The organism is Desulfotruncus arcticus DSM 17038 (assembly GCF_900113335.1).
GTDB lineage: Bacteria > Bacillota > Desulfotomaculia > Desulfotomaculales > Desulfallaceae > Desulfotruncus > Desulfotruncus arcticus.
Map to the genome: position 1 here is coordinate 56,544 of NZ_FOOX01000010.1, position 115,343 is coordinate 171,886.

At 45.2% G+C, this 115,343-nt stretch carries 99 protein-coding genes, 3 pseudogenes and 3 riboswitches (2 of these 105 cut by a window edge); of the genes and pseudogenes, 22 read left to right on the forward strand and 80 right to left on the reverse strand.

The window, feature by feature from the left end; all coding sequences use genetic code 11:
* The 11 genes from BM056_RS13790 to BM056_RS13840 form a co-directional block, all read right to left on the reverse strand.
* Positions 1-1,240 carry the 5' portion of an S-layer homology domain-containing protein gene (locus tag BM056_RS13790; RefSeq protein WP_165613526.1) on the reverse strand. 626 nt of this gene lie to the left of the window's left edge, so only the first 1,240 of its 1,866 coding nucleotides appear in the window; the start codon lies at positions 1,238-1,240; the stop codon falls past the left edge of the window.
* Positions 1,241-1,390: 150 nt separating this feature from the next.
* Positions 1,391-2,029 (reverse strand): hypothetical protein, encoded by a 639-nt coding sequence (locus tag BM056_RS13795; protein WP_092472015.1) that lies wholly within the window; start codon positions 2,027-2,029, stop codon positions 1,391-1,393.
* A 263-nt stretch (positions 2,030-2,292) separates the two neighbouring features.
* Positions 2,293-3,399, reverse strand: a complete 1,107-nt coding sequence (locus BM056_RS13800; RefSeq protein ID WP_092472016.1) for a signal peptidase I — start codon at positions 3,397-3,399, stop codon at positions 2,293-2,295.
* A gap of 28 nt (positions 3,400-3,427) precedes the next feature.
* Complete coding sequence (locus tag BM056_RS13805; protein WP_092472017.1) at positions 3,428-4,081, reverse strand: response regulator; 654 nt, start codon at positions 4,079-4,081, stop codon at positions 3,428-3,430.
* Entirely contained in the window at positions 4,062-5,810 is a 1,749-nt protein-coding gene (locus BM056_RS13810; protein WP_092472018.1) for a sensor histidine kinase, read from the reverse strand. Before BM056_RS13810 ends, BM056_RS13805 begins: the two co-directional genes overlap by 20 nt.
* The gene (locus BM056_RS13815; protein WP_092472019.1) at positions 5,807-6,880 is read right to left on the reverse strand and encodes a DUF5305 family protein; all 1,074 of its coding nucleotides are present in this window, start codon (positions 6,878-6,880) and stop codon (positions 5,807-5,809) included. The genes BM056_RS13810 and BM056_RS13815 overlap by 4 nt, the downstream gene beginning before the upstream one ends.
* A gap of 196 nt (positions 6,881-7,076) precedes the next feature.
* Positions 7,077-7,541: a hypothetical protein gene (locus BM056_RS13820; RefSeq protein ID WP_092472020.1), complete on the reverse strand. Its 465-nt coding sequence runs from the start codon at positions 7,539-7,541 to the stop codon at positions 7,077-7,079.
* Positions 7,542-7,570: 29 nt separating this feature from the next.
* The gene (locus BM056_RS13825; protein WP_092472021.1) at positions 7,571-7,918 is read right to left on the reverse strand and encodes a response regulator; all 348 of its coding nucleotides are present in this window, start codon (positions 7,916-7,918) and stop codon (positions 7,571-7,573) included.
* 155 nt (positions 7,919-8,073) lie between these two features.
* Positions 8,074-11,160, reverse strand: coding sequence for an ATP-binding protein (locus BM056_RS27295; RefSeq protein WP_092472022.1), 3,087 nt, complete (start codon positions 11,158-11,160; stop codon positions 8,074-8,076).
* A gap of 232 nt (positions 11,161-11,392) precedes the next feature.
* The gene (locus BM056_RS13835; protein WP_165613527.1) at positions 11,393-13,711 is read right to left on the reverse strand and encodes an EAL domain-containing protein; all 2,319 of its coding nucleotides are present in this window, start codon (positions 13,709-13,711) and stop codon (positions 11,393-11,395) included.
* A 13-nt stretch (positions 13,712-13,724) separates the two neighbouring features.
* On the reverse strand, positions 13,725-15,374 hold the full coding sequence (locus BM056_RS13840) for a methyl-accepting chemotaxis protein (RefSeq protein ID WP_092472024.1): 1,650 nt from the start codon (positions 15,372-15,374) through the stop codon (positions 13,725-13,727).
* A 592-nt stretch (positions 15,375-15,966) separates the two neighbouring features.
* On the opposite strand from BM056_RS13840, the gene BM056_RS13845 reads away from it, so the two are divergent.
* Positions 15,967-17,379, forward strand: coding sequence for an FIMAH domain-containing protein (locus BM056_RS13845; RefSeq protein WP_092472025.1), 1,413 nt, complete (start codon positions 15,967-15,969; stop codon positions 17,377-17,379).
* Between the two features lie 237 nt (positions 17,380-17,616).
* Here BM056_RS13845 and BM056_RS13850 read toward each other — a convergent pair whose 3' ends face one another.
* The 5 genes from BM056_RS13850 to BM056_RS13870 are packed head-to-tail and all read right to left on the reverse strand — an operon-like array spanning position 17,617 to position 33,424.
* The gene (locus tag BM056_RS13850) at positions 17,617-18,999 is read right to left on the reverse strand and encodes a hypothetical protein (protein ID WP_092472026.1); all 1,383 of its coding nucleotides are present in this window, start codon (positions 18,997-18,999) and stop codon (positions 17,617-17,619) included.
* A gap of 41 nt (positions 19,000-19,040) precedes the next feature.
* The gene (locus BM056_RS13855) at positions 19,041-23,807 is read right to left on the reverse strand and encodes a hypothetical protein (protein WP_092472027.1); all 4,767 of its coding nucleotides are present in this window, start codon (positions 23,805-23,807) and stop codon (positions 19,041-19,043) included.
* A gap of 17 nt (positions 23,808-23,824) precedes the next feature.
* On the reverse strand, positions 23,825-26,626 hold the full coding sequence (locus BM056_RS13860; protein WP_092472028.1) for a hypothetical protein: 2,802 nt from the start codon (positions 26,624-26,626) through the stop codon (positions 23,825-23,827).
* Between the two features lie 27 nt (positions 26,627-26,653).
* The gene (locus BM056_RS13865) at positions 26,654-30,100 is read right to left on the reverse strand and encodes a DUF6603 domain-containing protein (RefSeq protein ID WP_092472029.1); all 3,447 of its coding nucleotides are present in this window, start codon (positions 30,098-30,100) and stop codon (positions 26,654-26,656) included.
* 3 nt (positions 30,101-30,103) lie between these two features.
* Entirely contained in the window at positions 30,104-33,424 is a 3,321-nt protein-coding gene (locus BM056_RS13870; RefSeq protein ID WP_092472030.1) for a M23 family metallopeptidase, read from the reverse strand.
* Between the two features lie 365 nt (positions 33,425-33,789).
* Between BM056_RS13870 and BM056_RS13875 the strand changes: the two genes are divergently transcribed.
* Together BM056_RS13875 and BM056_RS13880 are read left to right on the forward strand one after the other, a co-directional pair.
* Entirely contained in the window at positions 33,790-34,680 is an 891-nt protein-coding gene (locus BM056_RS13875; RefSeq protein ID WP_092472031.1) for a helix-turn-helix domain-containing protein, read from the forward strand.
* Positions 34,681-34,843: 163 nt separating this feature from the next.
* On the forward strand, positions 34,844-36,460 hold the full coding sequence (locus BM056_RS13880; RefSeq protein WP_092472032.1) for an acyl-CoA dehydrogenase family protein: 1,617 nt from the start codon (positions 34,844-34,846) through the stop codon (positions 36,458-36,460).
* A 147-nt stretch (positions 36,461-36,607) separates the two neighbouring features.
* Here the strand turns inward: BM056_RS13880 and BM056_RS13885 are convergent, their stop codons facing one another.
* The gene (locus BM056_RS13885; protein WP_092472033.1) at positions 36,608-36,937 is read right to left on the reverse strand and encodes a pyridoxamine 5'-phosphate oxidase family protein; all 330 of its coding nucleotides are present in this window, start codon (positions 36,935-36,937) and stop codon (positions 36,608-36,610) included.
* Between the two features lie 187 nt (positions 36,938-37,124).
* Here BM056_RS13885 and BM056_RS13890 point away from each other — a divergent pair, with 187 nt between their 5' ends.
* From BM056_RS13890 to BM056_RS13900, 3 genes are read left to right on the forward strand one after another with little or no spacing between them, the layout of a single operon-like run.
* The gene (locus BM056_RS13890; RefSeq protein ID WP_238456465.1) at positions 37,125-37,688 is read left to right on the forward strand and encodes a DUF1638 domain-containing protein; all 564 of its coding nucleotides are present in this window, start codon (positions 37,125-37,127) and stop codon (positions 37,686-37,688) included.
* A gap of 8 nt (positions 37,689-37,696) precedes the next feature.
* Positions 37,697-38,383 (forward strand): Crp/Fnr family transcriptional regulator, encoded by a 687-nt coding sequence (locus BM056_RS13895; protein WP_092472034.1) that lies wholly within the window; start codon positions 37,697-37,699, stop codon positions 38,381-38,383.
* A 13-nt stretch (positions 38,384-38,396) separates the two neighbouring features.
* Positions 38,397-38,717 carry a hypothetical protein gene (locus BM056_RS13900; protein WP_092472035.1) on the forward strand — a complete coding sequence of 107 codons (321 nt, stop codon included), beginning with the start codon at positions 38,397-38,399 and terminating at the stop codon, positions 38,715-38,717.
* A 105-nt stretch (positions 38,718-38,822) separates the two neighbouring features.
* On the opposite strand, the gene BM056_RS13905 is transcribed toward BM056_RS13900, so the two are convergent.
* On the reverse strand, positions 38,823-40,415 hold the full coding sequence (locus BM056_RS13905; RefSeq protein WP_092472036.1) for a thiamine pyrophosphate-binding protein: 1,593 nt from the start codon (positions 40,413-40,415) through the stop codon (positions 38,823-38,825).
* A 99-nt stretch (positions 40,416-40,514) separates the two neighbouring features.
* Here BM056_RS13905 and BM056_RS26265 point away from each other — a divergent pair, with 99 nt between their 5' ends.
* Positions 40,515-40,655 (forward strand): hypothetical protein, encoded by a 141-nt coding sequence (locus BM056_RS26265; RefSeq protein WP_165613528.1) that lies wholly within the window; start codon positions 40,515-40,517, stop codon positions 40,653-40,655.
* A gap of 78 nt (positions 40,656-40,733) precedes the next feature.
* Here BM056_RS26265 and BM056_RS13910 read toward each other — a convergent pair whose 3' ends face one another.
* From BM056_RS13910 to BM056_RS13985, 16 genes are all read right to left on the reverse strand, one after another.
* Positions 40,734-41,462 (reverse strand): GntR family transcriptional regulator, encoded by a 729-nt coding sequence (locus tag BM056_RS13910; protein ID WP_092472037.1) that lies wholly within the window; start codon positions 41,460-41,462, stop codon positions 40,734-40,736.
* Between the two features lie 31 nt (positions 41,463-41,493).
* Positions 41,494-42,342, reverse strand: a complete 849-nt coding sequence (locus BM056_RS13915; RefSeq protein WP_092472038.1) for an inositol monophosphatase family protein — start codon at positions 42,340-42,342, stop codon at positions 41,494-41,496.
* Positions 42,335-42,778 (reverse strand): GNAT family N-acetyltransferase, encoded by a 444-nt coding sequence (locus tag BM056_RS13920; RefSeq protein WP_092472039.1) that lies wholly within the window; start codon positions 42,776-42,778, stop codon positions 42,335-42,337. Before BM056_RS13920 ends, BM056_RS13915 begins: the two co-directional genes overlap by 8 nt.
* Positions 42,772-43,977: an alpha-D-ribose 1-methylphosphonate 5-triphosphate diphosphatase gene (locus tag BM056_RS13925; RefSeq protein WP_092472040.1), complete on the reverse strand. Its 1,206-nt coding sequence runs from the start codon at positions 43,975-43,977 to the stop codon at positions 42,772-42,774. Before BM056_RS13925 ends, BM056_RS13920 begins: the two co-directional genes overlap by 7 nt.
* 27 nt (positions 43,978-44,004) lie before the next feature.
* On the reverse strand, positions 44,005-44,871 hold the full coding sequence (locus tag BM056_RS13930) for a PhnE/PtxC family ABC transporter permease (RefSeq protein ID WP_092472041.1): 867 nt from the start codon (positions 44,869-44,871) through the stop codon (positions 44,005-44,007).
* Complete coding sequence (locus tag BM056_RS13935; protein ID WP_092472042.1) at positions 44,871-45,656, reverse strand: ABC transporter permease subunit; 786 nt, start codon at positions 45,654-45,656, stop codon at positions 44,871-44,873. Before BM056_RS13935 ends, BM056_RS13930 begins: the two co-directional genes overlap by 1 nt.
* Entirely contained in the window at positions 45,646-46,431 is a 786-nt protein-coding gene (gene phnC / locus BM056_RS13940) for a phosphonate ABC transporter ATP-binding protein (RefSeq protein ID WP_092472043.1), read from the reverse strand. Before phnC ends, BM056_RS13935 begins: the two co-directional genes overlap by 11 nt.
* 111 nt (positions 46,432-46,542) lie before the next feature.
* A complete protein-coding gene (locus BM056_RS13945) occupies positions 46,543-47,577 on the reverse strand; it encodes a PhnD/SsuA/transferrin family substrate-binding protein (protein WP_092472044.1) in 1,035 nt (344 codons plus the stop codon).
* Between the two features lie 155 nt (positions 47,578-47,732).
* Positions 47,733-48,446: a phosphonate C-P lyase system protein PhnL gene (locus BM056_RS13950; protein ID WP_092472045.1), complete on the reverse strand. Its 714-nt coding sequence runs from the start codon at positions 48,444-48,446 to the stop codon at positions 47,733-47,735.
* Positions 48,447-49,061: a DapH/DapD/GlmU-related protein gene (locus tag BM056_RS13955; RefSeq protein WP_092472046.1), complete on the reverse strand. Its 615-nt coding sequence runs from the start codon at positions 49,059-49,061 to the stop codon at positions 48,447-48,449.
* An 18-nt stretch (positions 49,062-49,079) separates the two neighbouring features.
* Entirely contained in the window at positions 49,080-49,928 is an 849-nt protein-coding gene (locus BM056_RS13960; RefSeq protein ID WP_092472047.1) for an ATP-binding cassette domain-containing protein, read from the reverse strand.
* 14 nt (positions 49,929-49,942) lie between these two features.
* Positions 49,943-50,782 (reverse strand): alpha-D-ribose 1-methylphosphonate 5-phosphate C-P-lyase PhnJ, encoded by an 840-nt coding sequence (locus BM056_RS13965; RefSeq protein ID WP_092472048.1) that lies wholly within the window; start codon positions 50,780-50,782, stop codon positions 49,943-49,945.
* Positions 50,783-50,826: 44 nt separating this feature from the next.
* Entirely contained in the window at positions 50,827-51,936 is a 1,110-nt protein-coding gene (locus BM056_RS13970) for a carbon-phosphorus lyase complex subunit PhnI (RefSeq protein ID WP_092472049.1), read from the reverse strand.
* Entirely contained in the window at positions 51,937-52,533 is a 597-nt protein-coding gene (phnH, locus tag BM056_RS13975) for a phosphonate C-P lyase system protein PhnH (RefSeq protein WP_092472050.1), read from the reverse strand.
* A gap of 20 nt (positions 52,534-52,553) precedes the next feature.
* Positions 52,554-52,976, reverse strand: a complete 423-nt coding sequence (phnG, locus tag BM056_RS13980; RefSeq protein ID WP_092472051.1) for a phosphonate C-P lyase system protein PhnG — start codon at positions 52,974-52,976, stop codon at positions 52,554-52,556.
* A gap of 220 nt (positions 52,977-53,196) precedes the next feature.
* Positions 53,197-53,826, reverse strand: a complete 630-nt coding sequence (locus BM056_RS13985; RefSeq protein WP_092472052.1) for a TetR/AcrR family transcriptional regulator — start codon at positions 53,824-53,826, stop codon at positions 53,197-53,199.
* 274 nt (positions 53,827-54,100) lie between these two features.
* On the opposite strand from BM056_RS13985, the gene BM056_RS13990 reads away from it, so the two are divergent.
* Entirely contained in the window at positions 54,101-54,811 is a 711-nt protein-coding gene (locus BM056_RS13990) for a response regulator transcription factor (RefSeq protein ID WP_092472053.1), read from the forward strand.
* Positions 54,812-54,820: 9 nt separating this feature from the next.
* Here BM056_RS13990 and BM056_RS13995 read toward each other — a convergent pair whose 3' ends face one another.
* The 6 genes and pseudogenes from BM056_RS13995 to BM056_RS14015 form a co-directional block, all read right to left on the reverse strand.
* Entirely contained in the window at positions 54,821-55,351 is a 531-nt protein-coding gene (locus BM056_RS13995; protein ID WP_207648194.1) for an L-2-amino-thiazoline-4-carboxylic acid hydrolase, read from the reverse strand.
* A gap of 80 nt (positions 55,352-55,431) precedes the next feature.
* A pseudogene (locus BM056_RS27655) lies at positions 55,432-55,545 on the reverse strand (Tn3 family transposase); the annotation flags it as partial.
* Positions 55,546-55,679: 134 nt separating this feature from the next.
* The gene (locus tag BM056_RS14000) at positions 55,680-56,432 is read right to left on the reverse strand and encodes a polymorphic toxin type 44 domain-containing protein (protein ID WP_337833511.1); all 753 of its coding nucleotides are present in this window, start codon (positions 56,430-56,432) and stop codon (positions 55,680-55,682) included.
* 5 nt (positions 56,433-56,437) lie between these two features.
* A complete protein-coding gene (locus BM056_RS14005; protein ID WP_092472055.1) occupies positions 56,438-56,656 on the reverse strand; it encodes a hypothetical protein in 219 nt (72 codons plus the stop codon).
* A gap of 79 nt (positions 56,657-56,735) precedes the next feature.
* A complete protein-coding gene (locus BM056_RS14010) occupies positions 56,736-56,996 on the reverse strand; it encodes a type II toxin-antitoxin system RelE/ParE family toxin (protein ID WP_092472056.1) in 261 nt (86 codons plus the stop codon).
* A complete protein-coding gene (locus BM056_RS14015; protein WP_092472057.1) occupies positions 56,993-57,274 on the reverse strand; it encodes an AbrB family transcriptional regulator in 282 nt (93 codons plus the stop codon). Before BM056_RS14015 ends, BM056_RS14010 begins: the two co-directional genes overlap by 4 nt.
* Before the next feature lie 271 nt (positions 57,275-57,545).
* On the opposite strand from BM056_RS14015, the gene BM056_RS14020 reads away from it, so the two are divergent.
* Positions 57,546-58,292, forward strand: coding sequence for a phosphatase (locus BM056_RS14020; protein ID WP_092472058.1), 747 nt, complete (start codon positions 57,546-57,548; stop codon positions 58,290-58,292).
* Positions 58,293-58,412: 120 nt separating this feature from the next.
* On the opposite strand, the gene BM056_RS14025 is transcribed toward BM056_RS14020, so the two are convergent.
* Both BM056_RS14025 and vanG read right to left on the reverse strand, forming a co-directional pair.
* Positions 58,413-58,769 (reverse strand): D-alanyl-D-alanine carboxypeptidase family protein, encoded by a 357-nt coding sequence (locus BM056_RS14025; RefSeq protein WP_092472059.1) that lies wholly within the window; start codon positions 58,767-58,769, stop codon positions 58,413-58,415.
* Positions 58,766-59,816: pseudogene (vanG, locus tag BM056_RS14030) on the reverse strand (D-alanine--D-serine ligase VanG). The gene BM056_RS14025 and the pseudogene vanG overlap by 4 nt, the downstream one beginning before the upstream one ends.
* Before the next feature lie 204 nt (positions 59,817-60,020).
* On the opposite strand from vanG, the gene BM056_RS27660 reads away from it, so the two are divergent.
* Positions 60,021-60,218: a type II toxin-antitoxin system RelE/ParE family toxin gene (locus tag BM056_RS27660; protein WP_207648195.1), complete on the forward strand. Its 198-nt coding sequence runs from the start codon at positions 60,021-60,023 to the stop codon at positions 60,216-60,218.
* 108 nt (positions 60,219-60,326) lie between these two features.
* Here the strand turns inward: BM056_RS27660 and BM056_RS14040 are convergent, their stop codons facing one another.
* The 10 genes and pseudogenes from BM056_RS14040 to BM056_RS14085 form a co-directional block, all read right to left on the reverse strand.
* Positions 60,327-61,706 (reverse strand): ABC transporter substrate-binding protein, encoded by a 1,380-nt coding sequence (locus BM056_RS14040; RefSeq protein ID WP_092472060.1) that lies wholly within the window; start codon positions 61,704-61,706, stop codon positions 60,327-60,329.
* A 32-nt stretch (positions 61,707-61,738) separates the two neighbouring features.
* Positions 61,739-62,863 carry an ABC transporter ATP-binding protein gene (locus tag BM056_RS14045; protein ID WP_092472061.1) on the reverse strand — a complete coding sequence of 375 codons (1,125 nt, stop codon included), beginning with the start codon at positions 62,861-62,863 and terminating at the stop codon, positions 61,739-61,741.
* The gene (locus BM056_RS14050; RefSeq protein WP_092472062.1) at positions 62,832-64,247 is read right to left on the reverse strand and encodes an ABC transporter permease; all 1,416 of its coding nucleotides are present in this window, start codon (positions 64,245-64,247) and stop codon (positions 62,832-62,834) included. The genes BM056_RS14045 and BM056_RS14050 overlap by 32 nt, the downstream gene beginning before the upstream one ends.
* Complete coding sequence (locus BM056_RS14055; RefSeq protein ID WP_092472063.1) at positions 64,244-65,410, reverse strand: efflux RND transporter periplasmic adaptor subunit; 1,167 nt, start codon at positions 65,408-65,410, stop codon at positions 64,244-64,246. Before BM056_RS14055 ends, BM056_RS14050 begins: the two co-directional genes overlap by 4 nt.
* Before the next feature lie 90 nt (positions 65,411-65,500).
* Positions 65,501-66,398 (reverse strand): annotated as a pseudogene (locus tag BM056_RS14060) (carbohydrate ABC transporter permease).
* 138 nt (positions 66,399-66,536) lie between these two features.
* The gene (locus BM056_RS14065; RefSeq protein WP_092472064.1) at positions 66,537-67,409 is read right to left on the reverse strand and encodes a carbohydrate ABC transporter permease; all 873 of its coding nucleotides are present in this window, start codon (positions 67,407-67,409) and stop codon (positions 66,537-66,539) included.
* A gap of 160 nt (positions 67,410-67,569) precedes the next feature.
* The gene (locus BM056_RS14070) at positions 67,570-68,595 is read right to left on the reverse strand and encodes a D-alanyl-D-alanine carboxypeptidase family protein (protein ID WP_092472065.1); all 1,026 of its coding nucleotides are present in this window, start codon (positions 68,593-68,595) and stop codon (positions 67,570-67,572) included.
* 93 nt (positions 68,596-68,688) lie between these two features.
* Positions 68,689-69,834: a vancomycin resistance histidine kinase VanS gene (vanS, locus tag BM056_RS14075; protein ID WP_435050967.1), complete on the reverse strand. Its 1,146-nt coding sequence runs from the start codon at positions 69,832-69,834 to the stop codon at positions 68,689-68,691.
* Positions 69,812-70,510 (reverse strand): VanR-ABDEGLN family response regulator transcription factor, encoded by a 699-nt coding sequence (gene vanR, locus BM056_RS14080; RefSeq protein ID WP_092472067.1) that lies wholly within the window; start codon positions 70,508-70,510, stop codon positions 69,812-69,814. Before vanR ends, vanS begins: the two co-directional genes overlap by 23 nt.
* Before the next feature lie 605 nt (positions 70,511-71,115).
* On the reverse strand, positions 71,116-74,208 hold the full coding sequence (locus BM056_RS14085; RefSeq protein WP_092472068.1) for a cation-translocating P-type ATPase: 3,093 nt from the start codon (positions 74,206-74,208) through the stop codon (positions 71,116-71,118).
* Positions 74,209-74,390: 182 nt separating this feature from the next.
* On the opposite strand from BM056_RS14085, the gene BM056_RS14090 reads away from it, so the two are divergent.
* Positions 74,391-74,576 (forward strand): hypothetical protein, encoded by a 186-nt coding sequence (locus BM056_RS14090; RefSeq protein ID WP_092472069.1) that lies wholly within the window; start codon positions 74,391-74,393, stop codon positions 74,574-74,576.
* A 51-nt stretch (positions 74,577-74,627) separates the two neighbouring features.
* Here the strand turns inward: BM056_RS14090 and BM056_RS14095 are convergent, their stop codons facing one another.
* Positions 74,628-75,032, reverse strand: coding sequence for a DUF5132 domain-containing protein (locus tag BM056_RS14095; RefSeq protein WP_165613529.1), 405 nt, complete (start codon positions 75,030-75,032; stop codon positions 74,628-74,630).
* A 157-nt stretch (positions 75,033-75,189) separates the two neighbouring features.
* Here BM056_RS14095 and BM056_RS14100 point away from each other — a divergent pair, with 157 nt between their 5' ends.
* Positions 75,190-79,806: a cation-translocating P-type ATPase gene (locus BM056_RS14100; protein ID WP_165613530.1), complete on the forward strand. Its 4,617-nt coding sequence runs from the start codon at positions 75,190-75,192 to the stop codon at positions 79,804-79,806.
* Between the two features lie 144 nt (positions 79,807-79,950).
* On the opposite strand, the gene BM056_RS14105 is transcribed toward BM056_RS14100, so the two are convergent.
* A complete protein-coding gene (locus tag BM056_RS14105) occupies positions 79,951-80,184 on the reverse strand; it encodes a hypothetical protein (RefSeq protein ID WP_092472072.1) in 234 nt (77 codons plus the stop codon).
* Positions 80,185-80,202: 18 nt separating this feature from the next.
* Positions 80,203-80,811, reverse strand: a complete 609-nt coding sequence (locus tag BM056_RS14110) for a hypothetical protein (RefSeq protein ID WP_092472073.1) — start codon at positions 80,809-80,811, stop codon at positions 80,203-80,205.
* 168 nt (positions 80,812-80,979) lie between these two features.
* Between BM056_RS14110 and BM056_RS14115 the strand changes: the two genes are divergently transcribed.
* Positions 80,980-81,597, forward strand: a complete 618-nt coding sequence (locus BM056_RS14115) for a hypothetical protein (RefSeq protein WP_092472074.1) — start codon at positions 80,980-80,982, stop codon at positions 81,595-81,597.
* A 352-nt stretch (positions 81,598-81,949) separates the two neighbouring features.
* Here the strand turns inward: BM056_RS14115 and BM056_RS14120 are convergent, their stop codons facing one another.
* Together BM056_RS14120 and BM056_RS14125 are read right to left on the reverse strand one after the other, a co-directional pair.
* A complete protein-coding gene (locus BM056_RS14120) occupies positions 81,950-82,180 on the reverse strand; it encodes a hypothetical protein (protein ID WP_092472075.1) in 231 nt (76 codons plus the stop codon).
* A gap of 178 nt (positions 82,181-82,358) precedes the next feature.
* The gene (locus BM056_RS14125; RefSeq protein WP_165613531.1) at positions 82,359-83,042 is read right to left on the reverse strand and encodes a YkgJ family cysteine cluster protein; all 684 of its coding nucleotides are present in this window, start codon (positions 83,040-83,042) and stop codon (positions 82,359-82,361) included.
* A 186-nt stretch (positions 83,043-83,228) separates the two neighbouring features.
* On the opposite strand from BM056_RS14125, the gene BM056_RS14130 reads away from it, so the two are divergent.
* Positions 83,229-84,629: an MFS transporter gene (locus BM056_RS14130; protein WP_092472077.1), complete on the forward strand. Its 1,401-nt coding sequence runs from the start codon at positions 83,229-83,231 to the stop codon at positions 84,627-84,629.
* 95 nt (positions 84,630-84,724) lie between these two features.
* On the opposite strand, the gene BM056_RS14135 is transcribed toward BM056_RS14130, so the two are convergent.
* The 3 genes from BM056_RS14135 to BM056_RS14145 form a co-directional block, all read right to left on the reverse strand.
* Positions 84,725-85,345 carry a DUF4304 domain-containing protein gene (locus BM056_RS14135; RefSeq protein WP_092472078.1) on the reverse strand — a complete coding sequence of 207 codons (621 nt, stop codon included), beginning with the start codon at positions 85,343-85,345 and terminating at the stop codon, positions 84,725-84,727.
* A 66-nt stretch (positions 85,346-85,411) separates the two neighbouring features.
* Positions 85,412-85,531, reverse strand: a riboswitch (molybdenum cofactor riboswitch).
* 175 nt (positions 85,532-85,706) lie between these two features.
* The gene (locus tag BM056_RS14140; RefSeq protein ID WP_092472079.1) at positions 85,707-85,886 is read right to left on the reverse strand and encodes an H-type small acid-soluble spore protein; all 180 of its coding nucleotides are present in this window, start codon (positions 85,884-85,886) and stop codon (positions 85,707-85,709) included.
* 52 nt (positions 85,887-85,938) lie between these two features.
* Complete coding sequence (locus BM056_RS14145) at positions 85,939-88,098, reverse strand: diguanylate cyclase domain-containing protein (protein WP_092472080.1); 2,160 nt, start codon at positions 88,096-88,098, stop codon at positions 85,939-85,941.
* Positions 88,099-88,296: 198 nt separating this feature from the next.
* Between BM056_RS14145 and rbr the strand changes: the two genes are divergently transcribed.
* Positions 88,297-88,872, forward strand: coding sequence for a rubrerythrin (rbr, locus tag BM056_RS14150; protein WP_092472131.1), 576 nt, complete (start codon positions 88,297-88,299; stop codon positions 88,870-88,872).
* Between the two features lie 128 nt (positions 88,873-89,000).
* Here rbr and asnS read toward each other — a convergent pair whose 3' ends face one another.
* From asnS to BM056_RS14180, 6 genes are all read right to left on the reverse strand, one after another.
* A complete protein-coding gene (gene asnS, locus BM056_RS14155) occupies positions 89,001-90,392 on the reverse strand; it encodes an asparagine--tRNA ligase (protein ID WP_092472081.1) in 1,392 nt (463 codons plus the stop codon).
* 421 nt (positions 90,393-90,813) lie between these two features.
* The gene (locus tag BM056_RS14160; protein WP_092472082.1) at positions 90,814-92,214 is read right to left on the reverse strand and encodes an ArsB/NhaD family transporter; all 1,401 of its coding nucleotides are present in this window, start codon (positions 92,212-92,214) and stop codon (positions 90,814-90,816) included.
* A gap of 157 nt (positions 92,215-92,371) precedes the next feature.
* Positions 92,372-92,460: riboswitch (cyclic di-GMP riboswitch) on the reverse strand.
* Positions 92,461-92,570: 110 nt separating this feature from the next.
* Positions 92,571-92,774 carry a TOBE domain-containing protein gene (locus BM056_RS14165; RefSeq protein WP_092472083.1) on the reverse strand — a complete coding sequence of 68 codons (204 nt, stop codon included), beginning with the start codon at positions 92,772-92,774 and terminating at the stop codon, positions 92,571-92,573.
* 74 nt (positions 92,775-92,848) lie between these two features.
* Positions 92,849-93,589, reverse strand: a complete 741-nt coding sequence (locus BM056_RS14170) for an energy-coupling factor ABC transporter ATP-binding protein (protein ID WP_092472084.1) — start codon at positions 93,587-93,589, stop codon at positions 92,849-92,851.
* Between the two features lie 80 nt (positions 93,590-93,669).
* Positions 93,670-94,542 carry an ABC transporter substrate-binding protein gene (locus BM056_RS14175; RefSeq protein WP_092472085.1) on the reverse strand — a complete coding sequence of 291 codons (873 nt, stop codon included), beginning with the start codon at positions 94,540-94,542 and terminating at the stop codon, positions 93,670-93,672.
* Between the two features lie 316 nt (positions 94,543-94,858).
* Positions 94,859-94,982: riboswitch (molybdenum cofactor riboswitch) on the reverse strand.
* Between the two features lie 72 nt (positions 94,983-95,054).
* Positions 95,055-96,692 (reverse strand): ABC1 kinase family protein, encoded by a 1,638-nt coding sequence (locus tag BM056_RS14180; RefSeq protein ID WP_092472086.1) that lies wholly within the window; start codon positions 96,690-96,692, stop codon positions 95,055-95,057.
* A 209-nt stretch (positions 96,693-96,901) separates the two neighbouring features.
* Here BM056_RS14180 and BM056_RS14185 point away from each other — a divergent pair, with 209 nt between their 5' ends.
* Positions 96,902-97,702: an alpha/beta hydrolase gene (locus BM056_RS14185; protein ID WP_092472087.1), complete on the forward strand. Its 801-nt coding sequence runs from the start codon at positions 96,902-96,904 to the stop codon at positions 97,700-97,702.
* On the opposite strand, the gene BM056_RS14190 is transcribed toward BM056_RS14185, so the two are convergent.
* Positions 97,664-98,143 (reverse strand): YbaK/EbsC family protein, encoded by a 480-nt coding sequence (locus BM056_RS14190; RefSeq protein ID WP_092472088.1) that lies wholly within the window; start codon positions 98,141-98,143, stop codon positions 97,664-97,666. The genes BM056_RS14185 and BM056_RS14190 overlap by 39 nt on opposite strands.
* Positions 98,144-98,440: 297 nt before the next feature.
* Here BM056_RS14190 and BM056_RS14195 point away from each other — a divergent pair, with 297 nt between their 5' ends.
* Complete coding sequence (locus tag BM056_RS14195; RefSeq protein WP_092472089.1) at positions 98,441-99,052, forward strand: DUF3298 domain-containing protein; 612 nt, start codon at positions 98,441-98,443, stop codon at positions 99,050-99,052.
* Between the two features lie 162 nt (positions 99,053-99,214).
* Here BM056_RS14195 and BM056_RS14200 read toward each other — a convergent pair whose 3' ends face one another.
* From BM056_RS14200 to BM056_RS14220, 5 genes are all read right to left on the reverse strand, one after another.
* Positions 99,215-99,727: a transcription repressor NadR gene (locus tag BM056_RS14200; RefSeq protein WP_092472090.1), complete on the reverse strand. Its 513-nt coding sequence runs from the start codon at positions 99,725-99,727 to the stop codon at positions 99,215-99,217.
* A gap of 5 nt (positions 99,728-99,732) precedes the next feature.
* The gene (gene nadA / locus BM056_RS14205) at positions 99,733-100,812 is read right to left on the reverse strand and encodes a quinolinate synthase NadA (protein WP_092472091.1); all 1,080 of its coding nucleotides are present in this window, start codon (positions 100,810-100,812) and stop codon (positions 99,733-99,735) included.
* Positions 100,813-100,965: 153 nt separating this feature from the next.
* A complete protein-coding gene (nadC, locus tag BM056_RS14210; RefSeq protein ID WP_238456466.1) occupies positions 100,966-101,781 on the reverse strand; it encodes a carboxylating nicotinate-nucleotide diphosphorylase in 816 nt (271 codons plus the stop codon).
* Positions 101,782-101,893: 112 nt separating this feature from the next.
* On the reverse strand, positions 101,894-103,438 hold the full coding sequence (locus BM056_RS14215) for an L-aspartate oxidase (RefSeq protein WP_165613532.1): 1,545 nt from the start codon (positions 103,436-103,438) through the stop codon (positions 101,894-101,896).
* 313 nt (positions 103,439-103,751) lie between these two features.
* Complete coding sequence (locus BM056_RS14220; protein WP_092472094.1) at positions 103,752-103,976, reverse strand: helix-turn-helix domain-containing protein; 225 nt, start codon at positions 103,974-103,976, stop codon at positions 103,752-103,754.
* Positions 103,977-104,123: 147 nt separating this feature from the next.
* Between BM056_RS14220 and BM056_RS14225 the strand changes: the two genes are divergently transcribed.
* The 3 genes from BM056_RS14225 (at position 104,124) to BM056_RS14235 (ending at position 106,048) form a co-directional block, all read left to right on the forward strand.
* On the forward strand, positions 104,124-104,360 hold the full coding sequence (locus tag BM056_RS14225) for a hypothetical protein (RefSeq protein WP_092472095.1): 237 nt from the start codon (positions 104,124-104,126) through the stop codon (positions 104,358-104,360).
* Between the two features lie 264 nt (positions 104,361-104,624).
* Complete coding sequence (locus BM056_RS14230; RefSeq protein WP_092472096.1) at positions 104,625-104,870, forward strand: putative signal transducing protein; 246 nt, start codon at positions 104,625-104,627, stop codon at positions 104,868-104,870.
* A gap of 404 nt (positions 104,871-105,274) precedes the next feature.
* Positions 105,275-106,048: a metallophosphoesterase gene (locus BM056_RS14235; protein WP_165613533.1), complete on the forward strand. Its 774-nt coding sequence runs from the start codon at positions 105,275-105,277 to the stop codon at positions 106,046-106,048.
* A gap of 80 nt (positions 106,049-106,128) precedes the next feature.
* Here BM056_RS14235 and BM056_RS14240 read toward each other — a convergent pair whose 3' ends face one another.
* Entirely contained in the window at positions 106,129-106,872 is a 744-nt protein-coding gene (locus BM056_RS14240; RefSeq protein WP_092472098.1) for a CAP domain-containing protein, read from the reverse strand.
* Between the two features lie 371 nt (positions 106,873-107,243).
* Here BM056_RS14240 and BM056_RS14245 point away from each other — a divergent pair, with 371 nt between their 5' ends.
* On the forward strand, positions 107,244-107,597 hold the full coding sequence (locus tag BM056_RS14245) for a carboxymuconolactone decarboxylase family protein (RefSeq protein ID WP_337833509.1): 354 nt from the start codon (positions 107,244-107,246) through the stop codon (positions 107,595-107,597).
* A gap of 37 nt (positions 107,598-107,634) precedes the next feature.
* On the opposite strand, the gene BM056_RS14250 is transcribed toward BM056_RS14245, so the two are convergent.
* Complete coding sequence (locus BM056_RS14250; protein WP_092472099.1) at positions 107,635-109,113, reverse strand: 4-hydroxyphenylacetate 3-hydroxylase family protein; 1,479 nt, start codon at positions 109,111-109,113, stop codon at positions 107,635-107,637.
* A gap of 713 nt (positions 109,114-109,826) precedes the next feature.
* Here BM056_RS14250 and BM056_RS14255 point away from each other — a divergent pair.
* Positions 109,827-110,723, forward strand: coding sequence for a YitT family protein (locus tag BM056_RS14255; protein ID WP_238456468.1), 897 nt, complete (start codon positions 109,827-109,829; stop codon positions 110,721-110,723).
* Here BM056_RS14255 and BM056_RS14260 read toward each other — a convergent pair.
* The 6 genes from BM056_RS14260 to BM056_RS14290 all read right to left on the reverse strand — a co-directional run.
* Positions 110,698-111,483, reverse strand: a complete 786-nt coding sequence (locus tag BM056_RS14260) for an anti-sigma factor domain-containing protein (protein WP_092472100.1) — start codon at positions 111,481-111,483, stop codon at positions 110,698-110,700. The two genes, BM056_RS14255 and BM056_RS14260, sit on opposite strands and share 26 nt — an antisense overlap.
* The gene (sigI, locus tag BM056_RS14265) at positions 111,480-112,211 is read right to left on the reverse strand and encodes an RNA polymerase sigma factor SigI (protein ID WP_092472101.1); all 732 of its coding nucleotides are present in this window, start codon (positions 112,209-112,211) and stop codon (positions 111,480-111,482) included. Before sigI ends, BM056_RS14260 begins: the two co-directional genes overlap by 4 nt.
* Before the next feature lie 367 nt (positions 112,212-112,578).
* Complete coding sequence (locus tag BM056_RS14275; protein WP_092472103.1) at positions 112,579-113,400, reverse strand: amidohydrolase family protein; 822 nt, start codon at positions 113,398-113,400, stop codon at positions 112,579-112,581.
* Between the two features lie 95 nt (positions 113,401-113,495).
* Complete coding sequence (locus BM056_RS27300; protein ID WP_092472104.1) at positions 113,496-114,332, reverse strand: methyl-accepting chemotaxis protein; 837 nt, start codon at positions 114,330-114,332, stop codon at positions 113,496-113,498.
* A gap of 250 nt (positions 114,333-114,582) precedes the next feature.
* On the reverse strand, positions 114,583-115,050 hold the full coding sequence (locus tag BM056_RS14285) for a DUF2680 domain-containing protein (RefSeq protein ID WP_092472105.1): 468 nt from the start codon (positions 115,048-115,050) through the stop codon (positions 114,583-114,585).
* 101 nt (positions 115,051-115,151) lie between these two features.
* A protein-coding gene (locus BM056_RS14290; RefSeq protein WP_092472106.1) for a sensor histidine kinase crosses the window boundary here: on the reverse strand, positions 115,152-115,343 show its 3' portion. 1,206 nt of this gene lie beyond the right edge of the window; the window shows 192 of its 1,398 coding nt (coding positions 1,207-1,398); the start codon falls outside the window, past its right edge — the gene reads right to left on this strand; the stop codon is at positions 115,152-115,154.

Consider the following 115,343-nt stretch of genomic DNA (forward strand, 5'->3'; position numbering starts at 1 on the left):
CGTCAATGACAATTATTTTGGTGGGTACATGGCTTACGGTACCATCGCTGTTAAGTACGACACCCGTGGTAATCTTCTGTGGATCAACACCGTCGGGAATGGCAATGGTCCTTTCAACATAGCCGTTGAACCGGCTGACTTCCACCGTCTTATCGCCGTAAGTGCAGGTAACCTTGAAATCAACCGGAGGCGCCACAATTGTGTATTCGCCCTTCCTGGCACTGTTTTCAATGATCCGGACAGTCTCCGCGGAACTCCTGGCTATCTCAATGTTTACCTTAATATCCTGAAGTGCAACCTGTTGGCCGATTTGCCCGGAAACAGCATCTATATTGATCTGTTGGGCCGGCAGAGTGTAGGTGGCGGCTTCAGTTTTTATTTCCAGCACTGCCTGCTTCTGCTCCATGTTCTTGACCAACTGACCGTTCAGTTCACAAATCACCACATCGGAGTTGGTATTGGCAAGTATAGTAACCACGGAGTTATGGCCTTCTATTTCAAGCTTCGGGTCAACCGTGACCGTGGTAACCGTCCGGCCACCTTCTTTTGTGGTTATAACTGTGGCGACCTGCTCCCGCTTTTGTCCATCAACTGCAACCTCAACTCCCGGCATAGACTCACGGACATTGTTTCTCCCGCCCTCATCGTATGATGCGGTGATCACCAGTTTACCGGCCACGGGTGCGGTCAACTCCGCATCCGGCGGGATGTCGAAATGCACCGAAACCCATATGGAATCACCGGCTGCAATGCGTCGTGACTTGTTAGGGTTGGGCCACGGGAAGGTAGCATGATCCTTTGGCGTAAAATCCTTTACCAAAGTCCGGCTCGACTGGGTGCCAATCAGAATATAATTCCGGTATGCCCCCATATCCTGCACATTTATGGAAACGTTTATCGACCGGTCTCTTTGATTGATCAACTTGAAAAGCCGGTCAAACTCATAATAGCTGCCCGGTTGAAAACCAAATGCATTGCCGTCCATGCCTTTGGCAAAGTCAAAATGCAGGTTGCCGTCCTCATCCACCCAGGCGTTTTCATCGGCGTACCCGGCCATGTTCTTGGTCCCCCCGTCCCATTCAACAGGCCCGTTGCGGGAGGGCTCTAGAGCAAGCCAGCCGGGCACCGTTGCCACCGTTATATCATTGCCAGCCGGCGCTGCACCGGTACCGGCCTGAACTCCTATTAAACCGGCCGCGGCCAGGAAAAAAATCAACCCCAGTAAAATAAATTTCTTCAAACACTCACCTCCTACTGGCCAGAATATAGACTGCCGTATAAGGAGCGGCATACAGCAGCTTCACAGTTACTTGAAAAATATAAGGTATAAAAAGCCCCTTTTAATGAAGAGGCTTTTTATATACTTATTGTTAAGCTGTATTATGTTGGATTACGCCGGTGGAGGAGTTACTGCTTCAGCAGTAACATCTATATCGAAGAATGACAACGCATTTGTTGCTGAATCTAAGACATTAATCCTTACCCCAATTTCAGCTGTCTCTCCAGGCGCCAGTTTAGCACTTTCATCATTAAAGGTAACAGAATAATAACCCGCTGAGACTCCTGTATCCTTCCAACCACTATCGTAATCAGTCACACCACGTTCAATGCCCATTATGAAATCAAAGTCAATATTGGTGTCGTTCGTCGTTTCCTTTTCTGTAACGGTAAGTTGTACAGTGTCCTTAGAGTTGTTTGTAACTTGGAATAAACCATACGCATTGGTATCATCCCACCAGGTGTATACGCTATCCTTTTGAAGACCATACTGGTCATTATCTCCATCATTCGCATCAAGTCTGCCTTTATTGAAGTTAAAGCTTAAAACATTACTACTTGTATCCACAGTAGCGTCTTCAAAACCTACATCAGCGCCTACGTGTGTCGCAGTCAGTGCCACCAGCGCAGTATCGGTGGTAGCTACCGCTAATGACGCGGCATTCGACACCGTGGCCGAGGTGTACGCCCCGGCCGCCATCAGGCAGGATACCGCCAGCAAAGCTATAACCATAAACAACCCTTTCTTCACAATACCGACCTCCTAATATTTTTATATTTTTTACAATTGACCTAAGCCTCACTGTAATTATAAAGAATCCGCGGTGACCCCACATCACGCCAAGGCATAGTCCGCCCGGGATAAATGGTACCGTATTCACTAATCCCGGAGTAGATTAATCCCGTTATACTAAGGTAGAAACATAGTAGCCTGCTTTACCGTAATGACCTTATACTTTAGTACCACTTACAACAATAAAGAACATCCCCGCCCGGGGATGTTCTTTATATTCTCTAAGGAAGCACTTTTTGCGTTACCCGCAATACGCGCCTGCGGACGGCCCGCCTCATTTGCCGGCGCAGGCGCCTGTCTATTACCGGCCAAAGCACCAGCGGCAAAGCCGGTACCAAGGATACCGCCCCCAAGGTCAGCCAGTAGTTGACCCGGGCCAGGTTGTGCACCAGCGCCGGCGGCAGCGTGGGCAGAAACACTCCCACATAAACCATGCTTTTATACTTACCCGCCTGTTTCGCCTCCACTGTGGCCACCACTTTTTCTTTGCTGCCGGGGTTGGTTAAAAACAGGCTTTTGTTGAAGGTGAACTGCGTGTCGGCAGTGGTCACCGAGACAATCATAGGCAAAAACCCGCTGCCCCCCACCGTAGCTACATCCCGTTCAATGACATCCCCCTGCTGCATAATGCCCACCGGGCTGCCCATCAGGACGCCCCGGGATGACGGGGACACTTCATACTGAAAGGTGAGAAAAGAGCTGGCCGCTATCTGGGTGGCAGCAAGTAAAATACAAATGGTCATCCCGGCGGCAGGATAAACGACATAAGCCGGGGTGGTTCCGGATTTGCGCCTCCGTTTCCCGCCGTCCTTCAGCTCGGTGATAATCAACAGCAAGCCCACCGCGCCCAGGCATAACGGTAAGGCGTAGGGGCTGTCGTTGTATTGTTCCACCCACAGAGAGGGGTAGCCCAGCAGCCTGATCCGCAGCTGGTGCTCGCCTAGGGTCACCGCCGCCGCCGCTATATCACCGGGCTGCACCGGTAAAGTACCGGTGGACTGGTCGGTATGTTCGTTGGCGTCACCCCGGGTAATAAAACCGTCCGCCGGGTTTCCGCCCGTAACCCGGTGCAAGACCCAATTTTGTCCCGCCAGTCCCCCCTCCCGGGGATGAAAAACGATGATCTCCCCCGCTTTGACCCGGCTGCCGTCCACAGGCTTGATGATTACCACATCACCCCGCTCAAAGAGCGGGCACATACTGTTGGAACGAATGGGGGCCATTAAAAACGGGCGCTTTAAAACAGCTGTGCCGACGGCGCCGGTGACTATTATACTCAACACCAAGAGCAATACAGCGCCGATAACTTTCCATGACGTCTTTTCCATCGTTTAATAGACTCCTTTGGCCAGAGTATCAATCCGGGACACCGCTCCCGTGGGCATCGTTATTCGCAATGCCATGGGCTGCGGCATATAATGCGGCCTGGACCCGATCCTTCAACTGTAGCTTGCCGAGTATACCGCTGATATGTTTTTTTACCGTATGTTCGGTAATGTACAGCAGGGCGGCAATCTCTTTATTACTCAACCCCCGGGCCAGAGCCCGCAAAACATCAAGCTCACGCCCGGTCAATTCCGACAGCTGCGCGTTATCCCCCCGGGGCTGCCGCACCACTGACTGCATTACTGCGGGATCGAAATACGGTCGCCCCCGCCCCACCAGTCGCAAAGCCAAAAGCATTTCCTCCGGTAGCGCCTCTTTCAGAATATACCCGTCCACACCTGCCTCCAGAGCCTGGCTGATATCCTCCGCTCCAGAGTAAGTAGTTAAAACAATAAACCGGCAGCCCGGGAGATGCGGCCGTAAATTTTTAATAATTTCCACACCGTATTCCCCCGGCAGGCGCAGGTCCACCATAACCACATCGGGATGCAGCGGCGGTATGAGCTGTTGGGCGTCCCTGCCGCTACCCGCCCAGCCGACCAGTTCAAAGTCATCTTCCATCTCCAAAACAGACCGGATGCCTTCCCTCACTAGCGGGTGATCATCAACCACAGCAACCTTCAATATTACCACCTCCCGTATGTGCATGATCCGCGGTAACCCCGGCGGGCACTTTGCAGATCACACTGGTCCCTTTGCCAGACCCGGACTGTACATCAAAATCACCGTTAAAATCGGACATTAAACTGCGCATGTTCGCCAATCCCAGCCCCTTGCAGGCCGGTGCAATAACATTAAACCCCTGCCCGTCATCACTTATTTCCAGACACATGTCCCCTGGGACCATCCGCAATGACACTTTGATGCTGTCGCACTTCCCGTGACGTACGGCATTGGATGTCGCCTCACACACGATACGGTAAAACGCCTTACGCAAGGCGGGACTTAAATCTTCTTCATCTCCCTCGTGCTTGAAATCCACTTCCACTCCGCTGAGCCGGGCCAACCTTTGCAGGTATGAAGACATCCCGGCAATAAAAACTTGCTCACCCCGCCGGCGCGGGCTGATTCTGTATATAGAGGCCCGCAGTTCCCTGGCAGCCCGGTTGGCAGTTTCCTGAACCAGGCTTAACTGCCGCTGTACTTGCTCATCCTGCAAACTCCCCTTCCGCCGGCCGAGGGCATGCAGGGCATAGACAATGCTGAACAGATATTGCGATGCACCATCGTGAATCTCGCCGGCAATGCGGTTTTGCTCTTCCGATACCAGCAAGCGTGCCGCCAATTCGTCGGTTTTACAGCGTTCCAGTACGACGGCCCCCAGTTCCGCCAGGAAATGAACCGCCCGGGCATCGTTTTCAGTTTCATCATCGGACACGCCAAACCCCAGCCATCCATAATGCGCCCCCGGCGATTGCACCGGCAAGCAAACTAGCTTATATTTACCCGTATCAGCACCAACAACCGGCAGGTAATGCTTGCTTTTAACGCCTTCCTTCAAGTAATGCCCGACGGCACTGGTTGCCTCTTTTTCAACCCCGCGGGGTAAAAGGCCTTCGGGATCAACCGTCTCCCAATATTCACTGCCGTCATCAAGTTCCAAATAACACAACCCCACCCGGGAACCGCTCAACTTCATGGAGTAATCGGCCAGCAGCCCGGCCAGGCGCCGTGGGTTTTCTCCGCTGGAAAACGCCTCCAAGGCCTGGTATAGGGACGAGATATGCGCCAAAGAATGCTCTGTAACCCGGTGTGCCAGAGCAAGACTGTCATAGGCCCGGGACAACTGCCGGGCCAGCCGTGCAAAGAGCTGCGCCGCCGTAGTCAGCAGTAAAAATACCAGCACCAGCCATGAATCTTCCCCCCATACGGTTAATATGGACGCGGCCTCATGTAAAAGAACAGTTCCCGTTGACGCCGCGGCTAGAAATACACAGAGCACCAGCCAGCAATACACCCCGGGCAGCAGTACCGCCGCCATAAAAATAGGGTTCAAGGCATACCACATAAAAGGGCTATCCAGACCGCCGGTGGGAATCAATAACAAGGCAATACCGACGGTCTCTACGCTAACCAGACCCAGCAAAGCAGTGGAAGCTTCGCTGTTATGCTCATACAGGTACACCGAAACCCTTCCAGCCACCAGCAGGGCCGCAATTACCCCCAGTTTGAAATAAACCGGCGAATCCGGCGGTCCCAAAAGGTAAAACAAAGATGTCAACAACCAGGAAATATAGCGGTATAGTTCCAAAACCCGGGGTCCGCCGGGCAGACCGGAGGAAAAAACCGGCAGCAAACGCAGGTTTCCAATACCACCTGAATTATTTTCTTTGCCGGCAGTAAGCGTACTCATACCGTTGACCCCGTTTCAGAAATTACCCGTTCATTCATCGAGGACCGCGGAGGCGCATCACTCCGTTCCGGAGCTTCATTGGAAGCCAGGTAACAATACAAAGTTTTACCGTCCGGCACACAGTAGCGGCAGGTGTTATTGCCGTCTTCGCATATACTGATAATGCTCTTATCTCGCTCATCCGCCAGTTTGAGCAATTCTTTAAAGCTTTGTAAATGTATTACCGACAGCTCGCTATTAAGCAAGCTGTTTTGAGCGGTGATAATCCGGCTCCGGTAACGGCGGTTAATGGTAAGGGCCTCGGACTCAAACGGCTTATTGCGGCGATATAAACCAAACAACCAAACAGCTGCTCCCAGGCCTAACAAAGTTAATCCACCAAAGATATACCTGGCATAAACAACCGGAACCCGGCAAACCAGAATATTTATGTAACCGGGTATAACTTTGGTATCGGCTAAAGAAACAATATTTTCTTGTTGTAGTTTACTCTGGGAGATAATCCGGTTTTGTGAAAGAGAGAACGAAAGAGAAGGATTAAAGTCATTGGTAATTTCTTTGTTTGTAGCCTTGGTTTTGATAACCGGGGTTATGTCCAATAGATATCCGTTTCGGGGGCGTATTCCGGTTTCTTCTTCTACCTGTTTAATAAATTCCTGGATCGCCGGTAAAGGAACGATAAAGGCGTCATCAATAACCGGAAATGTTCCTGTTCCTTCAAATTTAGCTTCAGGGCTTAATATATAATCCCGGCTCCACAAATCAACGTCATCTTCCCGGGCCCGCAGCTTTAAATCTACCGTTGACGTTCCCTCAACCGGAACTTTGGGATTAGACACTATATCCGCCTTTATTCCTACTTTAAACTCATCTATGATTTTGATGAAGTATTTTCCCGCTTGGTTGGTAAGCGGTTCCGGTTCGGGATAAAGTATGGACCTTTGGGGAATAACTGAATGGCTAAAGGTTACTCTTTGCTCCAGGGTTTGATTAATAACCTCTTTTTTAACCTCGGCCGGCGTAATCAAGGAATAGGCTGTAAGAATTAAAAACAAAACTGCAATAAGCATAACCGCCCATCGAATATGATGGGATAATAATTTTTTTTGTAAACCATAAGGTAATGAGGGTAATGTAGGTAATGCAGTAATTGTTATCTCCCCCTGTCAATTATTTATTCAGTACTCAGGAGTCAGAATTCAGTAGTCAGAATGCCTGCCCGGTTCTCCTCACACCGGCCTTGGCTTTTAGCTTTTGGCTTTGGTTTTATGGTCCTTCCCCCTCAATTGCTTCCACATATACCTCAACATCAAAATTTATCTCGGCCTGTCCTCCATCCCATTCAGCCGTTACCGTTCCTCTATAGTTATGTAGACCCGGTTCCTCAGCACCTGGAATTGCTATTTTAAGATCTGTAGAATCCCCGGGTGACAAATATAAATCGTCTACATCAAACTCACCGGTACCGACAACCGTTATTTCTACTATTTCAGACTTATTGTTGGTAATAGTACCACAGCTGTCGGAAAAACCTTGTGTAATAGACAACGAAGGCGGTATATCCACCGCAATAAGGGCTTCTTTTGAGTCAACTATCGTTAACCCGGCTTCATTTTTAACTTGAGCAGATGTATACCCCCAAACACCGAACAACATCCCTGCTGCCAAGACCACTAAAACGCCGACCCCCAGGGCAAGCCTCAAGTACCCTTTGTCATTACCCTGCAACATAACAACACTCCTTTATTAAATTTAATTTATTATTTGTGACGCACAAGTTTGTCAAACTTGTCCTTGGTAACGGGACAAAGCAGATAACCGTAAGCGCCTATTTCATAAGCATTAAGCGCATAATCACGCTCATCCGAAACAAAAACAACCCTGATGTTTTGATCTAAAGCCATAACGATACCGCCGGTTTTAAGCCCGGGTATTTCATCATTTCCAAGCCGGATAAAAACAAGATCGGGGTTCTCTCTTGCGATTCTTTTCAACAAATCGTCAGGCTTTGCAAAAACTGCGACAACCTTAACCAGAGCATTCTCAGACAGCCAGAGCAGCATTTTATCCAGAGTCTCGCCTTCCGCCTCCAATAGGTATACCTTCATCAACGCACATCCCGACTTTTAATTACTTTATATCAAAAGATTCTCCCCAAATTCTCCCCAAACCGCCCCCGGGAGGCCAAGCAAAAAAGCTGCAAAACCAATATTATCAAAGGTTTCACAGCTTTTTTAAACTATGCTGATCAAAATTATAATAATTATTTTTTTATAGGAATAATAAAAATAACTTCCGTGCCTTCGCCCGGTTTACTTTTTATTTCAAGTCCTTTTCCGGAAATTTTTTTAAGCCTTTTTTCAATATTGCCAAGGCCGATACCTTTTTTCCGCTCGTCCCCCAGGACCTCTTTCAACTTGGCCTCATCCATGCCGATACCATTATCTTTAATCATGACCTGTACAGCTTTTTCAACTCTTTTGACCACCACGTCAACACGGCCGCCCTCAGGCTTTGGCAGAATCCCGTGAATAATGGCATTTTCAATCAAAGGCTGAATCATCAAGACGGGAAACCTGACCTCCATATCTCCCAAAAGCTGAAAATCCACCGCAAGACGCTCCTCAAAGCGGGCTTTTTCTATTTCAACATAGGCTTTGGCCAGATCAAGCTCATTCTTTAACGGCACAAATTGGCTTAAATCCTTGAAGTCAAAGCTCCTTCGCAAATAATCACTAAAGTCGATCATTAAGTTCCGCGCATTTTTTATATCGTCTCGCGAAATGGAGATAATCGTATTTAATGCGTTGTACAAAAAATGAGGCTTGATTTGCGCCTGCAAAAATGCCATTTCCGCCGCTATGGCTTTGTCCACGGATGCTTTGAGCTGTATCAGCGTATTAACTCTGGCCAAAAGCTCTTCCACATCGAAAGGCTTGGCCAGATAATCATTCGCCCCGGATTCTATACCTGTGACAATATCACTTATTGTTGTTCTGGCTGTCAACATCAATACGGGCAGTTCGGAAACTGAAAAGCTTTTGCGAATTTCACGGCATATATCATACCCTGACAGTTCCGGCAGCATCACGTCCAAAATGACCAGGGACACATCCTCCGCCGCTTTGAATTCCGCAAAGAATTCCCTGCTTGAAGTAACTGCCGTGACTGAATAATTATTCATTTTAAGAATACCTGCCAGAGACATCAGATTGGATCTATGATCATCCACCAGCATGATATGGGGGCCGTCCGTTTTATGTCTGTACGGGAACTTTTCAATATGCTTTTCACTGTATTCAGCAGCTGCTATTTCAGCTCTCGCCGTTTTATATGGCCATGATTTTTTTTCAGCAGCTTCCTTGGCAGCCGGAATGGAGCAATAGAATCTTGAACCAATCCCGAGCTTTGATTCAACACGTATTTTACCGCCATGCGCCTCAACCAGATATCTGGTAATGGGAAGCCCCAACCCTGTACCTCCGTTGCTTCGGCTCAGGGAAGCTTCAAGCTGGTGGAAGGATTCAAATACGATGTCAAGCTTGTCTTCCGGAATGCCGATTCCCGTATCCTCAACACAAATTTCAACAACATCTCCCGCTTCCGTTGCCGACACTTTGACATATCCGGTTTCCGTGAATTTTAACGCGTTTCCGACAAGATTATACAGTATCTGAAGCATCCTGTTTTCATCTGCAAGAATATTGGGCAGGTCATTTGGCAGGTCAATGAGCATTTGTAGATCTTCTGCTTTATATAACCTGCCAAGCTCATTCATAACGCTTTCAACAATACGTTTCATAGTGACAGGCTCAGGGTTCATTTTTAAATCAAAGTGCTTAAGTTTAGAATAATCCAGAATATTGTTGATCAGGTTGGCAAGACGTTTTCCGCTGGTTGTAATCATGGAAAGGCAAGCTTTCTGATCTTCGTTTACCGGACCCTCGGTACCTCTGGATAAACCATCAGCAAGGTTGATTATGGCGTTAAGCGGCGTCCTTAATTCATGGGAGGTGCTGGCAAGAAACTCATCCTTCAGACTGTCAAGCTTCATTAGCTTTTCCGACATGGTTTTGGCGTCATTGAAGGCTTTGGCAAACCGTCTGGCCAGAATAAAGGACTGCAGAAAAAGAAAAATAAAGAAGCCAAAGGAGGAAAGCTCCCCGATACTGGATAATATGATGTCGTTATGATAAAGCACCGCATGGACACCTCCCAATGCGACGGCCAAAGTTCCAACCATGATGATTGCAGAGTCCACTTTGGTCATGGGAAAGGCTCTTGCAGCGCAGATGACCGCGTAGAAGGCAATTGCAAGCGCCACAGCTTCAATGGGGTAGGTCAGGCTTGTATATATGTATATGGGCGCCAGCATTGTAAACAAAGTCATTCCGGAGGCATAGACGACAAATACCCGCAGCAGCTTTCTGGAGGTATGTTCGGGAAAAAGCTCGCCGATCAGAAATGCAAGCGCGACAGAAGACCAATAAAGGGTGAAATAATCTATCATTACGATGATGTGATAGCCAACCCATGGAAATATTTTACTGATAGAATAGTCTCCGTAAATCGCAGTCCTTCCGATCGCAATCAGGCACAGAAAAACAAAATACAGGCTGCTTTTATCCTCACGGCGCATAAAGAATATACTGAGGTAATAAAGCGCCATGATCAGGAAGGCTCCAAGTAAAAACATATCTTTATAGGCAATGTTCCGGTCATACGCTGCTATTCCTTCAGCGGAACCCATGTATACCGGATACCACACTCCTCCGCGGGCGTATGAGAAATTTGCCACCTGGAGGATAATGTCGAAGTCCCGGGAGGGCGGCATAAATTCCACTTTGACAGGCAGGTACTGGGGGCTGTAATGCTGTCCGTCCATTCCGACTCTGCCGTTGGCAGCAAACAGCTCGTTGTTTACATATAACCTGAAGGCGGTTGAAGCGGTAGGCATTCTTATAGCAATTTTCTTGCTAATATCCATATTTTTAATTTTAAGCCTGTAGGTTGCAAATCCGAATCCCGGCAGATTTTTACCGTTAATCTTATAGCTATTCCACACTGCCGGTACTTTAGCCATAATATCAGGTTTCCGACTGCCGTCACTCAAATCATGGTAAGCATAAAACTTCTGCCAAAAAAATTCCCATTCACCACTTAAATTTATCATGCCATGGCTGTCTGAATGCCAATTTGCCACATCGAGACTGCCATTAATAATCTTAGGCACACCGGATGAGTCTTTGTCCACGGCAAAAAACATTACCCCCAAAAGAACTAAAACTATTAACAGTAGTAGACCTAAAAATATCTTGAATTTTATATCTTTTAAAATGTCTAACAGCACAGCGTCGCCTCGTTTTTCCCAGCCGGTTGCTATTTAATTATCCTTGCAATAAACCTTTTCCTGTTAACGACTGCAAAAATACTACACAAAACTCCCTTTATTTAAAATTAAGCTCCATTGTATTTCCCTCCATCCTTTAAACCTAAGCGCAGGCGAGGGTAAAAAATAATCCCCACTTTGTTGGCAAAGTGGGGATTATTTTACGCTTATAATGCGCAGATGTATAGTTCATTTATTTAAATGCAGATCTACTCTGATTTTCCTTATACCTCCTGTCTCTGGTAAAAACGCTTTTACCAAAAGTTTTGGCATATTTCTTCAACTCGGCCGATAATTGAACTATATCCTGCAAAGAAGAGGCTTGACCCTTATCGCCGCAATCAATAATAGCCATTGATATGGCGATTATCGGGAAGCATTTATCGTTGCCGTCCCTGTCTTTGCCTTGAATACATCCATGCTGCCTGTCTAAAGGATCATAACGTTGAGGAATAATCCTATCAAACAAGCGGATTATTCTTCGGCAAATCTTTTCTACTGCAACACATCCAACGATAACAATAAAATCATCACCACCAATATGACCAACAAAGCTGTTTTTTGAGTCATATTTATTGACGCAGTGTTGTATTATCCTGGAAGTTAATAAAATGATCCTATCGCCTTCTTCAAAACCATATTTATCATTATACGATTTGAAATTATTAAGATCACAATAGATTAATGAAAAATTTTCCCCTGCAGAGAGCCTGGTATTAATTTCATCCTCAATCATTTTATTACCGGGCAAACCGGTAAGCGGGTTGGCCCTGCGGGCATATTCCAATTGTATTCTGGTCATGGCGTCCAATAAAGTTTGAACCGATAAAATACCGGCATACTCACCATGACTGGTAATGACTATAATATCGTAAAGCTTTGAACTTTCCCTTGACATCGACATCTGAGACACAACCTGAATCGGATCACTACTATCCACCATCAGCGGCCGTTTATCCATGATAGTTTCAATTGGTTTATTAAGATAAAGGGACATGCCATAAAGCGTTGACAGCTCTTGATAAAGGTCTTGCTTCATAACTATGCCCAGTGGTTTATTGTTTTCCAGAACAACTACACCGGCTTCATTCGGATTGCTGCTAAAGAATTCCTTAACCTCCTTAACAAGAACTCTCCGGCCCACTGTATGACACTTTTCCATAATATCACTGACTGGAATGGTATAGCGCCAGAACTTCCGTTTGCCACCCAAATCCGTGTTAAGTATATTTATTACTACTTTCTTTTCGGGATTAGGTTTTGGATACTCCGGCCTGGCAAATATATAGCCCTGACCGTAATGAACCCCAAGGTCCATAACGGTATTAAGATCGGTTTCGCTTTCAATTCCCTCGGCAATTATTTTACAGCCTATTTTTTCGGCGAAAATTACAATAGTTTCCATTAATGCTTTTTTCACCGGATCATAACTTATCCCCTGTACCAAAGACATATCCATTTTTAAAAAATCCGGTCTGATTAAGGCTATGGTACTGAGACTGGAAAACCCGGAACCAACATCATCAACAGCCACCATATAACCTTGATCCCGGTAGTGATTGAGCGTTTTTCTGAAATTAGGGAAGTTTGCCGCATCAGTATGCTCTGTGATCTCAAAAACTATATTATTAGACTTAACACCAATTACATCTATATATTTTAAGGTTTCACCGCTGACAAAATTAGGGTCGCTGATAGTGCCTGGGTTAATATTTAAAAATAATTTCTGATCAGAATTAAGATCACCAATGGCTGAAATTGCCTTCTTTCTGCATAATCTTTCCAAGGGATATAACATATCCACCTCCTCAGCAAAACTAAAAAGCACCGCGGGAGAATGAAAGTGCCCATCTATCGGGCCTCTGGTAAGAGCCTCCCACCCCAGCGTACTACCGTTTTCCAATGAAACTATCGGTTGAAAAACCGCATTAACGTTTTCTGTGTGCAGGATTTTTTTAAATTCCTCCAATAACCCGACCTTTTTATGGTCAAGCAGGCCATGGGCTACCTTCTGGGCCTCCCTGAACGCCACATAAAGCTGGTGCTCCAGATCTTTCATGCTATTGATTACAATTAAAGAGAACCCCACCCTAATATCAAAAGTCCACCCTGTTTGCGTAAAACAATGTTTATTAATATTTTCTTTAAGGGCGATACTCAGAGTTATGGCAATGTTTTGCAGCTCACTATCCTGATATTTACTATTGGGGCACAGCACTATAAAATCATCGCCCATTACCCGGTCAATAATTAGTTCATTATTGTTAAGCGACATCATTTGTGGAAATGCCGAATGGATCTGGTTGTTTACATATTTAAGAACTGTCTTTGCCGTGTCTAATCCAAGCAATTGTTCAAATTTACTAAAGTTAACTATATCAAGATAAAACAGAATGAAATTCCCGTTTATATTCTTGCTGTTTGACATGATTAATTTGCTGATTGGCCTGGTAACAATGGAACCATTATTATTTTTATGTGCTAATAATTTCTTCCAAAAATTAAGCTGCAACTTAAACACCTCATTACTCTGACTCCTGAGTAGAATTGAACTCATTTAGGTGGTCTTGAATTTTTAAGGCCATATCAGCCAGGTGTTGAGCCAGATTGGAAATTTCCAGAGCAGAGAAACACTCACTTTGATCAAAATCATCGTGCTGCTCAATATCACCGGCAATATGCTGTATTGTAACTGCCATCTGGTCAACGCCGCCGGCAACCTCTCTAATTTGCTGTGAAATATCCATAATGTAACGGTCAGTCGCCGTAATGCGATCAAAAACCCTGGCCAGTGCTTCCTGCGCTTTTTCAGAAGCAGCGGAGCCTTCTTTTACCATTTCATCGGCTATCTTTACCTGCTCTTGCACCACCATACTTTGTCCTTCAATAGCAGAGGCAATTATCGTCATATTTTTAGTTGATGTAGCCGTATCATCAGCCAGACGGCGGACTTCACCGGCCACCACGGCAAAGCCCTGTCCCAATTCCCCCGCCCTGGCGGCCTCGATGGAAGCGTTTAAAGATAGCAGCCTGGTTTGCTCCGACACTTCTTTGATGACATTTAACATATTATTAATTTCTTGTATGTTTTTATCCAGCTGCTGCATGGTAGCTGTTCCCCGGGCAGTGTTTTTCATGTTCTCTTCTATTCTGGACACCACTGTCTTTAATGCCGCCATCCCTTCTTCGGATGCAAGCATCATTTCACGGCTGGCTTTCTCAGCCAGGTCTACCAATCCGGCTACTGATTTCATAACACCATTGATGGCTATCGCACTGGATTCTGTTGCCGCAACGTTATCCAGCTGGTTTTTCGATACCAGTTGCATCTTTTGACTTGTAGTTAAAAGGCCTGAACCTGTCTCTTTAAATTGATCAATCATTTCACCAAGTTTAGCCAGCATATTGTTAAAACTTTGGCCCAGCAAGGAAAATTCACGTCCCACACCTCTCTCTTTCGCCCTGACAGTTAAGTTGCCCATACTTGCCCCGGCCATAACAGCGCATAAATCATTGAGGGGGCCGGAAAATTTTCCGGCCAACCAAATACAACATACAACTGCAACCAGCATCGCTACCAGGCCCAATCCGGTCACCATGTTGCGAAGGTAGATAACAGGCTTTAAATAATCTGCTTCAGCCAGCTTAATCAAGCAGGTCCAATTGCGTCCCGGTATTTGCTGGTAAGCAAGCCTGAACATATCTCCACTAATCTGAATCCCTTGTAACCCATTGCGGGAATTTAATATTTTTTGCAGCGTTTCCTTGGACAATTGGGTACTGTTATCTTTGGAAGTTGAAAGTACTATCGCCCCCTGGTGATCCAAGATATAAATCTGTACCGGAATTTTTTGTGCATTAAAGGTTGCCAGTTCATTAGTCATTAAATATTCTGTTTTTCTCGTGATTTCCCGGCTATCAACAACACTGGAATAAAGATCTATTTTTTCAGCCATATTTTTAACCGAGCTTTTTAACATTTCATCATTGTAACGCTGCAGCAAATTCTTACTGGTATAATAGGTTGTCATACCTTGTAAAGACAGGATAAAAACAACCAAAACAACTATAATTGCCATAATCCGGTACTGAAAACCGATTCTATCCCCCCAAGGCAGATTGGGCTGCAAGAACAGCGATTTTATCAAATTACTTTCCGCAAATTTTTTTATCATCGGCTACTTCCTTTCTGAAATTACCTCGAGGAAATTATTACCCAAACCGACATAAATGGTATTGCCATACTGCAAAACGCTCAATTTTGATGCTTGGCCTCGCGAGCACATACTAAAAACTCCGGATGTTGTTATATTTTGGTTTTAAGTAACTAGATGTACTATAAACAACTTTTGTTAATCAACTGTGAATTAAATTTTATGTTAGTGATTTTGGTGTTAAATTTCAGTTAATAAAGAAGACTTGGTTCAGGTGGGGTTTTGACCCCATCTGAACCTTAGTCGCACTTATTTCGAGTTTATCGCCGCTAAGACTCCCGCCTGTAGAGGCGGGAGTCTTAGCGGCGGTTAACGAGATAAACCAACTCATTCGGTTCAAAATGGAACATGTTCCTTTTTTTACATTATTTTTTTCTGGCCTTAACATAAACTTCAATTGCATTTAAACCCGGCAATTTATAATAGACATGCACCAAATCATGCACCAAATCTAAAACTGGAAAGGAGGTCCTGAGAAATACTATAATAGTTTGCAGCTATAAGAGGCGATTATTCTTGGGTGTGTTTATATTCAAGAAAGGGGTTAAACAATATGCTTAAAACAATAAAGAGAAAGCTGGCCGTTAGTCTTTCAGTGTTAATGCTCGCAAACTTTACCTTCGGAGGTATTTCAACAGCTGAAACCACGGTAGAGGGGACAAATGACTACCACATCACCAACCCTTACGCAACTGTTAACTGGTCTACCTATGGCCAGTACAAAGCTGATTTCCACTCTCACTCTATTGAGAGTGACGGTGCCAATACTCCTGCTGATATGTTTGAAGATCATTACGCCAAAGGCTATGACATCATGGCACTCACCGATCATAATTTCACCAATACCACTTGGGACAGAACAGATCGACCGGCGGATAAAGTCTACCTGACACAGGAACGCCTGGCTGAAATAAATTCAGGCACAGACAGGGACGGCAGAGGAATGATCGGCATTCCCTATTCAAATGAGCAGTCCATATCTGATCACCTGAACACTTTCTGGGCCGATTTCAATAACATTGAAGGCGCAACACTGGAAAGCAAAATCGCTCAGTGTGAAGCTTTAGGCGGTATTTCCCACATCAACCATGCCGGCAGATACACCGGCGCCAGAAATATGTCCTTTGAAGATGGCGCGGCAGTTTCCAGAGACCCGTCCGTCGTGGCAAAATATGTAGACCTTTTCATGAAGTATCCCTCCTGCGTAGGCATGGAGATAATTAATAAAAAGGATGGTGACTCTATAAGTGACAGGATACTGTGGGACAACATCCTGATGCAGACAATGCCCAACCGCCCGGTATGGGGTTTCTCCAACGACGACACCCACAATGTTAATAATACAGGCTTTAGCTACAATATGATGCTGATGCCGGAAAACACCCTTGAGCATGTGCGCTACTCCATGGAGACCGGCACCTTCTACGCCGTGGCATTGATAGCAAAAAGAGAACTTGGTGTGGACTTCACGGCTTCCGGCCCCGCGCCTAAAATTACAAATATTGCTGTTGATCAGGACGAAAATAGCATCACCATCGACGGCGAAAACTACAACACCATCGAATGGATTGCAGATGATCAGATCATCGCCACGGGCAACTCCATTGACCTCAATTTCTATGAGGACAAGGTAAACAACTATATTCGCGCCCAGCTAAAAGGCGCTGGCGGCATCAGTTTTACACAACCCTTCGGAATAAATAACTTTACGGAAGAAATTAATCATCTTCAAGGCTCTATTGAAAATCTGGATCTAAACAGTGGTCTTAAAAAAAGCCTGACTGTAAAACTGGATAACGCGCTTAATTTAAATGAGAAGGACAAAAGCAATGCGGTCAATTTATTGAATGCCTTTATTAACGAAGTAAAAGCTTTAAACACCAGTAACAAATTGACTGAGGAACAAGCAACGGAACTGATTAATGCGGCAAAAGAAATTATCTCAAACTTCACCACATCCAGGTAGCACCTGCTCAAGGCAACATCTGTCAATAATTAACCAGCTGATAATGATTACGAAAATTAATTTCCCTGTGACATTGACCCATAGTCACAGGGATTTTTCTTACGAACATCTGAAACCGGATGAAATCCGCCGGGGAGTTTTGCTGCTGCATGAATATATGAAAAGTACATCCGGTTAATAGCGTTTGCTCAGGACGAAAAAACTGCCCACATAAACAGTTCATTTAATGCTTCTTCTTTAAACCATATAATCAAATTTCAGATTTACAGGAGGCAGTTTTCTTGCGGGTTTCTTTTCCCTACCTACCCATGAATGAACCCTTTTGGTTTCTCTTTTTTCTAGAAACCACTTACCGGCTCTATTAACCAGCTCCCATTCTTCAGGTCCTACGGCAACCAGCTTATAATGCCTTGATAGTTCTATCGGAGTCGCCGGAATCTCTTCCTCATTAATTAAAATGGATTCCCCTAAAAAACGTCCTTTATACTGGTTTTGCCCATTAAGGTTCTCATAGGTTCGCCCCCTGCGCAGTACAATTTCACCGTTTGAGGACGAAAGCTGTCTGGGTACATAGGGAATCATATTAACCGGAAGATAATCTTTCAACCGGTATAAACGTATCTCATCCTGTTTTGAAACCTCTGATTTATCTACAACCGCTTCCTCATCATCCCGGTCAATCACTTCATATTTGGTGGGGTTGTAATATTTATGCTCTATCGCCCAAACCAGGTTTGACATTTCATCCCTGGCTATTGTCACCTGCTCTATGGCTTCCCCTTTTAAATAATGGGCGGCTGTGTTGGGAAGAAAGAAAAGCCTGGCGTCCGCGGGGGCAGCCCCGTTGCAGCCGGACAGTGTGTAAATGCTCCACTTGCTGTGGTCCTGACTGGTATCGGCTATAGGCTGTATTTCTTTAACGGCACCGAAGCTGTCTGTGACAGTTAGTTTTTCAACCAACCTCAGGGTGCCCGGTTCCTGGTTCAGGGTTATAAAGTACCAGTTGTCGGAGTATATCAGTGAGAACTCCACCAGGAGCATGGCAAGAAAATTCAAGTCGGGGCGGGAAATATCCCCCAGGTCTACACCGGCATCTTCAAATTTCCACCAGCGGGCATCCGGCATGCCCTTGAATGATATTTTTGCTGGCATAACCGATACGGTTTTAATTTTACCCTGCAGGGATGCGTCGCTGGAGATATCAAAATCATACCAGTCCAGGTTTCCACTATGGTGCTGGTTTACTTCAAGGGTTATGCTGCTGGATTTGGCTGCAAATTGGTATTCCAGCTGCCGGGGGTTCCAGGCTCCGGTATTCTCATAATTCTCCTGCTCAACAGCAGCTTCAACAGGCAGCAGCGCGTCATCTATGGGGTTAAATTGATCATCGTTACCAAGCCTTATTGCGTCAACCTTCTCGGTTTGAAATGCAACACCAGCTGATACGGGCCGGCCGCCATTTTCCGCCTTGAACTCACCAAGCTGCCACTGGCGGGTGAGAAACCACAGCGGGTCTTTTGTTTTGGCCTGGATACCTTCTGCTATGGAATGGGAAATGCTTCTGGGTATCAGCCTGAAATGACCGTCCCCGGATATGTCAAATCGTATAAACGAGTCCACACAAAACTCCACCTTCCATAAGTAATTAAAATATCATTGCACTAATTTTTGGGCAGGTAGTGGAAGTTGCCGTCTATAACACCGTTAAACTGCTCATAGGACTGGTTGGGTATTTTAAAGCTTGAATGATATAAAAGGGCCGGTAGAAAATAGCCCAGACTGCTTCCCGCCATCTTCTCATTGGAAACGGAACGTATACGCATTAGATCAATGGTTTCGCCTATAATTCCGGCTATGTCTTCATTTTTCCATTGTTCAAGCCCCTGGGGGTCCACCCGGGGGGTGACGGCTATAAGGATAGCTTGGGGGGCCTGGGCTTTAGGGGTTTCATATTTAAACGAAACCGCGGTCGCCTCGGAGCCGGCCGGGATAAAATCCGTCCATTCGTCAATTAAGAAGCCGGTTATTATACAACCGTCATCTACATAAAAGCCCTCGGAGGGGAGAATATAGTGTAGATCTGTAAACCGCTGGGTCGGTATGGACAGCTGTCTTATCTCCGTAAGGCTAATCTGTTTTTCGATTAGCCCTGGGAAAATACGTTCCAGCAAATGATGATTGAACCACATAAGATTGTTCAAGGATAATTGTGCTATGCCGTTTTTAATGAGCATCATGGCATCGGAGTCCAGCTTGATATTCTTAAAGTATTTGGCCGCATAAAAATCCCTGGTGCCAAGGATAACGTTCAGGGCATCTATGATACTTTGTTGCGTAACATTGCTTATTCTTATAAACCCTGTATATGATAAAACCATTTTCCGGCACCCTTCATCCAACAAGCTCCATACCCGGGCCGCTTCGGGTGAGGCACCGGTCTGTGAGGCTTGCTTTAACTTTTCCATAAATAAATCCCATCTTTTGATACTGCTGTTTTGCAGGGGCAGCGCCCTTGCAAGTGCCTGGTACCTAGCCTCTTCAAGGCTCAAATGGATGCCCTCGTTGCTGTAGAGCTTTATCTCGTCGCTATCCAATAACTTCCGGGGAAATGCTTTTGCAGCCACCCACAGGTTTTTACGCACACCCCTGTATTTAACCAGCATGTCCCTGACCGGAACCGCCTTGTAATCCGGCCTGTCTGGTGCTATTTTTACGCCACCTTTTACCACAAAGGGCGGGTATACGGGCATGGATTCGCCACCGACGGCCTTTTGAATAGCCTGTGTGATATTTTTCATATACAGCGTTACCGCCGCAAGCTTGATTGCCCCTTCCTCATGCTGCAGGGGAAGCCACTTAATCCCCTGGGGGGTAATCACCTTTTTCATTAAACTTTTTGTGTCCAGGTTAATTTGCACTGCAATGGGTTCTTTACCTGGATGCTCAATTAATACTTCATTTGCTTTCAGGACTGCAATTTCTTTTTCTCTGCCGGCAAGTTTTTCGGCCAGGTAATGCAGCCCGGAGATGATTTCATCATTTGCTTCCCTTGAACTGCCCGGGGGTAGGGGTAGCAATGCTTCCTTGAAACCCAGACCGCTTATGTACATCAGCATATCCTTTAATACTACCATTACCCCGGGGTCGTTATCATCATTGCTGCTTAATAATTCCGCTGTGTATTCCAGGTTACCCCGGCACTGGTCATAAACCTCAAGCAGTCCGGTTAATCTTTGTTCCAGCAAAATACAAGTATCCAGTCTATGGCTGATAATATCGTTGCTATCTCGGTGTACTGCCGTACCGATGTATTCAGGTGCCAGTGGTTGGGCGCTCCTTAGGAATAACCTTACATAGGGCAATCTTTCCATTAAAACCAAGGCATGTACATCATATGCATAATCAAATGTTATAAATGCCCGCTGCTCAAACTCTTTATAACTGGGGGATTTGCAGAAATCATCACCTAAAAAAGACCACCGGCTGTCGCCCGCCGCAATTTGATTCCAGATATAAAACCTCGCCCGTGCCTCCAGTTCAGGAATCCCTCCCACCACCAGATCAATGGCTTCCATCTGGAGATCATCTTTGGGTTTAATGGCCAAAGTAACAGACTTTGAGTCATCATCCCGGGCTTCCCTCAGCTTAATCCCGGCATACACCGTGCAGTAGTTGAAGTCCTGGCGCAGTTCGCGACTGCAGAATTCAGCCACCAACGGCTCGGCCATAAAACGTGGTTTGGCAATCTTCTTTTCATCAATGTCCTCAAGTTTTATAGTCAAAGGATACATTAGCTTCTGGGCTTGGGGGTGACCCGACCTGATGGTGTCCATAACTTCCACCCGGGGAGGTGTATTATTGCCTTCTATTACATCCAGCCAGGCCGCAGCCCGGGCGGAGTTTCCTTTAACCGATTGATAGACTGTTTCCGCTATAAAAAGGTCTGACACCGCATCCCGGATTTGGCTTACTTCAGACTGAATAGCTTTGAGTTTGTCCCCTTCAGCCCGGGTAACATTTGGTTTACCCTCTTTATTGAACTCTATATTAAGGTCTGAAACCGGATCAGCGGCTGCTATAAATTTTTCTCCGTTGATCAAGTTTGCATTGCCCGGCGTATCACCCGGGTTTTGACCGGTAAAACGGTATATCTTCCTCAGGGGCAGAAGGTACCGGTCAAGATTTTTGTCATGCAGTTTTCTTTCCACCTGGTACCCCAAAAGCTCACCGGGGCGGTAGCCTTTTTGCAAACCTTCGGTAAACCAGACGGCCTTTTTTACACGGCTGGACGAAAGGTTGATCTGGAAAGTCGAATTATTGTTCGGATCATTGGACAATGCCGCGTTGCGCAGAATAGCACCGGAAATGGCCTGGTTTAAGCAAGGTGCCTGAAAGTAGCCGTCGGTTTGGTGAGCAGAGACCATATGCGAAGGTTTTTCCAGCCAACCATAAACCCCGACGATGTTTTTACTGCCGGACTGCCCGCAAGCCAGCATAGGATTCCTGGTTATTGTTTCATCATCCAGGCTGAGCTCGGTTAGCCTGATATTGGCCAGGGAGTTTATCCAGGCATCCAGCCTGCAACTGAGGCAATCCATTACTTCTTTTAGCAGCGTTGCTAGGGATGCGACAGGCAGGTCGCTTAAAAGTTTAAGCTCATCCAAAGCCTTTAAAGACATTGCTTTATACCCCTCAAAAGCCACCATCTTCTCCTCTTTGGCCAGCTTAGGGTCATTAATCACCTCAATAATATTGTTTTCCAAAATAATGGCCGAGTACTGGAGCATTCTTAAAAGCAGTGAAACAGAATCCGGCTGGGAGGAGATTTCCTTGCGAAGCTTGGTAATCACCTCACTGCTGGTACCGGGTCCATCTGCATAATCAGTTTTGGCAATACTATCAAAATAGCTCAAAGCTTTTGTACAGTCATTTTCAGCGGCCACAGGGCAGGTTACGGTGCTTAGATGATCGTGGAACCTGGGCGAGTAATGGTGCCTGGAGACATGCTGCAGATCAATTCTGTGCGGCACCGCATTGAGTTGGAGAGTTTTAACCAGCCTGTCATACTCCGAGGGTGGATCATCCTTTTCCAGGGCCAGGCCCATGAACCGTTCCTTAAAAATTGCACACACCCTGGCCATACCCTCTTCAAGGATTATTTTCTCCTTATCCTTTTCCTCACTGCTTTTCCATTCATTAAGACATGTTACCGGCAGTATCCCGTAAGGGTTTTGTCCAATCCGGACAGCGGGCACCAGGCCCCTGCCCAGTACCGACTTTTTAAAATGCTCGGATAAATACCTCCATTTGACGGGATGGCTGCGAAAGCTGACCACATCATGAACACCCTGATAATGCATATACATATCCCTGTAACCACGGGTAAACGGGTCCCAAAGAACCGATGCCATAGCCATCGCCGACCTTTGCTCTGTTAAGGCTGCGTTGCTGATGCCGGTAAAGATAGCTTCGGTTATTCCAAGGGCGCCGGCCAGTATTTGGCCTCCGGTTATTGCCCTGTTTTGGGGCAAATTATGATCCATTACCTCATCTGTCCCGGATAATTCATTTTCAATGCCGGTAAAGCCGGTTTTCCCGTTTTCAGTATTGTTTGTCGGGGTATCCTGCTGCAGAATGTCAAACCTGCCCGTTGCCTTATACCTGATGAGGAGTTCTTCCAGCACGGCATCATTATCGGCCGAGTCCTTCAGGCCAACGGCAATAAGCCAGTCTGCATCGCCCACCTGCCGGCACTTGGCGGTGCCCGCTATTTTTAAGCCCATACCTTTGGCGACGGCTTCTTCGAAGTCCACCATCCAGCGGGCATAAGGATGGTCGGGATCGGAAATGACCAGGTCTTCAGGTATTGGGTTTCCTTCGGCCAGAAACCTGAATTTCTCATCAAATGAAGCACCTTTTTCATGAAAGGTAAAAAGCTTGACGGTCCGGGGCAGGAGCTTGAGTTTTGATCCTACACTGATAAATTGCTTAAGGGCTTCATCTTTATCCCCAAGCTTGTTATGATCGATATCCGCTATGTATCTTGCCCTGGCGGCGCCCACCTTGCGGACAAATGAGGCCCAGGTCTGCTTAATAATTTCTTGGTCGGTTACGTTAGATATGGACTTTAAATATATCTCATAAGCAATCTCCTCATCACGGGTTATACCGCTTACCCCGGGAAATATCTGGCAGTCATCGGGATACCACCTTATCCATATCTCCTGCCTGTAAAAAGGTATCTTGATATCTTTACCTGCCAATGGGCCCTGGGGAGTGTTGATGACGGTGCCCGGTCTGTTGATGATAATATCGGGCCTGTCCAGGGGCGGCTTATGGGGCCGTATGATGTACCCTTTTTCCATATGGTCGTAGATTTCCAACCTCAATGGAAAAAGAACGGCAGGTTTGTTCTTGTTATATGACATGTTTATCCTCCTCCAGTTTAAGGAATCGGGTTTTGTGGATCGCGCACAAAGGCCTCGGCGTCAATAATAATCCGCACCGGCTTCTGGCAGGTAGTCCAGGCAGCGGCAGCCGAATCATTTCCCCAATGTGGTCCCGGCGGTTGGGTCACACTGGAATTAAGGCTGGTAAAATCCACCCACCCCGAGCTGTCCTTGACCACATGGTCCCACGAGAAACAGTCCCAGTCCTCCAGGGGCACGGGCGATGGGCTGCTTTCATCAAGCCCGAACCTGGGCAGGGAAGACGGTTCCATCAGCACAAAGTAATAGTCAAACCGGGGGTTGTTGATTATACTGTCAGGCGAAAAGGGGAAGAAAACGAAAATTGTATCATCACCCAAGTCAGCTTTCAAAACAGGTTGTATGACTTCAAAGTCGTCCGACATGGCATGCCCGCTGTTTATTTGACTGAAGATGGTATCCCACTGTGTATAGCCTTTGGTAACCTTCAAAGAAAACAGTATTGTTTGTGGGAAACGCCGGAATAAATCTGCCTTGATAACCAGAACCGCATTGTCTTTGGCAAAATCTCTTCTTCCGTGGGTCCCCAGCCCGCCGTCCCAGTCCCTGATGTTTTGTATATCATAGGGAGGATTTATAAATTCGGTGGGGTCCCAGAAATAGTTAAATATAGTACCTTTCCGGTCCACCGGGAATTCCCGCCAGACCAGCTCTTTAATCATTTCATGGTTCAGGCCCGCCATATACGCCTCAATGTAGGCGCTGTTTTGCTGCATGAGCACCACTGTACTTTTTTTCAGCTGTCCCAAATTGGGAACAAGGGCATCAATTGAGCGCTTCAACAGGTATTTGTACATAGGCCAATCTATTTTGGGGGTCTTTATAATCGGATTCAGGTTTACTATGGTTTCTCCGGGTATGCTGATTATTGAATTCAGCCGCTCCAGGTGACTGCCCTCTATATCAAAACGCCCGCGCAGGGAGTCACCTCCGGGCTGCTCGCCGGTAATACCGATATCAATTGGCTCAGTCCTGATGGTTTCGGGCTGCAAAGGAAAAATGCCGGGTCCTACCCATTCCTCCAGTTCATTGTAATAAGCCTGGATATCCTCCGCATTTAATTCTTTACCGGTCAGTAAAAAAGAATCTGCTATAGACCTGGCGATGGTCTTATCATTATCGGGGGTCCTTGGTTTTACCGGGCCGTTGGGGTCTTTGGACCAGGGCCGGAAAAAGTCTTCATCCTTCACATTTTTAATCCCCACCCGGCGGTTGATTATGGGCCTAAAGGCGTAGGATACACAACCGGGCGGCAGGCCTGATTCCGTGAACCTGGCCCGGAAGCTTTTTTCCCCCCGGTGGTTTTTGTGTATGTAGTGACTGTGAAACGGCTGGGAAATAAGGGTGAAACGGGCATTGCCCAACGGATCGGCATGTCTGGTCTTGAGGCTTTCAGCTATATGGGTGGCCGCTGAACAAAAGCGTAATACCTCATTGGCTTCACCAATCTCCCCGGTTGTTTCCCAGCACTCCCGGACAAACTCCTCCTGGTTTTCCTTGACCACGGATGTTCCCGTTGAGGCTGCCACCCTGTAGCTGCGGTCCAGATTAAGCTCGCTAAGCCAGTCTCTGCAGCTGTTCCAGGTACCATCGTCGCCGGGCTTGACCAGTTGCCTGACACCCTGGTAATATCTTCCGTAAACAGGTAAAGAGACCAGGGGATCTTTGGCCGCGTCGGCATCTATAACGGTATAATCATGTAAAGTTTCATTCATAACAGCTATAACTTTATCGGCAAATTCAACATTGGGGTAAGTAAGCCTGTGGGCGTCATAGTCGGGTGGAACAAGGGCCCCTTCGGTATAAAACAGGCCGTTAACAAAAGTAACTTTGTTTCCGTGTTCATCCATAAGAAACCCGGGGTCTCTGCCATCAGCCGGGTTTGTGCCTGTCCCCGGGGGAACCGCGCCTATTTCCAGTGCGTCGATAAGGGCTTCAAAGTCACCTTTTTCGGCGGTTTGGAAATCCCAGCGATAATAATACGGAAGCTCCACCACTTCATCCGCACCTGCCGTTGTTTTATTCCATGCCGGGGCATCGATATTGGAAATGCTGTTCCCCAGGGCCGCTTCACACCCCATTTTAAATACCGGTACGATAAATGCCGAGTATAAAGTGCACTCATCCAGCCGCCTCGGGCACATAACCCTGGAACAGGTAAGCTCGGGGTACTGGTCAATAAATTCACCCACCTTATTTTCATAAGCCATAAAGTCATTTTCACCGGCCTCTATATCACCGGAGAGCTGGACATGCGCCCAGGCCCATGCTTGTTCCAGATCGGGCAGCGCACTCAGTTTGGCTTTTATAACAGGCAAAGTTATCTCCCCGTCTTTGGGTTCTTCAAACTCACCGGCGCCCCTTTTCAGCACTATCAGGGCAATCCAGGGACGAATCTTTACCCTTGAGTTTCTGCCGGTGCCTGTGCTGTTGTCAGCTATACTGTCATCAAGGGAATAACGCCACGGAAAATCCGGGTCAGTGAACTCCACAAAGGGGAAATAGTTGGGCAGGAACTGGTTTTCACCTGCAAAAGGCTCTGTTCGCGCAATCATTTGCGGATTAAAACCCAGTACCTCTCCGGGGCCCTTTAATACCACCCTTTGCACATGGGTATCTCGGACGGACCCGTTACACAGGGTGTCTACCTGCAGACTGGTACAGCGCCGCTTTTCATTGGGCAATTTGTCTGCAGGTTTCGTCAAAGTGCCTATACCGCTTCTTAACCAGGGTAAAAAAGTAAGAGAGCTGTTGGACATGTTCTTTCTCTCCCATACTAAATATATTTAAACTGTTTTGGTACTGCTCAAAATCACCGCGTCAGTTTGCATACGGGACCTGACCTGGCCGGCCCGGGCATAGGTGAGATCAGTGGCTTTACCCTCCGGGGTTTGTGTACAAATGAATTTACCGTTTTCAGCCTCGGGCAGGACCACGGCAAATTTCTGTTCCCGGACCTTTATTTTGGACAGCCTGGCGGTAGAAGATTTAATCTTGGCCTGGTTATGGACGTTTCTTCCAGCCAGGCGCTGCCAGTTGGCCAGGGCTGCCGGTAATACGGCATCTTCTTTATTGCCGGCACTGAAAACCGGCCGGTAATCATTGTGGATTGCCGATCTTTCCTGCCGCTTTGTTTCATAGGTCACGGCCTTGCCGTAATGTATTACCCTGGCATTGGCAACGGGGATTTCAATCTTGCCACAGGAAAACTGAAGACCTGATTTCATCTTTTCAAAGGCGGGACGGGAAATTTTTTCCCGGTCGGATAAACACTCAAACTGGCCCGGAGCAAAAAAGTCTTCCACACCGCTTGATGCAATATTTCCGCCGGATTCCTGCAGGTCCAAATAGTTTTCATCTTCCGGCACCGCAGCCTCACCCATTTTCTCCAGTTCAAACAGCAGGGGAACGGACATCTGCCTGAAAACCAGCCCTCCCAGGGGGTCGACATATTGGTTGGCATCATTATCTTTCCGGAAGTTGAAGCGGTTTTGGGCCCAAAGTGGTGTGACGGTACTCCAATTTCCCGGTTTATCCAGTTCCCCGGCCAGGATTTGCAGCGGGAACAGGGTCTGTTGGGGCAGCTCGGGCATTTTTTCGCCAAAGGTTTTATCAAAATCCACCTCAACATCAAAGGACAATACCTCAAACTTGGCCCGGCCCCTGGCGCGGTAGTTGTTCGGGCCTGATAGGCGCAGGTCGAGAAATACCTCAAAAAGGGAATCCCCGTCACATTTCAAGGACACCCAGGATCTCATTTGGGTTTCAAAAGCAAAGGGATTGAATTCAAACAGGGCGTCAAAGGACAAATTACCGTCCAATTCGATCAGGCCAATAAGGGCAATGTCCTTTTGATAGTGGAACAACAGCTGCGAGCCGAATTGAACGGAGTTTTCCGTAGCCGCCAGGTAAAGGAAAAGGCCGATCCTGGGGTTATCTTCCCCGATGGTCACTGAAATGCGCCTGAGTGCGGGAAATCCTTGCGGGGCGCGATAGCCCGGGTAAAAACCCCCGGCGGAAAGGGCGAAACGAGGATTGTCCCCCCAGCCAGCACGAAGGGCGATATCACCCGACAGCGGCCAGGAAAGGAGTTTTGAAGCTTCAAGGGATGCATCTATGGAAACCATACTGTTTTCCAGGTCCAGGACGCCTAAAACCTGAAGCCTCAAGCATATCACGGTATTGTCGGGATTTGGCAGCTCACAGTGGGCAATACCCGCCAGCGCAACCCTTAAAAGGCTCAATGGTTTGCCGCATAGTTCCAGGAAGATGCCCACTTCAGCCGCCACCAGGGGTACGGCTCCACCCCAGCCCAGTTTTACCATCGCGCCGAAAACATAATGGTCGTCGGCGGGAGGGAAAAAGCTTTTGAGGTCGGAGATTATTTTTTGCGCGTTCTTAATCGGGTCGGGGGGGAAAAGCAGAGAATTCAGGGAATTTGTATACACTGCTCTTCTCAGCTCTTCGGCATTCATGGTACATCCGATGCCGATTGCCAGGCCGATGCCGGTGAGGATGAAACCCATACTGAGCTGAATGGGAGGAAACTCGGCCATGCCCAGCACTTTCAGGGAAAAGGTTTCACTGCCGTCGGGAAGTTTTGTAGTTAGTATGCCAATGGCGGTTACGGCTATTTTATCCTTAACGTCAACATACAGTATTCCGGCGTAATTGCCGTCCTTGATTTCAAGGTATCCTCCTCCGGCTATGGCTGCCGCATCAATGGACAGACCAATGCCACCGGGAAATTTAAAACCAAAGGACAAACCAAAGGGCCCCAACTTGTTTGCATCACCGGGAAGCAAGCCGTTTTCATCGGGGAAGGAAAGGGCGGTGGTAAAGCCAATGTCCACCACAACCAATTGTACGGGTCCAAGGGCGGCTTTAATATTCGACGAAAACTTGACCGGGAATGCTGTTTCCTCCGGTTCAAGTGCTATTGTCACGGTATTAATTTCAAATGGCCCCAAAGACTTGCGCAGGGGCAGTTCAATGGCTAAAGCGCCGCCTTTGATGGAGAACCCTTTTCGGGCGGAATAAACAAAACCCAAATCCAATTCTATGTTGAACTCCGGGCAGGGAATAACTTTTTTTATAAAACTATCGCCTTTGGTTAAATTAATTGCGATGCCGGATTTTTTTAATTCACTTGCGATGCTAAAATCCGATGTATCCCCTTTTTTCTCAACCAACAGCTTGGCGGAAAACCCGGTAATATAAAAATTGCTTTCACCTTCGGAGCCCAGGATATAAATTGTTTCAGCGGTTTTTTTATTTAAAGCGACGGAGAAACTAAAATCTGCCGCATCTGTGATACTGTCCAAACCCTGCAGGTAAATAAGCCTTAAGGGATTGTTGGGCTTAAGCTCCAAACCAGCTATGCCGTTACCAATTTCTAAATTACCTTCTACCTGCAATTCCCATGCTTCACCCAATTCAAATGCCAGATCGAACTTATTATAAGCAGAGGGATATATTAATAACCCGGCCTTTTTTACCGCTTCGCCTTCTATGGGTATGGGGCTGAAATTGATATTAACTTCTTGGTAGTTATCAGGGTAAATGCCCCTTTGCAGCAAAGGCATTTTTAGTTCGGGACGGCCTTCCACCTCATATATTCCACCGGCCAGGCCGTATGCATACAGCACCTGAAGTAGTCGATTAATAAATTCATTTCCATCAAACCCGGTTTCCCAGCTATAAGCCTGGTTGAACAATGATTTTTGATTGGTCACAATCAAGTGCAGCCTGCCCCAATGCACCATATGTATGGGATTTGATTCAATGATACCTAACACATGCAAAACTGCATACATCTTATACCGGTGTCTGAGCAGGTATTCACAAACCATAAAATCCATTGTTTTCTTAAGAATCATTTCCAAACTGGCGGTATTAGCGGAAAGTGCATTAACGGCGCTGACTATTTTGGGGATTTCCCTGTTTAATACCTGGATGAGATTATTACATTCGGGTAATATCCGTAATAAAAGCTTATCCATAGTTTGGTTTTCATTTTGTCCCTGCAGTGCATCTATTATCTCTTTGATGATATCTTGCAAAGAAGAAACAGCGTTTCCCAGACCATTGTAATCAATTGAATTAATGTAAGGAATATCGTAACCGATCTTATTGATGAAATAAGTGAAATCATCCGGCCGCTGCAATTTTTTCAGGGGTTCGAACAGATTGCCCAATTCTAATAAAATGGCGCTTGCACCTGATTTTTTCATGTTTTATTTCTCCTCAATATTAAAGCTTGTTCTGGGGTATGGGGATAAATTGTTTAACTCGTTTAAAGTATCGCTGTTATCTGCCGGCTCCCCAGTTAGATCGGCAAGATTAATATCAACATTATTTCTAACCCTGAAGTTTTGTATAGCATATTGCACATTGAGGCCCCACAAATTGGGATCTTCACTGTGTGGGGGTTGGGGTATGGGAGACTTATAGTTGTTGTTATTAAAGAGCATTAAAAGCTTTTGTTTTACCGTTAATTGATTGGGATTACCATTAAAAAGCCGGCATAAGTCATCCAACCTGTTCATGGTGGCGTCTCCGGCCACCGGCTCCGCCGTCATGTTGCCCACTTGAATATTGTTGATGACCCTGAATCGCTCTATGGCTTGTTGGGCTGCTTGATCCCAGTTGACCCCCGTGCCCGGATGCAGGTATTGTTCATTGTCTTGGATATGTAAAAAAATAAACAACAGCTGGGCTTTTATCCTGGCCACTCGATTATGATCCGCCCCGTAATCGCTTCTAATATACGGACAATGCAAATTCCTAAATGCCCAGCAATCCCTGTAAACAATATTGCTGATGGACGGGCGATTTGCTATTAACCTGATGCTGCAGCTCTTCCCTTCGTCTTGGTTATCCCCGCCCCTTCCTTCACAATCACAGGGAAACAACCGATGGCTGTTATTATTTAAAAAAAGATTGCTGTTTACATCATCGTTAATAAAAATGGAAAGGGGATTGGCAAAGCGGACAGTATATGAACCCCGGCATATTTCCAAATGCAGGTGCACCGGATAATTATGTCTGCCGGCATTACTGCCTCCGGTAAAAGTCCTCCCCACATAGCCGACAAATAATCCTGCCGGGACAATTGCATTAACAACAATATCGGCATTACGATGATTGTTAAATAAATGTGCCAACCGAAGCCTTTGATCATGTCGGTTTCTAATTATCAAAGTAATACCGTATCCATTGCTGGTAGTACTATATACCGCAACTACCCCTCCATTGGGAACAAAGACAGGGGATTGCCCTTCGATACCGTAATAATCAATACCATGATGCGGCCTGTTTCCCCTGGGGGGGATCCTCGGCGGATATGATTGTAGAGTTACTTGACTTGAATCATGCGCATTTATGGGATTGGGAAATACATCATTTGTGCCCCGGGGAATCAGCATCCCATAATCTCTTCCCCCGCCACTTCCTCCGCCGCTCCTCCAATTAGTCACCATGACCGGCAAATTGACGGCATCGCCGGGAATGGGCTCAAAAGTCCCTTCGGTTGTTCCTGTACCTGGATCAACTTTTCCCCTTATTCTATGGGTCGCAGTTGGTGGTAGCGGTGCCCAAACCGGCTGGCTCCATACCATGCCGAAAATCGTGAAATGGTAAGGATAATAGATGTCGTCTTGGAAATGAGATAATTGGGGGCCATTAATCCCGGTGAATGGACCGGTATCAGTTTTCAATTCAATTTCCAGGCAGACCTTTAAAAATGTTTCCGTGGTGGAGCCGCAGCATGCCACATGCCATCCAAAATGTCTACCATTAATATTTTCCTGCCAATCCACACTTTGGGCATTATTCCCACCCTGTTCCCCCACCCAATTAATTTGAAAATTGGTGGGCTTGATATCGATATCGGGTCTGGTAATTAAATGCTCATCTTCTAAAATAATCGGGAACTCAAAAAAGCCGATTTGCATTTTTAATTTCCTGTTTTCCATATATGCAATGGGTATCAGAATATTGAGGACTCCGTTTTCGTCCGACTCCAAGTGATTTGCAAACTCATCATAGACATATCTTAATAGGTTCTCCGGTGGATTATTGCCGGGTGTTACATCCGGGATTTCCCTTAAAAACCTATCGTTCTTATACCGGTTAAAAGCAGCTATTTCAATATTGTTAAAGTTGGCCTCATTGTTGCCGCAAGCATATCCGAAACTGCTCAGGGCGTTTTTGGCCCTGCGCAGCAAACCATAGTTATTATCAAGGTTATAACTATAGTAATTTTCAAAATTATAGGAAAGCGGTAAATACGAGGCGCAATCATCTTCAGGCAACAGGATAATCTGCTTGACCCTGGCCTTTTCTATGGGTCTACCGGATCTGATATCCACTAATTTTATTCTTACTACTTCATACCTGAACGGCATATCGCTTTGAAGAGACTCCATAATGTCAATCATGTATGGTGTCCAGGCAATATTAAAAATCTTCTTGGATTCCCTGCTGATATCTTTTGCAGGCAAATCCCTATGGACTCCCACATCGAGTTCGGTAACAATGGTTTCGGCCCAGACGGGGTTTTCGTTTACCTCTTCTAACGTTAAATCTCCCCACAATGCATCGTTGTCCTGTTTATGTTGTTCAGCTAGCTTGTGCAGAAGGGCATAACACAAATTAATACAGCTTTTTGGGAAACGCAGCATATTGTAAAGGCATGCCTTTTTTTCTACTGGCAGGGCATTGAAGCCATCGATGAGTACCGATTCATTTGTATTTTCGTCAATGTAACAAAACTCCAATAACGGGTCGTTTGTTGCAGAGGGATTATCGGAAAAGAAAGAGGCTGTTAAATGGGGCTTTAACCGGCAGATGCCCGTCCTTAAATAATCAGTATTACCGGGGTTCTGTTCCAGGTTAATTATGTCTTCCCATCTATAATTTCTGAAATAATTCATGTCGGGACCGATACTGGAGAGTGTATGCAATAAATAATGATAGATAATGGCTAATGTAATATTTAACGGGACCAGATTTGTGGCATCAGCACCCGGAATGAAATTAGATAAGTTCCTTTTTATAAATTGAGTTACTACAGGAGTGCCCATTTTGGCAATATTTCTATCGCCTGAAACAATTCTTGGCGGTGGAAAATTGGAGTCAAAGATTTTTATATTATGGTCCGAACTTATTGGGCTCAATGCTTCAACACCATTGTTTTTAGCCTGCACGGTTACTTCCATGCGGATGATATCCCGTACTGCCGTAATTTCTTTTAGTTTGGACAAGGATAAATCAAGGTAACCATTTTCAGTATCAGTAATTTGAAAGCCCCCGACGGTCTGCTCCGCGGTATAAAATACCACAGACCAATCGTAAGTAAAATCCGCTGCAATTAGATGATCAATAAACAAAGTATAACTATTTACAATGGCAGGGCCTGATAAGTCAATATGAAGACACTGATCCAATACACTAACTAGAGCAAAACGGTTGTCCTCACCAATACGGGCATAACCCAAGCCGGCGGCATTGGCAATGCCGCCGGGTATATATTTTTCCGTATTCCTGACTACCATAACATCTCTTCCCTTTAGTTCTTGTATATTCGTTACCTGTTCTTTTAGGCAACTATTAAGTCTATTTTTTTAACGTTATTTTTTTATTATGTCTAGATTAATTGATAGGTAAACGATGTTTTTGAGCCTGGATTCAAATCTTGCTGATTAACTGCAAACCAAGGAGTATAATGATTTACCTACTTATTATAAATAAATCGCCGCTTTGCTTCTTGCGAAATATTGCTATATTTTTTTTAAGTATTGGTTACCCACACCGTAATAGCCTTGCCATAATCTAGTACTAAAGGGTTACATTGTATATGGGCGTATAGTATAATTATCTTTGAATATCCCCGGGATGGTTTTTAGAAGGAGGGGGATTGATGGGTATTGACCAGCTGCATATGATGGGTAAAGGACCCTACCCCTTGCCGATGAATCGTTTCATGAAAAAAGTGGATATTTGCATGGATACCAATGTTTTTATAACCATACCCAAATCAGGGATAGATTTTCTTGAAAAAGCCCAGCATACCCATGACAGTTACGAATTTGTCATCCCTTATACCGTAATGCCTTATTTAAGCCTGGAGAAAAAACGCCATGTTGGAGAAAAAAATAAAATAACTCCCATCAATTCAGGCCAGGCTCACGGCCCCCATGACCGGATGTTAAATACACACCTCATTGCGCTGAATATTGACAACGACTTTTTAAATGAAATAGCCCATTCAATTTATGGTAAATCCAATGTGTGTTTCAAACAAGGAAACTATAGTTTCGGGAATGCCCTGAAGACGCTGATTCAAATGTTCGTCGAGGAACACAGAAATGTTCAACCCGGCCGCAGACTGGTTTTGAAAAGTCTCAGCACACAGATAGCGGCACACCTTTTAAGACAAATAGAAAATAATATGCCCGTGTCTTTTCACCCGGGCTACAACACGACAAAGAAAAATCTAGATAAGGCAATAGAATACTTAAGGGATGAATATGATGAGAAGTATTCCCTGGAAGAGGCGGCCAAAGCAGCTCATTTAAGCCCCTATTACTTCATCAAGGCTTTCAAGTCCCACACCGGCAAAACTCCCTACGAGTACATAACTTACCTTAGAATTCAGAATGCCAAGGAACTGCTGGTCTCAAATAATATAAGCATTACCGAAGTTTGTTTCAAGTGCGGGTTCAACAGTCTAAGCAATTTCACCACACTTTTTAAACGGAGAGTCGGGGTAACCCCTTCCCAGTACCGTAGGATTATACACAACAAGTAGGTTAAACAACTAAAAAAGGGCTTCCGCTGTTGGAAGCCCTTTTCTCAGCACTATAGCATAAACACCGTTTACAAACATAAATATCGTTGACAACAAATAATCATGTTTGCTATCATTCAAACATACAAACTATTTAGTGAATTAGAAAGAAAGGAGCTTCTACATGAGTTTCCCAGACCGTAATAACCCTTATAATTTTGATGCATTTCTGGCCCAAAGGGATAATTTTGATTATTACCGGGACGACCCTTTTCTACAAAGGATCGTGAAAAAATATGCCGGCGATGAATGGGATCAACTGAACAATAAACTGTTGGCCTTTTCTCCCAAGGTTTCTTTCAGGTGGAGGGACCTGGCCGATGGTATAGCACGGCCCGAAGTTCATCCCCGCCTGCTGCATTATGACGCTCACAATCACAGGATTGACCGCATTGTTCGCCCTATGGAAACGTCGGTGTTGGAAAGAGAAATTTTCTCCGCGGGGTTGTTCTCCGGCAAGACAACTCCCTGGGAGCATTTTGTCAAGCGACTGCTAATTCATCAAAATGGCGAATTCGGTGTCACGTGTCCTCTGGCCTGCACCGAAGGGCTGGTTGCCCTGATCGAACATTACCCGGACCACGGTGTTCCTGAACTGGACGGGATCCTCCGGCATTGCAAAGAAGGAATTGACGGTGATTTTGGTATAGGGGCACAGTTCATGTCTGAGATCCAGGGCGGCTCCGACATCCCCTCCAACCTACTGGAAGCCGTGCCTGACGGGAAAAACTACAGGCTTTACGGAAATAAATTTTTCTGCTCCGCCATGCACGCGGATTATGCGGTAGTAACCGCCAAGGTAACCGGCAGTGAAAAAGTCGGGACATTTGTAGTGCCGGCCTGGCTGCCCGGCGACAAGGAAAAAGAGCGGCGGAACGGCTGTACGATTAACCGGATCAAATGGAAAATGGGCACCTGTGAATTACCCACGGCGGAGGTTGATTATAACGGAGCCGTCGCTTATGCCGTCGGCCCAACCGATAAGGGGGTGGCCAACGCCGTTGGTATAGTGCTAACCCTGTCACGCATAGCCGTGGGCATTTCCAGCGGAGCCGCGATGCTGCGCGCCGCCAGGGAAGCCCGGATGTACAGTGAATTCCGTGACGTTTTCGGCAGCAAGATCAGTCAATTCCCGCTGGCGGCGCGCCAGATTAAAGCAGTAATGGACACTTCCCAAAGAACAATCGCAGGTGCATTTAAACTTTATGACACCTACATCAAACTGGGCCGCAAACTTGTCCCCGGGCTTAAATCAGCTGTACCGTTGGAGGTTTTAAAGCAGCGCTTCATTCTCAGAGAACTTATTTTAATGCAAAAAATAACCACCGCTTATGAGGCAGTTGACGTAATACGCACAGCATTAAGTGTTTTTGGCGGACACGGAGTGATGGAGGAATTTTCTTCACTGCCCCGGCTGTTCAGGGATGCTATAGTTAATGAATTATGGGAAGGCCCGCGAAATGTACTGCTCACTCAAATCTATCGCGATATGCAGCGGGCCGCCCAATGGTTTGACCCGGCTGAGTTCGTGAGAAATACACTGGACGGAGTACCGCAGGAGAAGGTTAATCAGTTTTCTGCAACACTAATAAGGCTGATGACCAGGCCGGTGCTGGCCGGTGTTAATGCGGATTCCCTGGCAGCTGCGGGCGAATGGGAGGAATTTTGCGATGATTTCTTTAGGACCTACCAGGCCCAAGCCCTGGCGGAAGTAGACGAAGATAGGGATCTTCCCGCCTAACATCCGGTACATGCGGGCGGACAGAGCCGTCCGCCCCTACACCTTTTTTAAGCTGTTACCCAAAAAAAGAGGAATAGTAGCTCGTATAATTCACGAGCGCTATTCCTCTAAAGTAATGGGTTTAATTAACTTATTGACTGTATTTTTCTATAACAACGCTGCAACCTTTTTCACGGTAAAAATTACTTCATCGCCTTCGGCGCGGGCTTGGCCGCTGAAACGGTAGCCTTGTTTCCCCGACACCGCAACCACCTGCATGACTCCTGTTTCCGTCAGGTTTTGACGGGTTTTTTCCATTTTATAAACGCCCAGAACCAGTGTATTTTCACCACGGATTTCTTTTACCTTGCCCACCACGATTAGATGGGGCTGCCCGTCCCCGGACAGGGTGGTTACAGGTATGAAAGCAGATTGGGTGATTACCTCTTTAATTTCCGGCGTCAATACCGCATTACAACCACAACAACTACTTCCCATAAAGTAAAAACCTCCTTTTATTGAATTAATCAAATGGTATCATCCATAAGGAGAAGGTGCTGTAAAATATTTTACAGCATCATTAAAAACAACGATCTTTTAGGATAAAAAATATTTGTGTAAAGTATTTTACTGCAAATTCAGTTTATTATTTTTATGCTATTACAAAGATAGAGGAGGTGAGCCGGTGTTGTCCGGAAAAAAACTATTATGCTGCGGTATCCTGCGCCATGAGTTGGAACACCTGTTGGGAGATCAGAATTTTAATATTACTTATTTGGATGCGGCTTTACACGTGGACTTTGATAAGCTGGCCCAATCCGTAACCGCCGATCTGCGCGACATGGGCGACGGCTATAACCCTGTGGTCATCGGGAACCAATGCCACCCGGAAATGGAGCAAATGGTTGCAAAATATGGTGGGCGGGTCATCCGGGCTAAAAGTTGCATCGAAATGCTTATGGGGGAAAAAATGGCAGAGCTGGACGCCGAGGCCAAGACTTTTTACCTTACCAGCGGGTGGCTGGAGAACTGGCGCCAGATTTTTAGAGAAGGGCTAGGTTGGGACGCAATTGATGCCCGGCAAAATTTCGGTTATTATGATCGTATATTGCTTTTGGATACTGGAATTATACCTATTGACGATATAGATTTACTTGAATTCTACGACTACGCCCAAGTGCCCGTGGAAATTGTATCAGTAGACCTGAACAACTTGCGTCAACTATTGGATCAACTTTTGGGTGGGTGAGACAATTAATGTCAAAAATTAAATGCATGAAAGAGCTGGCCCTATTTACCACCCTTGAATTTGCGGAACGGGAAAAAATAGGAGCACTGGCCAACAAGAAAGTTTACCACAAAAACGAAATGATTTTCCGGGACGGAGATCCCGCGCACACTATTTACCTGATCAAGTATGGCCGGGTCCGGCTGTTTAAAGTTTCGGAAAGCGGCAAGGAGATTACCCTGGATATCCTCAAAGAGGACGATATTTTAGGTGAAAACACTTTTTTTGAGGAAAACGCTCGCCATACCATGCATGCCCAGGCGATGGAAGATACATTTATCTGCTCCTGTAATAAAGAACACTTCGGTATTTTACTGCAAAACCCGCAAACCGCCCTGAAAATAATCCAACTGCTGGGGGGCAAATTAAATAATTACACCGATAAGGTAGCCGGCATTGCCTTCCAGGATGTAAAAGGCAGAATCTCGGCCATGTTGCTCAGGCTGGCCGGTGAATACGGAAAACCTTCCCCCGAGGGAACCATTATTGATATCAACCTCACGCACCAGGATATAGCTTCCCTGGTCAACGCCTCGCGGGTCATGGTGACCAATGTTTTGGGCGATTTGAAGCAAGAGGGGGCCATCACCACCAGGGGGCACCAATTTGTCCTTTTAAGCCGGGAAAAACTTACCGGTGCCATCGAAGCCGTATAACGAGGCTTATAGTATGATGCAAAAAAAAATACCTTACCCCAAACATAGCCGGGATAAAGAAGCAGTTGACGCGCAAATTAAAACAATGATCAGCCGAGTTAACCTAATGCGGGACTTACTATTTGAAATCAAAGCCGACACCCCCCTCGGTAAAACCGTTAAAATGCTTTTAAACCTGCTGCTCAGTGATGGTGAAGACGGCATTTTGGATCTAACCGGCCTTTCTTACCAAAAACTTGCCAGCTTGATCGGTGTCAGCCACGCGGAGCTGCGGGAATCTCTGGAATACTTACAACAACGAGGCATAATTTCATATAGAACGATATCTCAATAAAGAAACTATAAGTTGCTGCTTATCGTGGCAACTTTTTATTTTTCCTGTAAAACAGTTCTTATTTTAATTGTTCCTGCAAGAAAAATAAGGCTAAAGCTTGAAAGCTTAAAACATTGGCTTTTCTCCGTTGACGATTACATCTACTACAATAGTGTTCTTTACTGACATAGCTTTGGCCAGGGCGTCATGCAAATGCTCCGGCCGTTCAACCCTGATCCCTTCCGCCCCGCAGGATGTGGCGAAACTAACAAAATCGGGGTTTGCCACATCTGTACCAAACGGGGCCATGTTGTTATTTTGCTGCATACGGTGTTTTTCAAGCAGGTAGCAGCTATTATTAAAAATGATAATTACCACCGGTAAAGAATACCTAATTGCAGTGATTATTTCCTGCATCGTCATTATAAAACCACCGTCACCGGTAAGAACAATAACTTTCCGCTCAGGAAAGGCGGTTTTAGCGCCTATGCCCATAGGCAAACCGTTACCCATGCACCGCCAATACTCAGAAATGATCACATCTTGCTTTTGTGGTATAAATCCTCTGTCAAACCAGTGCATAAACTCGCCGGAATCAATCGTTATAATGGCATCCTCTGTAATTGTTTCATTTAATGCCGCTATAACAGCCCGTGGGGAAACGGGTATATCTTGAATATTCATCTCTGCTCTGATCATTTCAATGTAATTAATGTGGCAATGTCTAATTTGCTCCCGCCAATCAGGAGTTATCTTTTCCTTAATTCTCCCATGCAAAGTTTCAACAATTGAATTAATATCTCCCGTCAATGACAGGGGCCTGAGGGAATGGGCTATATTTTGCGGTTTTGTGTCTATTTGCAATATGTCAACGTTTAAGCCTCCGGGTATGAACTTATGCTCATAAGGGCTGGCTCCAATAATTAAAATACAATCCGCGTTTTGCAATACCGGGACAATGTGCGCCTCGCCCAATCCACCCAACAGATTATCTATCAAACCGGGATATATGCCTCTGGCGCCTTGTCCGGGTATGATTCCGGCTCCGATTTTTTTAGCGAAAGCCAATATTCTTTCTTTATACCGGATCGCTGTTTTACCAGTGATGAAAACAGGTTTTTGAGAATGATCAAGTACTTTGCAAAAGTCGTCCATGTTACCCGAGACGCCAGGCGGGCATTTAGGACTTAATACAGGAAAGGTAAGATTGGCAGGTACAGGTGCCTGGAAAATATCTTTAGGAATGGATATATGACAGGGCACGCTATCACCAATAGCCTTTTCCATGGCCACCTGAAGAGTTTGCACCACAGATTCGGGTCTGGTAAGCAGTGTTGTGGAACCGGTAATGGGGGCGAACAATTGCTGCTGGTCAAAATATTGTTTAGCGTTGGTGTTAATTTTAGCAGTTTCAACCTGGCCGGTTATTACCAGCATGGGTATCCCGTCCCGGTAAGCATCCGCAACGCCGTTAATCAGGTTTAACGCGCCGGGTCCTTCCGTGGCCAGGCAAACACCGGGTTTTCCCGTTGCCCGCGCCTCTCCGCCGGCCATAAATGCAGCACCTTGCTCGGCAGCAGTGCTGTAAAATTGAATCATGTTTTGTTTACCAAGCGCGTCCATCAAGGGTAAAACGGCATTGCCGGAAACACCGAAAATGTTCTTTATGTCCCAGGAGTATAACGCCTTGATAATGACCTGTGCCACGGTTTCACCCAAAGTTTCTCCCCCTCCGTTTACCTTTGAAATATATTTAAATATATAATTGCCTTTTATTTGGGGATTAATAATAAGAATTAGCCGCCGACCCGCTGTCCAATGCCGTTAACATGTAAAACCGACCGGCGGGATACTGGCTTACGAACTGAGCAAGGCGGGCTTTTGGCCAGTCCCAACGGCCTTGACCCGTGGGCATTATATATGCAGTGCAGCTGTTTTTGTTACATCCAGCGGGTGTAATCCTACGGAAACGGTGATGGCCATTGCGGCCAGAACTGCGGATCATATCATAGAGGAATCAAAAAAAGGTGAATATAATTAACGTTTACACGCTGACGGTGTTGGTATGATATAGGATGAAAAGCAATCGCTGCGATATAAAATCCTGGTGTATTCCAATACCGTGCAGCTTCTTTTATCAACACAGCCGGATTCCAGGACCAATAACGGTATCAGATATGAACAATCCAACAGTTTCCGCTGAGATTTCGTAGGGAAGGAAACGCTTAAGCTACTGGGTTTGGAACAGAATTCGTTATATCCCCGGCTATGGTAATATTCAAACATGGAAGCAATAGCCGGACCCGCAGTATCGATATCGTAAAATACCGATTTGGCAACATAGGAAATATGAATGGCGATAGGCTGGCCGTCAACAAACCTCAATCTCCCTATTTTAAAAACCCGGTCACCTTGACCGGTTTCCAAAAAATCAAAGATCTTTTGATTATATTTGATCTCCTTGCAAAATACAGTTTTGGACTGAAAATCATACCCTTTTTCCATCATTTTCCGGCTAAAACTTACATCGCCGGAAAGAACGAGCTCAACTTGTTTATGCCTGTCTTTTACGTAGCTTCCTTTGCCCTGTTTTTTATAAATGTAACCCATTTCCTCAAGTCTTTCATAGGCTTTCCTGGCTACGATTCTTGGCACTTTATATTGATCTGCAATTACATTCTCAGATGGCAGTTTATGATGGGCGGCGTATTTGCCCGAAGCAATTTGCTGAACCAATCTATCCACTATCTGCAATTCTTCCGGCATGGCCATACCCCCGCATATCTTTCACAGCCGTTTAAAACCGGTAAAAGTCATCTCTGACGCATTTCGGAAAATATGCCAAAGCTTCCTGCCATAATAATGGTGAGCGGAAAGCAACTACAAAAAGTTTGCCATCACGTGATTTATTGTTTTCTTTGCTCCGGGAGTGTAAAAAACAGCCCCGCTGTTCCAAAAAAATCCTGGCCGCTGCAATATCCCATTCATAAATATTGGACGACACAAATAAATCATATTCACCGTTGGCAATCTTGCACAGCTCAAGTGACGCACAGCCCAAATACCTGTGGGCCTGCACCCTCGACAGCATCCCCCAAACATCCATTCCCCAACCGGCCAATTCCATCATGGTTCTTAAACTCATAGCCACAACCGCCGTTTTCACCCTGTCCTTTCGTTCAGGCAGGATATCCAAAGGACATCCATTCATTGTGGCGCCTTCACCAGGCCCGGCACCAAACATAACACCGTTGGCCACATCATAGATCAAACCCAAAACAGGATTTCCATTCCGGTACAAGGCCAGTGAAATCGCATAATTCCTGCCAAAGCGATAGTAATTGACCGTGCCGTCAATGGGATCGAGCACCCATGTATAACCGTCACTATCAGCACTTGCCCGGGCCCGGCTTTCCTCGGCCAGTATGCCATGCCCCGGGTATTTACGCATAATCGACTCCGCTATAAATTGCTCAATTAAGAGATCATGGTCGGTAACAAGATCCGTATGGGATGTCTTTTCCCTTACTTTAATGACAGAGTGCTCGCGTTCCTGTTGCAGTTTTAACCCCGCGGACCGGGTTAAATTGTAAGCAAAATCGTACATTTCTTTTTCATCATTGCTTATAACAGGCAAATTAATCATTTTTATTGACCTCAATCATGAAACTTATCCCATGCCGGGCAAAACCCAACTGTTCATAGAATCTGTGCGCGGAGATTCTTTTTTTATTACTGGAAAGCATCAGCTTGTAACAGTTTTCTGTTTTAGCCCGCTCCATCATGAATTGCATCATTTGGCTGCCAACGCCGCGTCCTCTGAATTCCGAACTCACGATCATACTTTCCGCCACGGCGAGTTTCGCGCCCTGATGACCCAGGTTGTCAATAATAATCAGGCTGCAGGTACCGATAATGCTTTGGGTGTCTTCAGCCACAAATATTTTATAGTACGGGTACTCCTGCATTTTACGCCAGATGGATAGTGACTCCGCCGGATCAAGGCCGTCTTCCCCATCCATCTCTTTTAAGACCTCCAGTATGCCCGGCAGATCATTCTCCGCCGCCTCTCTGATCAGCATATATGATCAACTCTTTCTGTGTTCAATAACTGAAAATCCGATTGAAAAACCGTGGTGCCGCCCACCAGTGTTTGCCGGACGACGGGATAATCCTGATGCAATTCAACAATGATTAAGTCTGCTTGTTTCCCGACTTCGACAGTTCCGACTTCTTGATTGATGCCCAAAGCCCCGGCCGGATTTGCCGTAACCAGCTTGACAGCTTCAGGCAATTTGATACCTTCCCTGATGAGGTGAAAAAGCGCCGGCAGCATTGCTCCCGGCAGATAGTCGGAGCAGACGATATCCGCCGCATTGCCGGTAATGGCATCAATAGCCCTCATATTGTTGCTGTGGGACCTGCCCCGAACTATATTGGGAGCTCCCACGCAAACATGAAGCCCTTGCGACTTGGCATATAGTGCAGTGTCAAGGTTAATGGGGAATTCGCTTACTCTTCCTTTACATGCCAGCAGCGTATCAATTTTTTCCCTGGTGTCATCATCATGGGTTGCCAAGCCAATGCCTTTGGTTTTGGCCAGTTTAGCCAGGGCAATAAGTTTGGACCAATTAATCATGGCCCGGTAATCTTGGGATTTTTCCAAAAAAGCTTCGATTTCCCGCTCTTCCCGGCCATAGGACTGGATGGTAAAGTGTTTTAGAGACTGCGCGTCTTTAAACTGTCCCTGACCCGGAGTATGGTCCATATAGGACATAAAGTCAATGCTCTTTTCATTGATCAGGCCTTCAAGGATACTCACCCCGTCCAGGTAAGTCAGCTCATATCTAAGATGTATCTTATGATTGATCATTGCCCGGAACTGCTTTAGCTCATTGATGCTGTTAATAATAGCTATAACCATGTCTTTATCCCGTACTCCCCATTCATCACTTAAGCATAAAGAATGGTACATGGTGGTTATACCGCTGGCGGCAAGTTTTTTCTCCAGCTCATAGAAAGCCATGTTAATGGGAAATTGGGTGTTGGGCCTTGGTTGGATCTCTTTTTCGATAGCATCACAATGCATATCGATCATCCCCGGCATAACATAACAGCCCCCGGCGTTAACCGGCGTCACGTCCGGATCACTGTTAAACCTGGCCAGGCCAATTTCCCCTATCTCAGAAATTTTGCTGCCGTCAATTAAAATATAGCCTGTGATAACTTGTTCTGGTAAAATTATATTGGCGTTATAAATGCACGTTTTTTTAATTCTCATTTATTTTTTCTCCCTGCGTTTAGCAAGTTAAATTCTTTTTTCGAACTGGCCTTTCATATTTACAGAAATAATCTCCAGGATAATGGCAAACGCTAAAATCAAGTAGGTAACCAGCCCTACTTCCCGCAGATCAAAATAAAATCCGCTGGCCATAAACAGATCAAAGCCGATCCCGGCCGCACCCGCGGCAGCACCCATGGCCACAGCATTGCCGAAGTTGATTTCAAATCGCAAGAAAGTCCAGGACAGCAAATAGGTAACCGAAGATGGGATAACCGCCTGAAAAATAATCTGCCACCAATTGGCGCCGCTGGCCATCAAAGCTTCAATCACACTTCTGTCCAGATCTTCAAAGGATTCGGAATAAGCCTTGGTTAAATAACTGACGGAGTGAAAGGTCATGCCGATAACCGCCGCTTCACTGCCCAGCCCGGCAGCCACAGCAAAAATCAAAACCCATAAGATTGTAGGAACTGCCCGGATGAAGGCGACAAAACCTTTTATCATACCGGCCACTTGTTTCGGGGCCAAATTTTGAGCGGACAGCAGCCCCAAGAATAAGGCAATGAAGCCACCGAATAATGTGGTCAAAAACGCCAGTCCCATGGTTATTAAAACTCCATAGAAAGCATCCCACCAGCTCAAACGGTGGGAAGAGGGCTGCAAAAACATCAGCTTAAAATTACTGAAAGTATCCGCGACCGCTCTGGGAATGTCAATACTTTGATAATCGATTGTAGACAAAGCATATATGGTCAACACCGCTAAAGCCAGCAAGACTGTCCGCATGGCCAGAGACGCCCTGTTCAAGGGTTTAATGGCCAAGTTGATGCTGTCCCCTGTTTCGTCGTTGCTTAGCTGCCCCCAACCTTTAATTGACTCTTCAATTTGCATCACAAAATCACCCTTCTTATATTATTGGATATGGATTCGATGGTGATAACTGTGATCACAATCAGAATCACAACCAGGCTTGCAGTGTGATAGTCCAATCTTTTGTAATATAAGTCAAATGAGAAGCCGATCCCGGTACCGGTGAGAATCCCCACCAGGGTGGCATCGCGAATATTGGTTTCAATCATGTATAGTAGCCAGCTGATCATCTGGGGCATGCTGGAAGGCAGCACGGCCTGAAAGATGATATGAAAATAACCGGCGCCCGTGGCTTGCAAAGCTTCCACCGAATCATTGCTTGCTTCATCAATCGTTTCCATAAATGCCCTGGTCAGAAACCCCAGCGAACCGATAAACAGGGCCAGGTAGCCGGTAAGCGGGCTTTGGCTGAATGCCAGCATTAAAACCATGGCCCAGGCCACCAGGGGAATGTTGCGAAAAAGTGAGGCAATACCCCGGGTGACAATACTAGATAAACTGTTAATTCTGGTCGTCCGGGAACCGGCCAGGGCCAAAACCATGGCCAGAACTGCAGCCACGGTGGTGGCAGCAATGGACATCAGCACAGTTTCTCGCAGTTTGAGCAAAATGCCGGTCAATTTCGTCATCGACATGGCATCGGGATAAAAATTAGAGATGCCCCAAATTATGGCTTTGGCGGTACTGATAAATCCTTTTTGCAGATCATATTGGGTAATTATTAGCGAGCCCACGGTCAAAACAGTTAATACTGCAAAAAAGATCAAACCATCGTTCCTTCGTCTCTTAAAAATATCAGCTTGCATTTCTTTCTCCCAGATCAATGATCAAATCCTTGGACTCGGAACCATAAATATCAGCGATATGCTCGACGGCAAGGTGGTCCGGCAGACCGTCAAACACTACTTTCCCTTGATTAACGCCGATGATCCGGTCCGAATACTTCAAAGCCACATTGACCTGGTGCAAATTAACCAGAACCGTTATGCCCATGTGGGTGGTAACGTTGCGCAGGTGATCCATGATAATCTTGGAAGCGTTGGGGTCCAAAGAAGCAATGGGCTCATCGCATAAAATCATTTTAGGGTTTTGAATCAGCGCCCTGGCGATGCCGACCCGCTGTTTTTGCCCGCCGCTTAACTGGTCGCAGCGCTGATAAATCTGGTCGGTGAGACCCAGGATCTTGATAATCTTATAAGCCTGTCTTTTTTCCTCCCGGCTGTACCGGCCCAAAACGCCGGCCAGCGTGGACTTGTAGCCAAGCCTGCCGTGAAGTACGTTCTCAATCACCGTCAACCGGTCCACCAGATTATAATGCTGAAAAATCATGCCTATCCTGGTCCTTAATTTTCTTAACTCTCTTTTTTTAAGCTTGGAAGCCAGGACGCCGTCGAAGGAGATTTCTCCGCCGGTTAATTCGATCATCCGGTTGATACAGCGGAGAATGGTGGATTTACCGGCTCCGGAAGGACCGATTATGGAAACAAATTCGCCCGCCCGGACCGCGAAACTGACCTTGTCAAGCGCCGGTGTTTCTTTGTTATAGTACTTGGTGACGTTTTTCAATTCTAATAACGCCATACTAACCTTCCTTTATTTTTATTAAGAGAGGCGCGGGAAAGACCTCCGCTACGCCCCTCTTGCTCCGATACCGTACCTATACCCGCCGTTTGCCAACCGGCAGGGCGCTCCTTATTTGCTCAGTTCCCTGATGGGGTTGAACCAGTCATCCTCCACCGGAAGAAAACGCTGCGGCTGGTTGAAAAACCCTTTATTTTCAGCATTTTCCGGAATAAAAATCTTAGGATTATTGGTAACTTCATCGGAGGTCAGCGCCTGCTTGATCGCGTCTATGGTTTGCTGGCTCAACGCACCGGTATTGACAGTAATGGGGGCGTTCAGAACCGGAGTGGCTTTGATGATCACGTATTGCGCACCGGCCAGTTTGTCAAAGGGGGCGTCGGCGTCCTCCCTGACGGTGTAGACAGCTCCCGGCCTGTTGGCCGTTCCCGAGGTGAGCTCCACATAGCTGGCTACATCAATATCATCAACGGCGGCAACATCGGCTTTATCCGTAAGCACGTTCACCAGTGACAACTGGTGGGAGCCCCCAAATATAACCTGGCTGAAAAATTTGCCGCTGCCGCCTTCAAGCAAATCTTCCGCTTTTAAATCCTTCCATTGGTCTTGTTGGGAAAAGTATTCCACAATGCCTGATGAAGGCACTTTAAAACCGGATGTCGAGCTGGTGGAAACGAAAGACATTTTTTTACCCGCTATGTTATCAATGGAGTACCCGGTGCCGGATTGGTATTGATCCTCATTGCCTTTCTTAACCAGCAGCCGGCTGTAATACAAGGCATCGTCCAGAGTGCCTGAATCACCGCTGTTAACCACCAGAGGCAGAACCTTGTCATTTTTAGCGTGAGCCTCAATGTATTGCTGTGCTCCCACCCAGGCTAATTGTGCATTGCCACTGGCCATGGCTTCAATGGTAATGGCGTAATCAGTGGTTAATTTGTCAACAACTTTTATTCCCGAGGCTTTTTCAATAACCCGGTCGATTTCGGCCCGGGCTTCCTTAAAATCATCTCCCGCGCAGTTTGGCAACCAGGCAATGGTTATGGAATCGGGGTCTTGGGCTGAGGTTGCAGATGTGGTTCCGCAGCCTGCCAGAAGGGATAATACAAGAACGATAACCAGCGAAAGTACAGGGATCTTTTTCACGTAACTGCTCCTTTCATTGGAAAAATATCTATTACCTCCATTGAATTTTCCATTAAATTTCAATGGTGATAACCGCTTTGTCCTATTTTACCGGACAACCGTTAGGTGGATATTAATGTTTTACAGAATTGGGTTAAATCGGATTTAAGCCGGTGTTAATTTTCAGGTGTAATATCAACCAACCTGCCGTCTCGCAGCATGTATTCCCGGCTGCAGAGATTTTTCATAAACTCTAAATCATGGAAAATTCCCAGCATCGTTGTTCCTTCATTGATCAGTTGCTCGATAAGTTCCCTAACTCGCAATTTAGAGGAATAATCCAAGCTGGCGGTTGGTTCATCCAGCAGCAATAACCTGGGGCGCTTGACCATGGCCCTGGCAATATTCACCCGCAGCTTTTCTCCGCCGGAAAAGGTGGCCGGATAGCTGTCCCACAGCTCTCTGTCCAATTCAAAATGCCCCAGCATTTTCTCGGCTTCCCGTTCCGCATAGGCTTCCCCATGTCCCATCTCCAAAACCGCCTGTTTGACCAGTTCCCGGGTGGTTGTCCGGGGTATCACGTTTAAAAACTGTGATACATAACCAATCTCATATTTCCTTAAATAAATCACCTGTCTTTCCGCCGCTGCCGCCAGGTTAACCGGCCCGAATTTTTGGGAATTGTACCGGATAACGCCTTGCTGGGGGGCGTAAGTACGATAAATACACTTGAAGACAGTTGATTTCCCGCTGCCGCTTTTCCCTGTGATGCCGACAAATTCACCTTCATTTACTGCCAGATTAATATCGTGCAGTGCTTCAATTTGTTTTTCCAAGCAATGCATGGTAAAAGATTTCGATAAGTGCTCGATTACGATGATCTCATCCATTTAATCACCTGCTTGATCATACTTAGCTACAAATTCATTGACCGAAAGATAAAAATCATCCATCCTTTCCTTAATTATGTTATAAGGCCAATCCCACCAACTGATTCTTTCCAGCTTTCGGGCGATATCCGCCGGAAATCTCTGTCTGACAGGTTTAGCCGGGACGCCGGCAACGATGGTATAGGGCATAACGTCTTTGGTTACAACCGCGCCGGCCCCCACTACCGCACCGCTGCCAATCGTCACCCCGGGCATGATGATGGCTCCGTGGCCGACCCAGGTATCATGGCCGAGGTAGGTTTTTTGTTCCGCCCGCCACTGGAAAAATTCTTCATCGTCCGCCGCGGCAAAGCCGTACTGCACCCGACGGTAAGTAAAGTGGTGCAGGCTGGGCCTGGTCATGGGATGGTCGGTGGGGCCGATGCGCACCATGGCTGCAATATTGACAAATTTGCCGATAACCGCGTTTTGCAGCATGCAAAACTCACTGGTATAGGAATAAGCGCCAAGGCGGACATTTTCCAGGTAGTTGTAAACCCCAATCTCGGTATACTCCCCCAACTCGGTATTGATCAGCCGGCAATTTTTGTGGATCAACGGCTCTTGACTCAGCATTTTGCTCCCCCCATGCCTCTATATCAGCAATGATTGGACCAACTGCTGCGTATAGCTGTGCTGCGGGTCCTCAAGAATCTGGTCGGTTAACCCCTGCTCAATAATCCGGCCGTCCAACATCACCACTGTTCGATCCGCCAGCATGCGGATAACGCCCAAATCGTGCGAAACAATAACCATGCTGATTTGCAGCTGCCGCTGAATTTTTTTAATCAAGTCCAGGACACTGGCCTGCACCGATAAATCCAGACCCGTGGTTACTTCGTCAAGCAGCAGCAGCGGCGGATTGTTCGATAGGGCTTTGGCAATCTGCACCCGCTGCTGCATGCCCCCCGAGAAATTCCCCGGCGCTTCTTTGACCCGGTAAACCGGTATATTGACATGCTCCAGCAGTTCTTTACCGCGGGCTTCCATCTCGCGCACATTTCGATTGCCGGCCGCAATTAATTTATCAGCAATATTACCGATAGCTGAAAAATTCATTTTTAAACTCATAACCGGATTCTGATAAACTTTGCCCATCATAAGGTTGCGGATATATCTTTGCTGCTGGGTCGAGGCCATAAAAATATTCTCCCGGCCGCTTTTGTAGGAATTGATATAAGCTTCGCCGCTGCTGACACTCTGATCAAAGTACAGGCATTGCATCAAGGTCGATTTGCCGCTGCCGCTTTCCCCCACCACACCTAATATTTCTCCCGCCTGGACCTCAAAAGAGATATCCCGGCAGGCATACACCGTACTGCAAACAGGACAATAGTTTTTGATCAGGCGGCCTCCCCGGGAAGCCCGGCAATTGACGCACCCGCTGCCGTATTGTTTATTTAAGTGACGAACCGACAAGACAGGCTGTTCATAACTTTCCATTTTAACCGACCTCATTAATGTTTTCCGTTTAATCGCCGCATACAATAGCTGGTATCGTTGCATTGATAAAAGGTTTTCCCCGTCACATCGTCCGGTATTTCATCCAGATAAACTCCCCGGGCGCCGCACAGCCGGCAAGACCTGTTTTGAAAAGATTCCGCCTCAAAAGGGAAATCTTCAAAAGCCAGCGAAACAACCCTGGTATAAGGAGGCACGGCATACACTTTCTTTTCGCGGCCCGCGCCAAATAAAATCAGGGTCCGGGAATGATTCAGCTTGGGGTTGTCGAATCTCGGGATGGGGCTGGGAGCCATAACATACCTGCCGTTGACCATAACCGGGTGATCAGCGCCTGTGGACATATGGCCGTAGTTCATGATTTGCTCGAACAAAATGAGCCAGACACCGCTGTATTCTTTTTCCCCGTGCAGCTTTTTGGTTTCATATTCGCTCGGTTCATAATACCTCAACGGTTCCGGCAGCGGCACCTGAAGAACCAGGATCTGATCTTCCTGCAGGGGGATCTCCGGAATCCTGTGCCGCGATTGGATGATGGTTGCCTCAGCCGCCGCATCGGTTACGGTGACGCCGGTGGTTGCTTCGATCAGCCTTTTAATGCTGACCGCGTTAACTGATTCATCCGAACCCTGGTCGATTACTTTCAAAATATCTTCCCTGCCTATCAGGGAAAGTGTCAACTGCAGCCCCCCCGTTCCCCAGCCTCTGGCGATCGGCATCTCACGGGAGGCAAAAGGCACCTGGTAGCCCGGCAGGGCAATCGCTTTCAAGGTGGCTCTTCTAATCTCCCTTTTGGAGCCTTCATCCAAAAAGGCAAAATTATAATCGGTATTCATGATTTTACCCTCCTTCGTTTCCCCTGCCCGCACTTGTACCGGTATTATTTTTCCCGGCCTTTCTTGTTAGATTTTCGGACACTATCCAGCTCCGACTGAAAGGTCACATAGTGCGGCAATTTAAGGTGGGAAATAAATCCTGTGGCTTCAACCGCATCGATATGCAAAAGGACAAACTCCTCATTATGAGTCGGCTGTTCCTTGTTGCCTGTTTCCAAACAGTGATCAAGGATACTCATGGCAATGGCTTTGGTTTCATTTTGACCATAACAAAGCCCGTAGCCGATACCGAATACAATCTCTTGGAGCCCGTTTTCTTTTCGCACCGGTACGGGAAACAAGGTCTCTACCTCGGTGACTTTAATATCACCGATATAATAAGCGTCCTCGTCCTCCTTCGCCGCATTAAAAGGGCTATCAATATACACGGGTGAATACCCAACACGCAATTCGCCAACCGTCGGGTGCAGATCGCCATAACTGCGCAGGGCCGCATATCCCAGCGCGGTAACGGCGCCGGTCTGCCCCCTGGTTAAAATCTGCAGCCTGGCGCTGCGGCTGACGGGAAACTGCAGATTCTTTCTGGTAATATCGTCGGGCTCGGTATCGTTGCTTTCGCAAGGCGCAATCAGCCCTTCCTCCCGCAGATAATTAAGGACCCCGGGCAAGCTGGCCAAATCGGTGCTGTCATGGTCAATTGCGTTGTCCTGAACAAAATCGCGCAACCAATTAAGGGCGGCTTCTTTGGTTTCGCCAGGCAGGTCAAAATCAATTAAACGATGGGAATAATCATAGGCGGCGCCCAATATCTGTCCGCCGGGAATGTCTTTAAAACTGGCCGAAATTCTTCGTTCAACCAACATATTCTTTAAGGAAAGCGTACGCGAATAATGTTTTCTGGGTAAAGTTGAACGGTAAGCCCGCATTAAAAAAACCGCTTCCTCCGGGCTTCCTTCCGCCTGCTTGACAGACATCGCCGCCAGGGTTTCACTATAGAGGCTGCTCTCCGACATGACCTGATCAATCAGGCAGCGCATGCCTCCTTCAAGATCATGCAGATCCAACACAGTGCCCTTTTTCAGCCGTTCATACTTTAACCGTTTAATCGATTCTTCAATGGCCGCAGCTCCGCCTTTTACCGCCACATATCCCATCTACCCGACCACCCGTTTCGTTATTTGAGTTGTTCTGGGAATACATAAAACGTTATCATTGGCATCTGTAAAGATGAGGTCGATTCCCAATGGGTATTCAGAGTTCTTTTCCGCCCGTATATCCACCCAGCTGCCTGCTGTTTGCACCTTGATCCATCTTTCCCCGTCAATACCCGGGCCGGTCAGCAGCAAATCCCCATCATAGCCCAGGTTATCTGCTTCAACGATAATTGTTGCTGATTGATGGGGGTCCACCAAATCCCCCGGACAGGCTGTTTTAAGTGTCTCCTCTAAACTCAGCGGTTTGGCGTCATGCAAAACAAGAATGAAACCCGCGCTTTGGGTTTCCGCTCCTTTGGCATACGTCAAATGATTGATAAATTTAGCAATTTCAGCTTCACGTTCAGAAACTACTTTAAAGGTTGTTTCGGTATCCAACAACATCATGGCCAGCAGCACTGTGGATTTAAAACACCCAACCTCCAGATCGACTTTCTCCGCCTGATCTTTAATATTAACGATCAATCCCGGCCTGGACATAGCATCTACCGTCTTGCGATAAACTCTTTGTATGTCGTGGACCAAATCCAATTTCATAGTTTCCTGCCCCTTTTACTTTAAACATCCATAGTTTGAAAGTTTACTTTTGTTTTTAACACCTTGTTTTTAAAAGCCTCATAGTTTTGTTTAATACTCTCTTCCTCAAGCAGCAGTGTTGTCAGCCAATTTTTTGTCTCCGGCAAACCCGCATTATAAGCTGCGTCTATAACCGCCAAAGCATAGGCTAAATCCGGTTCCCCCCCCTTGACGATGCCAATTCCCGGGCACCCGTTGATAAGTACTTTGGATTCCGCAATTAACACTTCACCTAAATAAAACAGGCTTCCCTTGGAGGTTTCCCTTGCTTTTACCATTACCAAACCGTTATTGGGCTCCTCGATTGTCTTGACATCATACTTACGCGCTATTTCTTCCGACAGTTTTTGAGCAACTTTTACTGAGCCTTTGATCAAAATTTCAGTTCTTTTTTTTCTGTTCATCGCTAGCCTTCCTTGTCATAACCTTCCATCAACAACCTTCCCTGACCACGCTTTACATAAATTATCTTAACTTGTTGCCAAGTTGGCAGATGTAAACATCGGGTTAATAATTGTTATCTTTGTGTTAGAAATAAAAAAAGCGCGCTCTATCAGTTTCCATAGCGCGCGCTTTTTTATACTTTAATCCTTAGCCCCGGCCATAAATATGGCCGGGTATACTTTACAACCCGGCAGCACCCTTTTCAAATACTCCCGCCGTGATTGAGGCCAGCCGGAGCATGTGCTTTCTTATTTCCTTTTTGTCTCGGCCGGGATAGTTCCTAAAAGTAATGAGTATTCCGTTTAAAGACGCAAAAAAAGCATGTGAAACCAAACGTACATTTTCTTTAACACCTATCTTGGCAAAGCTTTCATCAAAGATATTGAGCAGGTAGCGTTCTATTTCGTTGAACCTCGCCAAAGATGTCTCATTAATTCCCCCGTCTATCATAAAATGCGACATCATTTGAAAAAAGGTATCGTGGTCTAACAGATATTCCACGAAATCGCAGGCCAGTTTTTCCATGGAGGCGTTTTTATTTTCCTCAAGCAGCTTTTCCAGGTTCTTACCTATAACTTTCGCTTCGCGGTACAGTGCTTCGACGAATAATTCATCGCGATCAGCAAAATAGCGGTATATGGACGCCGGTGATATTCCCGCTTCGGCGGCGATATCACGCATGCCTACCTGATTGAACGGCTTGCGGGCAAAAAGGCTGACGGATGCATCAATAATTAAATTTCTCCTTACTTCCCGCTCGTTTTCCTTTAACTTAATCAAAGTGGATTTATGGTCCGGTTTATGGTGCATTGCAGCTTTCCCCCGTAAAACCAAAGTATAACGTAAACATTTCCATTATTCTATGCCGTAATCCGGATACCTGCAAATTAACCGGGAGTGTTTAAGCCCTCGTGCAACACCGGGCCGACACTTTTGGCGCAAACAAAAACCCCGCCTGGCTAGGCAGGATGCCTTGATAAACAATTTACAATATGTTTACCTCTTTTTAAAGTAATATTACAATAAGGTTTACAATTATGCAGTATATTTAATTTAGCATTTGCATTGGATATGAGGTGGGAAAATGCCTCACAAAATTCTTGTAGTGGATGACGAAAAAAGTATTCAAAAGCTAATTAGTTATAATTTACTCCGTGAAGGTTACGAGGTTTTAGTTGCCGGTGATGGCGTTAAAGCTATCGAAATCGCCAGGGATAATAAACCGGATTTAATCGTCCTTGACATTATGCTGCCGGGGAAGGACGGTTTTGAGGTTTGCAAGCAATTAAAATATGATACGGAAACAAAACACATCTCTATTATTATGCTAAGCGCCAAAGACGGAGAGATAGACAAGGTTGTGGGGCTGGAAATCGGCGCTGATGATTATATGACCAAACCATTCAGCCCACGGGAACTACTGGCAAGGATAAAAGTAAATCTCCGCAACAAAAAAGCCAATAATACTGCCAAGTCAGCCATAAAAGAACTGGTTTTTGACCATATTAGAATTTTAGCGGATTCCTACGAAATATACGTTGACAACACAAGAATTGAGCTGCCGCCAAAGGAATTTGAATTGCTTTTCCTATTGGCAAGTTACCCGGGACGTGTTTTTACCCGGTCTGTTCTGTTGGAAAAAATCTGGGGTGAAAGCAATCTAAGCGAAACCAGAACATTGGATGTCCATATTAGGTACATCAGGCAAAAAATTGAAAAGGAACCCGCCAACCCCGAATATATTTTGACTGTTAGAGGTGTGGGTTATAAATTTAATGATATGAAACTACAATGAACAGTGTAATTACTCTTCAGCTACAAAACGAAAATCGCAATACGGGGCGCCTTCCATCATGGTTTGGGTACGCCTGAGGGTAATTCCTTTGTTAAAACCCTTGATTAGCGCAAAATCCCTGTTGCATGACAGCATGTAACCAAGTTCCGGCGAGAACCCCAATTCTCTGTAAAGCTCGGCATACCGGCAGCGGGTAACGTTAAAAGTCAATTTGTTATCAGTCTGATCTAAAATCTCAATTTCTAGGGCTCCACCCTTTTTCCATGCTTTCAGCACTTCCATAAAATGATTAAGTGTATTACCGCCAACTTTTTCGGCAAATTGCGCTCCCTGCTCCTCTGCGATCCTTAAAATACTGTTTTTAATCACTTTATATACGGGATCACGGCCAAATTCCAATACCAGCGCATCAATAAGCGGCCCCATAAATCTTGCTTCAAGTTCTCTCCTTAAGAGCTGGTCAATAGAATCCATCCCCATATTTTTCACCCCAAACCGATTGATGATAACCGTGTAAAACCCTTCCCTGCTGTTTTTCATTAATACTTCTTTTCGATTAATACTTCCTTTATAATTTCCTCTTCTTTAAAAGTTTTTTACCTAAAACGGTTGCTTAGTTTTTAAGTAATTTTTAAAATGTGTTCCCAGCCCAATGGAGATATGTGCTTTATAAGGTCATCATTAAAACCCTTTTGTGATTTCAGGTATTCCGTGGCTTTTTGCAGGTATGTAGTATTCCAGACACTGGTAGTACCAGCGTCGTTGGGTACTACCCCGAATCGTGAAGAGGGGCGTAATTACAAAAATCTTTTCATGAGTAATATCTTAATCAATGAACTTCCTCAAAACCCACTCTTCTCTTAAATTTTTATTTATCTTTTAATTTTTCTAGATTTGCTGCGTCTTCTGATATTTCACGCTCAATGCAACGCTTTTCATATTCTGTTAGCGTATATATTGCATCATTATCGCTAAATGCACCAAACTCATTTATTGTGCCGCTCGGCCAACTATTATTATCCCACATGCTGATACCATATATGATCATGGCTTGATCGTTGGGATCATCAAAATATGATTCCCACCATCCAACATACCTAGGACCGCCATATATTTGGTATGCACCTGCCGCAATAAGTAATAATTCTTCCCCGAAAGTAGCTCCTCTGCCGACAAACCCATAATGAAAATTGCCCATATCTTCACCGGTTACCACGCGACCATCATAAATATATTCATTCGAATATCCATATTCAAGTTTATAGTCCCAATCGCCTCCAGTCCTAACTTTGGATGCGAACTCTTCACCTGTCAAGAGTGGGTAAGTGCCCATATCAATATCAAGACTGGCATAGTACGCCATATAGGCAGCATTTTGTCTCATTATTGATGTAAATTCATCAGTTACATCGAGTCTTACTCGTGCGGTGTTTGTCATGGTGTTGTTATTGTAATTTGACTCTGTTATGGTACTATTTTTATTTACGTGTATAAGCATACTATAGTTACCGGGTTGGTTGAATATAAGGCCGAACGTAATTGTAGCCGTGTAACCAGCATTTAGGTTTGTTAATGGAATGACCCCTATTTCTTGGCCATTTATAAATAGGTGATTATTTATAGTGCTTACAGCGCTCCCTGTACCTTCATTTGAAACTTAAATTCCAATTCTACCTCCTGGCCCACAGAAGATGTTGGTGAAGAAATGGTTTCAAATGTTTTGGCAACAAGGTCTGGCACTCCTTGCCAATAGTAATTTCTAATTATATTATTGTTACTTGGGTTGGTATCTATTACACTATCATCTGCAAGTGCTGCTATGAGTTCTATTTCATGACATTGCAACCCAGGGCCTCACTTACAAACCCCGAAAAAAAGAATATTACGCTTCATATTGTAATCCCTCCATGTTTTAGTAGTTTACTTATGGATTTTTTAGCGTCTTATCGTGCTCGCCGCAATTTCTCAGAATAACTATTTCGCTTTCCCATAAAAACGTTATACGTAAACTCATTGTGGCACTAGCTTCCCAAATATCTTTTGTCCCTTGAACGCGCTTGACACGCAAGGATGGATGGTTAATATTGTCAGATATTAGTTTCAACGCTTTTTTAATGGCATCTTTTTGGTTTACATCCAGCTTTTTATACGCCCTTTTGAACCGTTCTGTTCTTTGAAAGATCATTTGTCCAAGTCCTCTAGGAGTTTATCAACATTATCAAAGGACTTAACTCTTCCGGAAGCCATGTCTTCCTCGGCTTCTTTTTCGCCATCTTGCCATTCCTTAGACCAGAACCATGCCTGTTCAGCCGGTATAAGCTTCATTGGCTTTAGGATAACTTTCCCGTTTTCAAGTTCCACTTGAAAAATATCGCCATCGTTTAATGGCATATGTTCTTTCAATAACCCCAGACTAACAACACCACGTTTCTGAACCATAATATTGCCGATTATTTGTCCCAAAACAAACATCCCCTTTATAATTACACTATATAATAGTTTATATATTTCAGTTTTGCTGTTTTACTGTAATTATATCACTGGGTGGAAATATTTAAAACATTTTTCCAGGTTACATTGCAACCCATGAGCCTCGCTTGACACCTGATTAACTAATTAGTTTTAACAATATGTTACAGAAATACAATATAATTTTTACTTTTAAGCAATGTATTCTTAAAGTTCAACTGTTACTATACAGATGAACTTACTTAAATCTTGGAGGTGATTTCCCATGAAGCTGGAAGCAGACCTGCATATACATACCTTGGCTTGTGGGCACGGGTACAGTACAGTAAAAGAAATCGCTGAATCAGCTGCACAAGTAGGCTTAAAAATGATCGCTATCACGGAACATGGCCTGGCCATGCCCGGAGCGCCGCACCAATACTACTTTGAGAATCTAAGCCGTATTCCAGTGGATTTATTTGGTGTTGAAATACTGAAAGGGGTCGAAGCAAACATAATAAATATGCATGGGTGTCTTGATATGCCGGAAGGTTTGTTAAAAAGAATGGATATCGTGCTGGCGGGTTTCCACGCAGGTACAGGCATGGATGGCTTAAGTGCTGATGAATATACGGCTGCTATGATTGCCGCAATTAGAAACCCATACGTTCATGTCATAGTACACCCGGGCAACCCTGAATTTCCAGTGGACTTTGACAGAGTTATTATGGCCGGCAAAGAAAGACAAAAAGCCTTTGAGCTAAATAATAGTTCTCTTTCAGCCAGTAGACTGGGCAGTGCTACCCGCTGCAGTCAATTCAGCAGGATAATAAAAAAATATAACGCCCGCGTGGTAATTAACAGTGACGCACATATTTTCACAGAAGTTGGCAAATGCCGCAACGCCATCAATATGGCAGCCATAAACGGCCTGGATGAAAGTCATGTCATTAATACAAACATTGACAGGGTTAAAGAATACCTCTACTTACACCGGCAACACCTCCTGGATAGTGCTGTCTTACCGGCATAGCAAAATTAAACACCAACCACTCCGAGATGATAACACATGGCGGGCAGCCCATGCTCGGTCCATATGTACCTCTTCCAAAACCCCTAAAATAATCAATGCCTGCATATTCCCTTTTTTCTTTCATACCGGATTCCCCCACAGTGTAACCACAAAGCCATCCACGTTGTTCCCGGATATCTGATAGAGAGTTTTTTCCGGTATTTCGACATGCACAAGCTTGTCCGATAAAACCGGAACATAACAAATTTCAAAACTCCGTTTGGCCAATTGAAATTGAAGGTGAATGCCGTTATAAGGGAATCTCTTTAAATAATCAGTATATTCTTCCAGCGTCAGCTGTGTTTCTCTCATCAATTCAGAATGGGGATACCCGACATAACGAAAGTGCCAGGGTTCCTGCGCGATATGTGTCAATTGCTCGCAACTTACCGGATAGCGTTCTATAAAACCATACCTTTGTAATGTCAGTGTTCTCATGAGTTTGTCGCCAGACTTATCGCTGCATCCACAATCTGCCCGAATGTCATTCCAATGCCTTTCAGCATATTGGGATAGCGACTATAAGAGGTAAAACCGGGAATTGTATTTACTTCGTTGAAGATGATTTCTTTTTCCGGCGTCAGAAAGAAATCGACCCTTGCGAATCCGGAGCAATCCAGCGCCCGGTAAATGACGGAAGCCGTCTTGTTTAATGCGCCCGGCCGTATCAGGATCAATGCGGGCAGGCATATGAATTTTAGAGGTTTTCAGGGTGTATTTCTCCGTGTAATCAAAGAACCCATGAGACAGCTCTATTTCGTCAACCTCACCGATGGTAAGTGAATCATTGCCAAGGACGGCGCAGCCAACCTCAAAACCATCGACGGCTTCCTCTATGATGACTTTATTGTCATGTTGAAAAGCAACGGTAACTGCATCGGATAACTCGTCCTTTTGGAAAACCTTTGTAATGCCAAAAGAGGAACCAGCGTTGGCCGGTTTAACAAAGAGAGGAAATGTTAGACGGCTGATCTGCTTCATCATTTCGTCTTCGATAAATCCGGACCGCAGCACGACGGATGGAGGTGTTTTGATACCGGCCAGGTTTGTTATTTTGTGAGCGATGTCCTTGTCCATGCACATTGCAGAACAAAGCGTACCACACCCTGCAAAAGGAATACCGGCTATCGTTAATAATCCCTGTAATGTTCCGTCCTCGCCGTTTTTTCCATGCAGAACAGGAAACGCCACATCAATTCTGGTTGCAATCACTTTATTACCACGAAATTCGAACAGTCCGTGAATATTCCGATCAGGTGAAATGATTGCTGGGACACAATCGTTGCTATCCATCCATGTGTCATTCTGAATTTTTTCAAGTGAGCCATAATATCTCAACCAAGCTCCCTGCCGAGTGATTCCAATCAATATGGTTTCATACTTATTTGGATTTAGGTTCGTTATTACAGAGTAGGCGGATTGGAGCGACACCTCATACTCTGTAGAGCATCCGCCGAATAAAACGGCAACTTTTTTTCTTGTCATAACAATCACTCCTCAGGAATGTTAAAAGCCTGTCCGATTCGACAATTTCATCTTATCGAAATCAGGCAGGCGATGTTGGAATTTCAACTTATCAAAATCTTAATAAATTCTTATGAAGAACTTATTCTTTTCCTAAGCTGTTTTACACTGCCAATGCATCAGTAACATTGTATTAAAAAGCAAATTCCTATCTAAAGAATAAATATGGCAATATCCAGGCTGGCTGACTTCCCCAATCTAGGCTCGGTACTCCCGGATGAAGAATATACCCTTGTTAATCGTGGATATCGATTTATAGTTGTTCAGACATACCTTGTTTTTTATAGAATAATTGACCATACCATTATTATACACCGAACTTACCCGGCCGCAGGGATTACCTGCGCGAGCTGTTTGAGCTAGAGAATTAGTTCCATAAATTGCTTTATTGCATTATAATTAAGAGCACCGAACCATTCGGTGCTCTTTCTATCACGTTGGTTTTTCAAGGTCTCTTCAAAACTTTTGCTATTATTCGTTTAAGTATGTGCTCACCCTGTCCTGAATCAATTGGGCTGTCGCCTCCGCTGTCTTCTGTCCTGTAAAGAAGGCCGCGGTTTCCTCCTGAACAATGGAAATAATCTTCTGGTCCGTTCCGATGTAGACGTTCGCTTTACTCATCAGGTTTTCCATATAATCCACATCCTCCTGCGTGGGGGGTTGCAGTGTTATAGATTGACCTGGAATGCCGTCGTCCTTTATAATCATTCTCCCACCCCTCTTTTGTATAGCCTGGGTGAAATTCTGGGCAATCTGGGGAAGCACACTCTTATTAATCGGCATTCCTCCCTGAGTCATCATATCATCAGAGACCAAAAATTTTAAAAATTCCCAGGCCAGTTCTTGATTGACTGATTTACTGCTGATCCCATACATGGAGTCCGTGGAAAAGAATACGTTTCCGGGGGGCTTTAAAAGCTGAACACCCTCGCTGAAAATCGCCTTGGCCACTTGCAGGTCCCAAAACCCTCTAAGAGAAGTGAAATTAAAAACAAGTTTACCCCGGGAGGCCATGTCCGTAATGTTGGTCTGGGCTGTATCCGTATTAACCAGTTTGTGGTCAATCAGATATTTACTCAGGTTCAGTAAATCAAGAAATTCTTGGCCGGTAAAATTGGCTGTTTTCTTCTCCGGATCGACCAGGCTGGCATAGTTTTCTTTAACCAGAGTCGCAATCAGTCTTTTTTCATCCATCCCGGCCAAGGCATACATCTCCTGGGTTCCCCCGTTTTGCTTGTCGTTAATGACCTTTTCCGCCGTCTTGACAAAATCGTTCCAATCCCAGCTGCTATCGTCGATTTGCACCTGGGAATCAGCCAGTAAGGTTCTATCGACGGCAATCATATCGATACCGATATTAACCGGCATCCCATATAGTTTATCTTTATATTCTAAAGCCTTGAAAATATTTTGGTAGTATTTGCCGCTGTCGAAGCTTTGATCCGACTGCATCAGCCCGCCCAAGTCAACTAAAAGATTCTTATCCGCATAGGTCTGATAGGGCAGGTTGTTTAATAAAATGATATCGCTGCCCTGCCCGGACATGAGCTGGGTATTCATAGCCGTGACATATTTTTCAATATCGCCGGGATCTGCCGCCCTGACACCTTCACCTTTTTCCGAAGTACTGGAGGTGTATTCTTTCACTTCCACACTAACGCCGGGATGAAGTTCCTCAAACTTTTTTACTGCCGTATCCAGGTACGTATCTTTGGTCACAACCGCAATGGTCAGGGAATTAGGATTACTATCTTCCCTGGCAGCCTGAGTATTGCCGCAGCCGGCGGTAAATACCCCCAGGCAGAGTACCAGAACCAGGATTAGGACAACTCCGCATTTGTTTTTTATCATCAAAACACCCCTTTTCTTTAAGTATTCAGAATTCAGGAGCCAGACTGACTACTGACGCTCACCTCACTTTCTTGATCGAAAAAATGGACCTTGGACATATTAAAACCCACCCTAACTTCCTGTCCGGTTTCGGTGCGCTGTTCCGGACTCACCCTGACAACCACCTCCCTGCCGGCTATCTTTACATAATGGTAAGTCTCAGCCCCTCTCAATTCGGTAAACTCCAGCCTCCCGCGCAAAGCACACTCGGGATGGCGGTCCAAAAGATCTCCGCTTCCGCAGAGATGCTCCGCTCTTATCCCCAGGACCACTTCTTTGCCCAGATACCCCTGCTCTTTTAACTTTTGCCCCCCGGCAGCGGGAACAGGCAGTTGGGCGTCGGCCAGTTTGGCAAAAATACAGCCGTTTTGCTCTATAATTAAAACTTCCAGAAAGTTCATCCCGGGGCTGCCGAGAAAACCGGCCACAAACATATTGACCGGGTGGTCATAGATGGATTGCGGGCTGTCAATTTGCTGGATCAGGCCATCCTTCATCACCACGATTCTGGTGCCCATGGTCATGGCTTCGGTTTGATCATGGGTTACATAAACAAAAGTTGTCTGCAGATTTTTATGGAGCTTGGCAATTTCTATTCTCATCTGGGCTCTCAACTGCGCATCCAGGTTGGACAGAGGCTCATCCATCAGGAAAACCTTGGGTTTCCTAACAATGGCCCGTCCCAGGGCCACCCTTTGCCTTTGCCCGCCGGAAAGTTCCCTGGGTTTGCGTTTCAGAAGATCTTCAAGTGCAAGAATCCTGGCCGCTTCCTGCACATTTTTCCTGATTTCAGCCTTGGGTATTTTTCTCAACTTAAGTCCAAAAGCCATATTGTCATGGACCGATAGATGGGGATAAAGAGCATAATTTTGAAAAACCATGGCGATATCCCGGTCCTTGGCAGCCACGTCATTAACCAGCCGGTCATCAATATATAATTCACCGGATGAAATTTCCTCCAGCCCGGCAATCATCCTTAAAACGGTTGTTTTGCCACAGCCGGAGGGACCTACCAGGATTAAGAATTCTTGATCCTTTATTTCCAGAGAGAAATCCCTGACTGCCGTAACCCTGCCGGGGTAGGTCTTAGATAGATTTTTCAGATATAAACTCGCCATCCGCTGTCCTCCTCTCAATAAAAGTAACCACGGTTAAAAATATAGAGCTGAATACCAGCAACACCTCCCCGGTCTCTATGACGGGAGGCATTTTTATTATCAACAGCAAGGTGGTGCCCAGACTTAAGGCGGCCAGCATGAAAACGCTGCAAAACACTTCAACTTTGAGTAGTTTTTCCTTCAACAGCTTGATCTGATAAAGCCCCAGCAAGAACAGCGGCCAACCAAGAAAGATGTTTAAAAACAAGTTCCAGTTCTGGATGGTATTAAGGATATTCAACTGAACTTCTCCTGGCGGCGCTACATATCCGGCGCTTTGCAGCCAGGCTTGAATCTCGTTTTTAAAGCGGTCGGCCCAAAATGAAACATCAATAAGTTCATCGGGTATGTTTTCCGGCGGAATATATAAGGTAAATCTGATTAATTTCCATAGCAAAAGCATCACTGCAACAAGCGCTAATATTTCCGCCATACCAAGCATAAGCCTGACGGCATCCCCCTTAATCATCTCTGACCAATATTTATCCCGGAGTCTCAGGCGGCAGAAATGATAAATACCCCTTATTTTTCGCCTGAGCAAGCCGAAAAGTATCACAATTGCCACCGTCCCCGCCACGAAATTGCGCAGCAGGTTCTCTTGTTCCATCAGGAGACCCGCCACGTTATAATCGATGATTTTGTAGTTGGCGGGGTCCTGCCCGATTGACGCCAGGGCCGTTTCCAAAACAGCGGCGTTGAGGCCTGTGGTGCCGGCATCCTTTGTTTCCACTTCCAATGAGGTTATTCGGGAATCCGCTTCCAGTTCCAACAGTATTTTCGCCGGTATGTACACTGTGCAGTATCCCCTGTCCGTCAAAGTTCCGATCAGGGAACGGTCAGCCCCGGCCACCCCGGTTATTTTAAATTCCCGGCCATACAGTTCTATTTTCCGGCCCACCACATTGCAGTTCTGAAAAAGAGCCTGAGCCAGATCTTCATCGATTACGGCGACCTGCTGGTTTTCCTGTTCGAAAGTTAAAAAATAGCCTGATCGTAGGTTTATTTGATGGAATTGATCGTACCTGTCATTCACCCCCAGCACCTGAGCTTGACTCTGGTTCTTTTGATAGGCGGCAGAAGTTGAAGCCTCCATGGCGTAAGCCAGATCATAGTCCCGGAGGTTGTATTGGGTAAGCTGCCTCATATCTTTCAGGGAAAAAGAGCCTTCTTCCGGCTGATTGGAGTTGCTCAGCCAGGTGGCGGTAATTTTGTTGGCTTTGTGCAGGCCGCCAAGACCCGCCAATTTAGCGGGCAGGGATGACCCCAGGACGGTGCTCCAGGTTAAAACCAATATGCCCAGGGCCAGAATAAGATAGGCCGGATAGGCTGATTGGGCCGGTTTCAATTTGCCGCCTCCTTCAGAACTCTATCCCCGTCCTCCACCGGTTTATTGCTTTGCATCACCACTTCGCCCATCACCATATCTGTGAGAGCAGACTTTTCATTATCGCTGTCTTCCACATTTACTTCCACCTTTTGCAAATAGTTCTCCGTACCTAAAGGTCCTTTTCTTGATTCCAGAACGAAGATATAGGAGCCGCTGCTGTCGTCATAAACCGCGCTGTTGGGTACAAGGGTGGCGTAAGGCTTTGTTTTTTTGCTTAAATAAATTTCTCCCTTTTCACCGCCTGTCAGCCCTTCCAGAGACACGTCGATCCACAAATCCTTCTCATCCCCGTTATGCTGGCTGTTTTCCACGATCTTGTCAATTTTTCCCTCGGTTTTTTTATCCCCCAGGGAGAGAATATTAACACTCACCGTATCTCCGGATTTGACGTAATCAACCAAATCATTGTCAATTGGCACTATCAGCCGGAACCCCTGCCGTAGATCAGCCAATTTAAACAGGGGCAGGGAGTTATTGGTCATAGACCCTTCGGCGAAATTCAGTTCTGTGATCATGCCGTCCACGGGCGCTGTATACACGCCGTTGTTTGCCAACTGTTGGGCCAGGGTATCCACCTTTCTGGCCTGTATTTCCAGATTAAGCTGCATGTCCTCACAGTTTCTTTTCGCGTCCGCCAGGTTCTTTTCGGCATTTTGCAGGTTTACCGCCGTTTCGGCTTCATTATCAAACAGGTACTTCAGGTTATCGTAATCCCTTTGTTTTTGCGCCTGCTCTTCCCTGGCCCCAGCCAGGGATAGCTGCAGCTGCCGGTAGCGGGCCTGTTCATCCTGATAATTCGACTTCAGTTCGTTCACGTCCAGGATGATGATGGGCTGGCCTTTGCCAACCCTGTCCCCCTGCTCCACCATGACCTCCTTTACCCGCAAATTGGTATCAGCGTATTCCTCCCGGGTTGATTTGACCTCGACCGTCCCTTCACCGAATATTTCTTTGATTAAAGCCCCGTTCGTCGGCCGGGCCGTTTGGACCCTGGGCAAAGTAAAGTTATTGATGGTATTGGAGAAGAAAGTTAACCCGATCATCGCCATTAGGAACAGCAGGCTCAACTTTCCGGTCAACTTTTTTCTTTGCGCATCACCTGCAATTGCTTCATTCCCCAATTTTCTGTCTCCCTTCCTGACCTAGTGCAGCGACACAATAGCCCTTGTAGAGTAAGTGTGCAAGAATTTATATAACAAGTCACCAGTTGCTCAGCCTTTAATTCCAGAAAGCCGGATCCCTTCCAGCAAGTATTTTTTTTTCGGCGTAAAGGAAGTTCAGCAGCACCGGCGTCATATATAAAGTGGACGCGGCAAAGGCCAATCCTTTTTCACCGTCGATGATTCTGGAAAGATAGAGTGAAAGAGGCTGTTTGGCCGCATCCTGTAAAAAAATCAACGGCTGTTCGACCATGTTCCAGTTATCGATAAAAACAAGTATGGCCATGGCTGCTATGCCGGCCCTGGACATGGGGACGATGATTTTGAGGAAAATCTGGAGCTGGTTGGCTCCGTCCACCCGGGCTGCTTCAATATAGGAGTCCGGTATTTGCTCCATATACTGTTTTAAAAGAAATACGCCAAAGGTGCTGAAGATGCCGGGAAAGATAATGGACCAGTGGCTATTAAGCAGGCCCAGCTGGCCGGCCATTAAATAATTGGGCACAAGAGTTACCTGGAATGGCATCAGCATCACAATGATATACAAAAAAAACAAGAAATTCCTGCCTCTAAACTTCAGCTTGGCAAAGGCATAGGCAGCCAGGGTTGCAACAATCGTTTGCCCGATGACGATAGGGAAGGTAATCAGCACGGAATTCCAGAACATGAAAAGAAACTGGGTCTTTTTGATGAGTACGTTATAATACTGCTTCAGCACCACCACGTCGGGTATAAGCTGGAACCGGGCGAAGTGACTCGCGGTGTCATCGTTATAGCTGCTTAAATTTTTGTCCGTCACCGGGTCATAATTATCGGCAATTTCCTGTTCACTCATAAATGAATTGGTGACGGTTACAGCCAGGGGAAACATAAATATGACAGCCAGTACCAGTAAAACTGTTATATGGAGTATTTTTGTTATTTGACGGTTTTGATTCAACACGTTCATTCCTCTCGCCGGTTCTCGGGTTGCTACTATGTAGCATTCAGGAGTCAGGAGTCAGGAGTCAGAATTCAGTAGGATGTCTTGCATAATTTAAGATCTTTACACGCTGAAAATTATTCTGACTCCTGACTCCTCGGATTCTCAGTTAATCATGTTGGTGATCTTTCTCTCCACGATAAAAAGCAGTAAAACGACGGCCACGATAAAGGCAGCCATAATGAAGGCCGCGGAAGTCAGTTTTTGGTAATCCAGAGCCGTGAACATATTGTTCATGTAGTGCTGCAGCATATAGATGCTGTTATGGGGATATTCTCCGGAGATAAGATACGTCTCCCGGAAAACTTTAAATGAATTGATAATCGAGATAACAAAAACAAAAAAAGTCGTGGGGGTCAAATAAACCAGGGTTATTCGGAAAAACTCCTGCCGGCGGCCAGCCCCGTCGATCCTGGCCGCTTCGTAGTATTCAGCCGGTATATTTTGTAATCCGGCCAGAAACAGGATTACGCTGTAACCAATGTTTTTCCATAGATAAATCACCAGCACTACAATTCTGGACCAATTGGTTTTCATCCAGTCCACGGGCGGGTAACCCAGGGCATGGATCAGGAAATTTAAAACGCCGTTCAAATCAAAGAAAGCCTGCCAGACCAAAACTACCGAAGCTACGGGTACCACCAAAGGAGTTATCATGATGGTGCGAAACAGGTTCCGGCCCTGTATTTTTTGGTTCAATAACAAGGCCACTCCCAGGGAGAGAATCATATTGAGAGGTACACAAATAAAAGTAAACTTGGCCGTATTAGCCAGAGCTGATAAAAAGCTCGGGTTTTTTAGCAAAGCGCTGTAATTATGTAATCCGACAAAAGTACCGTTAATGGGACTGTCCACCAGGGAATAGTAAAAGCCGGTGACAAACGGGAGCAAATAAAAAAGAGAAAAACCCAGCAGGCTGGGCCCGAGGAAAAGCCAGGCCAGGCAGCCGTTATTTGTTTTTAATTTTCCATTATTCATCTTTACCACCCTAATCATAATGGGCCAAGCAACATGTCCGCGCCTTGTTTCGGCAATATAAAAGCCTGTCCGATTCGGCAATTTCATCTTACCGAAATCAGGCAGGCAATGTTGGAATTTTAACTTATCAAAATCTTAATAAATTCTTATGAAGAACTTATTATTTTCTTATGCTGTTGTATACAGCTAATGCATCGGTAATATTATACTGTTCCGAATGGTGATCTCCTTTTGCACCAGCTGAAATCAGAATATATTCTTGTTTACCCACTTTGGCGAGACTCGCGAGACATAGACCGGCCTCATCGGTATATCCAGTTTTTCCCCCTAAAATTTCCCCATCAATAATGTTTTTAGTGTTGAGGTCTTCAAACATGGTACTGTAAAAGGTTATCCCGCCAGGGTGCTTATTAGTAGGTGGTGTGGAATAACGGGATGAAGTAAAAATATCCCGGAAAGTATCATTTTGCAGAGCATAGCTTAGAAGAATAGCCAGATCTTTGACTGTTGTGTAGTGGTTTACATTGTGAAGTCCGGTCGCATTTTCAAAATGGGTATTTTCCATGCCAAAATCTGCCGCCTTTTGATTCATTAATTTTACAAAATTCTGCTCTGATCCCGCAATCTGATCAGCAAGTCCAATACAGCACTCAGCGCCGCTCGGCAGCATTACTCCGTATAACAGATCGATTGCCCTGACCTGCTCACCCGGTTGGAATCCGGCCATTGATGCATCTGCTTCGTACAGTCCCTGAAACGTAGAATTGGTAAGTTTGATTTCTTCCTTCAGGTCAGGTAATTCTTCTATCGCCACAATGGCTGTCATCATTTTAGTCAAAGAAGCAGGATAGACTTTTTCTTCGCTGTTTTTTTGCATCAGGATGTTATGATCTTTTAAACGGATCAGAATCGCATTAGGACTGTTCAGATTGTCGAAAGATATAGAAACAGAGTGATCGGGTTCTATCTTTGACGGAGGAACCGGTGTTGTTCTATCGTCAGAAGAATCGGGTGTTATCTTTAAAGAAGAATATGACGTGGTTTTATCGTCATATTCTTCTTTAAAGATGTGCTGGTATCCTGGAATAATGATGGATTTATAAACAAAAGCAGCAATTCCAACCATCAACAGAAGTGCTACAAATATGCGTATTCCTAACTTTTTCTTTTTTACTTTTCGTACCATAATAAAACAACTCCTTATTCTGTGATGATATTATTTAATCGCAGAACAAGAAGCTATGTTGGAATTCCATCTTATGAACTTCTTAAGATTTTCTTATAACGGAAGCTTTACTGTAAATGTAGTATTTTCCGGGTTGCTTTCCACAGAGATTGTGCCATCGTGAGCCTTGACAATTTCTTGTGCGATTGCCAAACCCAGTCCTGCTCCACCCGTGCTTGTGGAACGTGCAGTATCTAATCGGTAAAATTTTTCAAAAATACTATCAAGCTTTGCCTGCGGGATTGGATTTCCCTGATTAGTAAAAGTTATAATAATATTTTTGTCCTGCTGTTTAGCAGAAATGTCAATGACGCTGTTTTCATAGCTATAGGCTATCGCATTTTTCAGAATGTTATTGAACACACGGGCCAGTTTATCGGCATCTCCCCACAGTGTTAAGCCGTCAGGCACATTGACGGACACCTGCTTTTCCTGTGGAGTCAGCATTGGATAGAATTCATCTGCCATCTGCTGGAGCATGAACAGTAAATTGATTTTTTCTTTATTCAAAACAATAGTTTGAAGATTAAATCTTGTGATCTCAAAAAACTCATTTATAAGCTGCTCTAACCGATAAGCTTTTTCCAAGGTAATACCGACATATTTTGCCTTCTGTTCAGGAGGCATATCAGGAGCTTCATCCAGAAGACTTAAGTATCCTATAACAGAGGTCAGAGGTGTCTTTATATCATGAGCCAAGTAAACTACCAAATCATTTTTGCGCTGCTCGGCATCAAGTGCGGCTTTCTTTTGTTTTTCCAAGTTGTTTTTTATCTGATTAAGCTTATTTTCCATAAAATCCAATTCCGGTGATAATGTAATTTCATTATCGGATTCCTCAGCAAGTTTATCCATTCCAGCACTGACTTCATCGAAATATTTAGTAAACCAGGAAATCGAAAATTTAAGCAAAATAACTAAGAATATGAGAATCACCATAAGTGTAACAACGTCAATATTATTAAAAAATGCAAGCCGATACATTATCAAAGCATCTCTGTCACGCATATGAAACGTATTTTTTAAAAATTGTACAATACTATCTCCAACACTGAAGTTTTTTTGAATGAAAAAACGCAGGAAGTAAACAATTGCAGCCGTGGCAAAAACAATAAGGAGCATTCGAAAAAATACTTTACTTTTTAATTTTATATAATCATTACTTCTTTTATCCCTCTTATTTTTCAATTTTATAGCCAACTCCCCATACCGTTTTGATATATTTAGGGTGCTCTGCGCTGTCGTTCATTTTTTCTCTTAGATGTCGGATATGAACCATTACCGTATTATTGCTATTAGTGAAATACTTATCTCCCCATACCTCATGGAACAATTCTTCCGAACTGACCACTCGTCCGCGATTGGAACAAAGGACCCAAAGAATAGAAAATTCTGTAGGAGTGAGAGATAGCCTTTTTTCATTCAGCGTACATTCATGGGTCTTCATGTCCAATACCAAGCCGGAAAAGGCAATCAAGTGTTCCTCCTGGTTTGGCTCCGCAGAATTATATTTGGTAAATCTCCGGAGCTGCGCCTTGACACGGGCAACAAGCTCCAAAGGCCGAAACGGTTTTGTTATGTAATCATCCGCACCTAGTGTCAATCCGGTAATTTTATCAATTTCTTCTTCTTTAGCAGTCAGCATGATAACAGGGAAATTATGATTTTCCCTAATTTTCTGGCAGAGAGTAAAGCCATCAATATCCGGCAGCATGACATCAAGTATCGCAAGCTCTAACTGTTCCGACTCAACACACCGGAACGCATCTTGACCGTTATAAAATTTGTATATTGTAAAACCTTCATTTTTTAAATAAACTTCAATTAGATCCGCTATGGACTGCTCATCGTCTACAACCAAAATATTGATACTCATAAGTTCTATCCCTTCTTCCTGATTAAACACTCATTATTATAGTACTGCAAAACAAAAATTTATATCATAATAATTTTCTTATGAAAACCTTAAGGTTTTATTAATATAGGCTTTAATCTATTTCCCATAGTAATATAAAGGACTGCCATATGAAATGCAATTCTTTCATAGACAGCCCAAGTATATTTTTACAATTTATAACTTGAAAAAGATGTGGGAATCAGCCGGCTTCGAAATTGTGCAGCCGTTTTTTATGCACCTACGCCTTTATCCGACTGCCGTGCAGGGCAGGAAGTTAAGATTCTAAAATTCAATCCCTGAGGCCCGTCAGTTTGCGTTGAAACCTTCGTGGGAGGGTATCCTGGAAGACTTGCTGCAATAACCGGGAAATCACGGAGATACATGTTGTCTGCCGTAAGGCATCCCCCATTGGTGCTTGAAAGCAAACTGCCTCAAACCGGCGTTGGTTTGAGGCAGTTTTGTTTGGCAATATAAAAATCATATAATAAGGGCCAGACCTAAAAGGCGAGAACTAGCAACTGCGATAACTCCAACAAGGAAAATTTTTAGTAAAAAGTTCATTTATTTATTAAACTCCTTTCTTTTCAGACTCTACTTACCGAGCCTGAAGTCAGGGCTAAAATTACCCAATCTTTTATATTCAATGGAACTGTTGTGAACAGCGGCTGCAGCACCGGAACATATATCGCCGCAAACAGCAGGCCGGAGGAAAGCGCCGCTGCCGGCAATAGATAACGATTTGAATTAAGCTTCCCAGGGACTTGCTTTATTGAGGTGCGGCTGTCAAACACGTTAAATACCTGGCTCAGCACCAGATTGGCAAAGGCCAGGGTCCTGGCTTTTGATAGACCGGCTCCGGTCAGTAAGCTTGCACCAAATACCCCAAAAGTGCTTATCCCCGTAAACAGCCCCCGGCGCAAAATCTGCCGTGATAACTCCTGCGAAAGCAGCTTTTCTTCCGGCTTTCCGGGCGGCCGGTCCATGCAGCCCGGCTCCGGGGGGTCAGCCACCAAAGCCATGGCCGGGAACCCTTCACTGGCCAGGTTAACCCAGAGGATTTGCGCAGGCACCAGAGGGGTGGGGAATCCGCTTACCGCCGCCAGAAAAATTGCCAGTACTTCACCAATATTACCGGATAAAATATAGCGTAATGATTTACGAATATTATCACCAACCGTGCGTCCCTCCCGGACAGCCGCTTCAATGGTGGTGAAGTTATCATCAGCGAGGGTAATCCCTGCTGCCTCTCTGGTAACATCGGTACCCGATTTACCCATGGCTAAACCAATATCCGCTTCTTTAACTGCCGGAGCGTCATTTACCCCGTCGCCGGTCATGGCTACGATGTTTCCCCGGGACTTAAAAGCCCTGACAATGCGCAGTTTCTGCGCCGGTGTTGTTTCGGAGCAAACCTGAATTTGGTCCGTCAGCACAGCCAAATCGGCATCGGACATACCATCAATATCATTACCGGAAACCAAAATTCCCTCAGGCTCAAGAATGTTCAGTTCCCCGGCAATAGCCCGGGCGGTGTTTTGCTGGTCCCCGGTAATCATTACTACTTTAATACCCGCCCGGCGGCATTTATCAACGGCTTCTTTTACTCCCGGACGAGGTGGGTCCAGCATACCTGTCAACCCGGCAAAAATCATATCTTTTTCCAGGTCAGCTAAATTTTCATTTCCAATTACACTGTCCCGCTGGGGACTTTGATTATTAATATTTTGGTCATGTGCCAAAGGTTTATAAGCCAGGGCCAGCACCCGCAGGGCCTTTCCGGACATTTCATTATTTACAGACAGGATTTGGTTCCTGATGCGTATAGCCAGGGGAACTACCCGACCGTTGATAATAACCCGGGTACAACAGGCCAGCACATTATCCGGTGCCCCTTTGGTAAAAATATGCGTTTCTTGCTCAGGGGCCTGGCATATTACCGTCATCAACTTTCTAGCGGAGTCAAAGGCAATCTCCCGGGATCTGCAGTAGCGGTTTTGCAGGTCCCGCCGCCAAAGACCGGCTTTGGCAGCAGCGCTCAACAGGGCCACCTCAGTGGGGTCACCGCTGACTGTCCATTGACCGGAGTTTTGCGTGGTAAGCTGCGCGTTATTGCACAATGCGCCGATGGTAAGCAGGCGGTGCAGCGCTTCCTTGTCCCGGGAACCGGGCGATCTCCCCCGGGGTATAAAATCGCCTTCCGGTACATAACCTTCACCGGTAACTTCCCAGCTTATTCCGTTAGTGTAGATCGCTTTTACCGTCATTTCATTTTTAGTTAAAGTGCCGGTTTTATCGGTACATACCACTGTGGCACTGCCAAGCGTTTCCACCGCCGGCAGCTTTCTGACCACCGCCTTTTTCTTGACCATCCTTTGTACACCAAACGCCAGAGCCAGAGTTACAACTGCCGGCAAACCTTCCGGTATGGCCCCTACCGCCAAACTTACACCGGTGCGCAGCATCTCCCAAAGCGGCCTGCCCCGGATTATTCCAACGGCGGCAATGAAACTTACCACTGCCAGGGCTCCTTTGGTTACTTTCTTTCCAAGGTCCTCCAGTTGCTTTTGCAGCAGCGTTGGTTCCGGTTCCACCTGTTGGAGCATAGAAGCGATCCGCCCCATTTCAGTTTCCATACCGGTTGCCACTACCACGGCTTTGGCCCGCCCGCCGGTCACAGAAGTGCCCATGAATACCATATTGTTCTTGTCCGCTGCCGACGGCCGGAGATGACGGTACGGAGAAGCAGTCTTGGATACGGGTACTGATTCACCGGTAAGGGAAGATTCCTCCACCATCAGGTTAACCGATTCCAGGACCCTGGCGTCCGCAGGTACTTTGTTTCCGGTTTCCAGCAGGATAATATCTCCGGGCACCAAATCCCGGGTAAGTACCCTGGTTTTAAATCCTTCCCGGACTGCCCAGGCATGGGGTGCATTTAATTCTTTCAGGGCGGCCAGGGACTTTTCCGCCCGATAGCCCTGTATGGCTCCCAGTATGGCTTGTACACCAACGATAGTTGTTATGGCAGCCGCATCGGCAAATTCACCCAACAGAAGGGAAACACCTGCAGCTCCCAGCAAAAGCCTGGTCATAAAATCTTTAAAGGGTTCCAGGAGTAAGCTGAACAGGGATGGGGGCGATTGCGCAATAAATTCATTGGCTCCGTAAAGCCGTCTATTATGCTGTACAGCCTGCCCCGATAATCCGTGATCGGCGTTGCTGTTCAGAAAGGCCACGGCTTCCCTGGCGTTCATAACATGCCAGGGCAAATCTTTCTCAGTTTTATTACCAGCAGGGTAAGTTTGTGCCGCCGGGGCGGATAAAGTGGCCGCCGCCTGCGCGTAGCCATCGTTTGCAAAGCTTGGCTGCGAGAGCTTGTCTCGTAACAGCCTGTTTACCGCCGGCAAGTTTTTGTCTAGATATTGACTGGCGGAAATTATTTCCCGGACCAGGGTCCGCCAATGCAGTGCTATGGGGTCAAAGTAAACCAGTGCCCGCCCGGTAGATGGGTTGGCCCGGGCACTTTTTACCCCTGGTAAAGCAGCCAGGCAGTCGTTTAAATGCCGGGCCAGCAGATTGTTTCGCTTCAAGTTGGGGACCACTAAGCGTAACCGGCCCGGAATCAGGTGAAACTCTTTGCCTGCTCTAATTTGGGGATTGGAACTGTTTAACAGCAAGTCCTTAACCCCCTTTCATTTTAAAAAATATGCAGGTATTATATGCACCGTTTTTGACTGTTTATACAAAATCCATTAACCAAGTTTATAAACCATTTTTTACTTGTATCAATTTCTAAGATCCTTTAGAAAATAAGTCTGGATAGACGTATGGATAGAAATAAGTTTGGAGGTGCATTGCTTTGCAACGGGAAAAAACTGATCTGGGAAAAGCCGCTCGTACTTTGGGGGGAGCGGCAATTGCTTTGCTGGCCAATAATGTCGGTGTTAAAGCTTTCGGGGCCGCCTTGGCTGCGTCGGAATTATGGGGCGATGCCAAGAAAACCAGACGGACAAAATATAAATCTCAAAGGAAATATCGTCATTAGCATAAAAAGCATAAAAAAGTGCCCCATTTAAAGGGCACTTTTTTATGCCAATCAGCTTTTTTGCTCCACCGGAGTGTTTTTTAGCGCCACCTTTAACTGGTTAAGTTCTTGCCTCGTTTCATCCATAAAATTGGTAAACTCTTTTTTGATAGCGTTAATACTTTCTAAAATTTGGTGTTCGGTATCCCGGGCCAAAGGAATTACCTCTGCGTTCCCTTGCTGCATAGGTTCAAGGCTGGCCTTAGCTTCAGCCACCATGTCCTGCCAGTCTTCATTGATTTTTTCCCCGGTTTCTTTTAGCTGATTGCTAATGGATAAAATACCTTTAGTTGCACCTACCGCCAAGCCACGCAGCCCGCTTTTTATTGCGGGGGAACCGGCTCCCAAAACAACACCTGCGGCCAGTAAGCCCACCGGGGAGATCTCCATTAGTGGTTCCCAACTTAGCCAACGCAAACTTGTTCACCTCCTTATTTTAAGACTAAAAAATATTTATTTATTATGGCCGGAGGGCGATGTAACATACTACAAAATTTTTTCCTTAGCATTCTTTGTAATATTTAACCTTAATAAAGACCAAAATAATTTTTATATTCATCTTCGGAGGATTGTCATGCAAGCTCAAATGGTACATTATTTGCCCGGTCGTATGAGAATCAGAATACCGGATATCAAAAAAAATCAAAAGCTGTTAAACGCATTAACATCAAGCCTGCAGCACATGCCCGGGATAAACCTGATTAAAGGGAGTACCACAACCGGCAGGGTATTAATTTTTTTTGACGCACTCGCCTACCCCCGGCCCCAATACATATTGAGCCACATAAATAAGTTCAACACCAAAGATGATCATGTTCCAGAGTACTCTACCGTACCTTGCCCGGACAATCCCCGGCTGCACAAGCTTGTAATCGGGCACGAAGAACTGCCCCCGGCCAAGCAGTTGCTCCATGTCATACTTAGCGGGAGCGTTCTGATGGGGCTTGTTGCCAAAAAGGCCGTTACCGGCCCTTCAGCAGTATCCCAATCGCCCGGTTTGTTTTACCTGGCCGCAGGCACGGCGGCCGTATCCGGATACCCGATACTCAAAAGCGGTTTGCAAAACCTGGTATTCCGGGGCAGGGTTAATTATGACCTGATATTATCTACCGTAAGTATTATCACCATGTTGCTCAGGGAAAGCATACCCGGTTTGGCCGTAGTCTGGTTGGCCAACCTGATCGCCTTTTTACAGCGGCTTACAGTTGATATTGCCGAAAACGCCGCCCAAGAGTACTTGCAGCGATACGGTAACATTAAGCAGCCGCCTAAAACCGAACGATTACAGCAGGAGGAGCCCACCGGTCCGTTAGAACAGCAGGCTCAAGATTATGTGAAAAAAATGGCTCCGGTATCCCTGGGGCTGTCCGCCGCCGGGGCTTTAATGGCCCGTGATTATAGCAGAGGCCTGGCCATGCTGCTGGCCGGTTCCCCCGCCCCCGCAAAAATTTGTGTGCCATCGGCATTTGCGCGCGGTATGACTATTGCAGCACGCAAAGGGATAATGGTACGCAACTGGCAGTGCCTGGAAAACCTTTCTTTTGTGGACACTGTAGTATTCAACAGCCCTAAATTATTTATTGATCATTATGCGCTTACTTCGGCGCTGCCTTTAAGGGGACAAGCTGAGGAGCAAATATTAAATGTTGCCCGGGCGCTGTTAATGAAACATGGCCATAGCGGTTTTGATACCCTGATTACAACTGACATTAAATCAGGCTATTCGGGCAAAGTGAACGGAACGCCGGCCCTGCTCGGTACCCGTGATTATTTCGCCAATAAAGGTGTAAGTACATATTACGGACGCTACAAAGCCCAAAGGCTGGAGCATTTACACCAGCTGCCCCTTTTTATTGCTTTGAAAGGTAAGCTTATCGGTGTAGTGGGTGTAAAACCGATCATTGCGCCTGAAACGCGCAGAGCAGTGCTGCGCCTGCGGGCAAACGGAGTAAAAAACCTGCTCCTTGGTACAAGCGACAACGAAGCTGAAAATATTGCGATTAACCGCGAGCTTGGCCTAACCCTTCTGCCTGCCGTGGCAGAAATTCATCAGGATCTGCGGCATCCGGAGCAAAAAATTGCCCTGGTGGGGAATGGTTTAATTGCTCATCCCTACGTGGACAAAGCCGATGTAAGCATTGCCATTTGCCAAAATTGCTGTCCTGAATACCTGGGGCGGGCCGATATCATCATCAGCAGCAGCAACAGCCTGGATAAGATAGCAGAGGTTCTAAAAATTTCCCATATGGCGGCTGAAAAGGCCAAACGCAGCCTGGCCTTGACCAGCGGGCTTAATGGCCTCGGGCTGCTGCTGGGGCTGTCTGGTTTGCTGTCTCCTTTCGGCTCAACGGCATTTAACAATTTTATAAGTATTGCAGTGGCCTTGCACTCGATGCGGTCCATTAAAAGGATACGCTCAAAAAGCCCTTACACCTTGTCTGCGGCAAATAATGCTTTAATTAATCAGGCGGGGGAACTTGCAGCAACAGCGGAAGCAGAACTGCATAGACCACCTGCGGCTGCAGCCTGGTGGTCAAGATTAAACGACGGTGAATTTATAACCTTATTAAACACCCATAAGCTCTACGGTTTAGACCCGGCTGATGCTGCGTTAAGATTGGCCCGCACCGGTCCGAATAAAATAGCGGCGGCACCGCCTCCAAGCCTGCTAAGCCGGGTACTTGGCCAATTTAAAGATTTTCTGGTAGAGGTATTGCTTGGCTCCAGCCTGGTGTGCATCGTGCTGGGCGAAAAAAGTGATGCATTGGCTATTATAGCCATTGTCATCATTAACGCCTTGCTGGGTGCTCTGCAGGAACATAAAGCTGAAGGGGCATTAGCGGCTCTGAAGGGAATGCAAGCGCCCCGGGCCAGGGTGCTCAGGGGCGGGGTGGTGCAAGAGCTGCCTGCGGTGGATCTTGTACCCGGAGATATACTCCTGTTGGAACAGGGGGATGGAATTCCTGCCGATATCCGATTTATAGAAACAGCGGCACTGGAAGTGGAAGAATCTGCATTAACGGGCGAATCTTATCCTGTGCCAAAAACAACTTTACAAGCTAAAAACTGTATAACCCTGCTTGATTGTCATAACATGGGTTTCATGGGTACTATCGTTTCCGCAGGCAAAGGCAAAGCTGTGGTGGTGGCCACAGGTATGAACACTGAATTGGGTAAGATTGCCCAATTGTTAAAGGAAAGCGATGAAAAGCAAACACCCCTGCACGATAAGATGGCCGGCTTAGGCAAGATAGTGCTTAAAGCCTCACTCGCCCTAAGCGGCTTAATGGTTGCCTTTGGTTTACTGCGTGGAGGCTCGCCGGTACAAATGATCATGACAGGCATCAGCCTGGCCGTGGCGGCAATCCCTGAAGGTCTGCCCGCCATTGTCACCATCGCCCTGGCATCAGGGGTTAGGCGCATGGCCTCAGCCAATGCGGTGGTTAAAAAATTACCTGCCGTTGAAACACTGGGCAGAACTACTGTTATTTGCACTGATAAAACAGGAACTCTGACCCGGAACAGGCAGGTGGTAAAAGCTGTTTTCATGTCCGATGACCTGTGGTGGAAATTTACCGGCCACGGCTGCGACCCTGGAGACGGCAATGTGATACCGCCGGAGCACAGCAGCTCTGATGAAAAAGAAAACTTGCTGTTCACTCTGAGCGCTGCCGCACTCTGCAGCAATGCCGTGTTGCAGCAAAAAGACAACCAGTGGCTTGTGCAGGGCGACCCTACGGAAGGAGCCATCCTAACTGCGGCCGGCAAGGCAGGCATTGACTTAAAAGAACTGAGGGAAAATTTTTGCCGGGAAAAGGAAATACCCTTTGACTCCAACAATTTTAAAATGACGGTAATATGCCGTGACAGCTCCGGCAAAAAATTTGTCTTTGTCAAAGGCGCTCCCGATGTAATACTAAATCTTTGCACTAAAACCAGGTCAGGTTTAGCCGACAGGGAGCTAAATCTCTTTGACCGCAGGGCCATCATAAACGCCAACGACAGGCTTACCCGCAAGGCCATGCGTGTGCTGGCCGTAGCTTACAAAATATTGCCCGATGAACATACCGACCCTTGGCAGCCTAAAGACTATCAGGGTTTAACGTTTCTGGGGCTGCTTGGCATGTTTGACCCGCCGCGCCGGGAAGTGGCCGGGGCTATACAAAAATGCCGTCAAGCAGGTATACACGTTGCTATGATTACCGGTGACCACAAAAATACAGCCCTGGCTATTGGTAAAGAATTAGATATCGTCGAAAATGAACATCAAATTCTTACCGGCCATGAACTGGAAGACATGGATGATACCGAGCTGGCAAAGATAATTGATAAGGTATGTATTTTTGCCCGGGTACTCCCCCAACACAAACGCCGCATTATCAGGGCCTACAAGAGCAGGGGAGAAATAGTGGCCATGATCGGAGACGGTGTCAATGATGCGCCTGCTGTGAAAGAAGCCGACGTCGGCGTGGCAATGGGTAGGTCAGGAGCTGATGTGACAAAAGAATCTGCCGAGTTGGTCATCACCGACGATAATTTTTCCACCGTAGTAACGGCTGTGGAACAGGGTCGGGGGATCTACCGAAATATCCGCAACTCGGTGCGCTACCTGCTAGCAACGAATGTCGGTGAAGTTATATTGATGTGCGCATCAGTGGCCGCAGGTATGCCGTTGCCTCTGCTCCCCATACAATTATTATGGCTTAATCTGTTGGGTGACGGACTGCCGGCGGTCGCCCTGGGGGTGGACACTTTTTCCGCGGGTTTAATGCAAAAACCGCCTATAAAAGATTCCCGGCCTTTCTTGGACCGTGCATTCCGCAACAAGATCATTAGCCGGGGGTTGTCCATGGGATTTACCGGGTTGGGAGTGTTCTGGTGGGGATTCAGACACTATGACCTTGGTACGGCCCGGACTTTAACTTTGTCGGCTGTTACCCTTGGCCAGATGTTACACGCTCTGGACTGCCGCAAGTCAGCTGGTATCAATAATCGGCCCAACCGTTTTTTAAAGGGCGCCGTATTATCATCCACCGGGCTGCTCCTGTCTGCTATCTACCTACCTTTAGGTCAAAGAATATTCAAAACCTGCCCGCTGGGCCTTAACCTGTGGACCCCGGTGCTGTTGGGAGCCGGTTTGAGCCAGGGCCTGGGCAAAGCTATTAGTGGTTTTGCAAAAAACGCGCGCTAAATCAGTTCCCTTAGCGCGCGCGTTTTAATACTTTATTCCTTAGCTTTGGCCATAAATATGGCCAAATATAATTTCCTAAAGTGCAAAAAACGAAAAATAAAGCCCTCGATCTACCCGAGGGCTTTTGGGTGGCCATTTTATTCACTACGGCCTGATTTTGCTCCAGGAGATTCCGGCTATTAGATTATGGCCGGTTTCGTTGCTTTTTTTCTTCACATAAGAAAAAAACTGTTTTAAAAAGTTTTCCCACTCGGCAGTGACCATGCTGCTGCTGCCGGGATTATTCGCTGCCTTAATGTTGGCACTAATATCCACAGCTTGCCTGACGGTTACCAGGGATTGATTTAATTTCTGCTGCAAATCTTCCATCTGATCCAACAAACATCCCCCTTGCCTTTAGCTTTTTGTAGGATTATCCAGCATAGAATCCTGCATTTTTTGAAATTGCGCCTCAGCCACAATATCTTCGATTCCTTCTTTGGCCTCGGCTACCATAGTTTGTAATTTGTCGGAAATATCCATACTCCCTTTGGCCAAGTTACTCATGATACCTTTTAAGTTATTCTTGGCAGTAGGGAACAGGGCAAGTCCTAGAATAGAAGCTCCAATTATCCAGTACAGGCTTTTATCCGAACCCATGCCCAATATATCACCCAGGCCGCGGCGCCGTGGAAATGATTGCAAAATGTCATTGACAGTGAGACCCTGGTCATTGGCCTCTTCCAGTATTTCATATACCATCCTGCGCACCTGCGGGTTTCTCACCCTGCCAAGCCGGTCTTCAATCCTTTTTACAGACTGCATTTCCCGCCTTACATCCTGACGTAGTTGCCTCATGGCCCGATGTTTATCCCTGACAGCCCGGGCCGGCCTTCCGGCAGCAAACCAGCCATTTGCATCCTCCATATTATCCCTGTAATAATGCATATCGGCCAGTATGTCTTTTTTGACCGCATTAACCAGGTTGGGATCGGCATTATTCTGCTGTGTTCGTCTTCTAGTCATAACCATTCCCCCTTGATTTGTCCAGTACGTTATCTATTTTTTCTTAGCATGTAAAATTTATACAGCTACCCGGTAAATAAATTTAACATTTATTATTGTGTTTTTAATATGGACTTAACAATCAGCGTATATAATGGCAGAGGTGAGATTGCGTAGGGGGGAATATGGTTGTCTTTGGAAAAGGCTTTTTGCAGCGCCGTAGAAAAATGCAACAGGGATATTCACAAAATAGTAGCTACATTTATTAATACCAGAACCAACGATATCCAGTCATACATCGAAATAACGCTAAATTCCCGTGCAGCGTTTAATTTAGCAGATATAGTTTCTAATGAAGATCTGGCTGATATGCAGAACAGGATATCAGCAGTGGTACATAGTAACCTGAAATTTTTAAGCTTATACGATATTCCTGTAAAAAGCTTTGATCTAGACGATATTGAATTGGGCATGGCCGACATAAACGAACTATTACAACAGTTAATCTTAACCGGGGGAATAATTAATTGGGCTAATCAAATAGGCTCCAAGTGCTATGAAACCTTGTTGGATAGTTTGCTAAATATAGAATTACTTGATGCTAAAAAAATTGGTAAAGATATTTGGCGCCATATTTGTATTAATAATGATAGTACTAATAAAATTGAACAGATGCTCGGAGGTATTATGGAAAATATAGCAGTTAAACTGCTTAACCATTATACCTATCAGATAGCAGACTATCTATATGCTAAATATGACGAGATTATCTCCACTGAAGATTACGGTACACCTCTTACCGCATGATCAAGAAGCTATCAGGTAAAAGATAGGCCAAACGGTTGATTAAAACTGTAAAAAAAGAAGGCCCATTAAAATGAGTCTTCTTTTTTATTACCTAAAACGAATAAAATCGTATCAATCAATATAAGTAATATAAAATGAAGGAATTTGTCATTAAATAAAGAATTTTTCCTATGGTTTTCTTGCGAATCCACTACATATAGTTATAGGGGAGAAATCTTCACCTGAACAAATTGATTACAGCAGCCTTTTAGGGCCCCAGGCAGATTGAATTCAGGGAGGAGCTGCCAATAGGAGCAAACGGTAAGATTTTAAAAAGAGTGTTAAAAATGGAGCTGGGACTATAAAATGTTGGCTATCTTTTTTTGGAACTTCCACAAACCGGACAACAACTGGTTTCCAGCACCGGATACCAGTTATGCTGAGGCTGTGAGCCGAAACCGCAAACAGCACATATAGAGACCTCACTTGGGCATCCGGGCTCAATTTTGGTAAAAATATCAACAATACCTGCTCTTTTAAATTTTTTATTGGAAGTAATGGGAATGACTCTGGAATTTGTTGCACTGGGCAGAGCTTGCGCCATAACAGAAACCTCCTTATTGAACCTTAAAATTAACCCTTTAAAAAATAAAACGCCCCAGCACTCTGAACATAATTGCAGAATGTCTGGAACGTCATTGCTCCCTGTAATAACATATTATATAACACTATGATTTAAAAACAAAGATAACCAGAAAAAGTATATTGTATACTTTTTCTGGTTATCCCTGCTTATATAATTGTTTCCATAAGTTAGGCGGGCTAATCTCCTTTATCTTTACTTCCCGGTAATTCCTTTTGGCGGAAAAACCATTTGGCTTCCAGTCCTTCAGATTAATTTTCGGTCTAAAACCTTCATGAAATCCGGGCGGATACCCCAGCTCAACTGCTTGCCACAACCACTGGCGCACTAATTCATCTTCTCCGTAATTCACTATTATTTCCCGCAATCTTGCTGCTTTAGTTGAGGACGGGCAGCATATAAATGTCTGGCAAACCAGTGGCCTAGCGGAATAAATAGTACATAACCCGTTTTTCCGCCCTAGAAATATGCAGCGTTCATCCTCGCCCCTGCGTAAAGTAATATCCACAGCCGGACCGTTTACCATAATATAACCGATCCGGTCCAGGGTTTTTTGGAGTGATTCGTCACAAACTTTCAGGTAATCGTTGATATTGTACAAATCTATAGCAGTCAGCGGAGCTCTCTCCGCACAACAGAGATCGCAACCCCGGCATGACAAAATTTTATTTCTGCCACGGGTAAACGAATATTCCTCAATGGCTTGGTTTAAGGCATCTAAATAATCCTGAACGGTCGCCGACTCATCTGCTACAACCAGGTCATACCCATAATCATTATTGTAATTTTGTAAAAACACTTGCACCGCGTTAGCTCGTCTCATATTATTTCCTCCAGCATAATTATAACCCGGTAAAGCAGCCATTTCCAACAGGGTATAATAACTTTAATTTAGACGCATAACATTTCTAAAAAACATCATTGTACTGATTATATGCAATATGATAAACTGTTTTTATCAAAAAATTACGGAGGGAACTGCAACTATAAAACCGGAGGTATGGTATTTATGGAACAAAATAAAGAACAAAATACAGCATTTAAAAATTATACATTACTTGTAACCTGCGCCGCATCTTTTTTAACACCGTTTATGGGCAGTGCGATAAATTTGGCCATCCCTTCCATTGGTGATCAATTTAAAACCGGCGCCTTTTTACTAAGCTGGGTGGCCACCAGTTATATCCTGGCCTCCGCGGCCTTTCTGGTTCCTTTTGGCAGGCTTGCCGATATCGTAGGCAGGAAAAAGATCTTTATTTTGGGCTTAGCTTTCTTTCTATTGTCTTCCCTGCTCTGCGGCCTGTCCTGGTCAGTTGAGGTTCTAATAGCCTTTAGAACATTGCAGGGCATTGGCAGCGCTATGATTTTCGGTACGGGCATGGCCATATTGACCTCGGTTTTCCCCCCCAGGGATCGCGGCAAAGTTCTAGGTATTAATGTTTCCACCGTATATGTTGGCCTGTCATTGGGACCGGTACTTGGCGGCTCATTAAACCATAATTTTGGCTGGCCATCAATCTTCTATCTTACATGCATTATTGCTTTATTAGCACTATTGCTGGCCATATTTAAACTTAAAGGCGAATGGGCCGGAGCCAAAGGAGAAACATTTGATACCGCCGGGGCTGTTTTATACGCAGTAGGACTGGTAACTTTTATGTATGGTATTTCGTCTGTCGCCGAATCATTATGGGCCAAATATTTACTTGTTGCCGGAATTATTTTTATGGTGCTGTTTGTAAGACACGAAACCAGGGTGAAGCAGCCAGTATTAAACTTAAACCTGTTCAGTAAAAATGTTACCTTTGCTTTTTCCAATTTGGCCGCCTTAATTAACTATAGCGCCACCTTTGCCGTTGGCTTTTTACTTTCAATGCACCTTCAGGTGGTTATGGGCTACGATTCTCAAATGGCGGGGCTGATATTGCTGGCCCAGCCGGTAATCATGGCTGCCTTGTCCCCTTTTGCCGGAAGGCTGTCCGACCGTGTCGAGCCACGGGTAGTGGCTTCCTGGGGCATGTCGATAACAACCCTGGGGCTGTTTATTTTATGTTTTATCAGCAAGAACATGCCTATATGGCTGTTAATCACGAATCTTGCACTGCTTGGAACAGGCTTCGCTCTTTTTTCTTCTCCCAACAGCAACGCGGTTATGGGCTCTGTTGAAAAAAGATTCTATGGCGTGGCTTCTTCAACACTGGGAACTATGCGTCTTACAGGACAAGCAACAAGTATGGCCGTCGTTACCCTACTGCTGGCCATTTATATAGGCAACGTGGAATTGAGCATGGCATCCCCCGACATGCTGATCAAAGGCTCACGAATTGCTTTTATTGTTTTTACAGTTATTTGCTTTGGAGGGGTATTCGCATCGTTGGCCAGGGGCAATGTTAATTTAAAGCAGAGCTGACGCATAAAGTGCAGGCAAGCAAAGGCTGTTAAAATAAAGAGATCCCCCGGCCTATAAGGGGATCTCTTTATTCTTAGCCTTCCTGGCATTTTAATTTATTCAACTAAAACTAAAGCCCTTGATTTTTTTGGATCATTATTGCCGACAAAACCGGAATTAGCGGCCTTCCATATAGACCCGGCGCTATTATATCTCAAAAATGCTTCATAAAAATCCATAAACATTTTATTATAAACTGGAAGCTCTTTTTCCCACCAGGCTTCGGAATTTTCCCACCATGAATCTGCCTGGTTTACAATCAAAGCTACGATATCATCAGCTATGTGTGTATACTTTAATGGTGTATCCTTGTACATCGTAATAAAGGAACAACAATCTTTTAATTTTAACTCTTGCTTTCGTGGGTTGTATTTAAACCAATGACAAGAGTCATCATTCTGTACACCCAAGTAAAATCTTACGGGACAATGCAAAGCAGTAACTGCTGAGGGACCAACGAACTCTCCGGTTTTATACCGGATACCCTCAGGTGGACATTTTCCGATATTAACACAGAAAGATTGGTCACAACAGGAAAATTGAAACGAGATTAATTCCAAGCAACATGAACGCATACGCCTATAATTGGGGAAAAATCCGCTAAACCCTCGATCCTTTAAAAATGGTACTACCCAATCAATAATTGCTTCAGTCATTTTCCTTTTGGGATGAAGCATTATATCGCCACCTTATTAAAAATAAAACCGAACAGACATAAAGAAACACAGTCCGCCCGGTTGGTAAACCTTAAAACTTGTGCTCCTTTTCAAATAAGGAAGGCATAATCGTTTCCAACTATACCCTAACGACCGTTAACCTTATCATTGGGACTTAGGCCAGACGGTTCGGAGCATTTTTATTTAATTTTATTAGCACCTAGTCAATTTAATTCATTAAAATTCATAAATATTTACTTAATTCAATAATAAACAACAACAATCTCCTGCAAATTACCGTAAAAAAGCCCGCCCCCCCTTGCTAAAATGCTTTCCGGATCAAGGGTGGCGGGCTTTTCCCCGTTGCTTCCTTCGTTTGCTGCTAACTTTCCATTAACTCAGCAACAGGAACCTCCAGGGTTGCTTCTTTTCCGTGCAGGCTTCTAACCTTGGCGGTATTGCTTCCCGGGGTTACGCCCTCAATCCAAACGGGTAAGCCATTATGCAGCACTTCAATGGTTTCACGGGAATTGATAATTTGTTGAGCTCTTTGTACATCCATGAGACCGGACTCCTTCCCAATCAGTTTATGTCAATATCATTCCCATATTTGTTTAAGATAAACTGTCACTTGAATTTTCAGATTCAGGTGAACCCACGCCAGAAATTCTTATAAATATTTCAACAAGATTGGGGTCGAATTGAGATCCTGAGCATCTTATCATTTCCATAACGGCCACTTCATGAGACAACGCCTTACGGTAAGGGCGATCACTGGTCATAGCGTCGTAAGCATCAACAATTGATAAAATACGGCATTCCAAGGGGATTTCTTCCCCTTTTAATCCCAGCGGGTACCCCTGGCCGTTCCACCATTCATGGTGTTTTAGTATCCAGTCTGCTATATGGGCCAGGTCAGGTGCGGATTGGGCAATGCGGTAACCAATTTCGCTATGCCGCTGCATTTCAATTTTTTCATCCTGATTAAGCCTGCCAGGCTTATTAAGAACACGATCGGGAATACCAACCTTGCCGATGTCATGAAACTGGGCCAGCAGCCGAATATTGGTAATTTCGCTTGCGGGAATACCGGCAGCAACAGCTAAATTGGCAGCCAGATCCTGAAGTCTTTCCGCATGTCCCTCGGTCACAAAATCTCTGGCTTCCATGGCCTTCGTCAAAGTTTGGACAATTGCACTGCGGTTACTCTGACTGTGGTAAAGTTTTTCCCGGTACATGTTATTATCGGCTTCAACAAACAGTTCAGTTGCCGATTTCATATTGTCACCGCTGCTGACGGCATAGCCGCAGGATAAGCTCATCAGGAAGCCCGGGTTTTCCTCGTTGGACACTTGAATAGCTTTACTAATTCTTTTAATAATTTTTTTAATTACATTCTCATCTGCATTAGGCAGTAATATCGCAAATTCATCGCCACCAATTCTGGCGGCAATGTCCTCCTGTCTAAAAATGCTTTTGATCACACTTGCCGCCGCTATCAGCAGCTTATCGCCCATGTGATGGCCCATTGTATCATTCACAAGTTTAAGACCGTCCACATCACAAACGATTATTCCAAGCGTGGTGTTGTTTTTTTTAGTATACCGCTGGATCTCACTTTCAAAATGATTACGGTTATAAAGACCCGTTAAAGGGTCACGCATATTAAGAAACTTAAGGTGTTTCTCCGTCCTGTCACGTTCTTTAAGCAAACTTTCGATAGTAGCCACCATATTGTTAAATTTTTGGCCAAGCTGAACATACTCTGCAGAATCTGACTTTTTTATGATAAGGCGGGTATTTAAATTTCCGCTTTCCACTTCCCCCATGGTTATGATAAACCTATTCAATAAGTCAGCGAAACTGCGGTATAGTAAAACACTGATCAATAATGCCATCAGCGAACTGATAAAAGTTATCAGCAGGGTCTTTTTCTTTATCGGCACAACTGCGTTTTCCAAAGTTTCCCTTGGAATTATACCAACAATTTGCCACCCGGTTTTTGGTATTGTTACATAACTGATAAAAACATCCTTGCCATCATATTTGTAATAAATGGAATCCTGGTACAGTCCGCTGTGCAAATGGTTAAACCATTTGTTTTCGCCAACGTTTTTACCAACCTGGGTTTTATCCGGGTGGGCGATGATCCGGCCTTGCTTGTCCACAAGTATGGCATAGCCGCCCGGACCAAGGTCAACATTGTTAATAATTTTGTTCAATTGGTTCAGTTTGGTGTCGATGGCCAGTATACCAATTACGCCATTAGCATCTTCCACGGTTTTGGCCGTGGTAAGAACCAGTTCACTGGTGCCAAACTGAAGGTAAGGATCAGTCCACACAACCAGCCCTTTGTGTTTCAGCGTTTCGGTATACCATAACCTTTTTCGCGGATCATAGCCTTCTATGGGACCAAACACTGGTGAAGATAAAATGTCACCTTTGGTGTCGGCAAAATAAACAAACCAAATGTCGGGGTTCAACCGGCGAAAATCATCCCATCTATTCTTGAGCCTGACCGAGGCTTCAGGTTGCTTAAAATTAAGCAAATCCGGACTTCCGGAAAGAACATAGACGGCATTTTCAATTTCATCAATATAATAATCCATAAAATATTCCCGGACATTCTGCATCGATTGCAGGCTTTCAGCTTTATAATTATTAATCAGCATCCGCTCGGAATTGCGATAAGAAAGAAAGCCCAGTGTAGCAACAGGGATAAAGCTTATTAGAACCATTACTATTATCAGTCTGCTTTTTATGCTGGATACCATGTTGTCACCCCTGTACTAAATCTTGCATAATTCGACAAAATAGACTATTGTTCCTTTGTCCTTACCGTAAAAATACTGTAGAACAGCTGAATAGTAATAATTATTTAATAATTGATTAATTGTGGCGTAATTTTTAACAGTTATCATGCTAATATGTAAGCTACAAAAAATTGATTTTTCGTTATGAAAGGGGAGCTTATTTTGAATTTAAAAGGTAGTAAAACCGCAACAAACATTCTTACGGCTTTTGCGGGAGAGTCTCAGGCCAGAAACCGGTACACTTATTTTGCCAGCGCCGCAAAAAAAGAAGGTTACGAGCAGATAGCAGCTATCTTCCTTGAAACGGCAGACCAGGAAAAAGAACATGCCAAGCGTCTGTTTAAATTTTTGGAGGGAGGAGAACTGGAGGTTACAGCTTCTTTCCCCGCCGGCCAAATCGGTAAAACAGTGGACAACCTGAAAGCAGCGGCCGAAGGTGAAAATCATGAACACACCTCCATGTACCCGGAGTTTGCTAAAATCGCTGAAGAAGAAGGTTTTCCCCAAATAGCCGCAGTTTTAAGGGCTATTGCAGTGGCCGAAGAAGGACATGAAAAACGCTTTAAAGCACTGATGCAGAACATCGAACAGGACCAGGTTTTTCAACGCAAGGAAAAAACAACATGGGTTTGTCGCAATTGCGGGTTCCTGCATGAAGGCACCGACGCTCCTGAATCATGCCCCGCCTGTGCTCACCCCCAAAGCTATTACCAGCTGTGGTGTCCCAATTATTAAAGCCCCGCCTCCCGCCCAGCAAACCCCGCGGCATCAAACCGCAGGGTTTGTTTGTTTTATTGTTACTATTCAAGTATTCAGAATTCAGAATGCATTGAGCCGGTTTTTTCATTCTGACTCCTGAGTAGTTAAAATTCAGCATTCTTTGGCGTTCTGGGGAACGATATCACATCACGGATATTAGTCATTCCTGTTAGATACATGATCAGCCTTTCGAACCCCAAACCAAAGCCTGCATGCCTGGCGCTGCCATATCTCCTGATATCGAGATACCATTGATATTCATCTTGGTTCAGGCCCAGCTCATCCATTCTTTTCACCAGGCAATCAAGTCTTTCCTCCCGCTGACTTCCCCCTATGATTTCTCCTACTTCCGGAGCCAGAAGATCCATAGCCGCTACAGTTCGGCCATCTTCATTCATTCGCATATAAAACGCCTTTATTTCTTTGGGATAATCCGTTACAAACACAGGTTTGGCAAAAATTTTCTCAGATAAAAACCTTTCATGTTCGGTTTGCAGGTCCTGTCCCCATTCCACCGGATAATCAAACTTTTCACCGGACTTTTGCAGCTCATTAATTGCGTCGGTATAGGTAATATGTCCAAATTGCGATTGCAAAACGTTCTCAAGCCGGCTAAAAAGCGACTTGTCCATAAAGCTGTTAAAAAAGTTCATTTCCTCGGGTGCGGTATCCATAACATAGCCGATAATGAATTTCATCATTTCTTCCGCCAGTTTCATATTATCTCCCAAATCTGCAAAAGCAATTTCAGGTTCGATCATCCAAAACTCAGCGGCATGCCTGGCCGTGTTGGAATTTTCCGCCCTGAAAGTCGGGCCAAAAGTATATACCTTGTTAAACGCCATGCAATAGGATTCTACATTCAACTGCCCGCTCACCGTAAGGTTTGTTTCTTTCCCAAAAAAATCTTTGGAAAAATCCACTTTACCTTGCCCGTCTCTGGGGGGTTGATCAAAACCAAGAGTGGTAACCCGGAACATTTCTCCGGCCCCTTCAGCATCGCTTCCCGTTATGATCGGCGTGTGTACATAAACAAAGCCCCGCTCTTGAAAGAACTTGTGAATAGCGTAAGCAACAACCGACCTCACTCTGAAAACAGCGGAAAATGTATTCGTCCTGGGACGCAGGTGTGCTATTGTCCGCAAGAACTCAAAAGAATGCCGTTTCTTTTGAAGCGGGTAATCTTGAGCGGATAATCCTTCTATTCTAATGTTTTGTGCCTTTAACTCGAAGGGCTGCTTGGCCCCTGGCGATTCCACCAAAACCCCTTCGACAATAATAGCCGAACCCGTAATTAACTTGGCAATATCTTTAAAATTACTCAAACTCTCTTCAAAGACCACCTGGAGGCTGGGAAAAAAAGTCCCGTCATTTAGCTCGATAAAGCCAAAAGCCTTGGAGGCCCTGACGGTTCTGACCCAACCGTCAACCTTGATCGTTTGATTTATGTATTTATCCGGTTGCCTAAATATGTCTCTGATTAAAACAACATTCATTACATTCTTCCCCCTAGCTAAATTAGTGCAAAGCTATTTTAGTTATGGATATGTTCTCCACTAACGTTTTAACCAATCCAAGCTATTAGTATATTTTAATCCCTTATCCCATCATACCCGGAAAAATTCTATCCCGAATAATTTTTCACGTTACTTGTTTCTGGCGCTGCGGCGGTTCCCTCCGTGCGTTGCGCAATTTCCCTTGTAATTATTGGGGACATACCTCCGACCCCACAGCCTTGACCCTAAAAAGGAGGTGTGCCCCCTGACCTCTGTTGTTGTTTGTAGCATAACGCTTACAACAGACAAGCCTGCTGCGTTAGCGATATGAGGGTCTATCATAAGCATAAATGATTATTTCCGGCAAAACAACTTTTAAATAAAAAGAAAAACCTCCTTTCGGAGGTGTCAATCCTTTAAATTATACCCCTGCTGTCGTTTTATTCTCATCTTTGGCTCCAGACCTTTTGCTTATTCTGCCAAGCACCAGGCTCAGAACGATACCAAAAGCCAGGGTAATCAACATAGCTATAGTGGTATGCAGCACGTACCACATGAACAGATACAGCATGGAAATAGCAACGGAAAGCAGCATTAACGGAAACGCAATCTTAAAGAAACCCATAAAGCTGATTGGTGATCCTCTTTTTTCGGCCATACCTATGACCACAACGTTAGCCGAAGCGCCAATAATAGTTCCGTTGCCGCCCAGACAGGCCCCGAGTGAAAGAGACCACCATAAGAAGTTCAGGTCTTGAATGCCGCCCAGCCTGCCCATGTCCTGAATCAGGGGAATCATAGTAGCGACAAAGGGTATATTATCTACAAAAGCTGAGGCGATGGCTGAAAGCCATAATATCAACATTCCGGCGGGCAGTAAAGCGCCTCCCGTCACCTGCAGCGCGTAATGGGCAATCGCTTCTATAACCCCGACCTCTTCCAGGGCGCCAACGATAACAAACAGTCCGATAAAGAAAAAAATTACCGGCCATTCTACCGCATGAAAGGCATGTTCAGGGTCCATCCGGGTCAGCAGCAGCAGTAACGCCGCCCCGGATAAGGCAATTACTGAACTTTCCAGATGAACAAATTGGTGCAGGGCAAAACCGGTTACCGTTAGAACAAGCACTGTGATGCATTTTTTTAATAAAGCTTGGTCTTTAATTTCTGCATTTTCGTCCATGGACATTATTTTTTGCATCGATTCCCGGCTGGCTATGATTTGTTTACGGTAAATCAGCTTTAATATAAAAATTGTTGTAACATAGATAACAACAACCACCGGTGTAAGGTTTAACACGAAGTCCATAAACCCCAGCTTTGTCGCGCTGCCGATCATAATATTGGGCGGGTCACCGATCAGTGTTGCGGTGCCGCCAATGTTGGAAGCGAGTATTTCAACAATAAGAAATGGAATTACATTAACCTTAAGCTGGCGAGCTATGGCAAAGGTTACCGGCACGATTAACAAAACGGTTGTTACATTGTCCAGCAAAGCCGATAAAACTGCAGTTATGAGTCCCAATGCCGCCATAATCCGCACCGGTTCGCCTCCGGACTGTTTGGCAGCTTTAATGGCAAGGTACTCAAAAACGCCGGTCTGACGTGATATTCCCACTATGATCATCATACCGATTAAAAGGCCGATGGTGTTAAAATCCACATATTCTACAGCTTTTTCCGCATCAACAATCCCGGCAATTATTACTACCGCCGCACCGCAAAAAGCGGCAACCGCACGGTGTATTTTTTCAGAAACAATAATGCCATAGGTGATAAGGAAAACAGCCGTTGCAAAAATTACCTGGTACTCGTGACTCATAATCATCTCCCTCCGCAAATTTTATTTGAAGAATACCAACTATTAACTTTATGTTTCCGCAATGCCTTTAGTAAATAGCTAATTACACCTCCCTGCATGACAAAAATAAAAGAGGGGTAGCCAAATATATTTGACTACCCCCCCTAGCAGTCGAAACCGTTATAGCCTGGCAATCATAGCAATAATATTGCGTTAGACCCATAGCTTTAGCGTCCCCGGCTTTCACCAGGTTTGCCTAACCCGTGGAGAGTTTTGTATTAATTTTAACTTATTAATTATTGTACAATATTTTAACCTTTCAGGCAACTCCTTAGCGAAAATATAAAAGTCCTCGTCATGCAGAGGACTTGAGTCGGCTATTTCATTATCATAACCGAGCTGGCTTTAATTAATGTAGTAACATCATCTCCAACATTCAATCCAAGTTTATTTACCGAACCGGTAGTAATAGTGGAGCACATTTCCTGACCACCTATATCAAGGATAACTTCTGCTATGGTATCTCCTTTATTAATAGATTTGATGCGAGCTTTTAATTGGTTTCTGGCGCTTAATTCCACGTTTTCCCCTCCTTTCACAGCTATTCTATCGCTTTAAGGGAAACTTTATGCGCCGGCAGCTGCAATTAAAAAACTTAAAACAACCTGATTTGGTTAAATTTTTTAAACGGGCTTAGAAGGTGCTGCACGGTATCATTTTGCACCCCTTCCGCCAATAGTTTTTTTAATAATCCCTCAAAAACCAATTTACCACGGTCTATTACCACCACGTCATTAGTCAGGTACGGTATTTCATTAAAATCATGGGTGACAAACATAGCCGTAACTCCTGAATTACCAAGCAAATGACCCAGATCTTCCAATAAATTTATCCTGGTTGGAAAATCAAGAGCTGAAAAGGGCTCGTCCAGAAATACCACTTCCGGTTCAAGAGCAAACGCGCGGGCCAGACTAACCCGCTGGGCCTCACCGCCCGACAGATAGACAGGCTTCCGGTCCCGCAGGTCGCTGATATTTAAACGCTCCAGCCAGTGATCAACCCGTTGGGTCAACTTATCACCGCGTATCCCGCGCAGTTTCAGCCCCAAAGCAACGTTATTAAACACCGTGGTATTGAGAAGCAGCGGTTCCTGAAATACAACGGCCATTCGGCGCCTAAAAGCAATCATATTTTTCTTAGTTACCTCCCGGCCGGCAAAAAAAACTTTCCCTCTGGTTGGCTGCTCAAGCAAAGCCATCACTTTAAGGAAAGTGCTCTTCCCGGCCCCGTTGGGACCTATAATAGCCTGGGTTTTTCCTTGTTTCAACTCAAATTTTTCAATTTGAAGAATTGTACGTTTCTCTTTGACCAGTTCCAGGTTTTCCACTGAAATCATCTAAATATCCCTATCTCCTTATTGGCAAAAAAATATTTAAAAGGGCCAACCCGGGAATGAGCAGGTTGGCCTTTATTCCGTTAACCTTCCAGCCTGTCCGGGAAGAACAGCGGCTGTCCGTATTTATCCACGCCAAAGTCTTTAATGAACTGCTGTGTATCCTTATTAATTAAAAATTCATCAAAAGCTTTTGCACCCTCAACGTTAACTTTGGGGAATTTTTCAGGGTTAACCACCATCACGTGGTAGATGTTTTTAAGTAACTCCGCTCCCTCCGACACGATTACCAGGTCAATATTCTTAGCATGGGCCAGGTATGTGCCGCGGTCGCTCAAAATGTAGGCTTGCTTTTCATTGGCAACCGTAATTGAAGCTCCCATACCCTGACCGGTCTCCTGGTACCAGGGCTGTCCCTTGGGATCTATGCCTGTATCCTTCCACACATCCAATTCCTTCTTATTGGTGCCGGAATCATCGCCACGTGAAATAAACAAAGCGCCTTTTTCCGCTATCTGCTTAAATACTGCGTTAATATCGGAATTTCCCTTAACCCCGGCCGGGTCGCCGGGAGGGCCTAATAACACAAAATCATTATGCATTACAAGCTCATAGTTTATCGCCACCCCGCTGTCAACCAGCGGTTTTTCAGCAGCAGGCGCGTGTACCAGCAGCACGTCAGCGTTGCCTTCTTCCCCCATTGTTAAAGCCTGACCGGTTCCAACAGCCACTGGTTTCACAACATAGCCGGTTTGCTCCTGGAACATGGGAATCAATTCGTCAAGAAGCCCTGTATCCTGAGTGCTGGTAGTGGTGGCTAATATGATGTCCTTGTTCTGTGGTTCGGCAGCCTGTTTATTCTGGTCATCGGTTTGTTTTTTACTTGCGCACCCGGCCAGGAACACGGCGGCAATTACCGCCAGGATAACTGCAACCAGAGATATCCTTTTTGTCATCTATTCTTTTCCTCCCGAAAATTTTTTCACGTTACTTGTATCTGGCGCTCCGGTGGTTCCCTCCGTGCGCTGCGCAATTTTCCTTGTAGTGCGTGTCGCTATTTGTACATAACGCTTGCAACAGACGGTCAGGACCGGATCACCTTTCTAATTTTCATTCTCTGCTGGTACCGCACCAGCGGCATGGTGGTCTATACTGATATATTTCCCTCCTTTCCGCACTGGGAGGCATAGTCGGTTTCCCAATATGCCCTATCGGCCTCTTATCATAACAAAAATACCACTGATTGTGAAATTTGAGCAATCAGTGGTATTTTTACCAATAAACCACTCTTCTTTCCACAATGGGAGGCATGCCGGTTTCCCGTAACATACCCTGTCGGTCCAATCTCCATGTATTTACTACCGCAGGTTAATTGGACTCGAAGAGATTATTTAAAAATATATATTCTACGTCAGCCGTGCGTGTCCCTTTATACTTGTCTTATTATATCGCAGTAAACCAAAATAATTTAACCCTTACCCCGTAAAATATTGAATACCAGAACAATCCCCAACACGCTGGAAAACAGGTAACCGGCCACACCAATTGCCGAATGTCCCAAAACAAGCGGAGGTGTGCTTGATGTAATAACCAGGGAAGATCCCACAATTAATGCTCCGGTTATAATCGCCAGGGTTAGCTTGTTTGATGCTTCCAGCAGGGTATTTTTCAAGTGGGATAAACCTTTGTGCTCAAGTTTGAATTCTCCGCCGGCCAGCATATCCAAAAGTTTTCCCACCTTTTCGGGCGCATCATGGCCCAATAGAATTAAATCCTGTACTTCTTCCAGCCAAAAACTGTTGGAAGCCGGGTTAATTAATTTATAGTATTGTTTTTTAACGTATGGTCCAATTACAGCCACAACGTCAATCCCGGGGTGGAGCATCCGGCTTAAGCCTTCGGCAATAAGCAAGGCCCTGGAAACCAGAACGTACTGAGGCGGAATAACTATTTGGTATTGACGGAAAAGAGTAACCAAGTTGATCAATAATTGGCCAATACTTTTGTTGGCGCTTGTTCTGCCATTAAATTCTTCTATCAGCTCCAGGACATCCCTTGCCAATAGTTCCCTGTTGTTTACACCGGTTACCCCAAAAGCTTTGATCGCTAATTTCACTACCCGCTCTTCATTACTCTCCAGAACTGCAACTAAAACCATGAGCAGCATTAACCGCATATTACGGGTTAACCGCCCTGTCATACCCCAATCCAACAGGTACAGCTTTCCATTCACCACTAAAACATTGCCGGCATGGGGGTCGGCATGAAAAAAACCTCGTTCAAAAACCATTTCAGTATAAGCATTTAACATTACGCCCGCCAGCTTCCGTCTTAATTGAGCATCTGCCTTTAACCGGTTTGGTTTTCTTCCTTCCACCAATTCCATAGTTAAAACTCTTTTGGTGGTATAACGCATAAAAACCCGGGGCGAGGTTATAGTATCGTTTCCCAGCATAAACCGGCGAAACTCAGCCATGTTCCGGGCTTCCCTTTCGAAATCCAATTCCCGCATAATCGTTCGCCGGAGTTCCTCCACAAATTCCGGCAGGTTATAGTTCTTTAACTCATCAAAATTCTTTTGGGCGGCTTCGGCAAACCATTCCAAAATAGCCAGGTCTGTGTTGATCCGCTCACCAATTCTCGGCCTTCTTACTTTAACCGCTACAAGCTCCCCGGTCTCGCCTAAAACCGCTCTGTGCACCTGGGAAAGAGACCCTGCCGCTATCGGGCGATGGTCAAAATCAGCAAATAATTCAGCAGTACTCATTCCCAGCTCATTTTCTATGATTTTGACAATGGTTTCAATCTCTTCAATCGGTACTTCATCCTGCAGTTTTTCAAGCTCCCTGATGTACTCATCCGGAATTAAATCCGGGCGCATGCTGACCAGCTGGCCAAATTTAATAAATGTGGGGCCCAGTTCCTCCAGGACCTTCCTTACCTTAACGGGGGTACTTAGACCCCGTTCAATTTTAATGATATTTTTGGACAGCAAACCGGTATCAATTGACAGCTTATCAAGCAAATCCTGAAAACCATATCTTATTAATATGGTTAAAATTTCTTTGCCTCTGACTATGTTGGTTATCTTTCCGCTTTTAAACATTTTATATCCTTCATATGGTTTTAAAGTAAATTAACACCTACCGCGAGTATTGTCAAATTGCAACGGAGATTATGTTGGTATCCTGTAAATAGTGGACTGCCATAAGATTATAGTTACAAGTAACATTTAAACTTTTTTCAGGACAGTAACGATATACTATAATAACTGAAAGAATCTACATTCTTAAGGGCAGGGGGGCTGAGGGAATTATGGACGGGACAATTGTAATGATACATGGCATGATGGGCGGGTCCTGGTGCTGGGATAATTACAGGGGTTATTTTGAAGGTCTGGGCTACAAGTGCACAACCCCGGTTTTACGCTTCCATCATCATGGTCCGGGGGAAAAACCAGATCCCCGGTTGGCCACTACCGGTTTACTGGAATACGCCTCTGATCTGGAAATGGAAATTAGAAAACTAAATTCGCCGCCTATTATCATGGGACATTCAATGGGCGGCTTGTTGGCTCAAATCCTCGGAAGCCGTATTCAGGCCAAAGCGCTTGTTTTGCTTACCCCCGCAGCACCCAGCGGTATAATCGGAATTAATTATTCGGTTCTGAAAAGCTTTTCCGGCCTGATCAGCAGTTTTAAATTTTGGAAAAAAACATTCCGTATTTCCTATCAAGGTGCATTATATGCCATGCTGCATTTGACGCCCGGGGAAGACAGCAAAAAAATATATGAGCGGCTGGTTTACGAATCCGGGCTGGTTGCGTACCAAATCGGGTTTTGGTTCCTGGACTCCGCTAGAGCCTCTGCCGTGGACCATACAAAAGTGCATTGCCCTGTGCTGGTCATCGCAGGCCAGGAAGACAGGATTACACCTGCCTCAATTGTCAATAAAATTGCCTGCAAATATGCACCTAATTCAACTTACAAAGTGTTTGAAAACCACGCCCACTGGGTGCTTGGAGAACCAGGCTGGCAGGAAATAGCAGGATATATTGACGCTTGGTTAAAATCAGCCTTATTTAACGGAAATCACTTCGCCTCCGGTAATTCTTAATAAATCATCAGGGGTTAGTTTAAAAACGGCATGGGGCGTCCCGGCCGCCGACCAAATTTCCTGATACTTTAACAGATCTTCATCTATTAATGGTTTGATGCTGCTTTTATGCCCGACAGGCGGTACTCCGCCAATGGCATAACCTGTATGTTCCAGAACAAATGCAGCATCAGCCTTCTCAATTTTTTCTCCGATGATTTCTTTAATCTTTTTTTCATTTACCCTATTTGCGCCGCTGGCTATGATACAAACAGGCTTTTTGCTGGTTTTTCCCTTGAAAATCAGTGATTTGGCAATTTGCCCGAGTTCGCAGCCTATTGCATCGGCAGCCTCCTGTGAAGTCCGGGTTGACTCCGAAAATTCCACGACCTTTAATTCAATTCCATACCGGTTTAACTCAGCCTGCACCTTTTGCGCGCTTTTGCTTAGATTTTCAGCCACTACTTTTCGCCCCCAAAATAATACTTAATATTACCAATATTAACATGTTTTTATCTAAGCTTAAAGGCCCTCCGGCTGAGCTGAACGGAGGTAATAAAGCGGTATGCGGGTGTCATGTTTAAACCGTTCATATGAATCACCTTTGTGCTTGCATTGTATAATTCTGAAATAAAAAATGTTTTTATTGGAAACTCGTGTTAGCAAAAAGCATATGTATGGATTACCACATCGTTTCACTCTTGGCTATAACAGGCTATTATATTAATTTAAATATCCACAAAGGATGGAGTTGGTATAATGCCCAACGCTGACCTGAAAGCCCAAATCACGGAAGAAAAAATAGAGCATGATTGCATTGACATCACTTACCCGCAAGTTGCCTTAAATAATAAATCAGTTCAAAGAGAGATTAACAACCTGATCAAAAGACAAATTAATTTTCTTATTCCCCGGGAAGGGTGCTCTGTTTATGGTCAAATTTTTGGCAAATACCGGGCAGGGGTTAATAAAAATGGAGTTTTAAGCTTGGTTATTGAATTTTATACTATTAGAAAGCAAGCAGCCAACGGGTTGAATGTACAGAAATCCGTCACAGTTAACCTGGAAACCGGGGAAGTATATGAATTGCATGATTTGTTTAAAAGAACAAGCAATTATCGAATCGTTTTAAACAAAATAATTAAAGAACAAATTAAGGAGAAGAACCTGCATTTAATTAAAGAGTTTCAAAGCATAACGGACGATCAGGATTATTATTTGACAGACAATGCTCTGGTGATTTACTTTCAGGAGCTGGAATATACCATTCACGCGGAAGGAATTCCCGAATTTGTTATTCCTTATACCCAAATCAGTAATTTAATCTCGTTAACCGCCGCTAAGACTCCCGCCTCTACAGGCGGGAGTTAAGCGGCGATAAACTCGAAATAAGTGCGACTAAGGTTCAGGTGGGGTCAAAACCCCACCTGAACCTTAGTCTTCTTTATCGGCAATGATAGTCCCATTGCCAAATTGATGTAAAAAGCCCTGGCCCGGTATCAAACCGGCCAAGGCTTTTTACATGGTTATTTTTTACTCGGAAATCAGAAAACCATGCTTATGCAATGCTTGCCTGGCCCCTTCAAGGTCTTCCCGTCTTCGGTATTCAACCGTATGCAGGTGCACCCCGTTGGTCAAAGAAGACAGCAGCGGCACCCCTTCCACTTTGAGCCTTTCCACAAAGCGTTTTACGTCCTGCCTGGACTCCAGCATTAAATAACCCTTTAATTCGCCGTAAATTGGGTGCTCCACCTGCACATCCAGCACCTTCAGGCCGAAATCCACCATGGTATTTAATTCAGCCCCGGTTTCCAACGGGGTGTGCCTGACGGCCAGTACAGCCTGTTCACAGACGTTTGCTTCTTGCGGCAACAGGTAGCCCTGGGGAGTGGCCATGATTTCGTATCCCTTGGCCCGCAGTATGGCTACGTCCTGAACAATAACCTGGCGGCTGACCTTAAATTGTTTAGCCAGAGCAGAACCGCTTACAGGACCTGCATTATCAGTTAAAGCTTTGATTATTTTTTCCCTGCGCTTTTCACTCATGCCCATCACCTTATGGAAAGCATTCTTTGGAGGGCTACTCTGGCCCAACCCGCTGTTTTGGAGTCCACGGCAACTATATTTTCTGTTCTGTCGCCAAGTAAACCTTCAAGACACCGCAAAAGGTTGCGCGGACTTATTTTTAGCATATCCGGGCACGGTTTAACCGTCTCATCCAGAGAAATAATTTTCTTGTCACCATGTTCAAGGGACAGCCTTTGCACCAGGTTGATCTCCGTCCCCACTGCCCAGACGGAACCGGCTGGAGAAGTCCTGACACAGTCAATAATATATTCAGTTGAACCTGCTTCATCAGCAGCCTGCACGGTTTCACACGAACATTCCGGGTGGACCACCACCCGCACACCGGGATGTTTTTTCCTGACAGCACTGATGCTATCAGGGCTAAACTCTTGGTGGACCGGGCAGTAACCGTTCCACAGGATTACGCGCGGGTTTTCCGGCCCGACCAGCCTATTCCGTTGCCGGTCCCATACAGCCATTTCCTCAGGGTCAATGCCCGCTTTAAACGCAGTGTTGCGGCCAAGATGTTCATCCGGAACAAACAGCACTTTCATGTCCTGCTCCAGGGCCCAGTGGAAGGCCCCGTCCGCACTGGACGATGTACAGGTCAAGCCGCCGTTTTCACCGCAAAATGCTTTGATTTCGGCTGATGAATTTACATAGGTGATTGGTATAACTTCTCCAGGAAAACTCCTTTGAAGCACTTCCCAGCACCGGCGCACCTGGCATGCCTCAGCCATATCAGCCATGATACAACCGGCGTTGATATCCGGAATAAAGACTTTTTGCCACAGTGAAGTCAATATATCCGCCGTCTCGGCCATAAAATTTACGCCCAAAAAAACTATATACTGAGCGTCTTTGCATTCGGCAGCCTGCCGGGAAAGCAGAAACGAGTCTCCCGTCAAATCGGCAAACTGGATTACCTGGTCTTGCTGGTAATGATGGCCCAGTATCAGCAACCGGGAACCCAACTGCGCCTTAAGCTCATAGATCCTTTGAACCACATCTTGCTCAGACAGTTCCAAACAAAACCGGTTTATTTCCTTTTCAGTACCTAACATAATATATACCCCCTGTTTTTAGCAGGTATTCAGAATGCTCAACACTAACTCTCTCATTCTAAAAATCCGTTCCTTTCTGAGGCACAAACGGTATGAAGGGAACTTCTTAAAGTTTTTTTCTTTCAACCTAACCACTAACCAACTAACTACCAACTAACTAAGTTCCAGGCTGATATCCAAAGGCAGGGCGGAATGAGTAATCCAGCCCAGGGAAATGATATCAACACCGGTTGCGGCAATATCCGCCACCATAGCAGGAGTAATGCCACCCGACGCTTCAGTTAAGGCCCGGCCCGCCACCAGCTTTACTGATGCTCTTAATTCATCCAAACTCATATTATCCAGCAGAATCACGTCCGCTCCACATTCAACAGCTTCCCTAACTTCTGCCAATGTTTCTGTCTCAATTTCAATTTTTAGCAAATGACCGGCTTTTCTTCTGGCCATATCAATTGCGTTCTTAATCCCGCCGGCGGCTTTGATATGATTATCCTTGATTAATATCCCGTCATCCAACCCGAGACGATGGTTTTTACCACCGCCAACAGTCACAGCGTATTTTTCCGCCATGCGCAAGCCCGGAGTTGTTTTGCGGGTATCGGTTATTACAGCATGATAGGGTCTTGCGGCCTCTACAGCAGCGGCCGTAGTAGTGGCAATGCCCGACAGGTGCTGCAGAAAATTCAGGGCCACCCGTTCACTGGCTAAAATACTTCTGGCGTTGCCGACAACTTTAGCTATAACATCTCCATCAGCTACAACAGCGCCTTCCTTCAACAACACTTCCAACCGCACCAAAGGGTCAATCAGCCGGAAGGCTGTTTGCACGTAAGGAAGTCCGGCCACAACCCCCGGTGATTTGCAAATGAAATAGCCCTCAACTGTTAATTCCGGAGGGATGGTGGCGCTGCTGGTTACATCACCCCGCCCAAGGTCTTCTGCCAGCGCTGTTTTTACAATGCTGTCCATTGATATAAGAAGCATTATATCTACCCTTTCTTTAATTAATCAGGAAAGAGGACACACCACTTCAGGGGCCAAAGGAATGTCCCCAGTTAATGCTTTTATTGCAAAAGGCTGTTTACAAACTGCACACGTTCCGCAAATGATTATAGCCGTTTAGTGCAGGAGGAAAATCGGTTCTAAAATGGCTGCCTCTGCTTTCCTTACGGACAAGAGCCCCCCTGGTAATTAAACCGGCTACCGTTATTAGGTTTTTAAGCATTAAATCATTTTGCCCCAATGATTTTTCTATGCCGGCAAGGGATGTCAACGCTTCTGCAAGACCTTTGCCCGTCCGCACAAGGCCAACCTGTTCCCACATTATTTTACGCAATTTCTCTAACAGCAGCTTTTTGTCGGCTGTCACTTCCATCCCGGCATAATAATTAGCAGCTTTTTCAATCACCGTTAATGATGATGCAGATTCCCGGCCCGTCAGCACCTTTTCAGAGACCACCGCACGCCCGGCCCTGCAACCAAAGACCAGCCCCTCCAAAAGGGAATTACTTGCCAGGCGATTGGCCCCGTGCACCCCCGTGCTCGCCACTTCCCCGCATGCATAAAGGCCTTTTACAGTAGTCCGGCCGTCAAGATCCGTTTTAACACCACCCATAATAAAATGCGCCGCGGGAACAACCGGAATTAATTCGTCAGGCGGGTGCAACCCCCGATCCCGGCACGCTTTAGATATAGAAGGAAACCGGTGCGTAAATTCAGCTCCTATTGGTGACGCATCCAGATAAACCCTGTTCCCTGCATTAATTTCAGCAAAAATTCCCCTTGCCACTATATCCCTTGGTGCCAACTCCGCCAGTGGGTGCAAGGAAACCATAAAACGCTCACCTTTATTGTTAACTAAAACAGCTCCCTCACCTCTAACAGCTTCGGAAACAAGAAACATTGGATTTTCACTGACGTTCAGTGCCGTTGGGTGGAATTGCACGAATTCCATGTTTTCAAGTTTGGCCCCGGCCCGGTAGGCCAGCGCAAACCCATCTCCGGTGCAATGGATATTGTTAGTCGTGTGAGCGAATAACTGACCGCAGCCACCGGTAGCTAAAACAACAGCCCTGGCGGCGTAAACAATTGGTTTGTTGAACTTATCATCAAAGGCAATTAATCCCATACACCTGTCATTCTGCACTATCAGGTCAATCGCCAAAGTATATTCTTTAATAAAAATGTTTTTTTGTTTATGAACCTGGGTAGCCAGGGTTTCCGCCAGAGCCCTGCCGCTTTCATCCCCCCAGGCGGAAATCACACGGGGCATTGAATGGGCACCCTCCCGGCTTAAAAGCGGTTTTCCGTCTAAATCCCTGTCGTAAGGAAAACCCATGTCCAAAAGATCAAGCACGCGTGCCTGTCCTTCCTTTACCAGCATTTCAACTGAGGCCCGATTGCAGGCGCCGGCTCCTGCAATCAATGTATCCTCAACATGAAAATCCAATTGATCCTTTTCGCTTAGCACTACAGCAATGCCCCCCTGGGCTAAAGGGGTATTTCCCGAACGCAGCTCGTCTTTTGTCAGTAATGCCACTGTTCCTGTTTTAGATGCTTCAAGCGCACAGGAAAGACCAGCCACCCCCGCTCCAACTACAATGTAATCCACTTCAATGATCTGCAACAGGGACACCTCTCTTAGAGTTTGATAAACTAATTATCTGACTTAACAGGTGTCTTGTCAACTGTAAAGCCATCACCTTTTTTTCACCATCACCCCAATGATAGTTATAAACCGATACCGGTGCACAACATTTCTTTGTTCATTTGTTACCTGCATTATCAAAGAAGAAATCTGGAACCTCTGGGCCAAACGAGGGACTTTAGTCCCAATTTTATTGGGTCATTAAGAAGGAATTAAGCCCCCGTTATTGAATACTATAGTATTCCAATAACGGGGGCTCTCTTGAAGGGCTTAAAGATAATGCATATCGGCTTCAGGGGTCTTTTTTATGTTCCAGGTGCTGCATGAACTCTACCAGCGATATGTTCAGTTCAACGCAGATTTTTTCAATGGTACGAAGGGACGGGCTCTTGAGGCCTCGTTCAAGCTGACTGATATAAGTGCGGTGCAATCCAATACTTAAGGCAAAATCCTCTTGGCTCACGCCCTTTTTCATTCTTAATTTTTTGAGTGTCCGGCCAAATTTTGTGTCAATCATAATATCTCTCAGAATGCGTTTTTATTGAACATAACACCTTTTAGAATACGCTATGCAATCATAATGTCTACATACTATAGTATTCAGACGGCGTATTTCCCATATATTTACAAACAATACCATAAAAGACCCCGGGAGGACGGTTAGATGCCCAAACAAAATTTAAGCGATTTCGAGCAAGGCTATTATTACGCCCAAAGACGGCATACAGCACTTTTGTTAAAAAAAAGCCCTGAAAGTATCCTGGAACTTGCGATGGTGTTTTTTCTTTTCACGGGAGATACTGCTGAACTGGCCAGGGGTATGGGAACTTATTACCAGGAGCTAGGGATGGAAAGAATGGAGACATTTAAAGCATGCTACCAGTCCAAGCAGCATTATTAAATAAGAAAAGCCCGCCTTCTTCTCAATGAAGTTAGGTGGGCTTTCTTTACTTTGCCAACCAAACTTATTTTACTTTAAGCCCCGGGATAAGCAGATGCTATTTAACTCCCGATAACTTTACGAGTGACTATGTCTATTTTAGTCTAAATGATTGTATATTTCAAAAAAAATATGCCCCAAAGAAGTGGTAACCACGAAAATTAAATATTTGACCGGGCAAGTAAATTTTATATACAATTAAGGAAATTACAGGGGGGATATTAAGTGAAGTACGTTGACTTAATTGAAATAATGGCAACCGGGGACCCTGCCAAAATAATGGTTGCGAAATCGATACTGGATGAAGCAGGGATAAAGTACCTGGCCAAAGGAGAAGGCTTGCAGGATTTATTTGCAATGGGAAGAATTGGTACAGGATTTAACCCTTTAGTAGGACCCGTTAAATTTTTGGTTAGAGATGAAGATCAAGAAATCGCCAAAGAATTATTAAAAGAGCTGCAGGAGAATTAAGGCAGTTAATTAAAGGAGGGTTGGCTATAATTGTTAAAAGACTGATGATTATTGGCATATTTTTAGCCATTTATGTTTTTCTCAGCCTTTGGATTGGGCTAAAAATATGGCAATACATAGGCAGGTTCGTACCCTACCTTAATCATAAATTATACTGGATAATATATTTGTTAATATCACAATCTTTTTTATTGGGCAAATTACTTACCGGTCATTTGCCCGTTCAGCTATCAAGATCTTTAATATTAATGGGTTCTTATTGGTTGGCAATAATGTCCATATTAGTATTGGTATTGTTGTTTACAGATATATCTAACGCTATATTTAGCAATTTTAATATTTTTCAAAACAGTTTACTGTCATCACCACTGTCAATTGGTATATTTATTTCCTTTACAACTCTATTGTTATTCTGCTATGGTTGGTGGAATGCACAAAATGTAAAATTAAGTGAATATGATCTAAAAATCGATAAAAAGGCCGGGCATTTAAAAAACATTACAGCCATTGCCGTATCAGATTTGCATTTAGGGTCGATAGTTAATAAAAACAGGCTGGAAAAATTGGCGGCCATAGTAAAAGAGACCAATCCCGATATTATTTTTTTTGTTGGAGACATAGTGGATGAAGACCCTGAACCATTTATAGAGCAAAATATGAAACAAGTTTTTATGGAATTAAAGCCTCCCCTGGGTATGTACGCCGTCCCGGGAAATCACGAGTATATAGGTAAAAAATGGAATGAGATATTCGACAACTTACACCTTGCGGGGATAACTGTTTTACGCGATGAAGAGGTTTTAGTGGATAATAGTTTTTATGTTATCGGCCGTGACGATTATTACATGGAGCATTTTTACAGGCAAAAAAGAAAAAGCCTGGGGGAAATAACTCACAATTCTAAAGAAAAATCACCCATGATTTTACTTGATCATCAACCCGTGGCACTAAATGAAGCCGCAGAAAACGGTATTGACCTGCAGCTTTCCGGCCATACCCACCACGGGCAGTTTTTCCCCAACAATTTGATAACAAAAAAAATATTTGAATGTGATTGGGGCTATTTGCAAAAAAACAACCTTCAAGTCATTGTGTCCTGCGGATTTGGAACATGGGGCCCGCCCATAAGAATCGGCAGTAATTCTGAGGTTTTAAAAATCAATATTGCTTTTCAATAACAAATAGAAGGCGGTATGAGATTCATACCGCCTTCTATTTAGGGCCTTATAGATAGAACCTTAATCAGCTAACTTCTATATTAATCGGTAAACTCCTGCACAAACATCTTGCCATATGGTCCGCCGTTTACAACACCAATGCCAACTTTCTTAAAATTGGTATTTAAAATATTGGCCCGGTGACCGGATGAATTCATCAGGTTTTGGTGGGCTGATTCCACGCTGGATGCGCCGGCCAGGTTTTCACCGGCATATCCGTATTTGATTCCCTCAGCTTTCATCATATCAAAGGGTGAGCCATAAGTTGGTGATGTATGGCTGAAATACCCATTATCTATCATATCTTGGGCTTTAAGGCGTGCCACACGCACCAGGTCGGGGTCGGCTACCAAAGCAGCCAGCCCCCTGCTGGTTCTTTCCTGGTTAACCAGGTCCAGCATTTCCTGCTCATCAGCAGTTAACCCGGCTTGTCCCGGGCTCGGAGCTGGTGTTGGCGTCGGTGTAGGAGCAGGTGCCGGTTTGGGATCAACTGGGTTGGGAGTAGGTGCCGGGGCAGGTTTTGCCTGTGAAGGTGTACTTGGACAATAATTGCCCGTGGTACCACCTGCATTTTTAATGATTACATCATCCGGGTTAACGCCATATTTTGCCGCAATCTGATTAACAATTTTATTTAGATAATCCGGTGTGACATTACCGGAAACACTTAACGTAACCTTGGTTGAAGCCGCAGCCGGTTCCACGGGAGCCGCTGCGAAAGCCAACATGGCCACCGCAAACATAACCAATAAAGATAGCACCAAATGTTTACCTGTCTTAATCATTTTTACCTCCTTGCAATCTGTGTTGTTTAATAAAGTTGCCTGGCTTACCGACCACCTCCTCCATAGTTAGATATTCGCAAAAAAGTTCCATTTTGCTAGGGTAGTTCTTGTGGTAATTTATGTCATATAAATAGGCCCATAAGCCACTAAAAAAGCCTCTGGCAGCTTGCGCTGGCAAAGGCTTTTTTAAGCTAAGTAACTATTAAACACTACTTAACTAATCCTCAAATTTTTAGATCAAATCTTAGGTATAACTTGTCGTGTTTATCTTTGTGGCCGGTCTAAAATTAATTTTGTTAAATCGCTTTGAACATGCACAAACTACCAAAGAATAAAAGCGGTTGGTTGGTCAATTCCCGGAGGTAGTTATTATGCCTGATGTAAGACAAATATTAAATGATTTTAACAGCGGTGTAGTCAAAGTCGCAAGACAAATGCCTGAATTTACCCAAAGCTTCATGAATTTTTTAGGTGCAGTTTATAAAGACGGTGCACTTTCTGTAAAACAAAAAGAATTGATCTCCGTTGCCATAGGTGCATACAACCGTTGTGAGTATTGTATTGTTCACCATGTATACAAGGCCCTGGAAGCAGGTGCCACACCCGAAGAAATTATGGAGGCCGCCGGTGTGGCAATTGGTTTTGGGGGTGGACCCTCCATTGCCTATACAGCAACCCTGGTTCGCCAATCCATTGAAGAATTTTCCAAGGATTTTAAAAAATAAAAATCGGCCCAACTAACCGCTTTAATCATTTATATGTTTATTTCTTCCCCTGCCTGGGCTCCATTCCGGCAATTGCCCTGACAATATCCTTCTTGGATTCAATGTCGTACTGGCTGGTGATGGCAATCTGCTCCATAATCGGGGAACCGCCACCGTGGTACGCGCCGTACAGCGTTGAGCCGGCGGAACCGGAAAGACCGAAATCAATAAAGCTCAGCCAGAATTTGATTTGCTCGTCAATGGGAATTTTGGGGTTTCTGTTGAGATACTTCTCCAGCAAAGCTTTGGTTTCCGGGTTGGCCAGGTCTTTTTCATAAGGGAAGGTTGCGGGCATACCACCGGCAATGTTGCACAGGATTTCCTGCTCGTGGTACACTGCCTCGCCGGTCAGGCACCTTCCGACGTTAGCGTAAATAGAGTGAGGGATATAGCTTCCGGGGCCATACGGCACATTACCCATGCCCGGCATGTAAACTTCTGGCTTGCCAAGATCGGATGCGGTGTAGCCGGCTGCGTAACCAAGCTCACCGGTCATGATCAATTCGGACAACATTTCGCGCACATGCGGGGTTTTTTCAATGCCGTTAATTTCGGCAGCCAGGCTGGCTAAACCGATTACATAGTCAAGCATAGCAGGCTTGCAGCCGGAATAGGAATGACGATGGAACAGGGCAAACAGCAGGGCCGCGATGCCGCCATGTATGGTTTCCCCGCACAGGAACACGCGCTCCCAGGGCACAAAGCAGTCATCAAAAATGACATAGGAATCGGTATAGCCGATGTCAATACCCCTTTGATAATGGTCGCGCTTGCGGAAGTTGTGAAAATGAACAACCTGCTTGATGCCTTCATAATCAGAAGGAACCGCAAAACACAGTGCATAGGCTTCTTCGCCTTTTTTCAGAGCCCGGTTCGGCACGACCAGAATCTCATCTGAGATTGACGCTTCAGAGATATGAACCTTGGAGCCGCGGACGATGATGCCGTCGCTCCGTTCTTCCACCACGTGCACATACATATCAGGGTCAGTCTGCTCAGCCGGCCGTTTCAGACGCTCGCCCTTAACGTCGGTCTGCGCACAGCTGGCAACCAGATCTTCGGTCTGGAAACGCTCCAACCATTTCAACCAGTTGTCATAGTAGGTAGTTTTAGCCTTGGGGGACTTCTGCGCTTCGAATGATACGGCGTTGATGGCGTTGGCTGCGTCAATACCCATGCAACGCTGGATGCATTGCCCAACTTTGTTGCACAAGAGCCGTGTCATGTCCTGCTTTTTGTGCAAATCTTCCTTGTTCTGGTGAATATGATTGAACCGGTTAATAGTTTTTCCAGTGAGGTGGGAGGTGGCAGTGCAAAGATCTTTACTTGCCGGATCCCATACCGCATCAAAGGTCAAACTCATGACGTTAATGGCGCCTTGTTGACGCTCATCCAACCTGTCAATTTTCTCGCCATTGCTGTAGAGGTTACGGTCCATTTTACCCAACCTCTCAATGTACTGCTCCCTTGTTCTCATGCTCAAACTCCTTTCTTTGCCAAACACTTTATCCTGCGCGTTTTCACCGCACAGCTGGGACAATCTATTTATGAAAAGTTAGGGGGCGGGAAGAAAATTGGCCATCTTCCCGTATGCCTGGTACCCGTATACCTAGTAGATTATAGCAAAATCCGCGCCAACTAGTATATCTGATCAGCAACAAAATCCGCGAGACAGCTGTAAAAGCGCTGTTTAACCTAAAACTTAACGCTAAGGCCAAAAAACCAATTAAAAACGGTTATTCAGAAATTAACACGGCAGTCTTAAAAATGAACATCCCCAACCAAATGCAGCATCAACCCGGTAAGAAACAATAACAGATTGTCATTGGTCTTAATAATACCGGCTGCTAAAGAAGACTTGGTTCAGGTGGGGTTTTGACCCCACCTGAACCTTAGTCGCACTTATTTCGAGTTTATCGCCGCTTAACTCCCGCCTGTAGAGGCGGGAGTCTTAGCGGCGGTTAACGAGATCAAAGCTAACAATGACTCAACCTGCCCTAATGAAGCATGTTTAGAATATAAACATGCTATAAAAAAACGAAACATCCCGGTTGGGGTAAATCTTAATGGAACGAATTTGCAATACAGCGTGTCGGGCTATGTTAAACGGGAAATAACTAATACTAATACGGCCATTAGTGCCACAGCGTAATTTAAAGGTGGATTCTAAACATTTTAGGGGTGATACATTTGATTGACGCGGTGCATTATCTGCATAGATTAAATATTAGTCCGGCCGGCGCCAAGAGGGCTGCAGGCAACCTGCTAATGATCAGCATTGGTGCTTTTATAGTTGCTCTAAACATTAACACTCTGGTTATTCCTTACCACCTGATTACCGGTGGAATATCCGGTTTGGCGATTATACTTAAATATGTTATCAATACACCTGTTTATTTAATGATATTAGTGCTTAATATCCCTATTTTTTGGTGGGGCTACAGGGAAATCAACCAGCGGTTTTTATTTTACAGTCTGGCCGGTACTGTTGCCCTAAGCGCTTTGCTTCCCCTTACCCGCAACCTGATAACTGTTCCGCAATTGGATCTGGTGCTGGCCGCTATATTCAGCGGTGTGTTAAACGGAGTAGGTTTTGGCCTCATTTTCAAATTTCAAGGCAGTACCGGGGGAACCGACATTATAGCAGTATTAATGAAAAAGAAAAAAAACCTCGGGCTTGGCGAGGTTACTTTTTATTCCAACTTAATCATAATAGTAATATCCTTATTGTTTTTTCCCGTTGAGATCGGTTTGTATACAATAATATCCATTTTTATAACCGGGAAGGTTGTGGATTCGGTTATTACAGGATTAAACACCAACAAATCCGTTATCATTATATCCGAGCACGCCACGCACATAGCCGACCAGATCATTAATGAACTGCACCGCGGTGTAACTTTTTTTTCAGGACACGGCGCTTATTTAAAAATGCATAAATCCGTCTTAAACTGCGTAATTAACCGCTTTGAGCTGGCCCGCCTGAAAGAAATCGTGTTGCACATCGACCCCAATGCGTTCATGTATATTTCTGATGCCAGCGAAGTTTTAGGCAAAGGATTTACAGGTCCAAACAGGCAAAATTAAATAAATCTTCAGGTGTTGTGCCCGCTTCCTGCAGGACAGCCCTAATATGGCCGTGTTTAATCTGCTCTGCTGTGATGCTGTATCCACCGGCCCGGCCGGCTTCAAGGACAAAATACTGTGTAGCGGTTAAACCCATACTGGACGCTTCAGTAATAAATTGCTTATCGTTTTTATTAACCATAATTACGCCCTGATTCTTTGCATTACTTAAACCAGCCTCAACAGACTGTTTTATTTGGGTTTCTTCTATCCGATAATCCTGACCATCATCTTTTTCCAACAGGTTCGCATAGTTTAACAGTAACAGGTAGTAATCCCGATCATCATCTATTAACAAGCCTGATTCGCTGGCTTTATTAGTAATGGCAGTAACGGCTTGATATACATTTAAGCCTTTAACATTAACTTTTTTCAGATCTGATTTATTACCGGTAAATTTTACTTTAATCACCTTATTATCCGGCCCGACCCATAATTCAGCTCCGCTTGAATTTAAACCCAAACTAAGGTAAGCTTCAGCCGGAGGCTGATTAATTGGGAAAAACACTCCCGCACCAAGGATAATAACTGCTGCCATGACGGCAGCAGCAGCAATGCGCCAGCTAACATTAAGATACTTATGTTTTCGTTTTGCAAGGTGTAGTACCTGCCCAACTTGATAACTGTCTTGGACCGGTATTTTAATAAACCTGCGGTCTTGCGTATACGCAACAGCATATCGCCCTTTGATCAACATAATAACAGCTTTATCGTTGCTCATATTGATATCCTCTCCTCATGGGTGGGATAAGTGGTAAAGCTTTGCAGCGGTGCAAGCCGCGGGTCTATTAATATTAAAACTAAGGCAATAATGTATTTTCTTCCTTTTTCCAGCACTTTCCGGCTTAAGTTACATGCCGGACTTAAACTTTTAATGGGCAGGTGTCCGTAGCGCAACAAATACTGCATCATCGTTTTGTCTTGCTTTATTGTTAGAGCCGCTTTAAATAAAGAATCTCTGGTATCCTTGTGTTTGGGAGAAATTTTGTGCAGTTGGTTGATATCAATGTCAAACTCATATAGCTTGGCAGCATAATACTCCATTAATTCAGCCAGATTTTCATGATACCGGTCTTCCCTGTAAATATCCTGTGACCTGGCGTTACTGGCCGCTTCCAATTCATCTATATCATCACGAAAGGTATTTAACTGCTCGTTTGTGTATTTGGCCTGGCTTCTAAGGTAATCTATTAATCTTCGTTTGACAACCGTCCTGGCAAATGTTGTAAATTGAACTTTGGCTTTCACGTCAAAGGCATCTATAGCTTCATTTAAAGCCACTAAGCCGATACTGAGTTCCTCATCATTTTCCCAGGCCAGATGCTTATAACAAACATTTGAGCAGACTTTAGCCACAAAATTGCGATGCTTTTCCAACAATTGCTCACGTGCATTTCCATTACCTTTTTGGGCCTGCATTACCAGATGTCTAGCTTTATGTGTCAGCAAACCACATCAACTCCATAACTGTAACAACAAAACTTCTGATGCAGTTTTTAATATATCATACTTCTTTTGTAAAATGTCCGACCATTATGTGTCAGATATCTGGACTTGCAGCCACTACCATGCCCCGACTGCTTCCGTGATTTTTAACAGCACCTCCCCGATTATAAAGAAGACTTGTTTCAGGTGGGGTTTTGACCCCACCTGAACCTTAGTCGCACTTATTTCGAGTTTATCGCCGCTAAGACTCCCGCCTGTAGAGGCGGGAGTCTTAGCGGCGGTTAACGAGATTAAAAGATACGACATCCTTAGTTTATGTAATACTCTTCGGAAGCAGCTCTGTTTTTTAAGTAGGTATATATCCAAGGGGTTATAATTTTAATATTCTTTGCAAATTCCCGCCTTTAATTAATTCCCTTTCATAGCCGCTTACATTAAGCTCATTAACCTTTTGCAGGTTCTTGCTAAGATTATCTTTACCAAATGGCGTGTCAGAGCCCAAAATTATTTTATCCGCTCCAAACTTATCAATTGCCAGACATATTCTTTTTGAACTAATCAATGGTGCGGGGGATATATCAAAATACAGGTTATCAAGTATTGCTTGATGCTTAATGAATAATTCCAGGCCAATTAAATGTGCGATGATAAAATTGACTGCCGGGTATTTTACGGCAATATTTATAAATTTAGCAACATCACCGGGTGAACGTAAATGTATTAAAACCGGTATTTTTTTGTCCCGTGCAAAATTCGCTACAATATTAAAGCCATTAGAATCGCATTCAAAGCTATGGGTACACTGGTGCAGCTTAACGCCCTTAAAACCCCAGGAATGATGTTTCTCATGCAAATCGGCTTCCAGGTTATTGGCATTGGGATCGGCCCAAAAAAATTGAATTATTCTATCGGAATACTTTAAGTACAGGAAATAAACATACTCGTTTCTTACCATCAGGTCCTCATACTGCTGAACCTTGGCCAGAAACTTAATCAGTTTATTGGCACTAAACAGCATATCCTTATTGCTGAAGATTTTAGCCAACCCCGGTATGTAATTATATTGGCCCGGTTCATTTTTTACTCCGGGAAAGAGAACTACTTTGTCAACTTTCAGTTCATCCAATTTGGCAATAATCTCCTGCCCCTCAAAGAATTCCCCACAGGAATGAGCATGACCATCAATAATCATTTCCTTACCCCTATTCTTGTTATCGAAATAAAAAGAGTGATAAGCTATACCTATCACCCTTGCTTGAACAATATAACATTTATTTGCCTGTCACTTTACATGAGCTTCTCAGCAACATCTTTTAGCTGATCTGATAAATCAGCCAGTTTTCGGCCACTGGCGGCAATCTGTTCCGTCTGGGCCGCCTGCTCCTCACTGATGGCAGCAAAATCTTCTACAGAGGAAATGATATTATCAATATCTTCTCTGATCATTGTTAAGGTATTGGTAATTTCAGCCGCGGAAGCCTTACTGTTTTGTGCCAGTTTTCTTATCTCCTCAGCCACCACCATAAACCCCCGCCCGTGTTCTCCGGCTCTTGCCGCCTCTATGGCCGCATTGAGACCCAGCAGGTTTGACGTCTCGGCAACGCTTTTGATGTACTGAAGAATTTCATCGGTTTTTCGGATGCGGTCTTGAGCACTTTTAACCACCAGACTGACTTCCTGGCTATTGCTGGCCAGCGCCTGAGATGAGCCGGCCAATTCCCCGGTGGAATCGGCCAGTTCCTCAGCAAAGGTCTGCAGTGAATCAGACATTTGCTTAAGATTTTGTTCCTTTTCCTGGGATACGCCCAAAAGTATTGTACCCAACACGTTTCCGGTGTGCTCGTTGATTACCGGCAAGGCATAAGAGATGATGGGGAAACCATAGACATCCTTTGGTATCCTGTTAACTTGTTTTTCCCTGGTTTTCATCGCAGTGTCCGGAGGGCTGCCCTCTGATAGTAGCTGATCTTCTTTAATGGCTAGCCTAAAAGTTCTTGCCGGAACAATGGCAACTAATTTTTCTTTGTCAGTCAGGCCCATTGCTACGTCAGCTGAAAAAAGTGAAGGTAACATCGGAAAGACATTTTTAATGGATTCAAAATACACTTCGTCGCTGATAGGCATTAAATCTCTCCTTTCTGCTAAAAATTTTCCGAACTACGATCTTATAACTTACTCTAAGTTAACATTAATTTAGTTAATTTAACAGTTTTCGACATTTTAGAATAATTTCCTTTAGCTTATTAGGTTTTTCTCACAATTTTTCATAATGAGTGTTTTCCCCAAAAAAGAGACGCCTTGGGGCGTCTCTTCAACACAATTATTATCATCCACAGCTAAAACCAAACTTTTTCAGTGCCTGCACCAGCACCTGTTAACGCATATTTCCGTATCCCATGCCTCCACCGGCACCTATGCCGGCTCCTTGGCCCCTGTTTATGCCTCTACCCAATCCACATCCCTGTCCAAAGCCTGCGCCATATTTTTGGCCGATACCGGCAGCGCCGGTTCCAGCACAGGCGGCCTGGTTTGTTTGGATGTTGTTATAGATTTGGTCCGCTTGCTCCTGCGTGAGGCTGCCGTCCGCTACACGCTGGTCTAAGACCGCTTTTTTTTGCTCCAGCATTTGTGCTTTGAATTCATCCAATTTGCCTGCTTCATCGGCAATGGTGCCAAAGGTTTTTCCGTCGGAACGCTCCGCATACAGATCTTCAACGGTTTTTCCCGTTAGATCGGATACTATTTCCGCAGGGGTTTTGACTGTTGCCGCAAACGCGGCCCCTGCCACCCCCATCACTCCTACCGCTGCAATTACTGCAATAAACTTTTTCAGATTTTTCATAATGTCACTCCTTTTATTTGGTTTTACTTACATTTTTATTTTAAGGAGTAATTGTGATAGAAGTTTGATAGAAACCTGAAAGAAGCATAAAAACTGAAAAATTATTTTTTGAGTTCAAACCAGAAGGTTGTGCCAACATTTTTTTGGCTTTCCACACCATAAGCAGCCTGGTGGGCCTCCAGCACGCTTTTGACAATAGCCAGCCCCAGCCCTGTCCCCATAGCCCTTTTTCTCCCTGTTTGATCCGCTTTGTAGAACCTATCCCAAATTTGGGGCAGGTCCTCTTCCGGTAT

Coding starts and splice junctions, on each gene's coding strand:
- BM056_RS13860 (WP_092472028.1), bottom strand. CDS start 26,626: ATGTCCAACAGCTCTCTTACTTTTTTACCCTGGTTAAGAAGCGGTATA.
- BM056_RS14070 (WP_092472065.1), bottom strand. CDS start 68,595: ATGGTACGAAAAGTAAAAAAGAAAAAGTTAGGAATACGCATATTTGTA.
- BM056_RS13995 (WP_207648194.1), bottom strand. CDS start 55,351: ATGAAAAACAGCAGGGAAGGGTTTTACACGGTTATCATCAATCGGTTT.
- BM056_RS13900 (WP_092472035.1), top strand. CDS start 38,397: ATGATGCAAAAAAAAATACCTTACCCCAAACATAGCCGGGATAAAGAA.
- BM056_RS14245 (WP_337833509.1), top strand. CDS start 107,244: ATGCCTGATGTAAGACAAATATTAAATGATTTTAACAGCGGTGTAGTC.
- BM056_RS13845 (WP_092472025.1), top strand. CDS start 15,967: ATGCTTAAAACAATAAAGAGAAAGCTGGCCGTTAGTCTTTCAGTGTTA.
- BM056_RS13820 (WP_092472020.1), bottom strand. CDS start 7,541: ATGTTGCAGGGTAATGACAAAGGGTACTTGAGGCTTGCCCTGGGGGTC.
- BM056_RS14065 (WP_092472064.1), bottom strand. CDS start 67,409: ATGAATAATGGAAAATTAAAAACAAATAACGGCTGCCTGGCCTGGCTT.
- BM056_RS14045 (WP_092472061.1), bottom strand. CDS start 62,863: ATGGCGAGTTTATATCTGAAAAATCTATCTAAGACCTACCCCGGCAGG.
- BM056_RS13930 (WP_092472041.1), bottom strand. CDS start 44,871: ATGCAAATTGAAGAGTCAATTAAAGGTTGGGGGCAGCTAAGCAACGAC.
- BM056_RS27300 (WP_092472104.1), bottom strand. CDS start 114,332: ATGCCTATCAGCGACGAAGTGTATTTTGAATCCATTAAAAATGTCTTT.
- asnS (WP_092472081.1), bottom strand. CDS start 90,392: ATGAATGTTGTTTTAATCAGAGACATATTTAGGCAACCGGATAAATAC.
- nadC (WP_238456466.1), bottom strand. CDS start 101,781: ATGGACAGCATTGTAAAAACAGCGCTGGCAGAAGACCTTGGGCGGGGT.
- BM056_RS13855 (WP_092472027.1), bottom strand. CDS start 23,807: ATGTCATATAACAAGAACAAACCTGCCGTTCTTTTTCCATTGAGGTTG.
- BM056_RS14025 (WP_092472059.1), bottom strand. CDS start 58,769: ATGAGAACACTGACATTACAAAGGTATGGTTTTATAGAACGCTATCCG.
- BM056_RS14180 (WP_092472086.1), bottom strand. CDS start 96,692: ATGTTTAAAAGCGGAAAGATAACCAACATAGTCAGAGGCAAAGAAATT.
- phnG (WP_092472051.1), bottom strand. CDS start 52,976: ATGAACAGAAAAAAAAGAACTGAAATTTTGATCAAAGGCTCAGTAAAA.
- BM056_RS13925 (WP_092472040.1), bottom strand. CDS start 43,977: ATGAGAATTAAAAAAACGTGCATTTATAACGCCAATATAATTTTACCA.
- BM056_RS13810 (WP_092472018.1), bottom strand. CDS start 5,810: ATGAGTACGCTTACTGCCGGCAAAGAAAATAATTCAGGTGGTATTGGA.
- BM056_RS14170 (WP_092472084.1), bottom strand. CDS start 93,589: ATGATTTCAGTGGAAAACCTGGAACTGGTCAAAGAGAAACGTACAATT.
- BM056_RS14185 (WP_092472087.1), top strand. CDS start 96,902: ATGGACGGGACAATTGTAATGATACATGGCATGATGGGCGGGTCCTGG.
- BM056_RS14285 (WP_092472105.1), bottom strand. CDS start 115,050: ATGAAAAATCTGAAAAAGTTTATTGCAGTAATTGCAGCGGTAGGAGTG.
- BM056_RS26265 (WP_165613528.1), top strand. CDS start 40,515: ATGCCGTTAACATGTAAAACCGACCGGCGGGATACTGGCTTACGAACT.
- BM056_RS13895 (WP_092472034.1), top strand. CDS start 37,697: ATGTCAAAAATTAAATGCATGAAAGAGCTGGCCCTATTTACCACCCTT.
- BM056_RS14195 (WP_092472089.1), top strand. CDS start 98,441: ATGCCCAACGCTGACCTGAAAGCCCAAATCACGGAAGAAAAAATAGAG.
- BM056_RS14140 (WP_092472079.1), bottom strand. CDS start 85,886: ATGGATGTACAAAGAGCTCAACAAATTATCAATTCCCGTGAAACCATT.
- BM056_RS13920 (WP_092472039.1), bottom strand. CDS start 42,778: ATGCTGATCAGAGAGGCGGCGGAGAATGATCTGCCGGGCATACTGGAG.
- BM056_RS14160 (WP_092472082.1), bottom strand. CDS start 92,214: ATGAGTCACGAGTACCAGGTAATTTTTGCAACGGCTGTTTTCCTTATC.
- BM056_RS14200 (WP_092472090.1), bottom strand. CDS start 99,727: ATGAGTGAAAAGCGCAGGGAAAAAATAATCAAAGCTTTAACTGATAAT.
- BM056_RS13950 (WP_092472045.1), bottom strand. CDS start 48,446: ATGGATGAGATCATCGTAATCGAGCACTTATCGAAATCTTTTACCATG.
- BM056_RS13935 (WP_092472042.1), bottom strand. CDS start 45,656: ATGCAAGCTGATATTTTTAAGAGACGAAGGAACGATGGTTTGATCTTT.
- nadA (WP_092472091.1), bottom strand. CDS start 100,812: ATGTTAGGTACTGAAAAGGAAATAAACCGGTTTTGTTTGGAACTGTCT.
- BM056_RS14220 (WP_092472094.1), bottom strand. CDS start 103,976: ATGATTGACACAAAATTTGGCCGGACACTCAAAAAATTAAGAATGAAA.
- BM056_RS13970 (WP_092472049.1), bottom strand. CDS start 51,936: ATGGGATATGTGGCGGTAAAAGGCGGAGCTGCGGCCATTGAAGAATCG.
- BM056_RS14040 (WP_092472060.1), bottom strand. CDS start 61,706: ATGATAAAAAACAAATGCGGAGTTGTCCTAATCCTGGTTCTGGTACTC.
- BM056_RS13815 (WP_092472019.1), bottom strand. CDS start 6,880: ATGCTTATTGCAGTTTTGTTTTTAATTCTTACAGCCTATTCCTTGATT.
- BM056_RS14135 (WP_092472078.1), bottom strand. CDS start 85,345: ATGCTTCATCCCAAAAGGAAAATGACTGAAGCAATTATTGATTGGGTA.
- BM056_RS13840 (WP_092472024.1), bottom strand. CDS start 15,374: ATGATAAAAAAATTTGCGGAAAGTAATTTGATAAAATCGCTGTTCTTG.
- BM056_RS13915 (WP_092472038.1), bottom strand. CDS start 42,342: ATGATTAATTTGCCTGTTATAAGCAATGATGAAAAAGAAATGTACGAT.
- BM056_RS13800 (WP_092472016.1), bottom strand. CDS start 3,399: ATGGAAAAGACGTCATGGAAAGTTATCGGCGCTGTATTGCTCTTGGTG.
- BM056_RS13910 (WP_092472037.1), bottom strand. CDS start 41,462: ATGCCGGAAGAATTGCAGATAGTGGATAGATTGGTTCAGCAAATTGCT.
- BM056_RS14110 (WP_092472073.1), bottom strand. CDS start 80,811: ATGACTAGAAGACGAACACAGCAGAATAATGCCGATCCCAACCTGGTT.
- phnC (WP_092472043.1), bottom strand. CDS start 46,431: ATGGCGTTATTAGAATTGAAAAACGTCACCAAGTACTATAACAAAGAA.
- BM056_RS14125 (WP_165613531.1), bottom strand. CDS start 83,042: ATGAGACGAGCTAACGCGGTGCAAGTGTTTTTACAAAATTACAATAAT.
- BM056_RS27660 (WP_207648195.1), top strand. CDS start 60,021: ATGGCAATATCCAGGCTGGCTGACTTCCCCAATCTAGGCTCGGTACTC.
- BM056_RS13965 (WP_092472048.1), bottom strand. CDS start 50,782: ATGAATACCGATTATAATTTTGCCTTTTTGGATGAAGGCTCCAAAAGG.
- BM056_RS13880 (WP_092472032.1), top strand. CDS start 34,844: ATGAGTTTCCCAGACCGTAATAACCCTTATAATTTTGATGCATTTCTG.
- BM056_RS13870 (WP_092472030.1), bottom strand. CDS start 33,424: ATGGTAGTCAGGAATACGGAAAAATATATACCCGGCGGCATTGCCAAT.
- BM056_RS13885 (WP_092472033.1), bottom strand. CDS start 36,937: ATGGGAAGTAGTTGTTGTGGTTGTAATGCGGTATTGACGCCGGAAATT.
- BM056_RS13960 (WP_092472047.1), bottom strand. CDS start 49,928: ATGGAAAGTTATGAACAGCCTGTCTTGTCGGTTCGTCACTTAAATAAA.
- BM056_RS14250 (WP_092472099.1), bottom strand. CDS start 109,113: ATGAGAACAAGGGAGCAGTACATTGAGAGGTTGGGTAAAATGGACCGT.
- BM056_RS14275 (WP_092472103.1), bottom strand. CDS start 113,400: ATGATTATTGATGGTCATGCTCATTCCTGTGGGGAATTCTTTGAGGGG.
- BM056_RS14010 (WP_092472056.1), bottom strand. CDS start 56,996: ATGATCTTTCAAAGAACAGAACGGTTCAAAAGGGCGTATAAAAAGCTG.
- BM056_RS14130 (WP_092472077.1), top strand. CDS start 83,229: ATGGAACAAAATAAAGAACAAAATACAGCATTTAAAAATTATACATTA.
- BM056_RS14145 (WP_092472080.1), bottom strand. CDS start 88,098: ATGGTATCCAGCATAAAAAGCAGACTGATAATAGTAATGGTTCTAATA.
- BM056_RS13875 (WP_092472031.1), top strand. CDS start 33,790: ATGGGTATTGACCAGCTGCATATGATGGGTAAAGGACCCTACCCCTTG.
- BM056_RS14120 (WP_092472075.1), bottom strand. CDS start 82,180: ATGGCGCAAGCTCTGCCCAGTGCAACAAATTCCAGAGTCATTCCCATT.
- BM056_RS14020 (WP_092472058.1), top strand. CDS start 57,546: ATGAAGCTGGAAGCAGACCTGCATATACATACCTTGGCTTGTGGGCAC.
- BM056_RS14225 (WP_092472095.1), top strand. CDS start 104,124: ATGCCCAAACAAAATTTAAGCGATTTCGAGCAAGGCTATTATTACGCC.
- vanR (WP_092472067.1), bottom strand. CDS start 70,510: ATGAGTATCAATATTTTGGTTGTAGACGATGAGCAGTCCATAGCGGAT.
- BM056_RS14100 (WP_165613530.1), top strand. CDS start 75,190: ATGCAAGCTCAAATGGTACATTATTTGCCCGGTCGTATGAGAATCAGA.
- BM056_RS13955 (WP_092472046.1), bottom strand. CDS start 49,061: ATGCTGAGTCAAGAGCCGTTGATCCACAAAAATTGCCGGCTGATCAAT.
- BM056_RS13865 (WP_092472029.1), bottom strand. CDS start 30,100: ATGAAAAAATCAGGTGCAAGCGCCATTTTATTAGAATTGGGCAATCTG.
- BM056_RS13990 (WP_092472053.1), top strand. CDS start 54,101: ATGCCTCACAAAATTCTTGTAGTGGATGACGAAAAAAGTATTCAAAAG.
- BM056_RS14175 (WP_092472085.1), bottom strand. CDS start 94,542: ATGACAAAAAGGATATCTCTGGTTGCAGTTATCCTGGCGGTAATTGCC.
- BM056_RS13825 (WP_092472021.1), bottom strand. CDS start 7,918: ATGAAGGTATACCTATTGGAGGCGGAAGGCGAGACTCTGGATAAAATG.
- BM056_RS13985 (WP_092472052.1), bottom strand. CDS start 53,826: ATGCACCATAAACCGGACCATAAATCCACTTTGATTAAGTTAAAGGAA.
- BM056_RS14240 (WP_092472098.1), bottom strand. CDS start 106,872: ATGATTAAGACAGGTAAACATTTGGTGCTATCTTTATTGGTTATGTTT.
- BM056_RS14260 (WP_092472100.1), bottom strand. CDS start 111,483: ATGAGCAACGATAAAGCTGTTATTATGTTGATCAAAGGGCGATATGCT.
- phnH (WP_092472050.1), bottom strand. CDS start 52,533: ATGAAATTGGATTTGGTCCACGACATACAAAGAGTTTATCGCAAGACG.